At 67.4% G+C, this 110,863-nt stretch carries 109 protein-coding genes and 5 tRNA genes (2 of these 114 running past the window's edge); 39 read left to right on the forward strand and 75 right to left on the reverse strand.

The genetic code is table 11. The features are described 5' to 3' along the window. The 7 genes from lptG to ACP7CK_RS10180 form a co-directional block, all read left to right on the forward strand. Positions 1-999 carry the 3' portion of an LPS export ABC transporter permease LptG gene (gene lptG / locus ACP7CK_RS10150; protein WP_052005010.1) on the forward strand. The gene continues 138 nt to the left of window position 1, outside the view, so only the last 999 of its 1,137 coding nucleotides appear in the window; its start codon lies off the left edge, out of view; it ends in the stop codon at positions 997-999. A 33-nt stretch (positions 1,000-1,032) separates the two neighbouring features. After that, the gene (locus ACP7CK_RS10155; protein WP_426025934.1) at positions 1,033-3,465 is read left to right on the forward strand and encodes an LPS-assembly protein LptD; all 2,433 of its coding nucleotides are present in this window, start codon (positions 1,033-1,035) and stop codon (positions 3,463-3,465) included. Positions 3,466-3,537: 72 nt separating this feature from the next. Beyond that, positions 3,538-4,893, forward strand: coding sequence for a peptidylprolyl isomerase (locus ACP7CK_RS10160; protein WP_230307514.1), 1,356 nt, complete (start codon positions 3,538-3,540; stop codon positions 4,891-4,893). Then, positions 4,890-5,885 carry a 4-hydroxythreonine-4-phosphate dehydrogenase PdxA gene (gene pdxA, locus ACP7CK_RS10165; RefSeq protein WP_426025935.1) on the forward strand — a complete coding sequence of 332 codons (996 nt, stop codon included), beginning with the start codon at positions 4,890-4,892 and terminating at the stop codon, positions 5,883-5,885. Before ACP7CK_RS10160 ends, pdxA begins: the two co-directional genes overlap by 4 nt. An 8-nt stretch (positions 5,886-5,893) precedes the next feature. Further along, entirely contained in the window at positions 5,894-6,703 is an 810-nt protein-coding gene (gene rsmA / locus ACP7CK_RS10170) for a 16S rRNA (adenine(1518)-N(6)/adenine(1519)-N(6))-dimethyltransferase RsmA (RefSeq protein ID WP_426025936.1), read from the forward strand. Between the two features lie 80 nt (positions 6,704-6,783). Then, on the forward strand, positions 6,784-7,164 hold the full coding sequence (locus ACP7CK_RS10175) for a hypothetical protein (RefSeq protein WP_426025937.1): 381 nt from the start codon (positions 6,784-6,786) through the stop codon (positions 7,162-7,164). Next, positions 7,161-8,291 carry a pyridoxal phosphate-dependent aminotransferase gene (locus ACP7CK_RS10180; RefSeq protein ID WP_426025938.1) on the forward strand — a complete coding sequence of 377 codons (1,131 nt, stop codon included), beginning with the start codon at positions 7,161-7,163 and terminating at the stop codon, positions 8,289-8,291. Before ACP7CK_RS10175 ends, ACP7CK_RS10180 begins: the two co-directional genes overlap by 4 nt. A gap of 265 nt (positions 8,292-8,556) precedes the next feature. Here ACP7CK_RS10180 and gmk read toward each other — a convergent pair whose 3' ends face one another. The 9 genes from gmk to ACP7CK_RS10225 all read right to left on the reverse strand — a co-directional run bounded on the left by gmk (position 8,557) and on the right by ACP7CK_RS10225 (position 17,047). Next, positions 8,557-9,198, reverse strand: coding sequence for a guanylate kinase (gene gmk / locus ACP7CK_RS10185; protein WP_008262586.1), 642 nt, complete (start codon positions 9,196-9,198; stop codon positions 8,557-8,559). Beyond that, a complete protein-coding gene (locus ACP7CK_RS10190) occupies positions 9,188-10,072 on the reverse strand; it encodes a YicC/YloC family endoribonuclease (RefSeq protein WP_372704492.1) in 885 nt (294 codons plus the stop codon). The genes gmk and ACP7CK_RS10190 overlap by 11 nt, the downstream gene beginning before the upstream one ends. Continuing rightward, entirely contained in the window at positions 10,069-11,229 is a 1,161-nt protein-coding gene (gene mltG / locus ACP7CK_RS10195; protein ID WP_426025939.1) for an endolytic transglycosylase MltG, read from the reverse strand. The genes ACP7CK_RS10190 and mltG overlap by 4 nt, the downstream gene beginning before the upstream one ends. Before the next feature lies 1 nt (position 11,230). Then, positions 11,231-12,502: a beta-ketoacyl-ACP synthase II gene (gene fabF / locus ACP7CK_RS10200; protein ID WP_426025940.1), complete on the reverse strand. Its 1,272-nt coding sequence runs from the start codon at positions 12,500-12,502 to the stop codon at positions 11,231-11,233. Positions 12,503-12,656: 154 nt separating this feature from the next. Beyond that, on the reverse strand, positions 12,657-12,896 hold the full coding sequence (locus ACP7CK_RS10205) for an acyl carrier protein (RefSeq protein ID WP_008264317.1): 240 nt from the start codon (positions 12,894-12,896) through the stop codon (positions 12,657-12,659). 170 nt (positions 12,897-13,066) lie between these two features. Then, positions 13,067-13,807, reverse strand: coding sequence for a 3-oxoacyl-[acyl-carrier-protein] reductase (fabG, locus tag ACP7CK_RS10210; RefSeq protein WP_035308603.1), 741 nt, complete (start codon positions 13,805-13,807; stop codon positions 13,067-13,069). Between the two features lie 79 nt (positions 13,808-13,886). Continuing rightward, positions 13,887-14,858 carry an ACP S-malonyltransferase gene (gene fabD / locus ACP7CK_RS10215; RefSeq protein ID WP_426025941.1) on the reverse strand — a complete coding sequence of 324 codons (972 nt, stop codon included), beginning with the start codon at positions 14,856-14,858 and terminating at the stop codon, positions 13,887-13,889. 83 nt (positions 14,859-14,941) lie between these two features. Continuing rightward, the gene (locus tag ACP7CK_RS10220) at positions 14,942-16,267 is read right to left on the reverse strand and encodes a cytochrome b/b6 domain-containing protein (RefSeq protein WP_426025942.1); all 1,326 of its coding nucleotides are present in this window, start codon (positions 16,265-16,267) and stop codon (positions 14,942-14,944) included. Positions 16,268-16,348: 81 nt separating this feature from the next. Beyond that, positions 16,349-17,047, reverse strand: a complete 699-nt coding sequence (locus tag ACP7CK_RS10225; protein WP_372704487.1) for a YceI family protein — start codon at positions 17,045-17,047, stop codon at positions 16,349-16,351. 143 nt (positions 17,048-17,190) lie between these two features. Between ACP7CK_RS10225 and ACP7CK_RS10230 the strand changes: the two genes are divergently transcribed. Beyond that, a complete protein-coding gene (locus tag ACP7CK_RS10230) occupies positions 17,191-18,255 on the forward strand; it encodes a PA0069 family radical SAM protein (protein ID WP_426025943.1) in 1,065 nt (354 codons plus the stop codon). On the opposite strand, the gene ACP7CK_RS10235 is transcribed toward ACP7CK_RS10230, so the two are convergent. Together ACP7CK_RS10235 and ACP7CK_RS10240 are read right to left on the reverse strand one after the other, a co-directional pair. Next, positions 18,252-18,662 carry a hypothetical protein gene (locus ACP7CK_RS10235; RefSeq protein WP_426025944.1) on the reverse strand — a complete coding sequence of 137 codons (411 nt, stop codon included), beginning with the start codon at positions 18,660-18,662 and terminating at the stop codon, positions 18,252-18,254. The two genes, ACP7CK_RS10230 and ACP7CK_RS10235, sit on opposite strands and share 4 nt — an antisense overlap. A gap of 9 nt (positions 18,663-18,671) precedes the next feature. Continuing rightward, a complete protein-coding gene (locus tag ACP7CK_RS10240) occupies positions 18,672-19,916 on the reverse strand; it encodes a class I SAM-dependent RNA methyltransferase (RefSeq protein WP_426025945.1) in 1,245 nt (414 codons plus the stop codon). 246 nt (positions 19,917-20,162) lie between these two features. On the opposite strand from ACP7CK_RS10240, the gene ACP7CK_RS10245 reads away from it, so the two are divergent. After that, on the forward strand, positions 20,163-20,834 hold the full coding sequence (locus ACP7CK_RS10245; protein WP_008262332.1) for a glycine zipper 2TM domain-containing protein: 672 nt from the start codon (positions 20,163-20,165) through the stop codon (positions 20,832-20,834). A 168-nt stretch (positions 20,835-21,002) separates the two neighbouring features. Here ACP7CK_RS10245 and ACP7CK_RS10250 read toward each other — a convergent pair whose 3' ends face one another. From ACP7CK_RS10250 to ACP7CK_RS10270, 5 genes are all read right to left on the reverse strand, one after another. Further along, positions 21,003-21,728 carry a TlyA family RNA methyltransferase gene (locus ACP7CK_RS10250; protein ID WP_426025946.1) on the reverse strand — a complete coding sequence of 242 codons (726 nt, stop codon included), beginning with the start codon at positions 21,726-21,728 and terminating at the stop codon, positions 21,003-21,005. After that, positions 21,725-24,454, reverse strand: coding sequence for a valine--tRNA ligase (locus ACP7CK_RS10255; protein ID WP_426025947.1), 2,730 nt, complete (start codon positions 24,452-24,454; stop codon positions 21,725-21,727). The genes ACP7CK_RS10250 and ACP7CK_RS10255 overlap by 4 nt, the downstream gene beginning before the upstream one ends. A gap of 104 nt (positions 24,455-24,558) precedes the next feature. Next, complete coding sequence (locus ACP7CK_RS10260; RefSeq protein ID WP_035308622.1) at positions 24,559-25,188, reverse strand: DUF2497 domain-containing protein; 630 nt, start codon at positions 25,186-25,188, stop codon at positions 24,559-24,561. Between the two features lie 173 nt (positions 25,189-25,361). Then, positions 25,362-26,897 carry a TolC family outer membrane protein gene (locus ACP7CK_RS10265; protein ID WP_426025948.1) on the reverse strand — a complete coding sequence of 512 codons (1,536 nt, stop codon included), beginning with the start codon at positions 26,895-26,897 and terminating at the stop codon, positions 25,362-25,364. A gap of 121 nt (positions 26,898-27,018) precedes the next feature. Further along, complete coding sequence (locus ACP7CK_RS10270; protein ID WP_426025949.1) at positions 27,019-27,648, reverse strand: protein-L-isoaspartate O-methyltransferase family protein; 630 nt, start codon at positions 27,646-27,648, stop codon at positions 27,019-27,021. A 133-nt stretch (positions 27,649-27,781) separates the two neighbouring features. Here ACP7CK_RS10270 and ACP7CK_RS10275 point away from each other — a divergent pair. Then, a tRNA-Cys gene (locus ACP7CK_RS10275) sits at positions 27,782-27,855 on the forward strand. A gap of 288 nt (positions 27,856-28,143) precedes the next feature. Here ACP7CK_RS10275 and ACP7CK_RS10280 read toward each other — a convergent pair. Then, complete coding sequence (locus ACP7CK_RS10280; protein WP_426025950.1) at positions 28,144-28,956, reverse strand: TrmH family RNA methyltransferase; 813 nt, start codon at positions 28,954-28,956, stop codon at positions 28,144-28,146. Positions 28,957-29,018: 62 nt separating this feature from the next. On the opposite strand from ACP7CK_RS10280, the gene ACP7CK_RS10285 reads away from it, so the two are divergent. Then, positions 29,019-29,093: transfer RNA gene (locus ACP7CK_RS10285), tRNA-Asn, on the forward strand. Between the two features lie 148 nt (positions 29,094-29,241). Here ACP7CK_RS10285 and ACP7CK_RS10290 read toward each other — a convergent pair. From ACP7CK_RS10290 to ACP7CK_RS10330, 9 genes are all read right to left on the reverse strand, one after another. Next, the gene (locus tag ACP7CK_RS10290; RefSeq protein WP_426025951.1) at positions 29,242-30,198 is read right to left on the reverse strand and encodes a rhodanese-related sulfurtransferase; all 957 of its coding nucleotides are present in this window, start codon (positions 30,196-30,198) and stop codon (positions 29,242-29,244) included. Between the two features lie 31 nt (positions 30,199-30,229). Next, a tRNA-Arg gene (locus ACP7CK_RS10295) sits at positions 30,230-30,306 on the reverse strand. Positions 30,307-30,324: 18 nt separating this feature from the next. Continuing rightward, entirely contained in the window at positions 30,325-30,630 is a 306-nt protein-coding gene (locus tag ACP7CK_RS10300) for an ETC complex I subunit (RefSeq protein WP_035308636.1), read from the reverse strand. 78 nt (positions 30,631-30,708) lie between these two features. Then, positions 30,709-30,785: transfer RNA gene (locus ACP7CK_RS10305), tRNA-Pro, on the reverse strand. Positions 30,786-30,830: 45 nt separating this feature from the next. Then, a complete protein-coding gene (locus ACP7CK_RS10310) occupies positions 30,831-31,310 on the reverse strand; it encodes a DUF192 domain-containing protein (RefSeq protein ID WP_426025952.1) in 480 nt (159 codons plus the stop codon). A gap of 23 nt (positions 31,311-31,333) precedes the next feature. After that, positions 31,334-31,858, reverse strand: a complete 525-nt coding sequence (locus tag ACP7CK_RS10315) for a cold-shock protein (protein WP_008264262.1) — start codon at positions 31,856-31,858, stop codon at positions 31,334-31,336. A 274-nt stretch (positions 31,859-32,132) separates the two neighbouring features. Further along, positions 32,133-32,207, reverse strand: a tRNA-Glu gene (locus tag ACP7CK_RS10320). A 96-nt stretch (positions 32,208-32,303) separates the two neighbouring features. Then, the gene (gene recJ, locus ACP7CK_RS10325; RefSeq protein WP_426025953.1) at positions 32,304-34,115 is read right to left on the reverse strand and encodes a single-stranded-DNA-specific exonuclease RecJ; all 1,812 of its coding nucleotides are present in this window, start codon (positions 34,113-34,115) and stop codon (positions 32,304-32,306) included. A 40-nt stretch (positions 34,116-34,155) separates the two neighbouring features. Further along, positions 34,156-34,617 carry a hypothetical protein gene (locus tag ACP7CK_RS10330; protein WP_372704478.1) on the reverse strand — a complete coding sequence of 154 codons (462 nt, stop codon included), beginning with the start codon at positions 34,615-34,617 and terminating at the stop codon, positions 34,156-34,158. An 89-nt stretch (positions 34,618-34,706) separates the two neighbouring features. On the opposite strand from ACP7CK_RS10330, the gene phaC reads away from it, so the two are divergent. Continuing rightward, positions 34,707-36,791, forward strand: coding sequence for a class I poly(R)-hydroxyalkanoic acid synthase (phaC, locus tag ACP7CK_RS10335; RefSeq protein WP_426025954.1), 2,085 nt, complete (start codon positions 34,707-34,709; stop codon positions 36,789-36,791). Further along, positions 36,788-37,165: a hypothetical protein gene (locus ACP7CK_RS10340; protein ID WP_035310266.1), complete on the forward strand. Its 378-nt coding sequence runs from the start codon at positions 36,788-36,790 to the stop codon at positions 37,163-37,165. The genes phaC and ACP7CK_RS10340 overlap by 4 nt, the downstream gene beginning before the upstream one ends. On the opposite strand, the gene msrB is transcribed toward ACP7CK_RS10340, so the two are convergent. The 5 genes from msrB to rplM all read right to left on the reverse strand — a co-directional run bounded on the left by msrB (position 37,162) and on the right by rplM (position 40,122). Continuing rightward, a complete protein-coding gene (msrB, locus tag ACP7CK_RS10345) occupies positions 37,162-37,665 on the reverse strand; it encodes a peptide-methionine (R)-S-oxide reductase MsrB (RefSeq protein WP_426025955.1) in 504 nt (167 codons plus the stop codon). The two genes, ACP7CK_RS10340 and msrB, sit on opposite strands and share 4 nt — an antisense overlap. 64 nt (positions 37,666-37,729) lie before the next feature. Further along, positions 37,730-38,665, reverse strand: coding sequence for an N-acetyl-gamma-glutamyl-phosphate reductase (gene argC, locus ACP7CK_RS10350; protein WP_426025956.1), 936 nt, complete (start codon positions 38,663-38,665; stop codon positions 37,730-37,732). Between the two features lie 4 nt (positions 38,666-38,669). After that, positions 38,670-38,873: a hypothetical protein gene (locus ACP7CK_RS10355; protein ID WP_426025957.1), complete on the reverse strand. Its 204-nt coding sequence runs from the start codon at positions 38,871-38,873 to the stop codon at positions 38,670-38,672. Positions 38,874-39,151: 278 nt separating this feature from the next. Then, complete coding sequence (gene rpsI / locus ACP7CK_RS10360) at positions 39,152-39,646, reverse strand: 30S ribosomal protein S9 (protein ID WP_008260755.1); 495 nt, start codon at positions 39,644-39,646, stop codon at positions 39,152-39,154. 2 nt (positions 39,647-39,648) lie between these two features. Further along, positions 39,649-40,122, reverse strand: coding sequence for a 50S ribosomal protein L13 (gene rplM / locus ACP7CK_RS10365; RefSeq protein WP_183196355.1), 474 nt, complete (start codon positions 40,120-40,122; stop codon positions 39,649-39,651). 265 nt (positions 40,123-40,387) lie between these two features. Between rplM and ACP7CK_RS10370 the strand changes: the two genes are divergently transcribed. Then, positions 40,388-41,773, forward strand: coding sequence for an alkaline phosphatase PhoX (locus tag ACP7CK_RS10370; RefSeq protein ID WP_426025958.1), 1,386 nt, complete (start codon positions 40,388-40,390; stop codon positions 41,771-41,773). Here ACP7CK_RS10370 and ACP7CK_RS10375 read toward each other — a convergent pair. After that, the gene (locus ACP7CK_RS10375; RefSeq protein ID WP_426025959.1) at positions 41,742-42,842 is read right to left on the reverse strand and encodes a COX15/CtaA family protein; all 1,101 of its coding nucleotides are present in this window, start codon (positions 42,840-42,842) and stop codon (positions 41,742-41,744) included. The genes ACP7CK_RS10370 and ACP7CK_RS10375 overlap by 32 nt on opposite strands. A gap of 135 nt (positions 42,843-42,977) precedes the next feature. On the opposite strand from ACP7CK_RS10375, the gene ACP7CK_RS10380 reads away from it, so the two are divergent. The 3 genes from ACP7CK_RS10380 to ACP7CK_RS10390 all read left to right on the forward strand — a co-directional run bounded on the left by ACP7CK_RS10380 (position 42,978) and on the right by ACP7CK_RS10390 (position 45,617). Further along, positions 42,978-43,229 carry a hypothetical protein gene (locus ACP7CK_RS10380; protein ID WP_008260584.1) on the forward strand — a complete coding sequence of 84 codons (252 nt, stop codon included), beginning with the start codon at positions 42,978-42,980 and terminating at the stop codon, positions 43,227-43,229. Beyond that, positions 43,229-43,423, forward strand: a complete 195-nt coding sequence (locus ACP7CK_RS10385; protein ID WP_008261676.1) for a DUF2842 domain-containing protein — start codon at positions 43,229-43,231, stop codon at positions 43,421-43,423. The genes ACP7CK_RS10380 and ACP7CK_RS10385 overlap by 1 nt, the downstream gene beginning before the upstream one ends. 148 nt (positions 43,424-43,571) lie before the next feature. Further along, the gene (locus tag ACP7CK_RS10390; RefSeq protein WP_426025960.1) at positions 43,572-45,617 is read left to right on the forward strand and encodes a TonB-dependent receptor; all 2,046 of its coding nucleotides are present in this window, start codon (positions 43,572-43,574) and stop codon (positions 45,615-45,617) included. Between the two features lie 63 nt (positions 45,618-45,680). Here ACP7CK_RS10390 and ACP7CK_RS10395 read toward each other — a convergent pair whose 3' ends face one another. Continuing rightward, the gene (locus tag ACP7CK_RS10395) at positions 45,681-47,669 is read right to left on the reverse strand and encodes a phosphocholine-specific phospholipase C (RefSeq protein WP_426025961.1); all 1,989 of its coding nucleotides are present in this window, start codon (positions 47,667-47,669) and stop codon (positions 45,681-45,683) included. A 187-nt stretch (positions 47,670-47,856) separates the two neighbouring features. Beyond that, positions 47,857-48,474 carry a helix-turn-helix transcriptional regulator gene (locus tag ACP7CK_RS10400; protein ID WP_426025962.1) on the reverse strand — a complete coding sequence of 206 codons (618 nt, stop codon included), beginning with the start codon at positions 48,472-48,474 and terminating at the stop codon, positions 47,857-47,859. A 279-nt stretch (positions 48,475-48,753) separates the two neighbouring features. Here ACP7CK_RS10400 and ACP7CK_RS10405 point away from each other — a divergent pair, with 279 nt between their 5' ends. After that, positions 48,754-49,746 (forward strand): helix-turn-helix domain-containing protein, encoded by a 993-nt coding sequence (locus ACP7CK_RS10405; protein ID WP_372704470.1) that lies wholly within the window; start codon positions 48,754-48,756, stop codon positions 49,744-49,746. An 80-nt stretch (positions 49,747-49,826) separates the two neighbouring features. Continuing rightward, positions 49,827-50,261: a hypothetical protein gene (locus ACP7CK_RS10410; protein WP_008259387.1), complete on the forward strand. Its 435-nt coding sequence runs from the start codon at positions 49,827-49,829 to the stop codon at positions 50,259-50,261. On the opposite strand, the gene ACP7CK_RS10415 is transcribed toward ACP7CK_RS10410, so the two are convergent. The 7 genes from ACP7CK_RS10415 to ACP7CK_RS10445 form a co-directional block, all read right to left on the reverse strand. Further along, entirely contained in the window at positions 50,258-51,208 is a 951-nt protein-coding gene (locus tag ACP7CK_RS10415; RefSeq protein WP_426025963.1) for a hypothetical protein, read from the reverse strand. The two genes, ACP7CK_RS10410 and ACP7CK_RS10415, sit on opposite strands and share 4 nt — an antisense overlap. Beyond that, positions 51,205-53,631, reverse strand: a complete 2,427-nt coding sequence (locus ACP7CK_RS10420) for a fimbria/pilus outer membrane usher protein (RefSeq protein ID WP_426025964.1) — start codon at positions 53,629-53,631, stop codon at positions 51,205-51,207. The genes ACP7CK_RS10415 and ACP7CK_RS10420 overlap by 4 nt, the downstream gene beginning before the upstream one ends. Positions 53,632-53,635: 4 nt before the next feature. Next, positions 53,636-54,403 (reverse strand): fimbria/pilus periplasmic chaperone, encoded by a 768-nt coding sequence (locus tag ACP7CK_RS10425; RefSeq protein WP_426025965.1) that lies wholly within the window; start codon positions 54,401-54,403, stop codon positions 53,636-53,638. Between the two features lie 104 nt (positions 54,404-54,507). Further along, positions 54,508-55,128 (reverse strand): hypothetical protein, encoded by a 621-nt coding sequence (locus ACP7CK_RS10430; protein WP_035309562.1) that lies wholly within the window; start codon positions 55,126-55,128, stop codon positions 54,508-54,510. A gap of 148 nt (positions 55,129-55,276) precedes the next feature. Further along, entirely contained in the window at positions 55,277-55,867 is a 591-nt protein-coding gene (locus tag ACP7CK_RS10435; RefSeq protein WP_292148483.1) for a hypothetical protein, read from the reverse strand. Between the two features lie 171 nt (positions 55,868-56,038). Continuing rightward, entirely contained in the window at positions 56,039-57,388 is a 1,350-nt protein-coding gene (locus ACP7CK_RS10440) for an MFS transporter (protein WP_426025966.1), read from the reverse strand. 206 nt (positions 57,389-57,594) lie between these two features. Next, positions 57,595-58,431, reverse strand: a complete 837-nt coding sequence (locus ACP7CK_RS10445; protein WP_426025967.1) for an NAD(P)H-hydrate dehydratase — start codon at positions 58,429-58,431, stop codon at positions 57,595-57,597. A gap of 114 nt (positions 58,432-58,545) precedes the next feature. Here ACP7CK_RS10445 and ACP7CK_RS10450 point away from each other — a divergent pair, with 114 nt between their 5' ends. The 3 genes from ACP7CK_RS10450 (at position 58,546) to ACP7CK_RS10460 (ending at position 61,389) form a co-directional block, all read left to right on the forward strand. After that, the gene (locus ACP7CK_RS10450) at positions 58,546-58,884 is read left to right on the forward strand and encodes a P-II family nitrogen regulator (RefSeq protein WP_008261682.1); all 339 of its coding nucleotides are present in this window, start codon (positions 58,546-58,548) and stop codon (positions 58,882-58,884) included. 89 nt (positions 58,885-58,973) lie between these two features. Beyond that, positions 58,974-60,380: a type I glutamate--ammonia ligase gene (glnA, locus tag ACP7CK_RS10455; RefSeq protein WP_008258959.1), complete on the forward strand. Its 1,407-nt coding sequence runs from the start codon at positions 58,974-58,976 to the stop codon at positions 60,378-60,380. A 154-nt stretch (positions 60,381-60,534) separates the two neighbouring features. Beyond that, positions 60,535-61,389: a DUF6065 family protein gene (locus ACP7CK_RS10460; RefSeq protein WP_426025968.1), complete on the forward strand. Its 855-nt coding sequence runs from the start codon at positions 60,535-60,537 to the stop codon at positions 61,387-61,389. A gap of 11 nt (positions 61,390-61,400) precedes the next feature. Here the strand turns inward: ACP7CK_RS10460 and tatC are convergent, their stop codons facing one another. Genes tatC through ACP7CK_RS10475 form a run of 3 tightly spaced genes read right to left on the reverse strand, consistent with a single transcriptional unit; the run spans position 61,401 to position 63,126 of the window. Continuing rightward, a complete protein-coding gene (tatC, locus tag ACP7CK_RS10465) occupies positions 61,401-62,294 on the reverse strand; it encodes a twin-arginine translocase subunit TatC (protein ID WP_008258703.1) in 894 nt (297 codons plus the stop codon). Continuing rightward, complete coding sequence (tatB, locus tag ACP7CK_RS10470) at positions 62,291-62,884, reverse strand: Sec-independent protein translocase protein TatB (protein ID WP_426025969.1); 594 nt, start codon at positions 62,882-62,884, stop codon at positions 62,291-62,293. The genes tatC and tatB overlap by 4 nt, the downstream gene beginning before the upstream one ends. Before the next feature lie 23 nt (positions 62,885-62,907). After that, the gene (locus tag ACP7CK_RS10475; RefSeq protein WP_035308509.1) at positions 62,908-63,126 is read right to left on the reverse strand and encodes a twin-arginine translocase TatA/TatE family subunit; all 219 of its coding nucleotides are present in this window, start codon (positions 63,124-63,126) and stop codon (positions 62,908-62,910) included. Between the two features lie 107 nt (positions 63,127-63,233). On the opposite strand from ACP7CK_RS10475, the gene rnhA reads away from it, so the two are divergent. Beyond that, positions 63,234-63,686, forward strand: coding sequence for a ribonuclease HI (rnhA, locus tag ACP7CK_RS10480; protein ID WP_008263255.1), 453 nt, complete (start codon positions 63,234-63,236; stop codon positions 63,684-63,686). Here the strand turns inward: rnhA and ACP7CK_RS10485 are convergent. The 7 genes from ACP7CK_RS10485 to kdsA form a co-directional block, all read right to left on the reverse strand. Next, positions 63,683-65,092, reverse strand: coding sequence for an MFS transporter (locus ACP7CK_RS10485; protein ID WP_426025970.1), 1,410 nt, complete (start codon positions 65,090-65,092; stop codon positions 63,683-63,685). The genes rnhA and ACP7CK_RS10485 overlap by 4 nt on opposite strands. A 43-nt stretch (positions 65,093-65,135) precedes the next feature. Further along, positions 65,136-65,609, reverse strand: coding sequence for an NfeD family protein (locus tag ACP7CK_RS10490; protein WP_154726603.1), 474 nt, complete (start codon positions 65,607-65,609; stop codon positions 65,136-65,138). A 16-nt stretch (positions 65,610-65,625) separates the two neighbouring features. Then, entirely contained in the window at positions 65,626-66,606 is a 981-nt protein-coding gene (locus ACP7CK_RS10495) for an SPFH domain-containing protein (RefSeq protein ID WP_008263714.1), read from the reverse strand. Between the two features lie 78 nt (positions 66,607-66,684). Then, entirely contained in the window at positions 66,685-67,782 is a 1,098-nt protein-coding gene (locus ACP7CK_RS10500; RefSeq protein WP_035308502.1) for a DUF3089 domain-containing protein, read from the reverse strand. Beyond that, positions 67,779-68,780, reverse strand: a complete 1,002-nt coding sequence (rfaD, locus tag ACP7CK_RS10505) for an ADP-glyceromanno-heptose 6-epimerase (RefSeq protein WP_035308500.1) — start codon at positions 68,778-68,780, stop codon at positions 67,779-67,781. Before rfaD ends, ACP7CK_RS10500 begins: the two co-directional genes overlap by 4 nt. Further along, on the reverse strand, positions 68,777-70,231 hold the full coding sequence (gene rfaE2, locus ACP7CK_RS10510; protein WP_008259755.1) for a D-glycero-beta-D-manno-heptose 1-phosphate adenylyltransferase: 1,455 nt from the start codon (positions 70,229-70,231) through the stop codon (positions 68,777-68,779). The genes rfaD and rfaE2 overlap by 4 nt, the downstream gene beginning before the upstream one ends. Positions 70,232-70,249: 18 nt before the next feature. After that, on the reverse strand, positions 70,250-71,128 hold the full coding sequence (kdsA, locus tag ACP7CK_RS10515; protein ID WP_369733378.1) for a 3-deoxy-8-phosphooctulonate synthase: 879 nt from the start codon (positions 71,126-71,128) through the stop codon (positions 70,250-70,252). A 97-nt stretch (positions 71,129-71,225) separates the two neighbouring features. On the opposite strand from kdsA, the gene ACP7CK_RS10520 reads away from it, so the two are divergent. The 3 genes from ACP7CK_RS10520 to sseA are packed head-to-tail and all read left to right on the forward strand — an operon-like array spanning position 71,226 to position 74,787. Continuing rightward, positions 71,226-72,692: a cryptochrome/photolyase family protein gene (locus tag ACP7CK_RS10520; protein ID WP_426025971.1), complete on the forward strand. Its 1,467-nt coding sequence runs from the start codon at positions 71,226-71,228 to the stop codon at positions 72,690-72,692. A gap of 22 nt (positions 72,693-72,714) precedes the next feature. Beyond that, positions 72,715-73,935: a class I SAM-dependent methyltransferase gene (locus tag ACP7CK_RS10525; protein ID WP_426025972.1), complete on the forward strand. Its 1,221-nt coding sequence runs from the start codon at positions 72,715-72,717 to the stop codon at positions 73,933-73,935. Between the two features lie 15 nt (positions 73,936-73,950). Continuing rightward, positions 73,951-74,787 carry a 3-mercaptopyruvate sulfurtransferase gene (sseA, locus tag ACP7CK_RS10530; RefSeq protein ID WP_426025973.1) on the forward strand — a complete coding sequence of 279 codons (837 nt, stop codon included), beginning with the start codon at positions 73,951-73,953 and terminating at the stop codon, positions 74,785-74,787. Between the two features lies 1 nt (position 74,788). On the opposite strand, the gene ACP7CK_RS10535 is transcribed toward sseA, so the two are convergent. Together ACP7CK_RS10535 and ACP7CK_RS10540 are read right to left on the reverse strand one after the other, a co-directional pair. After that, a complete protein-coding gene (locus ACP7CK_RS10535) occupies positions 74,789-76,150 on the reverse strand; it encodes a dicarboxylate/amino acid:cation symporter (protein ID WP_035308490.1) in 1,362 nt (453 codons plus the stop codon). 33 nt (positions 76,151-76,183) lie between these two features. Then, entirely contained in the window at positions 76,184-77,278 is a 1,095-nt protein-coding gene (locus ACP7CK_RS10540) for an amino acid ABC transporter substrate-binding protein (protein ID WP_322298616.1), read from the reverse strand. A gap of 81 nt (positions 77,279-77,359) precedes the next feature. On the opposite strand from ACP7CK_RS10540, the gene metC reads away from it, so the two are divergent. The 7 genes from metC (at position 77,360) to ACP7CK_RS10575 (ending at position 86,932) form a co-directional block, all read left to right on the forward strand. Further along, positions 77,360-78,538 (forward strand): cystathionine beta-lyase, encoded by a 1,179-nt coding sequence (metC, locus tag ACP7CK_RS10545; RefSeq protein ID WP_426025974.1) that lies wholly within the window; start codon positions 77,360-77,362, stop codon positions 78,536-78,538. Positions 78,539-78,561: 23 nt separating this feature from the next. Continuing rightward, positions 78,562-79,911 carry an O-antigen ligase family protein gene (locus ACP7CK_RS10550; RefSeq protein ID WP_426025975.1) on the forward strand — a complete coding sequence of 450 codons (1,350 nt, stop codon included), beginning with the start codon at positions 78,562-78,564 and terminating at the stop codon, positions 79,909-79,911. Beyond that, complete coding sequence (parE, locus tag ACP7CK_RS10555; RefSeq protein WP_426025976.1) at positions 79,886-81,985, forward strand: DNA topoisomerase IV subunit B; 2,100 nt, start codon at positions 79,886-79,888, stop codon at positions 81,983-81,985. Before ACP7CK_RS10550 ends, parE begins: the two co-directional genes overlap by 26 nt. 47 nt (positions 81,986-82,032) lie before the next feature. Further along, positions 82,033-83,445 carry an FAD-binding oxidoreductase gene (locus ACP7CK_RS10560; protein WP_426025977.1) on the forward strand — a complete coding sequence of 471 codons (1,413 nt, stop codon included), beginning with the start codon at positions 82,033-82,035 and terminating at the stop codon, positions 83,443-83,445. Between the two features lie 705 nt (positions 83,446-84,150). After that, positions 84,151-84,921, forward strand: coding sequence for a peroxide stress protein YaaA (gene yaaA, locus ACP7CK_RS10565; protein WP_426025978.1), 771 nt, complete (start codon positions 84,151-84,153; stop codon positions 84,919-84,921). Positions 84,922-84,973: 52 nt separating this feature from the next. Next, complete coding sequence (locus ACP7CK_RS10570; protein WP_008259939.1) at positions 84,974-85,843, forward strand: 3-hydroxybutyrate dehydrogenase; 870 nt, start codon at positions 84,974-84,976, stop codon at positions 85,841-85,843. A gap of 24 nt (positions 85,844-85,867) precedes the next feature. After that, on the forward strand, positions 85,868-86,932 hold the full coding sequence (locus ACP7CK_RS10575) for a patatin-like phospholipase family protein (protein WP_008264379.1): 1,065 nt from the start codon (positions 85,868-85,870) through the stop codon (positions 86,930-86,932). Here ACP7CK_RS10575 and ACP7CK_RS10580 read toward each other — a convergent pair. Beyond that, the gene (locus ACP7CK_RS10580; RefSeq protein ID WP_008264089.1) at positions 86,929-87,858 is read right to left on the reverse strand and encodes an L-threonylcarbamoyladenylate synthase; all 930 of its coding nucleotides are present in this window, start codon (positions 87,856-87,858) and stop codon (positions 86,929-86,931) included. The genes ACP7CK_RS10575 and ACP7CK_RS10580 overlap by 4 nt on opposite strands. After that, positions 87,855-88,406 (reverse strand): cytochrome b, encoded by a 552-nt coding sequence (locus ACP7CK_RS10585; protein ID WP_008260517.1) that lies wholly within the window; start codon positions 88,404-88,406, stop codon positions 87,855-87,857. The genes ACP7CK_RS10580 and ACP7CK_RS10585 overlap by 4 nt, the downstream gene beginning before the upstream one ends. Before the next feature lie 119 nt (positions 88,407-88,525). On the opposite strand from ACP7CK_RS10585, the gene ACP7CK_RS10590 reads away from it, so the two are divergent. Then, positions 88,526-90,310 (forward strand): acyl-CoA dehydrogenase, encoded by a 1,785-nt coding sequence (locus ACP7CK_RS10590; RefSeq protein ID WP_426025979.1) that lies wholly within the window; start codon positions 88,526-88,528, stop codon positions 90,308-90,310. Positions 90,311-90,320: 10 nt separating this feature from the next. Here ACP7CK_RS10590 and ACP7CK_RS10595 read toward each other — a convergent pair whose 3' ends face one another. Further along, complete coding sequence (locus ACP7CK_RS10595) at positions 90,321-91,124, reverse strand: trypsin-like serine peptidase (protein ID WP_426026349.1); 804 nt, start codon at positions 91,122-91,124, stop codon at positions 90,321-90,323. An 89-nt stretch (positions 91,125-91,213) separates the two neighbouring features. Here ACP7CK_RS10595 and ACP7CK_RS10600 point away from each other — a divergent pair, with 89 nt between their 5' ends. Further along, a complete protein-coding gene (locus tag ACP7CK_RS10600; RefSeq protein ID WP_426025980.1) occupies positions 91,214-93,436 on the forward strand; it encodes a S9 family peptidase in 2,223 nt (740 codons plus the stop codon). A 23-nt stretch (positions 93,437-93,459) separates the two neighbouring features. Here ACP7CK_RS10600 and ACP7CK_RS10605 read toward each other — a convergent pair whose 3' ends face one another. Beyond that, entirely contained in the window at positions 93,460-94,320 is an 861-nt protein-coding gene (locus ACP7CK_RS10605; protein ID WP_035310905.1) for an NAD(P)-dependent oxidoreductase, read from the reverse strand. 128 nt (positions 94,321-94,448) lie between these two features. Here ACP7CK_RS10605 and ACP7CK_RS10610 point away from each other — a divergent pair, with 128 nt between their 5' ends. After that, complete coding sequence (locus ACP7CK_RS10610; RefSeq protein WP_154726690.1) at positions 94,449-95,348, forward strand: flagellar motor protein MotB; 900 nt, start codon at positions 94,449-94,451, stop codon at positions 95,346-95,348. Positions 95,349-95,462: 114 nt separating this feature from the next. Continuing rightward, a complete protein-coding gene (locus tag ACP7CK_RS10615; protein ID WP_426025981.1) occupies positions 95,463-96,200 on the forward strand; it encodes an arginyltransferase in 738 nt (245 codons plus the stop codon). A gap of 172 nt (positions 96,201-96,372) precedes the next feature. Here the strand turns inward: ACP7CK_RS10615 and parC are convergent, their stop codons facing one another. Further along, positions 96,373-98,586, reverse strand: coding sequence for a DNA topoisomerase IV subunit A (parC, locus tag ACP7CK_RS10620; RefSeq protein WP_426025982.1), 2,214 nt, complete (start codon positions 98,584-98,586; stop codon positions 96,373-96,375). Between the two features lie 148 nt (positions 98,587-98,734). On the opposite strand from parC, the gene ACP7CK_RS10625 reads away from it, so the two are divergent. Beyond that, positions 98,735-100,465, forward strand: a complete 1,731-nt coding sequence (locus ACP7CK_RS10625) for a cytochrome c biogenesis protein DipZ (protein ID WP_426025983.1) — start codon at positions 98,735-98,737, stop codon at positions 100,463-100,465. Here the strand turns inward: ACP7CK_RS10625 and ACP7CK_RS10630 are convergent. From ACP7CK_RS10630 to ACP7CK_RS10695, 14 genes are all read right to left on the reverse strand, one after another. Continuing rightward, a complete protein-coding gene (locus tag ACP7CK_RS10630; RefSeq protein ID WP_426025984.1) occupies positions 100,462-101,001 on the reverse strand; it encodes an RNA polymerase sigma factor in 540 nt (179 codons plus the stop codon). The two genes, ACP7CK_RS10625 and ACP7CK_RS10630, sit on opposite strands and share 4 nt — an antisense overlap. 428 nt (positions 101,002-101,429) lie before the next feature. Then, positions 101,430-101,759 carry a hypothetical protein gene (locus ACP7CK_RS10635; protein WP_008261577.1) on the reverse strand — a complete coding sequence of 110 codons (330 nt, stop codon included), beginning with the start codon at positions 101,757-101,759 and terminating at the stop codon, positions 101,430-101,432. Then, the gene (locus ACP7CK_RS10640) at positions 101,756-102,016 is read right to left on the reverse strand and encodes a hypothetical protein (RefSeq protein ID WP_426025985.1); all 261 of its coding nucleotides are present in this window, start codon (positions 102,014-102,016) and stop codon (positions 101,756-101,758) included. The genes ACP7CK_RS10635 and ACP7CK_RS10640 overlap by 4 nt, the downstream gene beginning before the upstream one ends. A gap of 19 nt (positions 102,017-102,035) precedes the next feature. Further along, positions 102,036-102,386 carry a hypothetical protein gene (locus ACP7CK_RS10645; RefSeq protein ID WP_035310420.1) on the reverse strand — a complete coding sequence of 117 codons (351 nt, stop codon included), beginning with the start codon at positions 102,384-102,386 and terminating at the stop codon, positions 102,036-102,038. Between the two features lie 23 nt (positions 102,387-102,409). Beyond that, the gene (locus ACP7CK_RS10650) at positions 102,410-102,793 is read right to left on the reverse strand and encodes a hypothetical protein (protein WP_372704442.1); all 384 of its coding nucleotides are present in this window, start codon (positions 102,791-102,793) and stop codon (positions 102,410-102,412) included. 31 nt (positions 102,794-102,824) lie between these two features. Next, complete coding sequence (locus ACP7CK_RS10655; RefSeq protein ID WP_008262209.1) at positions 102,825-103,058, reverse strand: RebB family R body protein; 234 nt, start codon at positions 103,056-103,058, stop codon at positions 102,825-102,827. Between the two features lie 19 nt (positions 103,059-103,077). Next, the gene (locus ACP7CK_RS10660; RefSeq protein WP_183195248.1) at positions 103,078-103,413 is read right to left on the reverse strand and encodes a RebB family R body protein; all 336 of its coding nucleotides are present in this window, start codon (positions 103,411-103,413) and stop codon (positions 103,078-103,080) included. Between the two features lie 3 nt (positions 103,414-103,416). Then, positions 103,417-103,641 carry a RebB family R body protein gene (locus tag ACP7CK_RS10665; RefSeq protein ID WP_008260453.1) on the reverse strand — a complete coding sequence of 75 codons (225 nt, stop codon included), beginning with the start codon at positions 103,639-103,641 and terminating at the stop codon, positions 103,417-103,419. A gap of 27 nt (positions 103,642-103,668) precedes the next feature. Further along, complete coding sequence (locus ACP7CK_RS10670; RefSeq protein WP_154726195.1) at positions 103,669-103,983, reverse strand: hypothetical protein; 315 nt, start codon at positions 103,981-103,983, stop codon at positions 103,669-103,671. A gap of 17 nt (positions 103,984-104,000) precedes the next feature. Beyond that, complete coding sequence (locus ACP7CK_RS10675) at positions 104,001-104,366, reverse strand: RebB family R body protein (RefSeq protein ID WP_426025986.1); 366 nt, start codon at positions 104,364-104,366, stop codon at positions 104,001-104,003. A gap of 73 nt (positions 104,367-104,439) precedes the next feature. Next, on the reverse strand, positions 104,440-104,763 hold the full coding sequence (locus tag ACP7CK_RS10680; RefSeq protein ID WP_008259391.1) for a RebB family R body protein: 324 nt from the start codon (positions 104,761-104,763) through the stop codon (positions 104,440-104,442). 38 nt (positions 104,764-104,801) lie between these two features. Next, positions 104,802-105,140 (reverse strand): RebB family R body protein, encoded by a 339-nt coding sequence (locus ACP7CK_RS10685; RefSeq protein ID WP_008262254.1) that lies wholly within the window; start codon positions 105,138-105,140, stop codon positions 104,802-104,804. A gap of 229 nt (positions 105,141-105,369) precedes the next feature. Continuing rightward, entirely contained in the window at positions 105,370-106,101 is a 732-nt protein-coding gene (gene recO / locus ACP7CK_RS10690; protein WP_426025987.1) for a DNA repair protein RecO, read from the reverse strand. Continuing rightward, the gene (locus ACP7CK_RS10695; RefSeq protein WP_426025988.1) at positions 106,101-106,601 is read right to left on the reverse strand and encodes a nuclear transport factor 2 family protein; all 501 of its coding nucleotides are present in this window, start codon (positions 106,599-106,601) and stop codon (positions 106,101-106,103) included. Before ACP7CK_RS10695 ends, recO begins: the two co-directional genes overlap by 1 nt. A 190-nt stretch (positions 106,602-106,791) precedes the next feature. Between ACP7CK_RS10695 and ACP7CK_RS10700 the strand changes: the two genes are divergently transcribed. Beyond that, on the forward strand, positions 106,792-108,303 hold the full coding sequence (locus ACP7CK_RS10700) for an acetyl-CoA hydrolase/transferase family protein (RefSeq protein WP_426025989.1): 1,512 nt from the start codon (positions 106,792-106,794) through the stop codon (positions 108,301-108,303). 7 nt (positions 108,304-108,310) lie between these two features. Here ACP7CK_RS10700 and ACP7CK_RS10705 read toward each other — a convergent pair whose 3' ends face one another. The 3 genes in view from ACP7CK_RS10705 to rnc are tightly spaced (at most 15 nt apart) and all read right to left on the reverse strand, a layout consistent with a single transcriptional unit that may run on beyond the window. Then, positions 108,311-109,546 (reverse strand): serine hydrolase domain-containing protein, encoded by a 1,236-nt coding sequence (locus ACP7CK_RS10705; RefSeq protein ID WP_426025990.1) that lies wholly within the window; start codon positions 109,544-109,546, stop codon positions 108,311-108,313. Between the two features lie 15 nt (positions 109,547-109,561). Continuing rightward, positions 109,562-110,509: a GTPase Era gene (gene era / locus ACP7CK_RS10710; protein WP_292148442.1), complete on the reverse strand. Its 948-nt coding sequence runs from the start codon at positions 110,507-110,509 to the stop codon at positions 109,562-109,564. Continuing rightward, a protein-coding gene (gene rnc, locus ACP7CK_RS10715) for a ribonuclease III (protein WP_008260468.1) crosses the window boundary here: on the reverse strand, positions 110,506-110,863 show its 3' portion. 353 nt of this gene lie beyond the right edge of the window; only the last 358 of its 711 coding nucleotides appear in the window; the start codon falls outside the window, past its right edge; it ends in the stop codon at positions 110,506-110,508. Before rnc ends, era begins: the two co-directional genes overlap by 4 nt.

The following is a 110,863-nucleotide window of genomic DNA, read 5'->3' on the forward strand; positions in this document are numbered from 1 at the left end:
TTCGTCGAGGTGTCGCGCGGCGTAGGTTCGGATCAGGACCTGTCCGCCCTGCGTATCCTGGGCCTCGTAGCCCTGAAATCGCCGTCGGTGATCGTTCAGCTTCTGCCCTTCGTCTTCCTGTTCGGAACCTTGGCCGCCTATATCGGCCTGAATCGGCGCAGCGAACTGGTGGCCATGCGGGCGGCGGGCGTTTCGGCCTGGCGGTTCGTGCTGCCGGCTGCAGGCATGGCCCTGGTCCTGGGAGTTCTGACCGTGACCGTTCTGGGCCCGCTCGCTTCGGCCGGCGACGGCCTGTGGCAGCGCGAACGGGCGCGCATCTCCGGAACAGCCCCCGGCGCCAGTTCCAACGACGCCATCTGGCTGCGCGAGGGCGACGACCAGAGGCAGATGATCATTCGCGCCGGGCGGCAGGACCGCGCCAACGCCCGGCTGCTGGATGTCACCTTCTTCATCTACACGACCGATGCAGAGGGCAACCGGGACTTCTCGGAGCGGATCGACGCCCGGTCCGCCGCCCTCAGCGCCGGCCGCTGGCGGTTGACCGATGCGGTGGGCGCCAGCATCGGCCAGCGCGCCGTGACCTATTCCAGCCTCGACCTCCTCTCCAGCCTGGCGGATGAAGAGGCCTTCGAGCGGTTCGCCCGCCCCCAATCGACGCCCTTCTGGTCATTGCCGAATCAGATCCAGCGAATCGAGGACGCCGGCTTCGCCTCCACCGCCTATCGCCTGCGCTTCCAGCAGCTGCTGGTCACCCCCCTGGTGTTTGCGGCCATGTCGATCCTGGCGGCGGCGTTTTCGTTGCGGCTGATGCGTCTGGGCGACCTGGCGAAGATGAGCGTGGCGGCCGTGGTCCTGGGCTTCGCCTTCTTCTTCCTGAACCAGTTTTCGTCCGCCATGGGATCGGCCGAGGTGGTGCCCCCCTTCGTGGCGGCCTGGTTGCCGCCGATATTGACGGCGCTCGCCGCCTTCACCTTGCTGTTCTATACCGAAGACGGCTAAGCGAGCGCCTCGCTCAAGACAGACGGATGGTTCATGCAGGGTGATCGCGATCAGCGTTCGAAGGCCTTCCGGGCGCGGCTTCTGGCCGGCGCGGCCCTGTTCGTCTGCGTCCCCTTCGCCGGTGTCGCCGCAGCGCAGACGACGCCCGCCTCGGACGGCCTGCCTCAAGGCGCCGTCTATGTCGACGCCGCCAGCACCAGCCGCACCGGCGATCTGATCACCGCCGAAAGCAACGGCGGCGACCGGGTCTATCTGCGCGCAGACGGCAATGTGCTGCGTGGCGACAACCTCGCCTATGACCTGTCCAGCGGCGCCGCCTCGGCCAGCGGGCGCGTCGAAGCCGTGTCGGCGGATGGGACCATCGTCTACGCCAGCCATCTGGAAACCGATCGCGACCTGAAGGCGGCCATAGCGGTCGATTTCGCGACACGGTTCGAGAACGGCGCCAGTCTGATGGCGGCGACGGCGGTTCGGCGGAGCGAAAACGTCAATGAACTGAACTACGCCATTTTCACCCCCTGCCCGATCTGTGATGCAAACGGTCCCAAACGGCCCAGCATCTCGATCCAGGCGGAAAAGGTGGTCCAGGACGAAGCCCTGCGCGCCGTCATCTATCGCAACGCCATCTTCCGGGTCGGCGGCGTCCCGGTCTTCTACACCCCGTTTTTCGCCCACCCCGACCCTACGGTGAAACGGGCGTCTGGCTTGCTGGTGCCGATCATCAACTATGATGAAGGCCGGGGCGTCTCGATCGAGGCTCCCTATCTTCACGTCGTGTCGCCGTCCGAGGACTGGCTCATCAGTCCGCAGATCAACACGCGCGTCGCGCCGCTGCTGAACCTGCAATGGCGCCGCCGGTTCGTGAACGCTTCGATCTTTGCGCGCGGCGGCTACACCTACGAACGCAATTTCGGCGATTTCGACCTGAACGGCGACGGCGCCTATGAAAGCAACGTCCGTTTCGGCGACAAGGAACACCGCAGCTATCTGCTGTCCCACGGCGAATACGATCCTGACGGCCCCTGGCGTTTCGGCTTCACGGCGGAGCGCACGTCCGACAAGACCCTGTTCGACCGGTATGACGTGCGCAACACCTATCAGGACAACGGGCTGTATTACGGTGACCGTCGTCGGCTGATCAGCCAGATCTACGCCGAGCGTCAGACCGAGCAATCCTATGTTTCGGTCGCCGCCTTCTCCATTCAAAGCCTGCGGCTGGACCCCGCCTTCGAGGCCAACGACTTCCGCGACGCCTCCGGCTTCAAGGTGTTCGAGGAGGACGACGATCTGCCCCTGGTCGCGCCGCTGATCGATGCGCGCTGGGAACCCGCAGGCTACGTCTTCGGCGGTCGACTGCGGCTGAAGGGATCGGCGGTTTCGCTGTACCGCGATAATTTCGTCGGCACGCCGATCCTGAACCCTGACATCGTGCCGGCGGTGACGACGGGCTTGTCCGGCGTGGATAGCCGGCGAGTGACCGCCCAGGCGGAATGGCGTCGAACCTTCATCACTGGCCTGGGTCTGCGGGTCGAGCCGTTTGTCGACGCGAGGGTCGATCTCTACTCCCTGTCCGATCTGCCGCCGATGATGGGGGTCGACAGCGACGAGTCGCTCAGCCGCACGCGCTTCAGCGCCGGGGTCGATGTCAGCTATCCGTTGATCAAACGCACCCAGCGCGCGGACATCATCCTCGAGCCGGTCGTACAGGTTTCGGTTTCCAACAAGGCCGACATAGATCCCCGCATTCCGAACGAGGATTCGCAGGTCATCGAGTTGGACGAGTCATCGTTGTTCCGCATGGATCGCTTCTCCGGATACGATCTGGTCGAGGGCGGATCGCGGGTCACGGCCGGCGGTCGTGCGACGGTTCGCTGGTCTGAAGGCCGCAGCGCCAGCCTGTTCGTCGGCCGAAGCTATCGCGCCGATGACGAAGACGCCTTCCGCACCACGGTGCCGGACAGCACGACCGGCGCGCTTTACGATCCGACCGGTCTTGCGTCCTCGGCGTCGGACTGGGTGGTGCAGGGCAGTTTCTCTCCTTCCGACCGAATTCGCAGCTGGGGTCACGCCACCATTGACGGGTCCGGCGACATTCGTCGCGCCGAGGCCGCAGTAGACGGCCGCTGGGGACGCCGAAATCTCGCGTCCGTCAGCTATATCGTCGATCGATCCAATCCCTTGTCCGGCGATCAGAATCGAAACTACGAATTCGTCCAGCTTTCGGGACAACAGTTCGTCTATGGCGACTGGGGCGTCGCCGTCACGGGCATCGCCGATCTCGAACGGAACGTCATCACCCGTCAGGAGGTCGGCGTGCTGTTCGACGACGACTGTTTCCGCGTCGAGTTCGGATATCGCCGCGACAATACACGGGTGCGGGCCAGCGGACCGTCGGATGGCGTCTATATACGCCTAAACCTCGCCACTTTCGGAGGTTCAGGTTATGGACAGGGTGAAATGCGTTGAGCATGACGCTTTACGGGGCGCGACCGTCTGCCGACCTGGCAAACGGACCGCTGTGAGGAATCAGGACGACCAATGGGTTTGATGCGTTATTCGACGGGGGCTGCGCTCGCGGCGGTCCTCCTCGCCGGTTCGGCTCATGGTCAGACGGCGTCCGCTCCGGCCGCTCCGCAGGCGTCCGCCGCCGGAGCGCCGAATCCTGCGGCCGGCGACGGTCCCGCAACGGCTCGCCCCGCTCCCCAGTTCGAGATGGCCGACGGCATCGTCGCCACGGTGAACGACAAGATCATCACGGGATTCGATCTGCGTCAGCAGATGCTGATGCTGATCGCCTCGTCGCAGGTCCAGCCGACCGAGCAGAACCTGCCGGCGATCCAGCAGGCCGCCCTCAACCGGCTGATCGAGCAGCGCCTGAAGGCGCAGGAGATCACCAAGTTCGAAAGCCTGAAAGTCACCGACCAGGAGATCGACGAGGAAATCGCCCAGATGGCGCGCCAGGCCGGCGTCACCCCCGCCGCCTATATGGAGTTCCTTCAGCAGGGCGGCATCCAGCCGAACGCCTTCCGCGAGAGCCTGCGCACCGAGATCGGCTGGGGACAGCTGGTGCCCGGCCGCTTCAACAGCCGCGCGCGCCCCAGCACGCTCCAGGTCGACCAGGAAGTCCGTCGTCTCAATGACGCGGCCGCCCAGCCCCAGTATCTGATCGGCGAAATCTATATCGAGGCGGCCCGAGTCGGCGGTCAGGAAGCCGCCATGAACGGCGCCCGCCAACTGGTGCAGCAGATCATCCAGGGCGCGCCCTTCCAGGCCGTCGCCCAACAGTTCTCATCGGCGCCTTCGGCTTCGGCCCGGGTGCCCGGCGACGCCGGCTGGGTGGTCAAGGGCACGGTCCAGCCCGCGCTTCAGACTATCTTCGACCAACTCCAGCCCGGCCAGCTGTCGAACCCGATCGCCGTCGATGGCGGGGTGTACATCATCTATATGCGCGACAAGCGCGACGGCGCGGCGACCAGCCTGGTCTCTCTGCGGCAGCTGATGGTCGAACTGCCCGAGACGGCGTCGGAAGCCGATCTGGCCGCCGCGACCCGCACTCTGGAAGGCCTGCGTCAGGGACTGAACTGCGACAACATCCTGTCCCAGGCGCGCGCGACCCAGGGCGTCATCGGAGCGGACCTCGGCGAATCAGATGTCGCCAACCTCGCGCCCCAGTTCCAGCAGTTCGCCCGCACCGGCGAGATCGGCTCGGTCTCCACGCCGATCCGCACCCCGCTGGGCCTGCACCTGGTCGCCGTCTGCGGTCGCCGGGTCGGCGGCCCCGAGGCCCCGAACCGTCAACAGGTCGAGGGTCGTCTGCGTTCCCAGAACCTGGCCGTGCTCGAGCGCCGCTATCTGCGCGATCTGCGTAGCGACGCCCTCATCGAGTTCAAATGACCCGGCCTCTGGTCCTGACGCTGGGCGAACCCGCCGGCGTCGGGCCGGAGATCGTGGCCGCCGCCTGGAACGCCCTGAAGACCGAGCCGCTGGCCTTCGCCGTCATCGGCGACGCGGACCTGCTCCGCGCTCAGGGCGTGCTGGTGGTCGAAATCAACACCCCCGCCGATGCGCTGCAGCCTTTCGGGCGCGCCCTGCCGGTGATCCATCGCCCCTTGCCGGCCGCGGTCGAGGTCGGCCGTCCCGATCCGGCCAATGCGCCGACCGTCGCCGACGGCATCGAAGAAGCGGTCAGTTTCGTCCTGTCCGGCGAGGCGTCGGGCCTTGTGACCGCGCCGATCGCCAAGGCCCCGATGTACGCCTCGGGTTTCCGCTTTCCGGGCCATACGGAATTCATCGCCGAACTGACCGCAGACGCCCCCTATCCGGGCACGCGGGGGCCGGTGATGATGCTGACCGCCAGGGATCTGCGGGCCTGCCTGGTCACGATCCACGTCGCCCTGGGACAGGTCGCGGAACTGATCACCGCAGACCGCGTGGCCCGCACCGCCCGCGTGGTTCACGAAAGCCTCAAGCGCGACTTCGCCATCGCCCGTCCGCGCCTGGCCATGGCCGCCCTGAACCCTCACGCCGGCGAAGGCGGCGCTCTGGGCGTGGAGGAGATCGAGACCCTGCGCCCGGTGGCTGCGCAGCTCCGGGCCGAAGGAATCGACATCACCGACCCCAGGCCCGCCGACACCCTGTTCCACGACGAGGCGCGGGCCGGCTATGACGCCGCCCTGTGCATGTACCACGATCAGGCCCTGATCCCGGTCAAGACCCTGGACTTCTGGGGGGGAGTGAACGTCTCCCTGGGCCTGCCGATCATCCGCACTTCGCCCGATCACGGCACCGGTTTCGACATCGCCGGCCAGGGGATCGCCCGCGCCGACAGCCTGATCGCCGCCGTCCGACTGGCTTCGGAGATGGCGGCGGCGCGCGCCGCGCGCTAACAGGGCCTGTGACCGACCTTCCTTCCCTCCGCGAAACCCTCGACGCCCACGGCCTGCTGGCCAAGAAGAGCTTCGGTCAGCATTTCCTGCTGGACCTCAATGTGACGCGCAAGATCGTCCGCATGGCCGGGCCGTTCGACGGCCGCGCCGTGATCGAGGTCGGCCCCGGCCCCGGCGGCCTGACCCGCGCCCTGCTGGAATCCGACGCCGGCCCCGTGGTCCTGGTCGAAAAGGATCCGCGCTTCGTCCCCCTGCTGACCGAACTGGACGACGGCTCCGGCCGCCTGACGATCGTCGAGGCCGATGCGCTGAAGGTGAAGGAGGCGGACCTGGTCTCCGGCCCCGCCCACATGGTCTCCAACCTGCCCTACAACGTCGGCACGGCCCTGCTGATAAAATGGCTGACCGGCCCGTGGCTGCCCCACAGCCTGACCCTGATGTTCCAGAAGGAGGTCGCCGAGCGTGTGGCCGCAGGGCCCGGCGACGACGCCTATGGCCGGCTGGCGGTCATTTCCCAGGCCGTCTGCACCGCCCGCATCGTCATGCACCTGCCCGCCGCCGCCTTCACCCCGCCGCCCAAGGTGGCCTCGGCCGTGGTCCATCTGGTCCCGCTGGACGAGCGGCCGTCGCCTGAACGCCTGAAGAAGCTGGAACGCGTCACCGCCGCCGCCTTCGGCCAGCGCCGCAAGATGCTGCGCTCCAGCCTGAAACAACTGGGCGGCGCCGAGCTATGCGAGGCCGCCGGCATCGAGCCGGACGTGCGGGCTGAAACCGTGGACGTCGCGGGCTTCCTGCGTCTGGCGGATGCGCTCCAATGACCGACAAAAGGCCGAAGGTGATAACGCGTCCGCGTAGAAGTCCTTGGCCCTCAGTTTTGTTCGTCCTGATAGTCGGCGTGATGCTGATTCTACAGTCGGGACTGGAAATCTTCAGTGTCGGCATGGGCCTGAGCTGCGACGTAACTGGTGCTATAGAACGTGCGCCGTGGTTCATGGGGATTTGCGCCCTCATCGTTGTTTTTGCGATGATCAGCTTCGGATTTAAGCGAGCGCTTAGGGCTGTCGGACATGCCGTCGCATTGCAGCTAGCTCTGACTGGTTGGTTGATACTGACCTTGTTTGCTTATGGCCGTTGTATTTCGCAAGAATACCCGTCGTTCATGGAGCGTCACGCTCACCCCATCGGTTGGGTCCTGTTGGGTACGGGCTTGATGATGTTGGCTGGAATGCGTGCCGTGTCCTACTTCGCTAATCGTTCCTGGACTCGACCGAAAAGATGACCGTCGAACCCTTCCGCGCAATCTCCGTCAGCCGTCTGGCGCACCAGCTGAAGGCCCAGGGCCGTTCGATCATCCACATGGAGTTCGGCCAGCCCTCGACAGGCGCCCCCGTCGCGGCTATCGCCCGCGCGCATCAGGTGCTGGACGCCGACGCCATGGGCTATTGGGAAAGCCCCGACCTGCGCGCCCGGATCGCACGCCTGTATGAAGATCACTACGGCGTCACGGTCGATCCCGACCGCATCCTGCTGACCTGCGGCGCCTCCCCCGCCCTCGTCCTGGCGCTCAGCACCCGCTTCAGGCCGGGCGACCGCATCGCCCTGGCCCGCCCCGGCTATGTCGCCTATCGCAACACCCTGCGCGCCCTGCACCTGGAACCCATCGAGATCGCCTGCGGTCCCGACACCCGGTTCCAGTTGACCGCCGCTCAACTGGAAGCCCTGGATCCGGCCCCCGCCGGCGTCATCATCGCCAGCCCCGCCAATCCGACCGGCACCATCATCCCCGAGGCAGAACTCGCCGCCATCGCCGATGTCTGTCGCGCGCGCGACATCGCCATCGTCTCGGACGAGATCTATCATGGCCTCAGCTACGTCGGCCCGACACCGTCGATGCTGCAGTTCGCGCCCGACGCCATGGTGATCAACAGCTTCTCCAAATACTGGAGCATGGCCGGCTGGCGCCTGGGCTGGCTGCTGGTTCCCGAGACCCTGATCGACGCCGCCCGCGCCTATATCGGCAACATGTTCCTGACCCCGCCCAGCCTCAGCCAGCACGCCGGCCTGGTCGCCATGGACGCGATCGACGAGCTTGAGGGCCATATCCAGACCTACGCCCGCAACCGCGACCTGATGCTGGCGGCCCTGCCGACCCTCGGCCTGAAGAAGATCGCGCCGCCCGACGGCGCCTTCTACATCTGGGCCGATATCGGCCATCTGACGGACGACAGCGTGGCCTTCTGCGAACAACTGTTGCGTGATACCGGCGTGGCCACCGCGCCCGGCGTCGATTTCGATCCCGTCGACGGCCATCGCTTCATCCGCATCAGCTTCGCCGTTTCCACGCCCGAGGTCGAGACGGCCCTGGCGCGACTCACGCCTTGGTTCGCGGCGCGCACGCCGCTCTGATCGCATCCGCAAAACATCGACTTGGCAATCGTGGGGCGTACCTAAGCAATCGCCCCTAGATAGAAATTTACCCTCTGGAACTCCTGTTGTGGAATAAAGGGTGCAGTTGAGCAGCGCCGAAGTCGACGTCGCGTAGGACGCCCCCGCCTGGCGTGATGTCGGCGCCGCTTCTCAGCCGAAGACGACACCGCGGCGGCACTGTTCCCCCTCCGCCGGCCGCGGTGTCGTTGTTCTTTCCAGGTCGATTGCCCGGATCGGGTTCTTCTCAGACCGGCTCGCGCAGCAGGGCGGCCTTGTAGTCGCCCACCCACAGATTGCGGAAACGACGCGACCGTTCGGCATGATAGATGTGCGCCAGCTCGGCGTAAGACCGGTCGAAATCCTCGTTGACGATCACATAGTCAAAGGCGTCGCAGTGTTCGATCTCGCCCTTGGCGTTGGCGACGCGGCGCTCGATCACGTCGTCCGAATCCTGCGACCGGGTGATCAGGCGACGGCGCAGTTCTTCCAGGCTGGGCGGCAGGATGAACACCCGCACCGCATCCTCGGGGCATTTCTCGGCCACGTCCCGCGCGCCCTGCCAGTCGATGTCGAACAGCACGTCGCGACCCTCGGCCAGGGCGCGGTCCACGGGGCCGCGCGGGCTGCCGTACAGATTGCCGTGCACATCGGCCCATTCCAGGAAGGCGTCGGCGTCGATCAGCTTCTGGAACCGCTCACGATCGACGAAATTATAGTCGCGCCCATCGACCTCGCCCGGCCGGATGCCGCGGGTCGTCATCGACACGGACAGCTCCAGCCCGCCGTGATCCGCCATCAACCGGCGGCACAGCGACGTCTTGCCCGCGCCCGACGGGCTGGCGACGATCAGGAGGACGCCCCGGCGGGGCGTGCGTTCATTCGACATTCTGGACCTGTTCACGCAACTGTTCGATGACGGCCTTCAGTTCGAGGCCGATTCCGGTGAGCGCGGTCGTAGCCGATTTCGAGCAGAGCGTGTTGGCCTCACGCATGAATTCCTGCATCAGAAAGTCCAGTTTCCGCCCGGCGGGCGCCGAGACCAGCAGTTGCCGCGCCGCATCGATATGGGCCGTCAGCCGATCCAGCTCCTCGCGTACATCCGCCTTGGTCGCCAGGGCCGCCGCTTCAAGGAAGATTCGGTCTTCCAGACCCGGCGCATCAGGGGCCAGTTCTGACATGCGGCGGCTGAACCGATCGCGGATGGCGACGACCTGGGCCTGGGCTTCGCCTTCCGCCTGGGCAACCAGGGCCGCGATTCGACGGATGAACTCTTCCAGCACCGGCGTCAGCTGCACGCCTTCGCCCTCGCGCGAGGCCTTCAGCGCGTCCAAGGCCGCTTCGACCGTTCCGGCCATGGCGGCTTCCAGGATGGCGCGGGCTTCGGGGTCGTCCACCTCTTCCGGGGCCTCGATCACCCCGCGCAGGGCCAGAAGGCCGTCGGCCGACGGCGGGGTCGCCCCGTCCTCGGCCAGCTCATTGGCCAGGGTCAGATAGCGGGCCAGGACCGCCGCATTGATGGTGACGGCCGCCTCGCCGGTCTCGACCCGTTTGGCCTGAACGCCGATGGTGACCTGGCCACGCGCCAGACGCGCCTGGGCCGCCGCCTTGGCGGCCCGTTCCAGACCATCGAATCCATTGGGGCCGCGGAACCGGACCTCCAGATTGCGGCCGTTGACCGAGCGGGCCTCGACGGACCAAGTCCAGCCTTCGCCCGCCCCGTCCGCCCGGCCGAAGCCGGTCATGCCGGACAGCCGGCTCATGGCGCGCCTCGCGAGGCGCCGACGGGAAGGGTCAGGGTCGCTTGCCCGGACGTCTGAGGCGTCGGCTCGGCCGGTTCCGCCATCGGGACAGCGCTGGTTCCCGGCGCGACCGGCGCCGGCGCCTCGGGCGGCAATCCGGCCTTCTGGCGCTCGATCTGACGCCAGCGGGCCACATTGCGCAGATGCTCCTCATAGGTGGCGGCGAAGGCGTGACCGCCCGATCCGTCCGCGACGAAGAACAGGGCCTGTTCAGCCGGCGGATTCAGCACGGCCTGCAGCGCCTCCTTGCCCGGATTGGCGATGGGCGTCGGCGGCAGGCCGTCGATCTGATAGGTGTTCCAGGGCGTCTGACGGTCCAGCTCCGACCGACGGATGCCCCGCCCCAGCGGACGACCCTGGGTGACGCCATAGACGATGGTCGGATCGCTCTCCAGCCGCATCCCCTGACGCAGCCGGTTGGAAAACACTGCCGCCACCCGCGGACGTTCCGCCGCCAGGCCCGTCTCCTTTTCGACGATGGAGGCCAGGATCACCGCCTCCTCGGGGTTTCGCACCACGGTGCCCGGTCCGCGTTGCGCCCACAAAAGTCGAAGATTCTCGCTGGCGGCCCGCTGCATCCGGTCGATCACCGACTGGCGCGTGTCGCCGCGTGCGATCTCATAGGTGTCGGGCCACAGGCTGCCTTCCTCCGGCAGGACATCGACCGTGCCGGTCAGCACCGGCTCCTTGTTCAGGATGTCGAGCGCCTGGGCCGAGGACCAGCCTTCCGGCAGGGTCACGAAATGGCGCACCACCCGGCCATCGACCAACAGTTTGAGCACTCCGCCCAGCGACGTACCCGAGGGCACCTCGTATTCGCCGGCGCGCAGCTTGCGGTCCGCCCCGGTGAAGGTCGCCGCCGCCTTGAACAGGTCGGTCGAACGGATGACCCCCGCTGCCTTCAGCTGGGCGGCGATGGCCGAGACGCCCGACCCGCTGGCCAGGGTCACGACCGTGCGGTCTCCCTGACGGGCGCCAGGCCCCGGGCCGAAGTAGACGCCCCAGACAATCGCCAGGGCGGCGATCAGGAACAGGCTGAACGTCGCCGAGGCGGTCAGCAACGTCACCGTCAGACCCGAACCGCCCCGCACCCTTTCAACCCGCCCCCGTCCGAACATGTCAGTCGACCTTCTTGAAGATCACCGAGGCGTTTGTGCCCCCGAAGCCGAAACTGTTGGACATGGCGACATCGATCTTCATCGGCCTGGCCTTGTTCGGGACCAGGTCGATCGGCGTCTCCATCTCCGGATCATCCAGGTTGATCGTCGGCGGCGCCACCTGGTCCCGGATGGCCAGGACACAGAAGGCCGCTTCTATGGCCCCGGCGGCGCCCAGCAGGTGGCCGGTCATCGACTTGGTGGAACTGACGGCCAGGTTCTGGGCGTGATCGCCGACCAGTCCCTCGATCCCCTTCAGCTCGATCCAGTCCGCCATGGTCGAGGTGCCGTGGGCGTTGACATAGTCGAGGTCCGACGGCTGCATTCCGGCCCGCTTCAGCGCCATCTTCATGGCCCGCACCCCGCCCTCGCCGTCCTCGGACGGGGCGGTGATGTGGTGGGCGTCGCCGCTCATGCCGTAGCCCACGATCTCGGCGTAGATCTTGGCCCCGCGCGCCTTGGCGTGTTCGTATTCCTCCAGCACCAGGATCCCGGCGCCCTCGCCCATGATGAAGCCGGCGTGGCCCCGGTCGTAGGGACGAGACGCCTTGTCCGGCGTGTCGTTATAGGCGGTGCAGAGAGCCTTGCAGGCCAGGAAGCCGGCGATGCCCAGCGGCACGACCGAGCTTTCCGCCCCGCCCGCCACCATCACGTCGGCGTCGTCCAGGGCGATCATCCGGGCCGCATCGCCGATGGCGTGGGCGCCGGTGGCGCAGGCGGTGACGACCGCATGGTTCGGCCCCTTCAGGCCGTGGCGGATAGAAATTTGCCCGCCGGCCAGATTGATCAGGGCGCTGGGGATGAAGAAGGGGCTGACGCGGCGCACCCCCTGTTCCTTCAGCACGATGGCCGTCTCGGCGATCGCGCCCAGGCCGCCGATGCCGGAGCCGACCATGACGCCGGTGCGTTCCTTGTCCTCGTCGGTCTCGGGTTTCCAGTCCGCGTCGGCCAGGGCCTCGTCCGCCGCCGCAATGGCGTACAGGATGAAGTCGTCGACTCGCTTGCGGTCCTTGACCGACATGATCTTCTCGGGGTCGAAGTCGCCTTCGCCGCCGCCGCCGCGCCCATCCACGCTCGGCACTTCGCCGGCGATGGTGCAGCCATAGCCCGTGGTGTCGAAGGCGGTGATCGGGCGGATGCCCGACCGTCCCTCGACGATGCCCTTCCAGCTCTTCTCGACACCCCAACCCAGGGGGGTCAGCAGACCGATGCCCGTAACGACGACGCGGCGCATGGTGCGTGCTCCTAAAATTCTCCAGTCCGAACCCGGAGAATCACTTCGGATTCGCATGGGTCAGAAACAGTAAAGGCCGCCGGGCGTCTCCGCTAGGAGCGCCGGGCGGCCCTGTGAACCGTCGGCCCAGCGGGCCGCCAGTCGGGGGCTGAAATCAGCCGGCCGACTTTTCGTCGATGAACTTGACCGCATCGCCGACCGTCTGGATGTGCTCGGCGGCGTCATCCGGGATCTCGATGTCGAATTCTTCTTCGAAGGCCATCACCAGCTCGACGTTGTCGAGCGAGTCGGCGCCCAGGTCGTCGATGAAGCTGGCTTTTTCCGTGACCTTGTCCGGATCGGCGTCCAGGTGGTCGATGACGATCTTGCGAACGCGCTCGAGGGTGTCGGACATGAGTGTCTCTCTGCCTGTTTGAAATCGCCGTAGAGGCGGGGGTAGCTTGTAAATCGCCGTCTCACGGCAGCGAAGGCGACGCAAGCCCGAAAGCCCGAACCGCCGTTGCGTTCTGCCCTTTAGCACAGGCTTTCGGGCAAGAAATAGTCTGTTGAATTTCGTGATCGCGATCAGATCATCGCCATGCCGCCGTTCACATGCAGGGTCTGGCCCGTGACATAGGCCGCTTCGTTCGACGAAAGATAGACGGCGGCGGCCGCGATCTCGTCGCCGGTCCCCAGCCGACCGGCCGGAATCCGGGCCAGAATGGTCTCGCGCTGCTGCTCGTTCAGCACATCGGTCATCGGCGAGGCGATGAAGCCCGGCGCGATGCAGTTGACGGTGATGCCGCGCGATCCGACCTCCTGCGCCAGCGACTTGGAGAAGCCGATCATGCCGGCCTTGGACGCGGAATAGTTGGTCTGGCCCGGATTTCCGGTGACGCCAACGACCGAGGTCACGCCGATGATTCGGCCCGACCGGCGCTTCATCATCCCCTTCACCGCCGCGCGGGTCAGGCGGAAATAGCTCTCCAGATTGATCTGGATGACCGACTGGAAGTCCTCGTCCTTCATCCGCATCAGCAGGCCGTCCTTGGTGATGCCCGCATTGGCCACCAGGATGTCCAGGGCTGAGCCCGCCGCCGTCTCGGCCGCGTTCACCAGATTGTCGACCGACTCGGGGTCCGACAGGTTCGCCGTGGCGAAATGCGCTCGTTCGCCCAGTTCCTTGGCCAGGTCCGCCAGCACCGCCTCGCGCGTGCCCGACAGCACCACGGTCGCGCCCTGGGCGTGCAGCGCCCGCGCCACCGCCCCGCCGATCCCGCCCGTCGCGCCGGTCACCAGCGCGGTCTTGCCTGCAAGATTGAACATCTGTGTCTCCGAAGTGCCGAGTGATTAGTGGCGAGTGGCGAGAAAAAGCAAAGAGGCGGGGCGAACGACTCGCCACTCGTCACTCGCCACTCGTCACTCCCTTGACGAAGGCTTCCAGCTCTTCCGGCGTGTTCAGCGGCAGGCATTCTGCGTCCGGCGCAATCCGCTTGGCCATGCCGGTCAGCACCTTGCCCGAGCCGATCTCGACGAAGCGCGTCACGCCGCCCCCGTCTTGCGAATCTGGGGTCGCCATCCACTCCATGCTCTCGCGCCAGCGCACACGGCCGGTCACCTGCTCCACCAGTAGCCGGCGAATGACCTCAGGATCGCTTTCCGGCCGCGCCAGCACATTGGCCACCACGGGCACGACCGGCGCCAGGATGGTCGCCGACGCCAGGGCCGCCGCCATCTCGTCCGCCGCCGGCTGCATCAGCGGGCAGTGGAAGGGCGCCGAGACGTTCAGCGGGATCGCCCGCGCGCCCAGTTCCTTGGCCTTCTCGATGGCCCGGTCCACGGCCGCCTTCTCGCCCGAGATGACGATGTTCCCGGCGTTGTTGTCATTGGCGACCACGCAGACGCCCAGTTCGGCGCCCGCCGCCGCCGCGGCCTCGGCCAGGGCCAGGTCGGTCTTGGGTCCGATCAGCGAGGCCATGGCCCCCTGCCCCACCGGAACCGCGCGCTGCATGGCCTGGCCGCGCAGCTTCAGCAGCCGCGCCGTGTCCGACAGCGAGATCGCTCCCGCCGCCGCCAGGGCCGAATATTCGCCCAGCGAGTGACCGGCCACATAGGCCGCCGTCGCGACGTCGAAGCCGAACTCGACCTTCAGCACCCGGATCGCCGCCACGGAGACCGCCATCAGGGCGGGCTGGGCGTTCTCGGTCAGGGTCAGCTGGTCCTCGGGGCCTTCGCGCATCAGCACCGACAGTTTTTGGCCCAGGGCTTCGTCCACCTCGGCGAAGACCTCGCGGGCGGAGGCGAAGGCGTCGGCCAGTTGCGCGCCCATGCCGACGGCCTGGCTGCCCTGTCCCGGAAACAGAAGTGCGAGGGTCATCGACCGCTCCCTGAATCATTGATCAAGGCGCGGACCCCTAAGGCCTGACTTCCCTCAGGGCAAGCGGCGGCGCATTCGTCGCCTTAGCCGACCCGCCGCGCCGTGACCTTGATCTGGACGCCGATCATCTTCGACACCCAGTCCCCGGTCGCGTCCGACTCCATGCCCATGTCCAGCGCCGTGCGGTCCAGCTCCAGCCGGCCGTCCACCGCGGCGACGCCGCCGGTTTCTCGGAAAGTGAAGGGCAGGACGACCGGCACGGTGGTCGTCTTGATCCGCAGCCTGCCCGGCGCCTCATAGCGGTCGCCGCCCAGGGCGCGGAAGCCCGTGGTCTCGAACCGGGCGGTCGGATACCGGCTCGGATCGAACCATTCGGCGCCTTCAAGCGAGCCCTCCTGCGTCGGGTCGCCGGTCCGGGCCGACGCCGTCTGCACCGTGATCACGGCCTTGGATCCCGCCAGATCCGCCGGATCGAACCAGACCTGGCCCTCCCAGCGTTCGAACCGCCCCTTGAAGGCCGCGCCCGCATGGGTTCCGCCGAAGGCGATGCTCGAGGCGGCGGAGTCGATGGTCCAGGCGGCGGCCGTCCCCGGCGTGACCGGCGCCTCCGCCGAGACCGGGCCTGACGCCGGCGCCGAGACCGGAGCGGGCGCCTCCGTCCGGGTCATCTCCAGACCGGGCATGGCGTAGGGCCGCGCCGCCACCGCGCCCGCAACGGCTACGACGGCGATCAGGGCCACGCCCACGCCCCGCTCGGCCCAGGGGGAGGACGGCGCCGAACCCGATGGCTCGTGTTCCGCCTTCAGGCCAGGCTTGAGAAACGGGACCATGTGCGACAGCACGCCGTCGCGATCCACGAACTGATGCTTCAGCGCCGCCCCGACATGCAGGGCGACCAGGACGACCGCGCCCCAGGCCATCGCCGCATGCGCCCCCATGGCCTGGAAGGCCAGGGCCCGTTTCACGCCCGCCGCCAGTTCGGCCACGCCCGGCAGGTGCGGGATGGGAAACAGGCCGAACCAGCTGGTCGCCACCTCCAGCGCCCGGTCCTGCGACACGGCCCAGCCGGCCGAGACATACAGCCACCCCGTCAGCGGCAAGGCCAGCATCAGGGTGTAGAAGGCCACATGGGTCGTATGGGCGGCGAAGGCCTCCCACCGCTTCATCCCGGGCGGCAGGGCCGCCCCCCGGTGCGTCAGCCGCCAGACGATCCGCACCACGGTCAGGGCCAGGATCAGGAAACCGATCGACTTGTGGATCTGAAACACCCGATAGGCCAGGGCCTGGCTGTCGGGCTGCTCGATGGCCGCAGTCATCCACCACCCCATCGGAATCATCGACAGGATGCAGACGGCGATTACCCAGTGCAGGGTGACGGCGACGGCGGAATAACGATGGGCGGCGGTCATGAGCGGTCTTCGATCAGGCGAAAATGAGCACGGTGGCGGAGCCTGCCTCCGCCGCCGTTTCGGTGGTCTAGGTGCGGACGATCAGTTCGCCGGGGCGGCCGGGGCGGCCTGCTGGATGAACTCGCCGTCGAACCGGATCGTCACCTCGTCGCCGACCGGGCCCACGGCCATGCCGAAGTCGCTGCGCTTGAAGCGGCCCTCGGCGGCGAAACCGACGGCCGGAACCTGGGCGAACGGATGCCGTTCGATCTCGCCGTTGAAGGTCGCGTCCAGCGTCACCGGACGGGTCTGGCCCAGGAAGGTCAGGTCGCCCGTCACCTTGGCCGTGCGCGCCCCGGTCTGTTCAACCGAGGTCGATACGAATTTGATCGTCGGGAAGGCCTTGGCGTTCAGGAACTTGGCGTTATTCGCCATGTCGTCGTTCCAGCTGTGGAAGCCGGTTCCCGCGTGCGAGGCCTCGTAGTCGGCGGGATAGGCGGCGTCGACCGAGGTCGGATCGATGGTCGCCGTGATCCGGGAGTTCCCGAGATTGGCCGGATCCAGCGTCAGCGTCGCCTCAAGCTTGTCGAAACGGGCGGTGTAGTTCGAGATGGTGTTGTGCAGCACCGACCATTGCAGCGTCGCATGGGTCGGATCCAGCGCATAGACGCCGGCGGGCGCCTTCAGCGCCACGGCGGCTTCGGCCTCGGCGGCAGGCGCCGTGACCGGCGCCTCGCCCGGACGGTTGCAGGCGGCCAGCAGGGCCAGAAGGGACAGGGCCGCCAGATGTCTGATCGTCATGCGAAACTCCTCGACTAAGGTTCGCCATTAGCGGCGCCATATCCATACAGCAACTGAAACTGTGTCTTATGTTTGGCTTGTTGCGAACGATATGCAGAACAAATGTTCTTGCTATGTTCTCTTTCCTGATCCATCCTCGTCTCATGAAATCCGCCAAGGGAAGAGGCGCGCGTTCGAATGCCACAGGCCGTTACGAGCCCGAACAGCATGAGTCGTTCGACGATGGCTGGACGAACGACGACGCCCAGGCCGCGCCGCTGCGCACCACCCTCACGCCCGAACACGCCCGCACCATCATCGCCCGGAACGACAGTCCCGACATCGGCTTCGACCGCTCCATCAACCCGTACAAAGGTTGCGAACATGGCTGTATCTACTGCTACGCCCGTCCGTCCCATGCCTGGATGGGCCTATCCCCGGGCCTGGATTTCGAGAGCCGGATCTTCTTCAAGCCCGAGGGCGCACGTCTGCTGGAACAGGCCTTCCTCGCCCCCCGATACCGGTGCAAGCGCATCCACATAGGCGGCAATACCGACCCCTATCAGCCGGTCGAACGTGATCTGAAATCGACCCGCTCGATCCTCGAGGTCATGCGCCGGTTCAACCACCCGTTCAGCATCATCACCAAGTCGGTGCTGATCGCGCGCGACGCCGACATTCTGGGGCCGATGGGCCAGACCGGCCTGGCCTCGGCCTTCGTCTCCATCACCACCCTGGACCGGGGCCTGGCCCGCGCCATGGAGCCCCGCGCCTCGACCCCGGCCAAACGGCTGGAGGCGATCAGCCGCCTCGCCGATGCGGGCTGTCCGGTCGGCGTCGGATTCGCCCCGGTCATTCCCGGCCTGAACGACCACGAACTGGAATCCGTGCTTGAGGCGGCGGCCAAGGCCGGGGCCACGCGGGCCATGTATGTCACCCTGCGCCTGCCGCTGGAGATCAAGGATCTGTTCCGCGAATGGCTGGCCGACGCCCGCCCCGACCGCGCCGCCCGCGTCATGTCGCTGATTCGCCAGACGCGCGGGGGCAAGGATTATGACGCCGACTGGTCCCAGCGCATGAAAGGAACCGGCCCCGTCGCCGAACTGATCGGCGCCCGCTTCAAGGCCGCCGTCAAACGCTACGGCCTGGATACGCCGCTGCGACTGCTGGACGAAACCCAGTTCCGCGTCCCCGCCGACGCCCGGCCGCAGCTGGAGCTGTTCGGTTAATCGGCGTCCGCCGCCGACGAATCGACGGCCCGCGTCACCAGATCGCGCCAGGTCGGGTCCGTGTCGTCGACCAGATCGACGTCCTCCATCAGGGCCACCGCCCCCTCCCCGTCCGGCAGGATCAGACCCAGGATCTCCATCTCCTCGCCGTCCGGCCCCAGATGGCTCTCGGCCTGGACCGCGACCGCCGCCTGTTCGCCGTCCTCCTCCCACCAGATCACCGGCTGGGGCAGGTCCATGGCGATGGGGCGTGGATCGTCGGTCTCGCCCAGGGCGAAGACGGCCCGGCGCGCCTGGACGTCGTCCAGCGTCGCCACCGCCCCGACGAAGGGCTTCAGCCGGCTCCAGTCGTCGGCGTCGAACCCGCCGCCGTCGTCTTCAAGCCCGTCTTGCAGATCGTCGTCCATATTCACGGCCTACCGCTTGAAAACACTGACCAGTTCGACATGGGCCGACCACAGGAACTGGTCCACCGGCGTGACCCGCTCCAACCGGAACCCGGCGTCGATCAGCACCCGCGCATCCCGCGCAAAGGTCTGCGGATTGCACGACACCCCGACCACCACCCCGGCCTTGGTCCCGGCGATCTGGGCCGTCTGGTCGATGGCCCCGGCGCGCGGCGGGTCGAACACAATGGCCTCGCACCCCTTCAGGTCATAGGGTGTCAGGGGCCGCCGGAACAGGTCGCGCGCCTCGGCGGTGATCGCCTTCATCCCCTTGGCCGAGCCCACGCCCGCCTTCAGGGCCTCGATCCCCGCCTTGGACGCGTCGGCCGCGATCACCGGCGCCACCGTCGCCAGCGGGAAGGTGAAGGTCCCGGCGCCGCAGAACAGGTCGGCGATCTTCCTGGCCCCCTTCACCGCCGCCACGGCCCGCTCGACCATGGCCGCCTCGGCCTGGGGCACGGCCTGCAGGAAGCCCCCCGCCGGCAGGGGCACGGTCGCGGGACCGAAGCCGATCTTCGGCTGGCGCGCCATCACCAGGGTGTCGCCCGCCAGGCTCAGTCGCGCCAGATCGGCCCGGTGCGCCGCCGCTATGGCCCGCATCTGGGCGTCGGCCGACAGCCCGCCGCCCGAGCGCCGCTCGACCCCCGTCACATCCACGTCCAGCCCCGACAGGGTCCAGGTCACGTGCAGGGTCGGCGCCGACTTGGGATGCTCCAGAAAGGCCGCCGCCACCTCGGTCAGGGCCGGTATGGCGCGGATGATCCGGGGATCGGCCACCGGGCATTCGCGCACTTCGACCAGACGCCACGACCGCCGCGCCTTGAAGCCCAGCACCACCCGGCCGTCCTGGGTCCGGCGTGCGTGCAGGGCTGCGCGCCGCCGCGTCCCGGGCGGGCTCGCCACCGTCGCCTCGACCTCGGTCTCGATCCCCTCGCGCGCCAGGGCCAGCCGCACCTGCTCGCGCTTCCACTCCAGATAAGGCTTGTCCGCCCAGTGTTGCAGCGAACACCCGCCGCAGTCGCCGTACTGGGGCGACACCGGCGCGATCCGGTCCGGACTGGGGGTCACGATCTCGACCTGCTCCAGCCGCCCGTCCACGACCTCGCCCCGCACCGTCTCCCCCGGAAGGGTCAGGCCGGCGAAGACCGGCCCCTGCGGCGTCTCGGCGACGCCGTCGCCCTGTCCGCCGACGCGGCTGATCGTAAAGGTCTGCATCGCCGGGCTTCTAGCCGCGACGCCCCTCCACGCCAAGCCACGGCCAACTAACACGGCCTCAAGCAGCGCCAAGCGCGATAGGCCAACAAAGATGTCGCGAAGCGCGATAGGCCCTTCAAACATGAACGAAAATGAACGGATCGCTCAAAAGCTGTTCAGCTTCACTCCCTTAAACCCCAATGCAACAGACAGCCGGTCCACCCGTTCAGCCCTCGTCACTGAACGTCCGACCATAAGGGGTTGAAGATGCGTCTTTCCACCAAGTCCCTCGCCGCCGTCGCGGCCTTCACCCTCGGCGCCGTCGCCGCGCCCATGGCCGCCTCGGCCCAGAGTTACGGCTACAGCCAGAACTACGGCACTGGCGCCTACGCTCCCTCTTACGCCTACGGCAATGGCTACCAGCAACGGCAATACGACCCCTGCGCCCGTGAGCGTCAGGGCCGCACGGGCGCCGGAGCCGTCGTCGGCGGCGGCGCTGGCGCGGTCATCGGTTCGCAGCTGGCCGCGCGCGGCCGCCGTACCGAGGGCAGCATCCTGGGCGGGGTTCTGGGCGCCGTGATCGGGTCTCAGGTCGGCCGCTCCAGCTCCGACGCCTGCCGCTCGTACCAGAGCAGCTACGGTCAGCAGGGCTACTACAACCAGAACGGCTATGCCCAGAACGGCTACAGCCAGCCGAGCTATTACGACGACCGCTACAGCGGCGATCAGGGCTATCGCTACGACGATTATGACCGTCGCGGCGACTATGTCCAGGATCGCGGCTACTACGACGACCGGTCGCGCCCGGTCGATTCCTATCAGAATTCAGATGGATGCCGTCTGGCCGAAAGCCAGATCCGTCTGCCCGATGGTCGCACGGACACCCGTTACGTCCGCACCTGCCCCGACCAGTACGGCCGCTATCGCGTCGTCGATTAATTTTCAGCCCCCCTGTCGATCGACGACGTGACGGAAGCCGCCGGAGGAGAAATCCTCCGGCGGCTTCTTATTTTTAAGGGGGCTATCGGCCTTCGGCCTGCTTGAGCCCGTCTCCTCCCCACTTGTAGGGAGGGGGATCGCGCGAAGCGTGGTGGAGGGATTGCCGGCTCAGACCCGCCTGGCCCACAGCAGGAACTCGATATTGCCGTCTCCGCCGGTGATGGGGCTCTCGGTCGTCGCCTGCACCGCCCAACCCAGGGCTTCCAGCCAGTCGGCGACGCGCGCCACGGCGGAGGCATGGGCCACGGGATCCTTGACCACCCCCTTCTTGCCGACCCCGCCGGGCCCGTCAGCCTCGAACTGCGGCTTGACCAGGGTGATCAGGTCCGCCTCATCGGCCGCCAGATCGAGCGCAACCGGCAGGACCTTGATCAGGCTGATGAAGCTGGCGTCGCACACGATCAGCGAAGGCCGCTCCGGGATCAGGTCCGGCGTCAGGTCGCGCGCATCGGTCCGCTCCAGACCGACCACCCGCGGATCGGCCGCCACCCGCTCGTGCATCTGGCCGAAGCCGACATCGACCGCGAACACCTTGGCCGCCCCGCGATCCAGACAGACCTCGGTGAAGCCGCCTGTCGACGCGCCGACATCCAGCACCACCCGCCCCTCGACCGCCACCGGCCAGACGGTCAGGGCGTGATCCAGCTTCAACGCCCCGCGCCCGACCCAGCGGTGGGCGTCGGCATAGCCGATCTCGGCGTTCGCACCGACGGTCTGGGAGCCGGACTTGGCCGGCGCGCCGTCCACGGTCACGCCGCCGGCCTCGATGGCCGCCTTCGCCCGGGCCCGGCTTTCCGCCAGGCCGCGCGTGACGAGAAGCTGGTCCAGCCTCATCCGATCTCGCTCAGCCGCGCCAGCGCCGCCTGCAGCTTGGCCTTGCCCGCCTCGGCCTCGGCCAATTTGGCCCGCTGTTCGTCCACGACTTCCGGCGCGGCCCGCGACACGAAGTTGGGATTGCCCAGCTTCTTGTTCACATGGCCGATATCGCTCTCGAACACGGCGATCTCCTTCTCCAACCGCGCCCGTTCGGCGGTCAGGTCGATGATCCCGGCCAGCGACAGGGCGACCGTCGATCCGCCCGAAACGAAGGTCACGGCCCCGGTCGGCGCGGCCTCCGCCGATCCGACCTCGGACACCCGGCCCAGCGTCAGGATCAGGTCGCGATGGCGTGCGATCCGCTCGGCCGTGACCGCGTCCGGCGCGACAAAGGCCAGCGGCGGCTTGGCCGCTGGCGGCACGTTCATCTCGGCCCGCAGACCCCGGATCTCCCCGACCAGATCGACCAGCCAGCCGATCTCGGCCTCGGCCGAGGCGTCGATGAAGCCATCGGGCAGCACCGGCCATTCGGCGCCGATCAGCAGGCCTTGCCGCGCCGGCCCCTCCTTGCCCAGTTCGGCCCACAGCTCCTCGGTGATGAAGGGCATGACCGGGTGCAGCAGCTTCAGCGTCTGGTCCAGGGTCCAGGCGGTCATGGCCCGCGTCTCGGCCTTGGCGGCCTCGTCGGCGCCGTTGAAGACCGGCTTGGCCAATTCCAGATACCAGTCGCAGAAGACGTTCCAGACGAACCGGTACAGCGCGCCCGCCGCATCGTCGAACCGCCCGCCCTCGACGGCCTCGGACACGGCGCGCTCGGCCTTGGTCAGTTCGCCGCGAATCCAGCGGTTGATCGTCTGTTCGACCGTCGCGGGATCAAAGCCCTCGACGCGCCGCGCCTCGTTCATCTGGCTGAAGCGGGCGGCGTTCCACAGCTTGGTGCCGAAGTTGCGGTAGCCCTCGATCCGCTGTTTCGACAGCTTGATGTCGCGCGTGCCCGACAGGATGGCCATGGTGAAGCGCAGCGGATCGGCGCCCAGCTCGTCGATGATGCCCAGGGGATCGATGACGTTCCCCTTGGACTTGCTCATCTTCTGGCCCTTCTCGTCGCGGACCAGGCCGTTGATGATGACCCGTTTGAACGGAACCTCGTCCATGAAATGCAGGCCCATCATCATCATCCGGGCGACCCAGAAGAAGATGATGTCCGCCGCCGTGACCAGGTCGCTGGTCGGATAGAACCGCTCCAGATCCTCGGTCTTCTCGGGCCAGCCCATGGTCGAGAACGGCCACAGGGCCGAGCTGAACCAGGTGTCCAGCACGTCTTCGTCCTGGGTCAGGGCCACTTCGGAATCATAGTCCGCCATCGCCAGTTCGCGGGCGTCCTCTTCCGTCTCGGCGACATAGATCTCGCCGCCCGGTCCGTACCAGGCCGGGATGCGGTGCCCCCACCACAGCTGGCGGCTGATGCACCAGGGTTCGATGTTGCGCAGCCATTCGAAATAGATCTTCTCGTACGACTTCGGCTCAAACACCGTGTCGCCCTGCTCCACCGCCTTCAGGGCGGGCTGGGCCAGGACCTTGGCGTCGACGTACCACTGGTCCGTCAGCCAGGGCTCGATGACCACGCCGGAGCGGTCGCCATGCGGGACCACGTGCTTGGTCTTCTCGATCTCGCGCAGCCAGCCCTCTTCCTCGGCCCGGGCGACGATGGCCTTGCGCGCGGCGAAGCGGTCGACGCCGACGTAGTCCGACGGCACGTCCGACGTATCCACGTCGGTGATGCGGCCGAAGGCGTCGAGGATGTTCAGCGACGGCAGGCCCGCCCGCTTGCCCACGCCGAAGTCGTTGAAGTCGTGCGCCGGCGTGATCTTGACCGCGCCCGACCCCTTGGTCGGATCGGCGTAGTCGTCGGCGACGATCGGAATGCGCCGGCCGACGATGGGCAGGATCACGAACTTGCCGACCAAGCCCGCATACCGCTCATCCTCCGGATGCACGGCCACGCCGGTGTCGCCCAGCATCGTTTCAGGCCGCGTCGTGGCGACCACGATGAAGTCGCGCGTCTCGAACTCGGTCGCCTTGCCCTCCTCGTCGAAGGCGACCGGGTGTTCGTAGGTCACGCCGTCCGCCAGCGGATAGGCGAAATGCCAATAGGCCCCATCCACCTCGCGCTGCTCGACCTCCAGGTCCGAGATGGCGGTCTGGAAATGCGGGTCCCAGTTCACCAGCCGCTTGTCGCGATAGATCAGGCCTTCCTTGTGCAGCTGCACGAAGACCTTGCGCACGGCGGCGTTCAGCCCCTCGTCCAGGGTGAACCGTTCGCGCGACCAGTCGCACGAAGCCCCCAGGCGACGCAGTTGCTGGACGATGGCGCCGCCGCTTTCGGCCTTCCATTCCCAGACCTTTTCGATGAAGGCGTCGCGGCCCATGTCGCGGCGACCGACATTCCCGGCGGCGGCCAGCTGACGCTCGACCACCATCTGGGTGGCGATGCCGGCGTGGTCCGTGCCCGGCAGCCACAGCACCGCCTTGCCCTTCATCCGGTGATAGCGGGCCAGGATGTCCTGCAGCGTGTTGTTCAGCGCATGGCCGATGTGCAGGCTGCCCGTCACGTTCGGCGGCGGGATGACGATCGAATAGGCGCCTTCGGCCCCTTCCGTGCGGGGCGCGAACAGGCCGCTCTCTTCCCACTGGGCGTACAGGCGGGGTTCGGCGGCCTGGGGTTCGAAGGTCTTCTCGAGCATGGGACTTCTTTGATCGTTGTCGTGCGGCCGAACGGCGGCCTGGAATGACAAAGGGCGGCCCCTGCAGGAGCCGCCCCTCGATTAGTCTGCGGTGAAGCGAAGGGCTAGGCGCTGCGCGCGATGCGTTCGACTTCCCTCTGCACCGCCGCCTCGACGATGGCGGGCAGGTTGTTGTCCAACCAGTCCTTCAGCATTGGACGCAGCATCTCGGCGACCATGGCCTCGACGGTGTTGCCGCTGACGAAGGGCATTTCCGTCGAAGAGGCCGCAGCGGGCTCAGGCTTCTTGAACGAGGCGGCCAGACCGGCGAAAGCCGAAGCGGCGCTGGCGGCGGCGCTTTCGCCGACCAGCGCATCATAGGCCGGGGCGGGGGTTTCGGCCGGTTCGGGCGCGGAAACGACCGGCTCGGGCGCGGCCTCGACGATGTCCAGATCGCCGATGGTTTCCGATGCGGGCGCCTCATAGAGTTCGGTCAGCTCGAGGACATCGTCATCGGCGACCTCGGGTTCCGGCTGCGGCTCCGGCTCGGCGGGCGCGGCGAAAATACTCTCGGCCGCCGCAGGCTCGGGCTCAGGCTCCGGCGTGGGTTCGGGCGCTGGCTCCGGCGCGGGAGCCGGCTCGGGCGCGGCCGCAGCCGGCGGCGTCTCGGCGGGCGCGTCGTCTTCGGAGATGATCCGGCGAATCGACGCCAGGATCTCCTCCATGGTGGGTTCCGGGGCGGACTGATCGGTCATGACTTAACCCTGGGAGAGGCCTGGAATGAAACTGGGGGCGTGGAGGTCGCCCCCAAACGCCATGCACGGGTCCGGGACCGGAAGACCAAGCCTTCTCGACCCCAGGATATTGTCGTCGCATCAACGCCCGCCGGAATCAACGGGCGTTTTGCCCCTCGTTCGTCAGGCCGACGTCATGCGCCAGGCGCAGTGCGGATCACATCGCCCTTGAGTTGAGCGTCGATCGGCGCATCCCGCGCGTCGTCGGCGTCGACGACCGGCGGCGAGGCGACCCGGTCCAGGGCCTCGATCACGCCGTCCCAGGGCAGGCCGCCGCGATTGCGGACGCGGTCATAGTTGGTCTTGGCGTCATAGACGTCCAGATTGGCGTTCAGGTTCGGCCCTTCGAGCTGGCCCATCGCCGACAGCAGCGAGGCGCGGGCCACATATTCGGCGGCGCGGGCGGCGGCCAACGAGGTCTGCGACGCCCGCAGGGTCACTTCCTGGTTCAGCACGTCCAGCGTGGTGCGCAGGCCGACCTGCGCCTCCTGCCGCACGCCCTCGGCGGCCACCGAGGCGGCGCGCACGGCCTCTTCGCCGGCGGCGACGTTCGACCGGGTCGACAGGACCTGGGCATAGGCCGAGCTGACGTTCTGCAGCACAGTGCGGCGCTCGCCCTCGACGGCGATCTGGGCGGCGTTGGCCCGTTCCAGGGCCTGGGCGACGCGCGACCGGTTCAGGCCGCCGGTGAACAGCGGCACCGACAGCGTGGCGCCGGCGGTGAAGCTGCGGCGGTCGGCCAATTCACTCAGATTGCCCAGATCGTTCGCCGTGCCGCCGTAGGAGGCGGTGGCGCGAACGGAAGGCAGATATTCGGCCCGCGCGGCGGCGACGGCGGCTTCGGCGGCCTGCAAGGAATAGGTCGCCGAAAGCACGCCCGGATTCCGCGCCAGGGCGACTTCCATGGCGGCGTCGAAATCGTTCGGAACGGTCGGCAGGACCGGGGCCGCCTCAAGGTCGCTGGGCGACTGGCCCACGACGGCGGCATAGGCGGCGCGGGTGGTCGACAGCTGGGCCTGGGCGTTGGCCAGATCGGCTTCGGACTGGGCCAAGGAGGCCTCGGCCTGGGCCACGTCGGTCCGGGTGATCTCGCCGACCTCGAATCGGGCGCTGGTCTCTTCCAGCTGGCGTTGCAGCACGGCGAGGTTTTCCTGGCGGATGCGCAGGATTTCCATGTCGCGGGTGACGTTCACATAGGCCTGGATGACCGACAGCATGACCGACTGTTCGATCTCGCGCAGGTTCTCACGCCCCGCCATCACGCCGGCCCGGGCCTGGTCGATGGCCAGGGTGGTGCGGCCGGCGGTCCAGATGTTCTGCGACAGGCTGACGCCCACGGTGGCGCCGTCGCTCTCGGACGATGAACTGGACACCTGGGTGTCCGGCACGCCGTCGTTGTTCGTGTCGACGAACTGGGTGACGGTCGGGAAATCGTTGCGGGTGTAGTCGACCCCGGCCGAGGCGCTCAGCGTCGGGCGCAGGCCCGATCGCGCCTGGACCACGGTTTCGTCCAGCGCCCGCTGATTCGCCCGCTGAGCCAGCAGGCTGGGATTGGTCTGATAGGCCAGGGCGATCGCTTCCTGCAGCGTCTCGGCCCAGGCGGGCGCGCCAAGCCCTGTCACCAGAGCCACCACAGCGGCCGAAGCCAGCACACGCGAGCGTTTCAACATTGTCCGTCCTTGCCTGACGCCCCCGAGGAGCGCCCGAATGTCATCAAGCGTAACTGCGGCCTCAGTCGACCTGACGCCAGTTAAGTTTTTTTCACGCTTCCCGCGAGCGCTGCCGACTACGTCAGAATGCGAATGTAGGCGCCGGCGTCAGTTCCGCGAGAAGGGCCGGGGATGAATCGAACAGTTCGCGACGCGACAGGCCTTCGCGGCCCTTAACATAGAGGGCGGCCTTGCCGATGGCGCCACGCCGCTCGACCATAACCAGACGGCCGCCGGTCCGCAGGGCCTGCCCCCAGGCTTCCGGCAAGGCCGCCACGCCGCCTTCGCAGACGATCAGGTCCCAGCCCTCGCCCACCGGCGCATCCAGAGGCGCGACCGCTGTCGTCACCCCGTCCTCCGCCAGGGCCTCGCCCACGACCGCGAACACGGCCGCGTCAGACTCTTGCGCCGTGACCGTCAGACCCATGCGCGCCAGCACCGCAGCGGCATAGGGGGCGGCGATGGCCAGGGCCTTCTCCCCTTCCCGCGCATCGGCGGCCTGCAACAGCTTGGAGACGTCGCGCGCCGGCATCAGCTTGCGGTCGCCCGCAATCTCGATCGATGCGTCCGAATAGGCGGCGAAGATGCGGTCCGGCGCACAGTAGCGTTCACGCGGAACCGCCATCATGGCCATGTGGATCTCGTGATTGGTCACATCGTTCACGCGGACCTGCGAGTCGACCATGGCCTTGCGCTCGGCGGTGAAATCCATCTTTGGGCAGCCTTCAATCGGTAGTCAGGGAGGAAATCTTGCGCGCTTATAGTTCCGCGCGTTGCAGCGGACAATCCGATCTGATAGCGAACGCCCCTCGCGATGACCGCCCCCGAGAAATCGGGGACAAGGCGGCCTGATGGCGGAGTGGTGACGCAGAGGACTGCAAATCCTTGCACCCGGGTTCGATTCCCGGTCAGGCCTCCATCGCGACAAACGAACAAAAGGCGCGGATCCCGGGATCCGCGCCTTTTTCGTCTCTATCGCCCCTGAAGGATCAGCTGATCGGCGCAGTCACCCAGCCGATCAGGCCCGCCGCGCCCAGACCGACGACCCCGGCGGCGATGAAGATCGCCGCCCGGACGTTTCGGTTCAGAAAATACAGAATGTTCATTGCGCGCCCCCACACCAACGAGAACGATGGTCGCCACAGTTTCGGCCCCCGCGCAAGGTGTACAGAACCTTAACGACCTAAAATCCTAGTGAACGCCGACGTCAGCCTGCGGGCCGCCCGCTGGTCACATGATGAAGCGCCAGGGCGCTGGTCACGGCGACATTCAACGAATCAAAGCCCCCCGCCATGGGCACGCCGACGGCGCGGCACCGATCAATCACGGCACGGGGCAGACCCGGCCCCTCCGACCCCACCATCAGGGCGACGGGGCCCTGGGGCCGGTAGTCCGCCAGCCTCAGCGTCGCCGACGGGGTCAGGGCCAGCACCTCCACCCCCGCCGTCTGCATCGCCGCCACCAGATCCTCGGCCGATCCGCCGACCGTGAACGGGGTCCTCAGCACGGCCCCGACCGAAACCCGGATAGCCTTGCGATAGAAGGGGTCGCAGCAGGTCTCGTCCAGCAAGACGGCCCGCGCCCCGAAGGCCGCCGCATTGCGGAACACGCCGCCCATATTGTCGTGATTGCCGATGCCGCTGGCGATCACGAACACATCCTCGTCGGCGACGGCCGCCAACAGGTGCTCGACCGGCGGCGCGACGGGCTTCTCACCCAGGGCCAGGATGCCCCGGTGCAGCGGAAATCCGGCGATCCGGTCCAGAACGGTCTGGCCGGCGACATAGACGGGAACCGACGGCGCAAGCGCTGCGATGACGTCGCTCAGGGCCGCGACCCGTTTCTCTGCCAGCAGCAGGGCGCGGGGTCGGCATCGTGAGGCGGTCGAGGCCAGCACCCGCACCACCACCTCGCCTTCGGCCACGAACAGGCCCTCGCGGCCCGTCAGGTCGCGTTCGCGAATATCGCGAAAGCCGGAGATCCGGGCGTCATCGGGGTCATTGATCGAGATCGTGCGCATTCGTCGTTTTTCCCATTGCACGAATCGAATGGCCGCTGCTATAGGCCCGCCTCCCGAGCAGTTCCGCGGTAGCTCAGTGGTAGAGCAGCCGACTGTTAATCGGCTGGTCGTAGGTTCGAATCCTACCCGCGGAGCCACTCGGGGCTAAGACTGTCGGCATCAGACGTCTCGCCGCCAGCGCTGTTTTGGCCTGAAAATCGGCGGGTTTAGCATAGACCGCCCATTCGTTGGCGACGCCCTGACCGGTTCACTTCTCCCCCTCATCGCCGCGCCTGGGCCTGACGATCACCCGTCTTCGCGTCGTCCCAGATGTTCCGTCCCGCGCAGACGGGCGAGCTCGATCTGTCTCTGACGTTCGGCGTAGCGCAGCCTCTGCGCGTCGTCGCGCGTATCCCGGCAGCGTTCGCAGCAGACGCCCTCGATGAAATGGGGCGACGCCCGGCCTTCGGCGTCCAGGGGCATACGGCACCCCCGGCACAGGGTGTGATCACCCTGAACCAGGCCATGACCGACCGAGACCCGCTCGTCGAAGACGAAACAGTCGCCGCGCCACAGGCTGTCGGCCGGTTCGACCTCTTCCAGATAGCGCAGGATCCCGCCTTCCAGATGGTGGACGTTCTCGACTCCCTCGGCCTTCAGGAAGGCGGTCGATTTTTCGCAGCGGATGCCGCCGGTGCAGTACATGGCGACGCGCTGCGGCTTCATCTGGTCCATCAAGGCGCGGCCATCGGTGCGGAACCAGTCGGGAAAGTCGCGGAAGCTGCGGGTGTTCGGCTGCACCGCCCGCTCGAAGGCGCCGATTTCGCCCTCGTAGTCGTTGCGGGTGTCGATCACCAGGGTGGTCGGATCGGCGATCAGGGCGTTCCAGTCCGCAGGCGCGACATAGACTCCGGCCTGTCGCGCCGGATCCAGGTCCGGCTGGCCCATGGTCACGATCTCGCGCTTGATCCGGACCTTCAGCCGCAGAAACGGCATGTCGCCGGTCCAGGCGTATTTGACCTCCAGATCGGCGAAGCCCGGAATGGCGCGGATGTCGGCCAGCACCGCTTCAATACCCGCTTCAGGACCGGCGATCGTGCCGTTCAGCCCCTCGGTCGCAACCAGCAGCGTGCCTTTGACCGCGCCGGCTTCGCACACGCTGTGCAGCCGCGCCTGCACCGCCTCGACGTCCTTGATCGCGGCGAATCGATACAGGGCGGCGACGCGAATCTCGCCGGGGTTCAGAGATTTTGAGTCGGTCATGGCGTGGCTTTCAGCGGCGCCGTCGCGAGAGTGGCGCGCCCTGCAGGACTCGAACCTGCAACCGTCCGCTTAGAAGGCGGGTGCTCTATCCGGTTGAGCTAAGGGCGCTCGGCAGCGAGCCGGGCGTCAATGCGTCCAGGGCTGTTTGCGATTGGGGGCGAAATTGTCGGCGTAGGCCTTCAGGATCGTCGGGGCCTCGTTCGGCTCGTGCAGGCGGAACGGAATGCCGTGGCGTTCGGCATAGGCGACGGCTTCTTCCTTCGAATCAAAGGCGAGACGCACCTGACCGTTCATGTCCGACGAACTGGTCCAGCCCATCAGCGGATCGAGGCTGCGGGCCGAGGCCGGTTCGAACTCCAGACGCCAGTCGCGGCTCTTGGCCTTGCCGGACTGCATAGCGGTCTTGGCTGGGCGGTAGATGCGGGCGAGCATGGCGAAATCCCTAGTGATCGGCAGGTCCAGTGGACCTGCCATAACGCGCGCGGGACACGGAATCCAGCGGCCGTCCATTGGTCGGGGCGAGAGGATTCGAACCTCCGACCCTCTGGTCCCAAACCAGATGCGCTACCAGGCTGCGCTACACCCCGGACCGAACGGAGCGCTCTATTGGCACTTCGTCGCGCGATCCGCAATCAAGGCTTGAAATAAGGATGCAAAATCCTGTCGCCGGGCTTGGCGCCGATCTCGGCCGCGCGACCCGCGCGAAGCTCCAGCACGCCGTTCGCAGCCCCGTTCGACGGTATCGGAACCTCGGAAAAGGGCGTGGCGTGAGAGGCGATCGAGACGATCCGGCCTTTCGGATCGATATAGAGAATGTCCAGAGAACTGGGCGTATTGCGCATCCAGAAGCTCTGTTCCCGCGGCGCCTCTCCGGGCCACTGGAACAGCATGCCGCGATCATCGCCCAGCGGCGGGCGGAACATCAGGCCCCGCTGACGTTCAGGCTCTTCGTCGGCGATTTCGACCCAGAACGGGTGCTCGCCGGACGCCGTCACCACGGCCAGCTTCTGCAGGGGCTCGCCATTCGGCCCGGCCGGCGCTTTCGCGGCGCATCCGGCGACGGCGAGCGCCATCAGGCCGCCCACAACAAAACGTCTCGTCGCGTCGATCATGCGCCCCTCCTTGGAGCGACCGATCAGCCGCCCGGTCTGATTTCAGCCACCACCAGCCCCTTGGGACCGCTGGCGAATCGCACCTGCACCGTGTCGCCTGGCACGAGATCGTCCAGGCCGCAGCGCCGCAGGGTTTCGATGTGAACGAAGATATCGCCCGGTTCGCGATCACGCACCACGAATCCATAGCCCTTGGTCCGATTGAACCATTTGACCACGGCCGGCTCCAGGACCGCATCGATTTCGGGCGACGTCGCGATAGCCTCGGCCATGGGCGCCGAACGACGCACGATGACGCTCGCCTCGCCCGCTCCCAGGTCATGGATCTCGACGGCCTGCCAGCCTTTGGATCGCCGAACACAATCGCAGACAATAGGCGCGCCTTCATCTGCCGTTTCGCGGCCGGTGTCGCGCAGACTGCTGATGTGCAGAAGAACATCCCGCAGCTCGGTCAACGTCGGGTCATCCGGCACGATGAAGCCATAGCCCTTCGCCGGATCGAACCACTTCACGCGCCCGACGACACGAACGGTCTCCGCCGTCTCCATCTCATCGTAGTCAGACAAATTATCAAACCCCCGTCCGCTCCTCTTACGGACACGATTACGTTTAACACTGTTCCGCGAATCTTTGGAAAGGTCAAAATGGGGGAAAGGCGCCCGAAACTTGCACCTTCTGGCGGAAAGCTTCCAGTTGTGTCGCGCGAATGACACCACCCGTGATGGTTTCCGCCCGTGGCGACGACGGGGTTGGTGCAGGACTCAAATGAGGAGACGAACGCCGCTCGGGCGGCCTGTCGGCACGGCCCGTATTCATCCCGCGTGGCAGTCCCTAGGGGAGTCGAACCCCTCTTTTCAGGTTGAAAACCTGACGTCCTAACCGATAGACGAAGGGACCGCTGCGCGGGAGAGCCGGCGATATAGCCGCGCCCTCGGACGGGTGCAAGCGCGGATTTCGAGTTTTTTGCGACGGTCCAGGGCGTGCCCGCGCGGCTCAAACCCTGCGAGGATCGGCGACGTCCTCGATCTCGAACTGCACGCCGCGACGGCCGTTCCAGTCGTCCGCCTTCAGACGGCCGACGACATTCAGCCCGCCCTGCCCGCTCAGCAGCGCCTGGCCGGTCGGCAGATCGGCGCATCGCCAGGCCACGGCCCGCACCGAGGCGCCGTCCGGCCCGACCAGTCGACAGCGGACATGGCCGCCGTTCATCTGCACCGGTTCGCGGGCCTGAACCCCGTTCAGGGCGAAGACCGGCTCGGGGTTGGCGGGGCCGAAGGGGGCCAGTTGCTCGAACGATTCGAACAGGGCCCGGGTCGCTGCGCCTGGATCGATCAGGGCGTCGATCTCCAGCGCATCCATCGCCACCGCCTCGATCCGTTCGCCGGCCAGCCGGTCGTTCAGGAAGTCGGTCAGTTCGGCCAGTCGTGCGCCGTCTATCGTCAGACCGGCCGCCATGGCGTGCCCGCCGCCGGCCAAAAGAATACCCGCCTCCCACGCCGCCTGAATGGCGCGGCCCAGGTTCATGCCCGGCTGCGACCGGCCCGACCCCTTGCCCAGGCCCGTCACCGGATCCAGTCCGATGACGATCACCGGCTTGCGCCAGCGTTCGCGCAGGCGCCCGGCGACGATGCCGACCACGCCGGGGTGCCAGTCCTCGCCCGCCACGACGACCAGGGCCGTCTCGTCGGCGTGGGCGCCGGTCGCCTCGACGCGGCGGACGGCGGCCTCCGTCACGGCGCGTTCGACCTCGCGGCGCGACAGGTTCAGGGCGTCCAACTCCAGCGCCAGGGCCTGGGCCTCGGCGGGATCGTCGGTCGACAACAGCCGCGCGCCCAGGTCCGATCGGCCGATCCGCCCGCCGGCGTTGATGCGTGGCCCCAGTATAAAGCCGGCGTGGTTGCTCTTGGCCGGCCCTTGTTCGGCGCCGGCGGCAGCCAGCAGGGCGCGCAGGCCGGGGTTCTTCCAGTCGCTCATGACCTTCAGTCCCAACCCCGTCAGGGCGCGGTTGAACCCGGTCAGGGCCGTGACGTCGCAGATGGCGCCCAGGGCGGCCAGATCCAGCCACTGGCGAATATCGGGCTCGGGCCGGTCCGCGAACAGGCCGCGCCGCCGCGCCTCGCGGTTCAGGGCGGCCAATAGAACAAAGACCACCCCGGCCGCCGCCAGATTGCCCTGGCCCGAGTTGCAGCCCGGCCGATTCGGATTGACGACCGCCAGCGCCCTGGGCGGTTCGCTGCGCATCAGATGGTGGTCGATGACGACGACGTTCAGGTCAATGGCCGCCGCATGGGCCAGGGCCTCGTTCGCCGCCGCGCCGCAATCGACCGTCACCACCAGGTCGGCGCCGGCGGCCTTCAGCGCGTCGAAGGCCTTGGCGCTGGGGCCATAGCCTTCGGTCAGCCGGTCGGGGACATAGATGGGCAGGTCCGCCCCCATGGCCCGGAACCATCGCACCAGCAGGGCCGCGCTGGAGGCGCCGTCCACATCATAGTCGGCGAAGATGTGAACCTGAGACTTGGCCTGGAACGCATCCAGCAAGGCCTCGGCGGCGGCGTCCATGTCCATGAAGCTGGACGGATCGGGAAACAGGGCGCGCAGGGTCGGGCTCAGGAAGTCGGCGCCCTGGTCGGCCCGCACGCCGCGCGAGGCCAGGGCCCGCGCCAGCGGCTCCTCCAGGCCCAGTCCCTGCATGTGGGCGCGGATGGTCGCGGCCTCGGCCGGGCGCTGACGCCAGGCCCGACCGGACAGGGACTGGGTCACACCCAGAAATGCGTTATCGATCTTGAAGCCGCCGTCGTCCGCCATCGTCGCATCATCCGGGGATTCTCGAGCCCCGGCGACAAGCTCATTCAATCGGACGCCGATCAATCGGCGGCGGGGCCTTGGCGCGATCCCGCAGGCTCTGGGCGAAGGCGTCGATCTCGGCCTCAGTGCGGGCCGCATCCGGCGACACGGGAACGGCTCCGACCTGAGCGCGGGTCTCGGCGGCCAGGGTTTCGGCGTCGCCCAGCGTCCAGTCGATCCGCGCCACCTCGCCGCCCAAGGCCCCGCCCTGGCCTTCCAGAGCCTGGACCCGGGCCGCGACCTGGGCCGCCTGCGGCAGGTCGGCCGGCGCGGCGGGGAAGTTCTCCCAACTGGGATAATGACGATTGGCGTCGACCAGGGCCTGAACCCGCGGCGCGATCGGCGACGTCGGATCGGTGCTCGGCGCAAACGCGCGCGCACAGGCCCCCAGAGACGCCGACAGCGTCGCCAGGCAGAGCAACGAAGCCGTCAGCCCCGTTCTTTTTCGAAAGTGCGCGTTCATGTCGGGGTCGGTCTTATGCCATCATCGCTTCGTGCGGAAGGGCGAGGCGTCGAACCGGCCCTCCGAACCCAGGAAGGCGAAGGAAATTCATGGCCCAAGCTCCGAAGAACAAGACCCCGACGTCCCAGCCCGCTCCAAAGGGCGACGCCCGGAAGGCCAAGCCCGGCGCGTCCAAGTCAGCGGTGTCCAAGTCGGCGGCGTCCAAACCCGCAGCGGCCAAGACGCCCGGGCCCATGGCGCTTGACGACGCCCCGGGCGCCAAGACGCCGCGCAAGCCCGGTCGCCCGACCTCGGCCAAGCCCCGCCCGCCCCGCGCCAAGACTCCGGCGCCTGATCCCAGGATCGACTCGTCGGACGCCGCTCCTTCCGCCGAGACGCCCGCTGAACCCGCCCCTGCCCCCTTCCCCGGCGCCGACCAGGCCCAACTGCTCGAAACCCTGTCGATGAACCTGGCCAAGGCGGCCATGATGGCCCAGGGCGCGCTCGCCGAGGCCGCCCTGTTCCAGGCCGACCGCCCCGCCGCCCTGTCGCCCGACCCGTTCCATGTCGCCCCCGCCATGACCTCGGTCATGAGCAGCCTGGCCTCGCGCCCCGAAAAACTCTTCCAGGCCCAGGCCGACCTGTTCAGCCGCTATATGGAGCTGTGGACCGGCACGGCGCGTCAGGCGGCCGGCGAGCCGATGCCGCCCGCCCCCGCCGACAAGCGGTTCAAGGATCCCGCCTGGTCGGACAATCCGATGTTCGACATGATGCGCCGCTCCTATCTGCTGACCTCGGACTGGATGAACGGGCTGATCGCGGGGGTCGAGGACGTCGATCCGGCGGTCAAGCAGCGCGCCCAGTTCTTCACCCGCCTGCTGACCGACGCCTTCTCGCCGTCCAACTTCCTGGCCTCCAACCCGGTGGCCCTGAAGGCCCTGGCCGAGACCAGCGGCGAATCCCTGGTGAAGGGGATGCAGAATTTCGCCGCCGATCTGGAACGCGGCGGCGGTTCGCTGCGCATCAGCCAGGCCGACGACGGCAAGTTCGTCGTCGGCGAGAACGTCGCCACCGCGCCGGGCCAGGTGGTGTGGCGCGACGACCTGTTCGAACTGATCCAGTACGATGCGGCGACCGAGACCCAGCATCAGATCCCCCTGCTGATCTTCCCGCCCTGGATCAACAAATTCTATATTCTCGACCTCCAGCCGACCAATTCGATGATCCGCTGGCTGTCGGCCCAGGGCTTCACCGTCTTCGTCTGTTCCTGGGTCAATCCGGGCCTCGACAAGGCGGGCCTCGGCTTCGACGACTATCTCGAAAAAGGCGTCTATCGCGCCATCGACAAGACGCTGGAGCAGACCGGCGCAGACCGGCTGAACGCGGTCGGCTATTGCATCGGCGGCACCCTGCTGGGCGCAGCTCTGGCCCATATGGCGGCGAAGGGCGACACGCGCGTCGCCGCCGCCACCTTCTTCGCCGCCCAGCACGACTTCGCCGAGGCCGGCGATCTGCTGCTGTTCACCGACGAACACTGGATCGCCGAGATCGAACGCCAGATGGACGCCGCCGGCGGGGTCCTGCCCGGCGCCGCCATGGCCGACACCTTCAACGCCCTGCGCTCCAACGACCTGATCTGGTCCTTCTTCATCAGCAACTACCTGCTGGGCAAGGATCCGCCCGCTTTCGACCTGCTGTTCTGGAACGCGGACCAGACCCGAATGCCAAAGACCCTGCACCTGGCCTATCTGCGCCAGATGTACGGCGCCAACGCCCTGGCGCGCGGCGTGTTCGAGATCGGCGGCCTGACGGCGGACCTGTCGAAGGTCGCCATCCCCCTGTATTTCCAGGCCAGTCGCGAGGATCACATCGCCCCGATGAACTCGGTCTATCGCTCGGCCCGTCTGTTCGGCAGCCCGGACGTGACCTTCACCCTGGCCGGGTCCGGCCATATCGCCGGGGTGATCAACGCCCCGGCGGCGCGGAAATACCAGCACTGGACCAACCCCGCCCTGCCCGGGACCCTGGCCGAGTGGCAGGCCGGGGCCGTCGAACATCCGGGCAGTTGGTGGGACCACTGGGCCGGCTGGCTGCATGATCGTTCGGGGGCCAGGATTCCGGCGCGCGACCCTGCTAAGGGTCCGCTCCCGCCCCTGGCGCCGGCGCCGGGTCTGTATGTGAAAGTGAAGTCTTGAACCGTATCGAACCCAATATCCTGCTGGCCGTCAGCACGGGCGTCGCCCTGATCCTGCTGATCATGACGGCGGCCACCTTCGGCGAGCCGGGCAATACGGCGAAATATGTGATCAGCGCCGTCGTCTGTTCGGTCCTGTTCGTCGCCCTGAACGGCTGGATGGCCCGCCGGATGAACCGCCCGACGCCGCAGCCGGTCATCCGTGCGGCCTCGCCCGGAACCGCCGCCTGGGCCGGCCTGTTTCCCGCGCTGGTCATCGCCGCCGCCGTCGCCCCGGTCTTCCTGCCGGGCCACGACTACGGCCTGCTGATCATCATTGCGGCGGTCTGGTTCGGGGTGACGGTCGATTCGGCTGTACGCGCCAATCGCGGCTAGGCGGCCACGAACTTCAGCGCCACGCCGTTGTTGCAATAGCGCAGGCCTGTGGGCCGCGGTCCGTCGTTGAACACATGCCCCTGATGCCCCAGGCAGCGGGCGCAGTGATATTCGGTGCGGGGAATGCCGATGGCCAGGTCGCGCTTGCGGCCGATGTTGGCGGCGATGACCTGATAGAAGCTGGGCCAGCCGGTGTGGGAATCAAACTTCCAGTTCGAGCGGAACAGCGGCAGGTCGCAGCCCTTGCAGACGAAGGTCCCACGGCGATGTTCGTCGTTCAGCGGACTGGTGTAGGGGCGTTCGGTGTCCTCGTGACGCATCACGCGCCAGGCCGCATCGCCCAGCCGCCGTCGCCAGTCGGCGTCCGACACGCGACGATAGGGCGAGGCGGCGTAGGCCCCCTGCCCCGCCTGGGACGGTTCGGGCGAACAGGCGGCCAGGGCCAGCGCGCCGGCGCCTGCCAGAAGGCCGCGTCGATGGAGGATCGGGGACTGGGTCATGCCACCCAGTACGACGGGACGAGGGGAAAGGTTTCTCGCCTCGTTTCTTCTCCCGATCAGGGCTTCAGATCAGACCGGTCGCCTCATCCAGGCCCAGCAGGATGTTCAGGTTCTGCACCGCCGCGCCCGAGGCCCCCTTGCCCAGGTTGTCCAGCAGAGCGACCAGACGCGCCTGTTCGCCGGACCGGTCGCCGAACACATGCAGACGCAGGCGGTTGGTGCCGTTCAGCCCCTCGGGCTCCAGACCGGTCATGGCCTCGGTCTCGTCCAGATCGGCCACCTCGACGAAATACTGACCGTCATAGGCCTCGACCAGGGCCCCGTGGATCCGCTCGACCGACGGGGTTTCCGGCAGGGCGGCCAGGTGCAGCGGAACCTCGACCAGCATGCCCTGGCGGTAATTCCCCACTGCGGGGGCGAACAGCACCTCGCGGCTCAGCCCCGTGTGTTTCGTCATCTCCGGCACATGCTTGTGCTTCAGCGACAGACCATAGGCGCGATAGGCGGTTGCAGCGCCTTCCGCTTCGAATTCGGCGATCATGGCCTTGCCGCCGCCGGAATAGCCCGAGACCGCATTGACCGTGACCGGATGGCCGGCCGGAACCAGGCCCGCCTTCACCAGCGGCCGCATCAGGCCGATGAAGCCGGTCGGATAGCAGCCGGGGTTGGACACGAATTGCGACCGCGCGATCAGATCGCGCTGGCCTGCGTCCATCTCGGGGAAGCCATAGGCCCAGCCCGGCGCGACCCGATAGGCGGTCGAGGCGTCGATCACCTTGACCGACGGGTTCTCCACCATGGCCACCGCCTCGCGCGCCGCGTCGTCCGGCAGGCACAGGATCGCCGCATCGGCGCTGTTCAGGGCCTCGCGCCGCGCCTCGACGTCGCGCCGACGGTCGCCCAGCAGGATCAGCTCCAGATCCGAGCGCGCCTCCAGCCGCTCGCGGATCTCGAGGCCCGTGGTGCCGGCTTCGCCGTCGATGAAGATGGTGTGGGTCAACTACTCAATCCTTCACTCCGGTCGCTGCCGGGGCGTTTTCAGTAATGGCGTTGGACTGTGTGGACAATCGGGCAAGCCATGCCGCGCCGTTTCCTAATGTCATGCCTGCCAAGCATATGATCAGAAGGACGACGGGTACTGCAATCACCCCTGCCCAGCCTTTGCCGTCGATGCTCAGGCCAAGCACTTTGATGGAAACCGAATGCATCGGTCTCTCAGACGATTTGCGACATTTGGACACCGGGCACATCTCCGCATTAGCGAACTGATGTGATCCCTAAGGGGCATGGGGCCTTCGCAACGCGCTCCTGTCAACTAACCAAACTCATGGAAAAGCTGACGTTCTTCCTGCAGAGTCAGACGGTTGACCGAAAAAACAACGCGCCCGAACCGCTTTCCAACTTCACCTTTTCGTGTGCGCAGCCACAGAAAAAGGGCGCTCCGGGTCTCCCCGAAGCGCCCCAAATCCAAACCGCGTGAACGCGATTAGCGCTTCGAGAACTGGAACGAACGGCGAGCCTTGGCGCGGCCGTACTTCTTGCGCTCGACGACGCGGCTGTCGCGGGTCAGGAAGCCGTGCGGCTTCAGGACCTTGCGCAGTTCCGGTTCGAAATGCGTCAGGGCGTGCGACAGGCCGTGGCGGATGGCGCCGGCCTGGCCGGACAGGCCCGAACCTTCGACGGTGCAGACGACGTCATACTGGGTGGCGCGGTCCGAGACGGTCAGCGGCTGGGCGATCATCATGCGCAGCACGGGACGAGCGAAATACTGCTCCTGGTCCTTGCCGTTGATGGTGATCTTGCCGGTGCCGGGCTTCACCCAGACGCGGGCGATGGCGTTCTTGCGCTTGCCGGTCGAATAGGCGCGGCCCTGGGCGTCCAGCTTCTGGACATAGACGGGGGCGTCGTTCTCGACCGAAGAGCTCAGGCCCTTCAGGGCGTCGAAACCGGTGGCGGCTTCGGTGTTGGTCACGTCGGTCATGCTCAGACGCTCCGGGTGTTCTTGGGCGACGCCGACTTGAAGTCGATCGTTTCCGGTTGCTGGGCTTCATGTTCGTGCGCGCCGCCGGCGAACAGGCGCAGGTGCGTCATCTGCTTGCGGGCCAGCGGGCTTTCCTTCGGCAGCATGCGCTCGACGGCCTTCTCGAGCACGCGCTCGGGGAAGCGACCGCCCAGAACCTTCTCCGGGGTCGTCGACTTGACGCCGCCCGGGTGGCCGGTGTGGCGATAATAGACCTTGTCGGTCGACTTCTTGCCGGTGAACACCACCTTGTCGACGTTGGTGACGACGACATAGTCGCCGCAGTCAACGTGCGGGGTGTAGTCGCCGCGGTGCTTGCCGCGCAGACGGTTGGCGATGAAGGTCGCGAGACGGCCCACCACGACGCCTTCGGCGTCGATGTGGATCCATTTCTTCTCGACCTCGGCCGGCTTCAACGAAGCCGTGGTGCTCTTCAGCATTGAGGGGGTTCCTGGAGACGAAAATCGGGTCCGGCCCCCGAAGGAACCGAATGAAGGCGCGCTGATACAGGAGACGATAAGCCGCGTCAACGCGTCGAAAAGCGCGACATGTAGTGCAAGCTACTGTTTTGAAGTGATATTCTATATACGGTATTAAAATACCCGTCGAAACGAGCCGTCTCTCCGTTACAAATTAACGGCGTTCGTCATCAAACCATAGCCATTCACAGTCATCGGGGACCAAACCCTTCGGAGCCTCCTTATGAATCTTCACCGTCGCGGCCTGATCGCCTCGAGCGCCGCCCTCGCCTTTGCAGGACTGGCCCGCCACGCCTCCGCCCAGACCGCCGGCGAAGAAACCTATGTCAACGAGGTCCACGGCTATGGCCCGCTGATCACCGATCCGAACCGACTGCTCGATCTGCCCGAGGGCTTCACCTACCAGGTGGTGGCCCAGAGCGGCGACACCATGGACGACGGCCTGTTCGCCCCCGGACAACCCGACGGCATGGCCTGTTTCCCGCTGGAGGGCTCCAAGGTCGCCCTGGTGGTCAATCACGAACTCAAGGGCTCCAACGGCCTGCACCGCAACCTCGGCCCCGGCGGTCTGCGCGAAGAACGGCTGGGCCAGCTGGACGCCGGCAAGGCCTATGACACCTACAAGGACGGCCGCCCCCTGCCCGGCGGATGCTCAACAATCATCTATGATCTCCAAACCCGCCAGAAGGTCAGCCAGCACCTGACCCTGGCCGGCACCTCGACCAACTGCTGCGGCGGCCCGACGCCCTGGGGTAGTTGGCTGACCTGCGAAGAAACCCTTGAGACGCCCGCCGACGCCGACGTGACCAAGAGCCACGGTTGGGTGTTCGAAGTGCCCTCGACGGCGACCGGCCTCGTCGACCCCGTGCCGCTTAAGGCCATGGGACGGTTCGATCACGAGGCGGTCTGCATCGATCCGCGCACAGGGATCGTCTATCTGACCGAGGACGACAATTCGGGCCTGTTCTACCGCTTTCTTCCCACGACGCCGGGCAAGCTGGCCGAAGGCGGCAAACTCCAGGCCATGGCCTGGAAGGGCGTCCCCTCGGCCGACACCCGTAACCAGGAAAGCCGCACCTGGGCTGTCGGCGACTGGCGCGAGATCGAGTGGATCGACATGGAGGACGTCGAATCCCCCAACGGCGACCTGGCCAAGCGCGGTCACGCCGCCGGTGCGGCCTGGGTGGCCCGCGGCGAAGGCGTCTGGTGGGGCGACAATGAGATGTACTTCACCGCAACGTCCGGCGGGCCGATCCGGCGCGGTCAGGTGATGCGACTTGTTCCCGGCCTGAACGGCGCGACCGACCGGCTGCAGCTGTTCGTCGAAAGCACGGACGTCAAGACGATGAACATGGCCGACAACATCACCGTCGCGCCGTGGGGCCATCTGATCCTGTGCGAGGACAATTATTCCACCGACGTCCGCAACCACCTGAAGGGCGTCACCCCGGACGGCAAGGTCTATACGATCGGGCGCAACGTCTTCACCGGCAACTCCGAGTTCGCGGGCGCCTGTTTCTCGCCCGACGGCGAGGTGCTGTTCGTCAACATCATGTACCCGGGCATGACCCTGGCGATCAGAGGCCCATGGTCCTCGGTCCGGACATGAAGATCCGGGGCTGAGCCCGCAGCACCAGCCAAAGGTTCGCCGTCGCCACAGCCAGGACGACGGCGGCCCCGGCCTGGTGCAGCACGCCCAGCCATACCGGCACGGCGTGCATCAGGGTGACGATCCCCAGCACGGCCTGAAGCCAGACCACGGCGGCCAGGACAAAGGCCGCCAGCCCCATTCCCTCGGCCACGCGCCAACGCCAGGCCTGGAAGGCGTAGATGCTGACGGCGATCAGCAGCCCATAGGCCACAAGCCGGTGATTGAACTGGATCAGGGCCTTGTCATGCAGGAAGGCCCCGGCGCCCAGGCTCCAGTCGGCCGGCGGCAGGACCGTCCCGTCCATCAGCGGCCAGTCGGTATAGACCAGTCCCGCGTGACCGCCCGCGACCAGGGCGCCCAGCAGACACTGGACGAAGACCACGCCCAGCAGAATCCCGGCCCCGCGCGCCCATCCGCCCGGCGCACGCCCGTGATCCTCGCCGTTCCAGGCCTCAAGCCCGGTCCAGATCAGGGCGGCGAACAGAACGAAGGCAAGACCCAGGTGGGTCGCCAGACGCTCGGGCGCGACGCTGACCCGCTCCGACAGGCCGCTGGACACCATCCACCAGCCGATCAGCCCCTGAAGCCCGCCCAGGGCCAGCAACAGCAGGCAGCGCCAGATCAGCCGGTCGGGCATGGCCCATTGGCGCAGGACCGAACGCTGCGGCGACATCCTGCACGCCAGGAAGAAGACCAGCGGCAGGGCGAACACCAGGCCGACCACACGCCCGATCAGGCGGTGCAGCCATTCCCACCAGAAGATGCCCTGGAATTCGCCCAGGCTCATGCCGGCGTTGATCTGGGCGTACTGGGGAATCTGTTTGTACTTGTCGAAGGCCTCGGCCCACTGGGCGTCGTTCAGCGGCGGAATCGCGCCCATGATGGGCTGCCATTCCGTGATCGACAGACCCGATCCGGTCAGGCGGGTGATGCCGCCGACCACCACCATCAGGAAGACGACGGCCGCCGTGGCGAACAGCCACACGGCGACGGCGCGATTGCGATCTGGATTTCCGAAACGGTTCATTCGACGCCCGACACTGACCCGGATATGGTGTCGCGCTCGACCGTGACCAAATCGCGACCGTGGCGGTATGCCCGCCCGACGCGACAAGATCGAGTCGGATTGAGTTAACGGCGCTGACGCCGCAGGAGATCAGGGTTGGAATACGCCGACATCGTCGCCGCCGTTCTGGGCGGACTTCTGCTGGCCTGGATCGCCGATCTGCTCACCGGCCGCCGTGGCTTTGGCGGAACCAGCCTGGTGTCCGGCGTGGGCCTGGCCTGCGGCTGGTTCCTGGCGGTGCGGGTTTTCGCCGTCAGCACCATGGACAGCTGGGCCTGGGTGCCCTGGGCCCTGATCGGCTCCGGCGTCTGCCTGGTCGCCTTCTTCCTGTTCCGGAACAAGCGCTGATGCCGCCCCGTGCGCGCCGATTCGTCGCGGCGGTCGGCGTGCTGGTTTTTTTGATCTTCTGGGTCTGGGGCCTGATCGCCCTGCGCGGGCTTCTGCCGGCCTCCCCCTGGATCGACTTCCTGTTCTTCGGCGTCGGCGGCACAGCCTGGGGCCTGCCGCTCATTCCCCTGTTGAAGTGGGCCGAGCGGGGCTGACCCTTCATGGGACCTGACCGTTCCAGGTCACCGATCACAGTCTCCCATCCGCCACAGGCGTTGAGGATGAAACGCGCGGGGCTGCGACAGTCTTGACCAAGTGTGATGTTATCTCATAACTACATCACCCTCCGGTGAAAGATTTCTCATGCGTCTGACTTCCTCCTCCCGCTCCTTGCTGCTTGGAGCCGCCGCCTCCGCCTTGCTCGCGGGCGCCACTTCGGCCCAGACCGCCCCGACCCCGACCGCCCCCAAGCCCGTCGATCTTGACGACATCATCGTCACCGGCGCGCCCTATGGCATAAGCCAGCGCGCCACGACGATCGCCACAGACGTGATCGACGCCCAGACCCTGGCCACCGCGCCGGCCGTGTCTCTGGGCGATCTGGTCAGCACTCGCCCCGGCATCCGTTCGACCGACTTCGCCCCCGGCGCGAGCCGCCCGGTCATTCGCGGTCTCTCCGGCCCCCGCGTGCAGGTGTTGACCAACGGCATCGGCTTGATCGACGCCAGTTCAGTCTCGCCCGACCACGCCGTGGCCACAGACCCGGCCGAGGCCAGCCGCATCGAAATCATCCGCGGACCGGCGACGCTGGTGTATGGCGGATCGGCCATCGGCGGCGTGGTCAATGTCATCGACGAACGCATCCCGACTGCGATTCCCGAGGGCGGTATCTCGGGCGTCGTCTCCACCCAGGCGTCCAGCGTCGACGACGGCCGCAGCGCGTTCGGCCGCGTCACCCTCGGCCGCGGCAATTTCGCCTTCAACATCGATGGCGTGAAGCGCAAGTCGGACGATTACGACATTCCCGCCCCGGCCCTGTCCGCCCGTAAGGCCGCCGCCGACGGCGTGGGTCGGGGCGAAGGCGGATCCCAGCCCAACAGCTATTCGGATCTGGAAGCCTGGGGCGTCGGCGGATCCTATATCGGCGACAAGGGATTCCTGGGCGCCTCCTACAAGAATACCGACAGTGAATACGGCACGGTCGCCGAGGAGACCGTCTTCATCAAGCTGAACCAGGAACGCTATGATGTTCGGGGCGAATATCGCTTCGACGACGGCCCCTTCTCGGCCTTGCGCGGATCCTACGGCCACGCGGACTACACCCACACCGAGTTTGAGGATGTCGGCCAGCCCGGCACCGTCTTCAACTCGGACGGCTGGGAAGGCCGCGCCGATCTGGTGCAACGCAAGCGCGGCGATTGGAACGGCGCGGTCGGGGTTCAGTCCCTTTCGCGCAACTTCCAGGCCATCGGCGAGGAAGCCTTCGTTCCGACGACCGACATCGACGAACTGGGCGTCTACACGGTCCAGCGTCTGGACCGCCAGGGTTACGGCTTCGAGGGCGGCCTGCGTTATGATCGTCGCGAACTGAGCGCCACGCCGATCGGCGAAGACCGCCAGGTGGACCGCACGTTCGACAACTGGTCGGCCTCGGCCGCCGCCTTCCTGCGGCCCGCGCCTGGCCTGTTCCTGGGCCTGAGCCTGGCGCACAACGAACGCGCGCCCAGCGAGGTGGAGCTTTTCGCCGACGGGGTGCACATCGCCACCGCCGCCTACGAGACCGGCGACGTCAATCTGAACAGCGAAAAGGTCAATACGCTCGAAGCCACCGCGCACTATGATCGCGGCCGGTTCACAGGCGACCTGCACGTCTACCACTCGTGGTACGACGGCTTCATCGACGAGCGGGCCACGGGCGAAACCTTCCTGTTCGAGGAAGAGAACGAGGAATTCCCGGTCTATCAGTTCGTCCAGACCGACGCCCGCTTCTATGGTTTCGAAGCCGAAGGCTCCTACACGGCCTGGCAGAACGGCGACCGCAAGCTGTCGCTGGAAGCCGCCGCCGACTTTGTCCACGCCCAGACGGACCTGGGTCCGGCGGCGCGTATTCCGCCCTATTCCCTGACCGGCCGTGTCGCCTGGACCTCCACGCCGTTCGACGCCAGCGTCGAGGTGCGCCATGTCGGGGAACAGGACCGGGTCGCGAACGAATACGAACTGCCGACCGACGACTACACCCTGCTGAACCTGGCCGCAGCCTGGCGTCCGCTGACGGATCGAAACGTCACGGTCTTCGCCGAGGCGCGCAACCTGACCGACGAGGAAGCCCGCGAACACGTGTCCTTCCTCAAGGACATCGCGCCTCTGCCGGGCCGCAACCTGCGGGTCGGCGTCGCCTACCGCTTCTGATCCGGGCGGAAACCGTGTCGGGGCGGCGTCGCATCAGCGCGCCGCCCCTTTTTTTTGTATTGATCACCCGCGCCCGGCGAACTCGCTTCGCCAACCCGCAGCTTCGACCGCAATATCATAGCGATGGTTGGCGTCGTCCCAGGCGAGATCCATCCGGTGTTCGCCGTCGACGGCGAGGGATCGAACGCTTGCGCCGGTCGTCACCTCCGCCGCGCCCCTGCCTGTCAGGACCAGAACGGGCGCCGCGCCGCGCCAGTCGAGGCGCGCGGACACGACTTCGTCCCCCGCGCCGACGAACCGTCGGTGGAAGCCGTCCGGCCCCATGACCTGCAGATCGACGCCGCCGGCCGTGCTCCAGGCGTCCTGAAGCCGTCGGCCGCCTTCGACCGTATAGCGGCGCGGCCCGGCCCCCAGGTTCATCCGGTCATAGACATGAAAGACCGCCGCGCGGTTGCCCGTGTTGACGAAGCTCAACCGCACCCGGTCGCCCGCCGTCTCGCGCTCGCACTCCAGGGCGTAGACGCTGGGACAGGCCGGGCGGAAGCCGGCGACCTGGTGCGGGCGTGTCGGTTCGGCGGGGGTCGGCGGGGTGGTGCGGCCGTCCAGGGCGGCGGCGCGCGTGGCGTCCGCCTGGGTCGCCGGCAGAGGCACGGGCCGGGCGTCCACGCCGGAGAAGTCGAGGCAGGACGTCAGGTCGCCGCACACTGCGCGCCGCCAGGGCGAGATATTGGGCTCCATGACCCCGAACCGGGCCTCCAGAAACCGGATCACCGAGGTGTGGTCGAACACCTCGGAATTGACCCGACCGCCCCGGCTCCAGGGCGACAGCACATACATGGGCACCCGCGGCCCCAGACCGTAGGGACGGCCGCGGTATTCCGGCAGGTCCAGACGCGCGTCGGCGGGGCTGGGCTGAAGGTGATATTCGCCCGCCAGATCGACGGTCGAGCCGCCCTTCAGTCCGCCCGCCGTATCGCGCGACGGCGGCGCCGGCGGCGGCACATGGTCGAAGAAGCCGTCATTCTCGTCGAAATTGACCAGCAGGACCGTGCGCGCCCAGACCTCGGGGTCGGCGGTCAGGGCGTCGATCACCTGGGCCGTATAGTCCGCGCCCTGGGCCGGGCTGGACGGGCCGGGGTGTTCCGAGCCGCTGGCCGTGGCGATGACATAGGACACCTGCGGCAGACGTCCGGCCAGGACATCGGCCTTCAGCCCGTCCAGCGCCCGCGTGGTCAGGCCCCGCTCGACCAGGGCCGGGTCGGACCCCGGCGCCCCGGCGACCGCCTTCTGGAAGGCCTCGAACCCGACCAGGGGGTTGTCGGTGAAGTTGTCGGCCATGTCCTGATAGACGCGCCAGTCGATGCCCGCCGCCTGCAGCCGCTCGACATAGGTGGTCCAGCGATAGGGCTCCATGGCCTCGCCCTCGCCCGGCAGGGTGTCGTGCGAATTGCCGATACAGGGACCGCCGCGCTCGCCCGACCCGTCGTTACAACCCGACCACAGCATGACCCGGTTCGGATTGGTGCCGGTCTGAAGCGAACAGAAATAGGCGTCGCACAGGGTGAAGGCGTCGGCCATGGCGTACTGGAACGGGATGTCGGCCCGCTCATAATAGCCCATCGAATGGGCGTGCTTGGCCTCGGGCCAGCGGCCCATCCGCCCGTCGTCCCAGGCCGCCTGGGCGTCGGGCCAACTGTGCGGCGTGCCCTCGACCCGCATATGGGCGAAGGTCTGGCGCGTGTTCAACGGGAAGGGCGCCAGCCAGGCCGGCCCCTCGCCGCCGGCGTCATGTTGAAGCAGCACGTCGCGCGCGCGGCCGTCGACGCCGGGCGCAGGGGCCGGATGAGGATCGGAGAAGCCCCGCACCCCGTTCATCGTGCCGAAATAATGATCGAAGGAGCGGTTCTCCTGCATCAGGATGACCACATGTTCGACGTCCTGGATCGTACCCGTTCGCACCTTCGGCGCGATGCTCAGGGCCCGCGCCAGCGAGGGAAAGGCGGCGGCGGCGGTCAGGCCGGCCAACAGGCCGCGGCGGTCGATCTTGGGCATGGGTGATCCCCGTTTAACTTGGAACGGTCGAACCCGCCTGCTTGAAATACGTGCGGTTCAGGCGAGCGTGAAGACGACAGCGCCGTCATCAGCGCTGCTTGCGCCGGGCTTAGAACTCGACTGTGACAATCAACACCACGCGCCGGCTCAAGAGGATGCGCCGTTCAGCTCCAAGGCGGCGCGACGATCAACCCTTGAGCCGGTAGGGCGCGACGGCGGCGAACAGTTGCTCGCGATTGCTCACTCCGATTTTCAAATAGGAACGCCGGACGTGCGTCCGTGCGGTCTCGACGCTGATGCCGAGATCTTCAGACAGGGTCTTGATATTGGCGCCGCCGACCAGAAGCTTGATCAGACGATCCTCCGACGGCGTCAGGCCGAAGATCACGCCCATGTTCGCCCACAGGCCTTGATCCTCGTCCTGGGCGATCGGGAAAAGCTGAACGGCGATCACATCGGTCTCGTCGACCCTTTCCACGCGCATGAGAAGCGACCGATGGTGATCGCCGACCATGTGGATCTCGGGGGCTCCGTCGAGACTGTAGACGAACCGGCGGAACTGTTCCGCCGCCGCCTTGCCCCGGACGACCAGTTTGCCGCCGCTGAGCGCGAGTTCGTCAGACGCATCGACCAGACGGATGGCTGCGGCGTTCGCATCCAGCACCTCCAGGGTCTGTGCGGAAAGGAAAAGGCAGGCGATGGCGTGGTTGGCGAACCAACGGGACAGGTGAAGAGAGGGAGCCTCATCCTCCCGTCCCGTTGCGCCTGCCAGCGCAACGAGCCGAGAAGTCATCGGGAGCGACATGGTTTACCAGAGATTAATAGTCTGGCTTGGCTATAAGTACGCCCCATCCCCAAGTGTGGGTATTGCGCCCTTGATCTCACGATTGAGACTGGAAGAACGGATTCGCTTCGTCTGCTGAGGACGGCGCCAATCCTGCATCATAATCTGGCCGAGATCAGGATAGTCAGTGCCGCGTACCATACAGGGATTCACCTCCCCCCTTTCCGTCTTGCCCGTTGGGCGCCCAGGATCGCTTCCGACAGACCAGGCGCGGAGCCCCCGACGGGCCAACGCCGGATCATGATCGAAAGCTTCAGCTTTTCGACACAAGGCCTGACGCCGCCCGAAGCCGCCGAAACCTATCGCAACCTCTATGACGGCGGCGCGGACGTGGTCTCAAGCGGACAGACCGTGTCTGCTGAGGTCACGGCTCATCGCCTGGATCGTCTCATCCTGTTTGATCGCCGGTTGACGGGCGTCGGGCACGCCCGTCCGGCGCAGCGCGTCGGTCTCAACGGCTTTTCCCATTTCGTCGTTCATCTGGTGGTCGAGGGCGTTCTCGTCGGCAGCGAGGTCAGCGGTTTCGAACAGGCCCACCCGGGCGACCTGGTGCTTCAGGATCTTCGCCGACAGACCCGAACCACGATCCCGGATGGACGTCTGATCACGGTCAGCGTGGCCCGTGATCTGATCGAGGCTGCGGCCGGCGCCGCCAACGGCCTGCATGGCCGGGTGCTGGACCCCGATCAGGCCGGTCTGCTGGGGGACTATCTTCTTTCCTTGTGTCGCCGGGCCGGCGCGCTCGAGCATGATGCGCTTCCGACGGTGTCCCGGACCTTTGTGGATCTGCTGGGGCTCGCCATCGGCCCGACAGGCGGCGGCGCCACGGCTTCGAAACGGCGGATGGAATTTGATCGCCGCGAGGCTATCCAGAGGATCATCGAACAAGGTCTCGGCGACCCCGGCCTCAATGCCGGCGTCATCGCCAGGGAGACCGGCGTTTCCAGGGCCACGCTATACCGGCTGCTCGCGCCCCACGGCGGCGTCGACAGTTTCATTCAAAGCCGGCGGCTGGCGGCGGTTCGCACCACGCTGGATCGCTCGGACGACACCACGCCGCTCGCCGAACTGGCGATCCGATACGCCTTCCGCAACGAAGCGGACATGCGCAGCCGTTTCCGCGCCCGCTTCGGCCTATCCCCCGCCGCCTACCGCCAGATGGTCGATGACCCGACGCGTCGCCTGGAGACGATCAAACGGCGCTGGGCGTCCTGGATGGTCGAGGTAAGGTAAACCGGCGTTGACCACGCCGGTTAAAGTGACTTTCAGGCGTAGCGGATAAATGTGAAGCCTCGCTCCTGGAAGGACGCCTGATGGTTTCGCGCTCTGACATTCTGAAAACGGCCACGCTTGCAGCGGCCGTCTCCCTGCTGGGCGTCGCCCCTGCCCTCGCCGGCGGGGTTTCGATCGGCATTCGAGCGACAGCTCGAACCATCTGCCGGGTCGAGGTCGGCGCGGCCGTCATCCCCGCCTTCGAAACCGGCGAAACCGGCCTGGGCCGGATGACCGAGCTCTGCAACAACGTCGAGGGTTATCGCCTGATCCTCAACCATCCCGCCGGCCTGGTCGACGCCTTCGCCGTGGTCGACGGCCAGCGTGTGCCGCTTTCCTCGACGGCCACCCAGACAGTCATCATCGACAGCAATCAGCCGGCGTTCCGCCAGCGCGACCTCGGCATCATCCTGTCGTCGCCTCAGGACGCCATGAGCCTGAGCCTCCGGGCCGAAGCCAAGGGCATGATCTTCTAGATCGAACAGCCGGCGCCGGGCGACAGCCCGAGCCGCGGAGAAAAGGTCAGGGTCACCACGTCGCTGTAGGCGCCGGCGGGCTGGGCGGACACGTCCTCGCCGCTGACCGTGACCTGCAGCGGATGGCTGCGGCCAGACGGCGCCGGCGTGCGGTCGCAGACCAGAGCCGCCCCCGCATCGACCGGAATTCCGCCCAGACGCATCGAATAGCGAAGGCCGGCGGCATCCGCGTCGCCACGACGCAGCACACCCCATTTCGACGACACGCTCAACTCGTAGGGCGAGGTCGACTGCGCGGTCACGACCACGGTTCCGCTGGAGGACTGATCGGGGTTCAGGACGCCCAGGTCGATCTCGCCCCGTCGCATGCCTGCGGATCCGATAAAGGCCGAAATCATGTCCGGCGTCTCCAGGTCCAGCGCGACCCGGCCGGCCTGCTGAATCTCCGCCGCGTCGAGCCGCTCGTCACCCGAGTAGCAGACGTAACGAACCTCGAGCGGTTCGTAATAGTCTCCCGATCCGACAGACTGGCCGGCCGGCGCCATCAGCCGGAAACTCTCGTTGACGACGTCGCCCGCAGGCCCGGCCTTGAAGCTGACCACGGCGCCATTGGTCGCATTGGGCTGTTCTGCGCCGCTGAAAAACACCGGCCGGGAAGAGTCACGCGCCCACTCGACATCGTAACCCTGTGGCCCGCCCGCCCCGAACTGCGAACGACCGCCCCGGGGGTCAGGGTCGACCAGGATGAAGCGGACGGCCGTCACGGAAGGATCGGTCCGGCTGACCCGGATGTTGAATGCATGATTGATTGGCGCACCCGAGAACGGATCGTAGCGAACGGACAGGCCCGTTCCCTGCGACTCGAACCCTGCGCATCCGGCCTGTGCGGCGGCGGGCGCGAACATCAGGGCGAGCGCGGCGAGACCGGTCGGCAAAACGATCTTCATGGGCGGGGCTCCGGTGTGATGACGCCCAGACGGACCAGGCCGTCCGCGCCAGCGGGAATGACGATCATATAGGTCTGCGCGCCGTCGACCCCGGCCTCGATCCGCCAACGGCCCGGCCGAAGGCCCTGAACGGCGAAGCGGCCGGCGTTGTTCGTGAACATCCGCACGCCGGGTTGATCCGGTCGCGCCATCTCATAGGCCGTGCCGACCAGAAGCTTCAGCGGCGCGCCGTCCGCCTGGACAAGCTGGCCGGTGGCCGAGACCGAATAGTCCGAACCGACGGTGATCAGATAGCCGGAACGGTAGGGCGGCAGCAGTTGCACCGAGCCGGCGCCGATGTCGTAGCCGGTAGGCGCATCCGGCACGTCGAACATCACCGTGCGCGGCGAATAGGCGCTGAGTTCAGGCGTCACGGCCCCGCCCAGCCGACCGGACCGCGCGGTGTAGTTCCCCTCGCGGGGCTCCACATAGACTTGGGAATCGTTCAGGCTGGCGTGCGGCGCGAACAGGGCGAAACTGTCGTAGATCGGACGCGACACGGCCATCTTGCCGTCCGCATAGACCAGCGCGCCCCCGGCCCGGAATGAAGTCCGCTGATCCGAAATTTCGCCGCTGTCGGCGTTGAACGACGTCAGATGGGACCCGCCGATTTCGGCGCGGTTCAGCAGGGCTGTGAACGACCCGTTGACCCCGGCCGCGTCTTCGGACGTGTCCAGGTTCGCCGCCGCGCTCCAGGAGCCGACGCCCCGTCCGCGCGAGGTCTGGTACCCGACACGCGCCCGATTGCGGCGACTGTCGACCTCCGCCGTCGCGCTGGCGTAGGAGCCCATGCGATAGGTGAGGCCAAACCGGATGCCGGTCTCGGTGCGGTTCTGACGCTTCTCGAAATTCGCCTCGGCATTGAACAGCAGCCGGCCGCTGGCGCGCCAGCCGTAGCTTGCGCGGGCCGACGCCTGGTCTTCTCGTGCGCCCCGCCCCACGGAATAGAAGACGTCCGCCGACACATACTGGGTCGTGCCGATCGACTGCGAATAGGTGACCCCGGCCTCATAGGCGAAGGGATTGTCCGCCAGTTCGACGCCGGGCGTGGCGAAGGATTCACTGATGGTTTGGACCGTGGCGTTCAAGGAACGGGCGCTGCTTCGGTCGGCGCCGAAGACGCGTTCGAAGCTGAGGTTCAACGCATAGCCTTCGCCGATATCGGCGATGGACGATCCAGCCAGATTCATGCCGATCGTGCCGATCGGCGCCGCCCAGACGATTTCACCGCCCACCACGCCGCCGCGTGCGCTGGCCTGGAAGTTGGCGCCCGCCGTCAGATCGTCGGTCAGGCCGCGCCGATAGAAGCCCGACCCGGCCGCGTCCCCCGAGTATTTCCGGCCGCCTTGATCGAAGTCGGTTCGCGTGCCCGCGTAGAAGCCGAATTCCGTCAAGCCGGCCGCAAGCAGGCTTCGGTCGAAGAAGATGGAGAATGAGAACACGCTCTCGACGCCCGCATCGTCGCGGATCACCAGCCGCACGTCATTGCCGCCCTGGGCGAAGGGAAAGTCGCTGACGTCGTAGGAGCCGGGGTTCAGCCGCGTCTGCTGCACCGAGCGGCCGTTTATGAACACCTCCACCGTCGAAGGCCGTACCAGGGTGAAGGACCGCTGGCCCCTCGGCTGGATGTTCCGTTGGGGATCGAGATCGGCGTAGACCCGCTCCAGCGACAGGCCCGCGATAGGGCTGGCCCCCGAAAAACCCCGCGCCTGGGGTCTCAGATCACCGGCCGTCCAGCGCCCGGTGCGTGCGACGTCGTCGTAGACCAGACGCGTACCCTCGCGGATGAACGAATCCTCCAGGGTCGCTTCGTTCTCGAGGACGACCCCCCGGAATCGGACCGCGCTGTCGATCAGCAGGCTGGGCGTGCCGAAGCCGGTGTCTTCGCCCACATGTACATAGTCGGTCGTCAGATAGGTGGTCACATAGGCCGAAAGGTTTGCGGGCTTGGCCACGGGCCCGCGAAACTGTTCACGTCCCCCGGAAATGCTCAGGCTGGTTCTGGGCCGCACATCAGGGCTGATCGACAGCGTCAGACCGAAGGTGGCCGGATCATAGGCGATCGGAAAGCCGAGGTCCGTCAGTTCGACGGTCGAGACCCGCTGCCGGCCCGCCAGGGCGCTGGCCAGCGCCTGCCAGGAGGCCGGCGAAATCACAGGCTGAAGCAGGTCCAGAAGCGGATCGACGTCCACCTGGATACGCGCGTCGGCGGTCAGCAGGTAAGAAATCTCGCCCAGGATGAAGGGGCCGTCCTTCAGCGGTCCGCCGAGGTAGACGTCGCGGCCGGAAGGGTTCAGCGCCGGCGACGGGGGTGCGGTCTGCATCACCTCGAACGCCGCCTCTGATGCGGCGGAATAATAGGAAGGCGGTTGAGCGTCGATCACACGATCACCGATCCTGAACCGGCGTCAGTTCGACCGTCACAGCGCCATTGGGTTGCGGCAGGCGAATATTGATCGGCAGCCGGCGCGTGGCGCCCGAAGGCACCAGGCCCAGGCCCATCAGCTGCTGCAGTTGCTCGGGCTCCCAGGATTCGCGCAGGATCTCGTCGCCATTCGGCGCGCGCTGCACCAGGGTCAGACGGTTCTTGCCGACATAGCCGTAGGTGTTGCCGGAGTTGCTGACCATGAGCACAGGGCGGCCGACGCCGTCCTCGCCCGTCTCGATCGCCACCGATTGGACCGCGAGGGCGGACACGGCTCCGGGCGCGCCGACGCTGACCAGAACCTTGAAATTATACAGCACCTGAATCGCGTTCTGGTTTTCAGGCAGCACGACAGGCAACTGGGCGACCATGACGAAGAAGTGCTGGCTGGCCTGGATCTCGGGGTCGCCGACCCACTGAATCCGGAACGCCTGGGACTGGCCCGGCTCCACGGTGGCCTGGGCCGGGAAGACCAGAAGGTCTTCGGCCTCGACATCGGTTTCGCGCAATTCGCCGTCGACGACGTCCAACCGGCGGGCGGTCAGCTCGACGGGAACTGTGGTGGAAAAAGTGTTCTGGAGCGTCAGCACCGTCGAGGTGCGCCGGCCAGAAGACAGGAGATCGATGATCACCGGCTGAACATTCAACGCCGTGGCGGGAATGCCCGAGGCCAGCAAGGCCGCAGCAGTTAGAAGGACTCCGACGAGGCGTCGGGCGGCGGCGGGCATCATGGGAAACTACCTGGTGGATCCAAAGGGGGTCGGACCGGCCCTGTGCGGGGGGACCGGTCCGACGGACGCCGACGCCCCGTGGGAACGTCGGCGCTTATTGGGGCTTAGGCGCCCGGAGCAACGGTCACATTGACCGAGCCGGTGTAGGCGCCAGCGGCCAGCCTACGGTCGGTGTTGGAACCCCAGTTGGTCGCGATGTCGCTCGAACCGCCCGACGTCGCCACAGCGCCGCCGTTCGACGCCGCTTGGGCGAAACGAACGTGGGTGTTGCTGTCGCTCAGGCTGACGTGGCCGCCGAAGCGCTGGGCCACGTTCGAGGCGCCGGCGGTGCTGGTGGTGTCCAGGGCCAGGCCGTTGATCGTGGTGTCCAGGTTGTAGCGGATGAACTGGGCGAAGCCGCCCTCGGTCAGGCCGTTGCCGGTGGCGCCGGTGCGGGCCAGAACGGCGCGGTCGACGGTGACCGAGTTGTTCACGCCGTTGCAGAAGGCGATGATGCGGGCGCCGTTCAGGGCGTCTGCGATTTCAGTGGTCACGCCGCTGCGGACCTTGGCTTCCGAGTCGGTCAGGTCGCCGGCCAGGGTCACGGTGGTGGCTTGAGCCGAGACGCCGCACTTGGCGGCGACCGAGGCGTTGATCGCGACGGATTGGCTGTCTTGAGCCGAGGCGGCGCCGGCGGCGGTCAGGGCGATAGCAGCGGCCGAGGCCGCGAAAACGATACGCTTCATAGGGTAGTCTCCGTCTTGGATTGAGCGCCGGAGAAGCCCGGCGTGTTTTCGAGCGGGCGGAAGGCCCGTCGAGGGCTCCGTCGCCCGCGATATGCGGTCGACGAATTCGATAGGGCGCGATGCGCCGATCCGGCCGAGGGCGTGCGCATCAGGCGCGCGCTCCGACGACCAGAGTGATGGTGTCGCTGTAGTCGCCCGCGGCGAGGCGCTGGTTCAGCGTGGACTGGTCCGGCCAGTCGATGGTCAGGGTCACGCCGCCCGGCGCCGCGATGCCTGAGCCAGAGCCCAGGCCCCTGCCCGGCTGATCCGACGCGAAATCGCAGTTTCCACCGGCCACGATCTGGTCGGACAGGCAGCGACCGCTGCGCACGTCGCCTTCGCTGGTTTCCAGCGTCAGCCGGACGCCATAGGTCTTGTCGAAGGCGTATCCCGACCCGTCGGGTGCGCCGGTGGTGTTGACCAGACGGCCCTTTTCACCCCGAACGCCGACGGCGAAAGGCGTGTTGCAGTCGAGCGGCAGAGAGACGCTGAAGGTCTGGGCCGTCTCAAGATCCGGGGGGACGCCGCGCAGAGGCGTCGGCGCAATCCGGCTGAAACCACACCGACCTGGAATGACGGCTGAGACGGTGATGTCGACGCCGGCGTCCTGCGCGGCGGCAGGCGCTGCGGATGCGAGGACGGCGAGGATCGCCAGACCGAGGGCGGCGTAACCGGCTGGGTGTCGCGCACGGCGGCGCATCCACGTCGGCTCACCGCCGACATTCGCGTGCTGGATAGCGTGCAATGCCCGTCCCCCCGCGGCGCCCTGGGTTCGGGCGTCTCGCTGACCGGACAGTTGCAGTTAAGAAAACATTAAGCGTCGCCAGATTTGGGTATATCGCTGTGGACGATATATTTTTCCTCAGCGTTTTTATGTATTTCGCCTGATTGGGGAATTAAACGCCACCGGCATTCGAGGGGGTTCAGACCCGAAACCAGGGGTATTTGGACCGGAAATCCAGCGTCGGCCTTGCCAGAGCGCGAGGGGAATCACGGCCGCAGCTACAACCATGACGACACACGCCAGGCTGGTCGCAAGACCGAACCGCGTATCGATATTCCGGTCGCTGACCACGCCGGTGACCCACGGCCCCAGTCCGACGCCGACGACGGACACGGCGGCCAGGAAGATGGCGTTCACCCCGCTGCGGATCGGATCGGGCGTCAGCGGCTGCAATCCGATCAGCGCGGACGCGGCGGCCATGCCGCTGCTCGCGACCAGCAGACTCAGGCATGCAAGCGTCATCGGCAGCCAGGTCGTGGTCATCAATCCGAAGGCGGCGAGCACTGAAACGGCCAAGGCGCCTGCCATGACCGGCGCCGGTCCCGACGCCTTCATGCGTTCGAGCCCCAACAGCCATCCGGCCGTCAAATGGCCCGCAGGAGCCGCGACCAGCACCACGCCGCCGATCGCGATCGCGGCGTGACCGCTGCTGAGTTCATGCGCGCGCGCAAGGATGGAGGGCATCCAGGCGCCCGCCGCCTGAATCGACAGCACGCACCCGGCGCTTGCCCCCATAAGCCCGAAAACCGCTCGTCCGTCCCCGGCGAGCCAGCTGACGGCCGTGCGCAGGCCCCGCGTCGGTTCCGCGGAAACCATCCGACGCCCCCGCGCCTTCCAGAGAAGGCCGCCGATCAGGCCGAGGTTGAGCAGGATCGGAATCAGGGAGGCCGAGCGCCAGGGTGAAAGGCCCGCCACGGTCTGCCCTCCCACCAGCAACAGAATTGCGCCCACCAGAAAGAAGCTGCCGCTTCGCCCGGCGGCCGATCCGCTCGTGAACATGGAAACGGCGCGCGCCCGCCCCATGCCGACGCTCGACGACCCAAGGATCATAAGAGCGGCAGGCCCAAAGGCGGCCTGGCCGACCCCCAGCACCATCCGCGCCGCCATCAGGGCTTCATAACTCGAGGCCAGAGCGAAGGCCGCGCCGCCGACCGTCCAGACGGCCACGCAAAGCGCCATCAGCCGGAAGGGCTCGATCCGCCGCCCCCAGTGCCCCGCCGCCAGCATGGCCGCCGCATAGGTCAGGGCGAAGGCCGGGCCCTGCAGAGCGCCGATCTGGCGGTCCGTCAGGTCGAACTCGCCCTTCAGCGCCCCAGCGACGACAGACGGCACAGCGCGATCCACAAAGGCCGCGAACTGCACAGACGCCAGAAGCAACACCGTGCCCAGCCCGACCTTCGACGACGCCGCGAGCGCGGACTGGCCGGGCCGCAGCACCGCCCCCGAGGCAAAACTCATATGTAATACAGACCCTTTTCACCTGAGGGGGTCTGCAATAGGCGCTGCAGGCGTCTTCCGATAGTCCCGTTTTGAAACAGCCCCGCAGTCCAGGCCTGGCGGTCGCGCAGGCTCCAGATGCGCGTTCCACAATGGGATCGCAGGGGTTTTCAGAATTCGTCAGGGGCAGGACGTCCGCGACGCCCTCACCCTTGGCGATCAGCCATCCACAACGCCCTGAGCGAGACCGGCGAAGTCTCGCTCAGGTCCTCGGCGATCAGGCCCGGTCCGAATCGGTCGGCGGCGTCGGCGTGGATCCACACGGCGGCGCAGGCGGCGTCGAAACTGTCCATGCGCTGGGCCATCAGACCGCCGATCATCCCGGACAGGACGTCGCCGGTTCCTGCTGTGGCCAGCCAGGGCGACCCGTTGCGATTGATGCGGAGACGACCGTCCGGCGCGGCGATGACGGTCTCGGCGCCCTTCAGCACCACGACGGCCTGGGCGCGCTCCGCCGCCTCGGCTGCGGCGGCCACTCGCCCCCTGTGAAGCAAACCCGGGAAGAGGCGTTCGAACTCACCCTCGTGCGGGGTGAGAACATCATCGCGGTCCAGCAGGGCGAACAGTTCGGCGCTGCGCCCCTTGAACACCGACAGGCCGTCGGCGTCGATCACCAGGGCGGCGCCGCTGGACGCCAGGGCCTGGATATTGGCCACGGTCGCCTCGTCCAACCCCGCCGCCGGGCCCACCACGACCGCGTCCATCTCCTCGACCTCGCGCGCCAGGGCCTCGGCCGAGGCGAAAGGAGTCAGCATGACGGCCTCGATCGCCGGGGCGATCACAGCGACGGCGTCGGGGGGGCAGTAGATACGCACCACCCCGGCCCCGATCCGCAGTCCGGCCCGCGCCGCCAGTCGCGCCGCCCCGGTCTGGTGCGCCCGACCCGAGACGACCCCAAGGCGCCCCCGCGCATGCTTGTGCGTTTCCGCGCCCGGCCACGGAAGAAAATTGCGCCAGATCGCCGGGTCGTTGGTTTCTATCATCCGGGCTCCGAATATCCGTGACTTTTCTGCGAAAACCGCTTGCTTTGAACGGCCTTGATGTGTCCCATTCCCGCCCGAGCGCCGCTGCATTCCGCACGCCGCTCAGGGGTCGCCATGAAGAAGATTGAAGCCATCATCAAGCCTTTCAAGCTGGATGACGTCAAAGAGGCGCTCCAGGACGTCGGCGTGCAAGGCATGACTGTGTTGGAGGCCAAGGGATATGGCCGCCAGAAGGGTCATTCGGAGCTGTATCGCGGCGCCGAATACGTCATCGACTTCCTGCCCAAGATCAAGATCGAGGTGGTCGTCGCCGACGATCTCGCCCCAGCGGTCGTCGAGGCCATTCAGACCTCGGCCCGCACCGGCAAGATCGGCGACGGCAAGATTTTCGTGTCCGACGTCGCCGAGGTGATCCGTATCCGCACCGGCGAGACCGGGGCCCAGGCCGTCTGAGTTCGCGTACCCCTCCTCCGGCGGCCGGCGCGTCCATGCGCTGATCGATCGGTTCCTCCCCAACGACCAAGAAAACAGGACTTCCGAGAATGAGCGCCAGCAAGATCCTCAAGGAGATCAAGGAGAAGGACGTCAAATACGTCGACGTTCGCTTCACCGACACCCGCGGCAAGCTGCAGCACGTCACCTTCGACATCGACCTGGTCGATGAGGACTTCCTGAACGAAGGCACGATGTTCGACGGCTCGTCCATCGCCGGCTGGAAGGCCATCAACGAGTCCGACATGCTGCTGAAGCCGGACCTGACCACGGCCTATATCGACCCGTTCTACCAGCAGACCACGATGTTCCTGTTCTGCGACGTGCTGAACCCGGACACCGGCGAACCCTACAACCGCGACAGCCGCTCGATGGCCAAGAAGGCCCTGTCCTATGTCCAGTCCTCGGGCGTGGGCGACATGGTCTATTTCGGCCCGGAAGCCGAGTTCTTCATCTTCGACGACGTGCGCTGGTCGACCCAGCCGCACAACACCTCCTATTCGTATGATTCGACCGAGCTGCCGGCCAACACCGGCGCCGAATACACCGAGGGCAACATGGGCCACCGCCCTGGGCCCAAGGGCGGCTATTTCCCGGTCAACCCGGTCGACTCCGGCCAGGACCTGCGCGGCGAAATGCTGGGCGTCATGCGCGACCTGGGCCTCCAGCCCGAGAAGCACCACCACGAGGTGGCCCCGGCCCAGCACGAACTGGGTCTGAAGTTCTCGGACCTGCTGACCATGGCCGACCGGCTGCAGCTCTATAAGTACGTGATCCACAACGTCGCCGCCGCCTATGGCAAGTCGGCGACCTTCATGGCCAAGCCGATGTTTGCGGACAACGGCTCGGGCATGCACGTCCACATGTCGATCTGGAAGGACGGCAAGCCCCAGTTCGCCGGCGACAAATACGCCGGCCTGTCGCAGGAATGCCTGTGGTACATCGGCGGCATCATCAAGCACGCCAAGGCCATCAACGCCTTCGCCAACTCGACCACCAACAGCTACAAGCGTCTGGTCCCCGGCTATGAAGCCCCGGTGAAACTGGCCTATTCGGCCCGCAACCGTTCGGCCTCGATCCGTATCCCGCACGTCTCGTCGCCGAAGGCCAAGCGTCTGGAAGCCCGATTCCCAGACCCGATGGGCAACCCCTATCTGACCTTCGTCGCCCTGCTGATGGCCGGCCTAGACGGGATCGAGAACCGCATCGATCCGGGCGCGCCCGCCGACAAGAACCTGTACGACCTGCCGCCGGAAGAGCGCGGCTCGATCCCCGAGGTCTCCGGCTCGCTGCGCGAAGCCCTCGAGAACCTCGACAAGGACCGCGCCTTCCTCAAGAAGGGCGGCGTCATGGACGACGACTTCATCGACAGCTACATCGAGCTGAAGATGGAAGAGGTGATGCGCCTGCAACTGCACCCGCACCCGGTCGAATTCGACATGTACTACAGCTGCTGATCGACCCGGCAGTCTGACTTCAGGAGAGCCCCGGATGGTCTGTCATCCGGGGTTTTTCTTTTCCCCGCGTAACCGTCACGGGTTGGACATGCGGCTGTCCTAAAGCCAAAGCGCCCGCTCCACAGGGCCAGGTTGGCGGCATACGAGACTAGAAATGACCAAGCGTTTGAAGGGGTCTGTTCCAGCGCGTCCCAAGGGCGCCCCGGTTCGCGCGGCTGAAACCGAACTGGTCTGCTATGTCCGCGAGGGCTGGGCCCCGCGCGTGGCCCCGGCCTCGCCCAAGCGCGACTGGATGACTGAGACGCCCGACAGTTTCGCCTATCGCTGCCTGCCCCTCGCCATCGCCAACACCCACGGCTGGGAGATGCTCAGCCCCTGCGGCTTCAAGGCCCGCTGGCATGGCGGCGTTGACGCCAGCTCGGTCGAGATCGTGCTCGATCCCGGCTCGGACCCGAAGCGGGGTCCGGTCTCCCTGTTCGGCAGCGGGACCCTGACCTTCCACGTCGACGGCATCATGCGCACCTCGGAAGGCTGGAACCTGTGGGTCGGCGGCCCGCCCAACGCCATGAAGGACGGCATCGCCCCGATGGGCGGGGTGATCGAGACGGACTGGTCGCCCTACACCTTCACCATGAACTGGCGCTTCACCCGCCCCGACGTCTGGATCCGGTTCGAGGAAAACGAGCCCTTCTGCTTCTTCTTCCCCACCCCGCGCGGCGTGCTGGACCGGCTGAAGCCGGAGTTGCGGCCGATGGAGGACCAGCCCGAGATGCTGCAGACCTTCGACGCCTGGCGAGCCTCGCGGCTGGCCTTCCAGGAGTGGGTCAAGAAGACCAAGCCTACGGCCCCCGCCGATCAATGGCAGAAACTCTACTATCGCGGACTGCATCCGGAGGGCCATGCCGGGCCGGCCGACCATGAGTCCAAGCTCAGACTGTCGCCCTTCCGCCAGACCGGCTCACGACGGGTCTGCCCCGTCGATCACGCGGACGGCAAGAAGCGGGGCTAGAGCGACGGGGCTCAGGCCGAGGCCAGCCCGTCCTCGTCATCCGCCTTCCTGCGGCGCAGTTCGATCAGCCGCACGCACCAGATCGAGACCTCGTAGAGGATGACCAGGGGCACGGCGAGCATCAGCTGGCTGATGGGGTCCGGCGGCGTCACCACGGCGGCGACCACCACCACGGCGACGATCGCATAGCGCCGCCCGGCCGCCATGGCCTTGGAACTGATCATGCCGGCGAGACCCAGCAGGGTCGTCACGACCGGCAGCTGGAAGCACAGGCCAAAGGCGAGCAGCAGCGAGGTCACCAGGCTCAGATAGTCCGAGATTTTGGTCGTCTGGGCCACGGAAATCCCGTCGCTGACCACCTGCTGACCCAGCGAGAACAGCATGACGAAGGGCAGCATGACATAATAGACCAACGCCCCGCCCAGGCAGAACATCACCGGCGCCGCGATCAGGAACGGCAGGAAGGCCCCCCGCTCGTTTCGGTACAGGCCCGGCGCGACGAACCGGTACATCTGCCAGGCGATGACCGGGAAGGTCAGGACCGCCGCGCCGAAGGCCGCGATCTTCATCTTGGTGAACAACTGCTCCAGCGGCGCGGTGGCGATCAGCTGCACCACGGCGGCGCTGCCGGGCGGATAGGGGCGCAGACCAGTCATGGTCGCGATCAGCTCCAGCGGGTTGGCGTGTCCGCCGGACGCCAGGGCCGCCGCATGAATGGCCGCCGCCGCCTGATAGGGTTTGATCAGGGCGATCTGGATCTGGTTGGCGAAGGCGAAACACAGGATGAAGCCCAGGCCGAAGGCGATCACGCAGATCAGCAACCGGCTGCGGAGCTCGATCAGGTGGTCCATCAGCGGCGCGCGCGACGCCTCGATCTCGGCCTCGTCACGATCGGAAAAAGTCAAAGCTCGACGGCCTTCTTGCGCGGGGTCCGGGGCTTGGCGGGCGTCTTGGTCGCGGGGATCGTGGCCGTGGACGCGGCCTTCGGCTTCGCCTTCGGTCGCGGCTTGGGCTTAATCTCGGCCGTTGCCGATACGGCGGACTTGGCGGCGGTCTTCGCCGTTGCGCGCTTCGTCTTGGACTCAATCGTCGGCGTCGGCTCAACGAGCGGCGGGGTGTCCGGCCATTCGTCGGCTGCGGGCGTCATGATCGGCGCCTCGGCGCTCGGCGCCGGCAGGGCGGCCGGCGCGCCCGGCCCGGTCAGGCCGGCGTTGATGTCCTTGAAGGCCGCATCGGCGTCTGCGCCCAGGGGATACATGGCCCCCTGCCCGCTCCGCAGCGCCTCGACCTCCTTGCGCAGGTCGTCCAGTTCGGACTGACGCGCCATCTCGTCGAAACTGGAGCGGAACTCGTTGGCCATGGCGCGCGCCTTGGCGACCATCTGGCCGACGCGACGCATCAGAACAGGCAAATCCTTTGGCCCCACCACAAGCAGGGCCACCAGGCCGATCACCACTAATTCGAAGCCCCCGATACCGGGGCCGAGCCCGCCCATGCGTCAGCCCTTACAGACGACGACTAGCGCTTCAGCTCTTCCTTTTCCGCCTCAGTGCGGGGCAGCGAGCTGACGCCGTCGTGCGGGCCGTCCTTCTTGTCGTCGTCCTTCAGGCCGTCCTTGAAGGCGCGGATGCCCTTGGCGGCGTCGCCCATGATGCCGGACAGCTTGCCGCGTCCACCGAACAGGACGGCGACGACGACAATGACGATGGCCCAGTGCCAGATGCTCATGGAGCCCATGGCTCGTTCTCCTCACGCGGACCGATCATCGATCCCGTCACTTATCTTCAGCGCATATAGGCGCAGTGATGGCCCCGCGCCAAGGGAGGCTGTAGGTCTTCGCGACCATGAGTCCCACCGATCACGTCATCATCCACACCGACGGCGCCTGCAAGGGCAATCCCGGCCCCGGCGGCTGGGGCGCCCTGCTCCAGACCGGGGGCGGCCACGAAAAGGAATTGTGGGGCGGCGAGCCCAACACGACCAACAACCGCATGGAGCTGATGGCCGCCATCATGGCGCTGGAGGCGCTGAAACGGCCGTGCAGGGTCGAGCTTCACACCGACAGCAAATACGTCATGCAGGGCATCACCGAATGGATGCGCGGCTGGAAGGCGCGCGGCTGGCTGACCGCGGACAAGAAGCCGGTCAAGAACGCCGACCTGTGGCAGCGTCTGGACGCCGCCCGGCTGAAGCACGACGTCAAATGGCGCTGGGTCAAGGGCCACGCCGGGCACGAACTGAACGAACGCGCCGACCAGTTGGCGAATCGCGGGGTCGCCGACCTCAGGCGCGTCTAGACCGCCTCGACTTCCTTTTCCGGCTCGACGATGCGGCGTCGGATGCGCGCTCCGCTCATCACCGCGCCGAACAGGGCCGCCACGGCGGCCAGCTCGAAGCCGTGACGCACGCCCGAAACCGGGGCCGCCGACAGCAGAAAGGCGACCACGACCGCCCCCATCGACTGACCCAGCACCCGCGCCGTTCCCAGGGCGCCGCCCGCCGCCCCGGCCCGCTCACGCGGAGCCTCCGACAGCAGGGCGCGGTTGTTGGGCGACTGGAAGAAGCCGAACCCGGCCCCGCACAGGGCCATGCGCCAGATGATGTCGAACCGCGACGAATCCCCGTCGAGGAAGCTCAGCGCCATCAGACCGCAGGCGAACAGGCTCAGACCCATGGCCCCCAGTATCCCCGCCGAATGCCGGTCCGACAGCCACCCGGCCAGCGGGGCGGCGAACATGGTCGCCAGCGGCCAGGGCGTCATCAACAGCCCGGTCTCCACCGCGCTCAGCCCCAGCGAGCCCTGCAGGAAGAACGGCAAGGAGATGAAGGCCATCATCTGGGCGGTGAAGGAGATGATGGAGGTGGCGACCGACAGGGCGAACATCGGCCGCGCCAGCAGGTCCAGCGGGATCAGCGGCGTCTTGCTGGGCCTCTCATGCCGCACCAGCAGCACCCCGGCCGCCAGCCCGAGCCCCGTCAGGCCGAAGCCCAGGATCGAAGCCTCGCCGTGGGCCAGGGCCTGCATCCCCGTGATGACGAGGCCGAAGGCCGCCGCGCTCAGCGCCGCCCCGGTCAGGTTCAGCCTGCGCTTCTGCAACGGGTTGTGCGGCAGGGTGAAGCCCGCCATCGACACCGCCAGAACCCCCAGCGGAATGTTCAGGGCGAACAGCCAGCGCCATTCGCCGAGGCTCAGCACGGCGCTGGCGATGGTCGGGCCGGCGGCGGCGGCCATGGAGACGATCACCGCGTTGATCCCGACCGCCCGGCCCAGCATCCGCTGCGGATAGGTGAAGCGCACCAGGGCGCCGTTGACGCTCATGATCCCCGCCGCCCCGAACCCCTGCAGCACCCGGGCCAGGCTCAGGGTCAGGATCGAATCGGACAGGGCGCAGGCCAGGGAGGCCAGGGTGAAAACCGCCAGCCCCACCTGCGACACCCGACGATAGCCGACGATCTCGCCCAGCGACGCCAGCGGCAGAAGCGCGACCACGATGGCGATCTGATAGGCGTTGACGATCCAGATGGACGCGGCCTCCGACGCCTGGAGATCCCGGGCGATGGACGGCAGGGCGACATTGGCGATGGCGCCGTCCAGGACGGCGAGGGTGATGCCCAGGCCGATGGAGACGATGGCCCAGTAGCGCCTCGGAACCGGCAGTCCATCCTGGGCCGGGACGACGGAGGCGATACGGCTGTCTGACATCAGCGTCGAACGTCGTCCCACGGCAAAGGTTGCGCGGGACGGCTCAGGTCGCGGCGCGCACCGTCAGCAGCGAGCCGCTGACCCCGTGCACCACGACATCCTGCCCGACCTCGGGCTGCCCCGTTTCGGGCGCGGCCCCGTCGATGACGGCCGACCATTCGGCGCCAGAGACGAACACCCGGCCTCGACCGCCGACGAAGGCCTCCACCACCCGGGCGCGCTGGTCGATCAGACGACTGTTCCGGTCGTTGATGTCGACCCCGTCCGGATTGGCCTTCTGGATCAGGCGTCGCGACAACAGGGTGGCGATGACCGTCAGCACGGCGAAGACCGCCACTTCGCCGGGCAGGCCCAACCGCACCCCGACCGCCGTCATGACCGCCACCAGCCCGGCCGAAACCGCCGGCCACAACAGCCATTCGGTCGAGAACATCGACTCGACGGCCAGCAACAACACCCCGACGGCCAGCCAGATCCAGAACGGCTGGGCGGCGTACAGATCGGCGACGACGGTCATGACCTGGGCTCCCGGATCAGGCGGTGGGCGGAACGGAGGGACGACGCGGGGCGGCGGCGGGCTTGACCGGGGTCGCCTGTTGCTGCTGCCCCTTGGCCAGGTTCACCATCTCGCCGATACCGGCGATGGTGCCGACCAGGGCCCCCATTTCGGCGGGCACGATGACGGTCCGCTGTTGCGGGCTGCGGGCCAGTTCGGCGAAGGCCTCGACATATTTCTGCGCCACGAAATAGTTGATGGCGTTGACGTCGCCCCGGGCGATGGCTTCCGACACCATGGTGGTGGCGCGGGCCTCGGCCTCGGCTTCGCGTTCGCGCGCCTCGGCGTCGCGGAAGGCGGCCTCCTTGCGGCCTTCGGATTCCAGGATGGCCGCCTGTTTGGCGCCCTCGGCGCGGGTGATGGCGGCCTGTTTCTCGCCGTCCGCCTCGGTGACCACGGCGCGGCGTTCGCGCTCGGCCTTCATCTGGCGGGCCATGGCGTTGGTGACGTCGGTCGGCGGGGTCAGGTCCTTGATCTCGATCCGGTTGACCTTGACGCCCCAGGGCTCGGTCGCCGCGTCGATGACGTGCAGCAGGCGGGTGTTGATGCTGTCGCGCTGGCTCAGCACCTCGTCCAGCTCCATGGAGCCGACCACGGTCCGCAGATTGGTCATGCACAGTTGCGAAATGGCGTAGGGCAGATCATCGACCCGATAGGCGGCGCGGGCGGCGTCCATCACCTGGATGAAGACGATGCCGTCCACCCGGACCATGGCGTTGTCCTTGGTGATGACTTCCTGAGTCGGAACATCAAGAACCTGCTCCATCATGTTCATCCGCTTGCCGACCCGTTCCACGAACGGGGTCAGGAAGCCGATGCCGGGGCTCAGGGTCTTGGTGTATTTGCCGAACCGTTCGACCGTGAATTCACGGCCTTGCGGCACGATCTTGATGACGCTGAACAGGAGCGCGATCGCAAGCAGCAGCAGAACGCCGGCGAAGATGGTGAGAACGTCCATGTGTATCCTCCGTATGCGAGGAGGTTACGCGCGGGACGCGAGCCGCGCCACCGAAACCGGACGACCTTCGTCCGATTTTCAACCGGTCTGCCGAGCGTAGGTTGCAAGCCGTTCCGCCACATCTGCTTCTAGATCGCCGTAGAACAGGTTGTAAGGCCGCGCTTTTCTCCGGTCGGCCCAGTTGCCGGTCTCCCGGAAGGATTCAAGATCGGGCCAGGTGTGGCGCAGCAGACCTTCGCGGCACTGGGTCGCGACCTCGCGCGCCATCAGCGCCGGACGCGCCGCCCATTCCAGCCCCGTCGCATTGGTGGCGCCCCGGTGCAGGCGCGCGGGAACGGGCTCTTCGCCCGTGCCCCCCGTCACCGGGTTCACACAGACCGCCGGCCGCCCCGCCAGATCGACCAGATGCCCCCGCGCATCCCAGACGGTCGCCCGCCGCAGTCGCCGACGGGCGGCCGAGTCGTCGCGGTCGCCGACCTGCGACCAGGCGATCACGCAATGAATCTGGCGCCGATCGGCGCAGGCCGGAATGGAGTCCGGCAGATTCTCGGCGGCGATGATCGTGTCCATCAGATAGGCCGCCACCACACGGTCCCGGACCGCCGCATCCGGCGCGATCCGTTCGCGGATCAGCCGGTCCAGCAGATCGGCGCCCTGCTCCACCCCCGCCAGGACGATGGGGCCCTTGGGATGACGCGCCAGCCAGGCGTCGAAGGCCGCCAGGACATCCCCATAGGCGAAGGCCCGGGCCTCGCGCGCATCGTCACGCAGGGTCAGGCGTGTATAAAGGCTGGCCTGCCGATAGCGCGGCGCGCTGACCGCGCCCGCCCGTGCGAAGGGACCAGCGTAGTTGGGCAGGACCACCCGGTACAGATAGGCGTCGGCCTTGGGGTCGCCGATGGCCCCGTTCCAGTCGCGCCCGCCGTTGAAGGTGGTCGAATGAACGAAGAAGACGTTGGCCCCGCCCGCCCCCGGCGCCCGCGCGTCCAGCAGAGCCCAGGCGCGCGGATCGGCGTAATCGGGCGCCGGCGGGGGCTTGTAGGTCTGGAACGGCACCTGGGGATCCAGACCGGCGCGCAGAATGTCCCCGCGCCACACCGCGACGGCGGCGGTCAGCAGGAACACCAGGACGAACCCGATGTAGCCCATCCACTGCCGGGTCGTCAGGCCTCTCATCTGTACTGATCTGGCTGGGCCAGGAAGTTCTGGACGTAGCGACGCACGCCCTCTTCCAAAGGCGTGGACTGGCCCTCGAACCCGGCGGCGCGGATCCGGTCCATCCGGGCCTGGGTGAAATACTGGTACCGGTCGCGGATCGCCTCGGGCATGTCGACATACTCGATCGACGGCGCCTTGCCGGCCGCGGCGAAGGTGGCCTTGGCCAGATCGTCGAACGACCGCGCCTGGCCGGACCCGGCGTTGAAGATCCCCGAGACCTCCGGCGACTGCAGAAGGAATTCGATGATATCGACCACATCGTCCACATAGACGAAGTCGCGCAACTGGCCGCCGTCGGCATAGTTGGGATTGTGCGACCGGAACAGGCTGACGGTCTCGCCCGCCGCGACCTTGGGCCAGATCTGGGCCACGACCGACTTCATCCCGCCCTTGTGCCCCTCGTTCGGCCCATAGACGTTGAAGAACTTCAGCCCCGCCCACTGGGGCGGCGCCTGGCCGCGATCCGACTGGCGCACCGCATACTGGTCGAACAGCATTTTCGAATAGCCATAGGCGTTTAGCGGCCTCAGCTTCGATAGCGACTCCGCATCATCGTCGTCCTTGAACCCCGTCTCGCCGTCGCCGTAGGTCGCCGCCGACGAGGCGTAGATCATCCGGGCGTCCCGGATCGCGCACCAGTCCCACAGGTCGCGCGACAGGGTGAAGTTGGTGCGCAGGATCAGGTCCGCATCCGGCTCGGTCGTGGACGAAATGGCGCCCATGTGCACCACCGCCTCGATCCGCTCCGCATGACGCTCCAGCTGTTCGAACAGTTCTTCCGGCGCCCAGAAGTCGGCGATGGAATGTTTGGCCAGGTTCTTCCACTTGGCCAGGTCGGCGGTCTCCAGCCGGTCGCAGACCACCACGTCATAGGCCGTCTCGGCCGTCAGCCGCGCCACGATATTGGAGCCGATGAAGCCGGCCCCGCCCGTCACAACAATCATTCTGGGCGTCATTGCGTGCTTCCCGTCATCTTTTCGATCGTCCGGGTCGTCGAATACCCATCCTTGAATTCCGCCAGACGGACCACGCCGCCCCAGCTCTCCACCAGGTCGCCGCCCACCACGCCCTCGCGGGTATAGTCCGAGCCCTTGATCAGCACGTCGGGCCGCAGCCGCTCGATCAGGGCGATGGGGGTGGGATCGTCGAAACTGGTCACCCGATCCACGCTGCTCAGGCCGCCGATCACGACGGCGCGGCTGTCCAGGTCATTGACCGGCCGCCCCTCGCCCTTCAGCCGCCTGACCGAGGCGTCGGTGTTCAGCGCCACCACCAGCCGGTCGCACCACGACCGCGCCTGGGCCAGATAGGCGACATGGCCCCGGTGCAGGATGTCGAAACAGCCGTTGGTGAAGCCGACCTTCAGACCCTGCCGCCGCCAGGCCTCGACCTCGGTCGCCAGTTCGTCCAGCGGCGTCACCTTGGCCTGGGCCGCGACGGCGTGCTGGCTCAGCTCCGCCTCGATCAGCTCGGCGGGCGTGACCACGGCCGTCCCGGCCTTTCCGACCACCACGCCCGAAGCCAGGATGGCGAACTGCACCGCCGTCTCCAGCGAGGCCCCGGCGCCCAGGGCCAGGCCCAGCGAAGCCAGCACCGTGTCCCCGGCCCCGGACACGTCGAACACTTCGCGGGCCCGGCCGGGAAAATGCCGCACCGGCCCGTCGCGCCGCGCCAGGCTCATGCCCTTGCCGGCGCGGGTGACGATGATGGCCTTCGCCGTCGTCGCCGCCAGCAGGGCCGCCAGCGCCGCCTCGACCTCGGCGTCGGTCTCGACCGGCAGGCCCGTGGCCCCGGCCAGTTCCGACGCGTTCGGCTTGATGACGTCCACCGCACCATAGCGGGCGAAATCCCGCCCCTTGGGATCGACAATGACCGGCGCGCCGGTCTCGCGCGCGGCTTTCAGGGCCGAGGCGATCAGGGCGTCGCCGACCACGCCTTTGGCGTAGTCAGATAGAAGAATGGCGGAGACGTCGGAAAACGCGTCACTTTCATCTAGAGGTGCAGCAGCCGCCTCCTCGTCCAGGCGAAGCAGCTGCTGCCCCGCGGCCACGAACCGCGTCTTGACGATGGTTGCGGCGCCGGCCGGCCTGGCGATGAAGTCGACGACCCGGTCCTCTGCGGCGATCAGGTCGCGCAATTCCGCTCCGGCCGCATCCTCGCCCGTCACGGCGCCCAGATGCGCCACCCCGCCCAGGGCCGCGACATTGCGCGCCACATTGCCCACGCCGCCGGGCATGGCGGTCGTGCGGCGGGTGCGCAGCACCGGGATCGGCGCCTCGGGCGAGATACGGTTGACCTCGCCATAGACGTAGCGGTCCAGCATCAGGTCGCCGACGCAGGCCGTCTTCAGGCCGCGCACGCGCTCCAGCAGCTTCTGCAGGGCGCCCAGATCGAGGGTGTCAGACATGCGCCCGACCTAGAGGATTCAGGCCGCCTGCGCCACCGGCGCCTTGGCCCCGATCTTGATGGCCAGGTCGTCGAAGGCGATCAGCTGCGCGGCCAGGGCCTCGAACTGGTCCAGAGGCACCATGTTCGGGCCGTCCGACGGGGCGTTGTCGGGGTCCGGGTGGGTCTCCATGAAGACCGCATCCACGCCGACCGAGACGGCGGCGCGGGCCAGAACCGGCACGAACTCGCGCTGACCGCCCGATGACGTGCCCTGCCCGCCCGGCTGCTGCACGCTGTGGGTCGCGTCGAACACGACCGGGCAGCCGATCTCGCGCAGCACCGGCAGGGCGCGCATATCACTGACCAGGGTGTTGTAGCCGAAGCTGGCGCCACGCTCGCAGGCCATGACGTTCGGATTGCCGGCCCCGACCACCTTGGCGATGACGTTCTTCATGTCCCAGGGGGCCAGGAACTGACCCTTCTTGATATTGATCGCCTTGCCGGTCGCGGCGGCGGCCAGCAACAGGTCGGTCTGGCGGCTCAGGAAGGCCGGGATCTGCAGCACGTCGACCACCTCGCCCACCGGGCCGCACTGGGCCTCGGAGTGGACGTCGGTCAGGGTCGGCAGGCCGACGGTTTCGCGGATCTCGGCGAAGATCGGCATGGCGTCCTTCAGGCCGATGCCGCGGGCGGCGCTGGCGCTGGTGCGGTTCGCCTTGTCGAAACTGGTCTTGTAGATGATGCCGACGTTCAGCCGCTCGCCGATTTCCTTCAGCGCATGGGCCGTTTCCAGCGCGTGCTGACGGCTCTCCATCTGGCAGGGACCGGCGATGAAGGCGATTCGTGCGCCGCCGCCGATGACGACAGGCGTCCGAAGACCTTCGGACAACGTAATGACGGCGTTGGGTCGGCTCACGAGGCGGCTCTTTCGAAGTTCGGGCGTTATGGGGGCGGCGTTTGCCGCAGCTATGAGGCCATCAGGTGGCGCTCGTTTTGTGTGAGCGCAAGTTATCATGGAGTTCGCCTGCGTGGCCACCAAGCCTGTCGTCCTCTGGTTTCGCCGCGACCTGCGCCTGAACGACAATCCCGCCCTGTATCACGCCGTCGCCACCGGCCGTCCGATCCTGCCGGTCTTCATCCTGGACCGCGACCCGGACCGTCCGGCGGGCGCGGCCTCGCTGTGGTGGCTGGACAAGTCCCTGCGCGCCCTGGACGATTCGCTTAGGGAACGCGGTTCGCGGCTGATCCTGCGGCGCGGCGATTCGCTGACCCAACTTCAGAGCCTGATCGAGGACACCGGGGCCGACGCCCTGTTTATGAATCGGCTGTTCGAACCCGCCGCCTTCGCCCGCGACGCCGAGATCGCCCATGAGCTGAAGTCGGCCGGCGTCGACTGCCGGGGCTTCAACGGATCCCTGCTGGCCCGACCGGGCGCCGTGCTGAACGGATCGGACGCGCCCTACAAGGTCTTCACCCCCTTCATGAAGGCCCTGCTGGCGACAGCCGAGCCGCCGCCGCCCACGACCGCCCCGCGCCGCATCGCCACGCCCGACGCGGTCCAGACAGAATCGATCGACGACTGGCGCCTGCATCCGACCCGCTCCGACTGGTCCAAGGGTTTCGACTGGACGCCAGGCGAGGCCGGCGCCGACGCCGCCCTGTCCGATTTCCTCGCACGGGGCCTCAAGACCTACGCCAAGGGCCGCGACCATCCCGCCCTTCCGACCACCAGCCGCCTCTCCCCCCACCTGCACTGGGGCGAGATCAGTCCCTGGCGTGCGGCCCAGCGGGCGCGAGGCGCGGCGGACGCGGGCGCGGTCCCGGCGGGCGAGGCGGACAAGTTCGTCGCGGAACTGGGCTGGCGCGACTTCTCGGCCCATCTGCTCCACCATTTCCCCACCATCACCGACCGGGCCTTCCGCCCGGAATACGAATCCATGCCCTGGCGCGGCGATCCCGAGGGTCTGGAGGCCTGGAAGCGCGGCCGCACCGGCTATCCGCTGGTGGACGCCGGCATGCGTCAACTGTGGACGACCGGCTGGATGCACAACCGGGTGCGGATGGTCGTGGCCTCCTTCCTGGTCAAACATCTGCTGATCGACTGGCGCGAGGGCGAGGCCTGGTTCTGGGACACGCTGGTCGACGCCGACCTGGCCAGCAATGTGCAGAACTGGCAGTGGGTCGCCGGTTCGGGCGCCGACGCCGCCCCCTATTTCCGCATCTTCAATCCCATCACCCAGGGCGAAAAGTTCGACGCCGAGGGCGCCTATGTCCGGCGCTGGGTTCCCGAACTTCGCCGCCTGCCCGACCGCTGGCTCCCGTCGCCCTGGACCGCCCCGCCCGAAGTGCTGCGCGACGCCGGCGTGCGCCTTGGCAAAGACTATCCCCACCCCATCTTGAATCATGCCCAGGCCCGCGCCCGCGCCCTCGACGCCCTGAAGACCGTCACTGGACGAGACGACCAGGCCGGCCATGACTGACGACGTCCAAAGAGGGTCCCGCATGAGTATCGCCACCGTCGATATCGAGGCCGCCGCCGCCCGCACCCCGCGCATGTTCGCCATGCTGCTGCGTCTGCTGGCGTCGAACTGGACCTTCGGCCGCCTGACCGTCCACCTGCCCAATGGCGAGACCCATGTGCTGGACGGCGCCCGCCCCGGCCCCAGCGGAGTGCTCGAGATCAAGGACTACGGCTTCGCCCGCCGCGTCCTGGCCGCCGGCGACATCGGCTTCGCCGAAGCCTATATGGCGGCGGAATGGGACAGCCCGCATCTGGCCGCCCTGCTGGAGACCCTGGTCGAGAACTATGACCACATCCGCCGCCTGTTCGACGGCAACTGGCTGATGATGGCGGTCAACTGGCTGGCCCACCGCCGCAATCGCAACAGCAGGACCGGGTCGAAGAAGAACATCCACGCCCACTACGATCTGGGCAACGCCTTCTACCAAGCCTGGCTCGACCCCTCGATGACCTATTCGTCGGCCCGGTTCGAGCGGGCGGACGCCCCGCTGGACGCCGCACAGAAGGCGAAATACGCCGCCCTGGCCCGGATGATGGACCTGAAGCCGGGCATGTCGGTGCTGGAGATCGGCTGCGGCTGGGGCGGTTTCGCCGAGTTCGCCGCCCGCGAGATCGGCGCCCAGGTCACGGGCGTGACCATTTCCAGGGAACAGCACGACTTCGCCCGCCAGCGTCTGTTCAACGCCGGTCTGTCGGACCGCGCGACCATCGACCTGATGGACTATCGCGACGTCCAGGGCCGGTTCGACCGCGTCGCCTCCATCGAGATGTTCGAGGCCGTGGGCATGGAATACTGGCCGACCTATTTCGAGAAAATCCACGACGTCCTGAACCCCGGCGGCCGGGCGGGTCTCCAGATCATCACCATCCAGGAGCCCCTGTTCGAGGAATACAATGCCCGCACCGACTTCATCCAGAAATACGTCTTCCCCGGCGGCATGCTGCCGTCGGAAGAGCGGCTGAAGCCGGTGGTGGCCGCCGCCGGACTGGCCTGGGGCCCTATCGAACGGTTCGGCCTGAACTATGCCGAGACGCTGAAACTCTGGGACGACCGATTCCAGGCGGCCTGGAGCGACATCCGCCGCATCGCCGGCTTCGACGAGCGGTTCCGCCGGCTGTGGCGCTTCTACCTGGCCTATTGCGAGGCGGGCTTCCGCTCGCGCCGGACCGATGTGGTGCAACTGGTGCTGGACCGCGCCTGATATTAGGCTGGGGGCATGACCCAGTCCTCCCCCCTGATTTCCACCGACGCCCTCGCCGCCCTGATGGAGGATCCCACGCTGCGGATCGTCGATGGGTCGTGGCATCTGGACGGCCGGGACGCCCAGGCGGACTTCGATCAGGCCCGGCTGCCCGGCGCCGTCTTCTTCGACCTCGAAGCCGTCTCTGACCACGGCTCGGACCTACCCCACATGCTCCCGACCGCAGCCGCCTTCGCCGAGGCGGTCGGAGGCCTCGGCATCGCCGCGACCGACACCATCGTCATCTATGACACGGTCGGCCTGCGCTCCGCCCCGCGCGTCTGGTGGACCTTCCGGCTGATGGGGGCGACGAACGTGCGGGTTCTGGACGGCGGCCTGCCCCTCTGGCGGGCCGAAGGACGGCCTGTGATCTCGGGGCCGGCGCAGACCCCGACCCCGGCGTCGTTCACCGCCTCACGACGCAGCGACGCGGTCGCCGACCTGCCCACCGTCTTGGCGGCCCTGACCGGCGAGGCGCAGATTCTGGATGCGCGGCCGGCGGCCCGGTTCGCCGGTCAGGCGGCGGAACCCCGCGCCGGCCTCCGCTCCGGCCATATGCCGGGGGCGCTGAACCTGCCCTTCCTCTCCGTGATCGGCGAGGACGGACGACTTCTGGAGCCCGAGGCCCTGCGCGCCCGGTTCAGCGACGCCGGGGTGACCTTCGACCGCCCGATCATCACCAGCTGCGGCTCGGGCGTCACCGCCGCGATCCTCACCCTGGCCCTGGCCACGCTCGACGCGCCGTCGAGTCTCTACGACGGCTCATGGGCCGAATGGGGGTCTCGGACCGACACCCCCGTCGTCCTCGACTGACTCAGCCCGCCGTTCCGTGCTTCAGGCCGCGTCGGGCGGCTCCCGGAAGATCTTCGGACGCCGTCGGATCGACCGGCTCAACCGGATCGTCCTTCTCGCCGCGCGAGACCACCGTGGCCAGAACCAGATCGCCGGTGACGTTCAGCGTGGTCCGGCACATGTCCAGGAAGCGGTCGACCCCCAGGATCAGGCCGATCCCTTCCGGCGGCACCTTCACCATGACCAGGATCATGGCCACCACCGGCAGCGAACCCGCCGGCACCCCGGCCGTGCCGATCCCGCCCAGGATACAGACCAGCATGACGATGACCTGCTGGGTCAGGCTCAGTTCGACGTTGAAGAACTGGGCCAGGAACAGAACCGTCACCCCCTCGAACAGGGCCGTGCCGTTCTGGTTGGCGGTGGCCCCGACCGTCAGGACGAAACGGGCGATCTTCCTGGGCAGTTTCAGCTCCTGCTCGGCCGCCTTCAGCGACACCGGCAGCGAGGCGTTGGACGAGGCGGTGGAGAAGGCCACCACCATCGGCTCGCGCACCGCCCTGAAGAAGGCGATCGGCGAACGCCCGCCCAGCAGCCAGATGACCAGCGGATAGACCACGAACATGTGGATCGCCATGGCCCCGACGGCGACGCCGACGAAGGCCGCCAGACGCACCAGCAGATCCCAGCCGAACAGGGCCGCCAGGTTGAACATCAGGCAGGCGATGGCGAAGGGCGCCAGTTTGATGAAGAGGTTGATCAGCTTCATCGTCACTTCCAGCAGCCCCTCGATCACCTCTTGCAGGCGGTCGGTTGCAGGGCTCTTGGCCATGACCAGGCCGATGCCGAAGAACAGGGCGAAGACCATCAGGGGCAGGATCTGGTTCTCCGCCGCCGCCGTGACCGCGTTGGACGGCACCAGTCCCAGGAAGAAGTCGCCCAGTTGAATGGTCTCCGGCGCGTTCTGGACAATGCCGGCGGCGCCGTCGCGTCCCTGTTCCAGCAACTGCTGCGCCATGGCGGGATCGACGCCCCGGCCGGGCTGCAACAGATTGACCATGACCAGGCCGATCACCACCGCGATGCCCGAAACCAGTATGGTCAGCAGCAGGGTCTTGATCCCCGCCCGTCCCAGCGAATTCAGGTCGCCCATCTCGGCCACCCCGATCACCAGGGCCGAGAACAGCAGCGGGATGACCATCATGAACAGCAGGCGCAGGAAGATCTGCCCCGCCGGTCCTGTGATGTTGTCGGTGACCCAGACCACCCAGGCCGTATCGGCGCCCAGCGCCAGATTGACCCACAGCCCCCCGCCCAGGCCGACGGTGAAGCCGATCAGCATCAGCCAGTGGAGGGCTATGCCCCCAGGTTTCGTCTCGGTCATCCATCCCCCAGGAAAAGACTCAAGCTGCGGCGCTTAACGGATCGGCAATCCATAGATCAAGCCGGCCGGCCGCGCGTTCCACTGTGCGTTCAATCCGCGCGCCAGGTCGAGCGGCGATTGCGAACCCAGGTTCCGGTCGAAGATCTGGCCGTAATTTCCGACCGACAGTATGGCGTCCTTCGCCCAGTCGTCGGACAGGCCCAGCAGGGCGCCGTATTCGCCCTCAGACCCCAGCAAACGCTTGATGCGCGGGTCGTTCGACGTCTTCGACAGGGCTTCGGCGTTCTCCTGCGTGACCCCGAATTCCTCGGCCAGGACGACGGCGTTCAGGGTCCATCGCACCACGTCGGCCCAGCGCTCGTCCCCGGCCCTGACGACGGGCCCCAGCGGCTCCTTAGACACCACGTCTGACAATATCGTGTGCGCCTGAGAATCCGCCAGAACCGTGCGGGCGGCGGCCAGGGCCGATATGTCGGCGCTCAAGGCGTCGCAGTCTTCCCGGCCATAGGCGTCCCGCGCCGCCTCCTCGCTGGGCAGAACCACCGGGCGATAGGCGATGCCGCGCGAGCGGAAGAAGTCGTCGGCGTTGGCCTGGGCTGTCGATCCCGCCTGGACGCAGATCCGGGCGCCGTTCAGTTCCGTGGCGCTGGCCAGGCTCAGAGACCGCCGCACCAGGAAGCCCTGGCCGTCGTAATAGTTGATTCCCGCGAAGACGAAGCCCTCGCCGGCGTCCCGGCTCATGGTCCAGGACGAATTGCGCCACAACACGTCCACTCGGCCTTCCTTCAGCGCCGCGAACCGGTCGGACGCAGACAGGGGCACGAACCGAACCGCGTTCCCGTCGCCGAAGATGGCCGCCGCCATGGCGCGACAGAAGTCGGCGTCGAACCCGCGCCACTGACCGCGGTTGTCGGTATAGGCGAAGCCGACCAGCCCCTGATGCACGCCGCAGTTCAGCCGCCCGCGTCGCTTGACCGCGATCAGGGTCGGGCTGTCGGGGCGATCCGTGGCCACGCTGGGCGTCGGCAGGGTCTGCGAGGCGGTTTCCGGCGTCGGGTCGGGATTCCCGCGTCCGCAGGCCGCCGTCAGCAGGGCCGCCGCCATAACTCCGATCGTCAAGACCCGCATCGCGTTTCGCATCCTCCGCCGCTTGCGCCCCGCTGACTTTAGAGGCCTTTAGGCCCTGATCCGCAACCCATCGGAGAGGCCATGTCGCCGCATTCGGACCGCACCCGTCTGATCTCGTCCGCCACCCGGCGGGGCCAGGGACGCCGCCCGGTCAACCCACCCATCGAACGCGCCTCGACCATGCTCAGCGACCGGGCGGAGACCATGCGGGACGACGCCGATGGTCCGACCTACGGCCTGGACGGCGGCTCGGCCGCGCGCCAGCTGCGCGCCGCCCTGGCCGATCTGGAAGGCGCGGCCGACGCCTTCATCGTCCCGTCCGGCCTCGCCGCCGTGACCGTGCCCCTGCTGGCCCTGACCCGGCCGGGCGACGAGGTGATCACGAGCGACGCGATCTATGGCCCGTCCCGCCGGTTCCTGGCCCGCTACCAGGCCGCGCGCGGGGTCACGACCCGCTTCCTGCCCGCCGATACGGATACGGCGGGCCTGATCGCCGCCCTCGGCGACCGCACCCGTCTGGTCCTGATGGAATCGCCCGCCTCCCTGACCTTCGAGATGATCGATGTGGCCGCCGTGGCGTCCGCCTGTCGCAACCGCGGCGTCCTGACCGTGATCGACAACACCTGGGGCGCAGGCCTGGCCTTCAAGCCCCTGGCCTACGGCGTCGATGTCAGCATCCAGGCCCTGACCAAATATGTCTCCGGCCATTCCGACGTCCTGATGGGCGGGATCGCCGCCAGCGTCCCCGCCTGCCTGCGCGCCGTCGCCGACACGATCGAGGATCTGGGCTGGCACGTCTCGCCCGACGACGCCTGGCTGGCCCTGCGCGGCCTGCGCACCCTGCCGCTGCGCTATGCCGAACAGGGGCGGTCGGGCCTGATCGTCGCCGAGTGGCTGCAGGCCCGGCCCGAGGTGGCCCGCGTCCTCTATCCGCCCCTGCCCGGCGCGGTCGGCCATGACCTGTGGACGCGGGACTTCACCGGCGCCGCCTCCCTGATGGGCGTGGTGCTGAAGGGCGGACACACGGCCGCAGCCTGCGCCTTCCTCGACGCCCTTTCCCTGTTCGGGATAGGCTATTCCTGGGGCGGGTTCGAAAGCCTGATCACTCACGAAACCCACCAGATGGCCTATCGGGATCATCCGCCGGCGCTGGAGGGCGAGCTGATCCGCCTGCATATCGGGCTGGAAGACCCCGCCGACCTGATCGCCGACCTCGAACACGGCTTCGCCGCCTTCCGCGCGGCGCTCACCCTTCCTTAAGCGGCCGGGGCGACAGTCGCCCCGTGCACGCCTCGCCCGTCCAGATCGATGATTCGGACGCCCCGCCCGCCTGGGAACAGTGGGCGGCGGGCTTCGTCGTCTTCATGCTGACCGGCGCCCTGATCGCCCCGGTCATCGCCCCGGACCAGGGCGAGACCCCGATCCTTCGCCTGATCTGGCTGCCCGTCTACGCCGTCACCGCCGGCCTGATCGTGTTTCGCTTCGAAAAAATCATCCGCGCCTGGCCCGCCTGGCTGATGGTCGGCGGACTGGTCGGCCTGGCCTATGTCTCGCAGTACTGGTCCATCGATCCCGGCGTCACCGACCGGCGCGTCATCGCCCTGGCGATCAACAGCGCCTTCGCCGTCTATCTGGGCGCGGTCTTCCGGGACGCGGCCCTGCCCCGCGTCCTGATGCACACCTGTCTGGTCATGGCGATCGGCAGCCTGATCATGGTCTTCGCCTTTCCCCGCATCGGGGTTCACCAGTACGACAACGCCGGTCTGTGGCGCGGCCTCTGGTACGAGAAGAACCAGATGGGCCTGGTCATGGTGGTCGGCGCGGTCTCGGCCGCCGCCAGCCTGGCCGCCGACCATCTGGCCGGAAACGGGCGCAAGCCCTGGGTCGCCCTGCTGACCTTCGCCCTGACCACGCTTCTGGTCGTGGCCACCCAGTCCAAGACCTCGCTGCTGTGCTGGATGCTGGGCGTCGGCATGGTCGGCGGCTGGTGGACGCTGAAACAGGGCGGCGCGGCCGTGACCGTCGCGGCCGTCTGGCTGGGCGTGGTGATCGCCGCCGTCGGGACCTGGTTCTGGAACACCGATTCCGCCGCCATTCTCGAAGCCCTGGGCAAGGACCCGTCCCTGACCGGCCGGACCCTGATCTGGGAGGCCCTGATGCGCAAGGTCGCCGAACGCCCCTGGACCGGTTACGGCTTCAGCGCCTTCTGGGGCGTCGATTCCATTCCCGCCCGCGAGATCCGGCTGGAGACCCAGTGGCCCGTCCCCTCGGCCCACAACGGCTGGATCGACCTGCTGGTCCAGCTGGGCTGGCCCGGCGCAGTCGCCGTCGGAACCCTGATGGCCGTGTCCGCCGTCATGATCCTGATCCGTCTGAACGGCCTGGGCGCTCGCGAAGGCTTCTGGAGCCTCGGCTATCTGACGGTCTTCTTCGCCCTCAGCCTGTCCGAGAGCGTCCTGCTGACCCACGCCAACCTGCCCTGGGTGCTGATGCTGGCGATTCTGGCCCGCGCCGTGACCTTCGATCCGGTTCCGGTGCGACCGCCGCTTGCTCGACCGGCGACACGCGCCTACCAGAACCGGCTCCGAATCGCCTCAGACTATGTGAATGGCCGACGACCTCTTCGCTTTTGACGACACGCCCGAGGCGCCCAAGCCCGAGGCGCCCAAACTTGCTGCGGCGACGCCGCCCCAGGCTGCGCCCGCCCCTGCGCCAAAACCAATCCCGACGCCTGCCGCCGCAGCCCCGACCGCCCCGGCCCCGACCGCAGGCGCCCAGAACGCCTATTCCGCCTCCTCCATCGAGGTTCTGGAAGGGCTCGAGCCCGTTCGCAAACGCCCCGGCATGTATATCGGCGGCACCGACGAACGCGCCCTGCACCACCTGTTCGCCGAAGTCCTCGACAATGCGATGGACGAGGCCGTGGCCCGTCACGCCAAGCTGATCACGGTCGAACTGGACGCCGACGGCTATCTGTCGGTCCGCGACGACGGCCGGGGCATCCCGGTCGATCCTCACCCCAAACATCCCGGCAAGTCGGCGCTGGAGGTGGTGATGACCGTCCTCCACTCGGGCGGCAAATTCTCCGGCAAGGCCTATGAGACCTCGGGCGGCCTGCACGGCGTCGGCGTCTCGGTCGTCAACGCCCTGTCGGAACATCTGGACGTGACCGTCTGGCGCGACGGCTTCGAGTGGAAACAGTCCTTCTCGCGCGGCAATGTCCTGGGCCCGATCCAGCAGGTCCAGCCGTCCAGGAAGCGCGGCACCCAGATCCGCTTCAAGCCGGACGACGAAATCTTCGGCATGGGCGCGGCCTTCAAGCCCGCCCGCCTGTTCCGCATGGCCCGCTCCAAGGCCTATCTGTTCCGCGGCGTCGAAATCAAATGGACCTGCGCGCCCGAGCGGATCACCGACGCCACACCGACCCAGGCCCTGCTCCACTTCCCCGGCGGTCTGGCCGACGCCCTGATCGATCGGATCGGCGAGCTGGAGACCGTCACCCCCACCTTCGCCGGCCGCGCCGAGCGTCAGGGCGAGGCGGGCGCCTTCGAATGGGCCGTCACCTGGTCGCCCATCGGCTTCGGCGAGGCCGACGGCTTCATCCAGTCCTACTGCAACACCGTCTCCACCCCCGACGGCGGCACCCATGAGGCCGGCTTCCGCGCCGCCCTGGTCAAGGGTCTGAAATCCTACGGCGAACTGACCAACGAGAAGCGCGCCGCCATCATCACGGCCGAGGACGTCACCGCCAACGCCGGCGCCCTGATCAGCGTCTTCATCCGCAATCCCGAATTCCAGGGCCAGACCAAGGACCGTCTGTCCTCGCCCGAGGGCGCCCGGCTGGTCGAACAGCTGCTGCGCGACCCGCTGGACCACTGGCTGACCGAAAGTCCCAAACAGGCCAACGCCCTGCTCGGCTTCGTCGTCGATCGCGCCGAGGACCGGCTGCGCCGCCGCAAGGACAAGGAGGTCCAGCGCGCCGCCGCCACCCGCAAGCTGCGCCTGCCCGGCAAGCTGTCGGACTGCAGCCGCCAGTCGGCCCAGGGCACCGAACTCTTCATCGTCGAAGGCGATTCGGCCGGCGGCTCGGCCAAACAGGCGCGCGACCGCACCACCCAGGCCATCCTGCCCCTGCGCGGCAAGATCCTGAACGTCGCCTCGGCCACCGCCGACAAGCTGCGCCAGAATATCGAACTGTCCGACCTGGCCCTGGCCCTGGGCGTCCAGCCCGGCAATCGCTTCAATATCGACGACCTGCGCTACGAGCGGATCGTCATCATGACCGACGCCGACGTGGACGGCGCCCATATCGCGGCCCTGCTGATCACCTTCTTCTATCGGGTCATGCCCGAGACGATTCGCCAGGGCCGGGTCTTCATGGCCCTGCCGCCGCTCTATCGGATCTCGGCCGGCCCCTTGAGCGAATACGCCCGCGACGACGCCCACCGCGACGAACTGCTGGCCACCGTCTTCAAGGGCAAGAAGACCGAGATCGGCCGGTTCAAGGGTCTGGGCGAAATGATGGCCTCCCAGCTGAAGGAGACCACCATGGACCCGAAGAAGCGCACCCTGGCCCGGATCACCGTCCCCGACGCCGAAACCAGCGTCGAGGATCTGGTCGAACGCCTGATGGGCAAGCGCGCCGACGCCCGCTTCCAGTTCATCCAGGAAAACGCCCAGTTCGTGAAGGAAGACCTGGACGTCTGAGGCCGACGGCCCTTCCACCTCGCCCTCGCGCCTGACAAAAGGGAGCCATGCAGACGCCCGCCCCCTCTCCCGCCGTTCTGGACGAACTGAAAGCCGCCCTGGGTCCGGGCGGCTGGACCCAGGATCCCGAGGTCATCGCCCCGGCCCTGACCGAATGGCGCAACCGCTGGACCGGCCATACGCCGATCCTGCTGACCCCGCGGTCGACCGAGGAAACGGCCAGGGCCGTGACGATCTGCGCCCGCGAAGGCGTGGCCATCACGCCCCAGGGCGGCGGCACCGGCCTGGTCGGCGGCCAGATCCCCTTCGGCGAAGTCCTGCTGTCGACTCGCAAGATGCGCGCCGTCCGCGACGTCACCCCCCTGGACGACGCCATGACGGTCGAGGCCGGCCTGACCCTGCTGGAGGCGCAGCAGGCGGCCACGGCCGCCGGCCGCTATTTCCCGCTCAGCCTCGCGGCCGAGGGGTCGGCCACCGTCGGCGGCGTCATCTCCACCAACGCCGGCGGCACCCAGGTGCTGCGCTACGGCATGATGCGCGACCTGGTGCTGGGCCTCGAGGCCGTCATGCCCAATGGCGAGATCTTCCGCGGCCTGAAACGCCTCAGGAAGGACAACACCGGCTACGACCTGAAACAGCTGCTGATCGGCGCCGAGGGCACCCTGGGCGTCGTCACCGCCGCCACCCTGAAACTCTTCCCGATCATGCGTTCGCGCGCCGTCGCCGTCGTCGGACTGGAGACGGCCGCCGCCTCCGTCGAACTCCTCGCCCGGGCCAAGGCCGAGACCGGCGGCGGGGTCGAGGCCTTCGAGCTGATGAAGCGTCTGGGCATGGAACTGGTGCTCAAGAACATCCCCGACACCCGTGAACCGCTGGACTCGACCCCCGACTGGTACGTCCTGATCGAGATCGCCTCGGGCACGCCCGGCGGCGCCGAGGCCCAGATGGAGGCCCTGCTGGAGGTCGCCTTCGAACAAGGCCTGATCACCGACGCCGCCATCGCCCAGAACGACGCCCAGCGCGCCGCCTTCTGGCGTCTGCGCGAGGAACATTCGGCGGCGCTGAAGCCCGAGGGCGGCGGCTGGAAACACGATGTCTCCGTCCCCATCAGCCGCATCGCGGAGTTCATCGACGAGGCCTCGGCCGCCGTCGAACGCTTCCACCCCGGCGCCCGCATCTCGGTCTTCGGCCACGTCGGCGACGGCAATCTGCACTATGACATCCTGCCCGGCGTGGGCCAGGACATCCCCGCCTTCATCGGTCGCTGGAAGGAAGGCTCGCAAGTGGTTCACGACGTTGTCGGAAGCTACGACGGCTCCATCTCCGCCGAACACGGCCTGGGCCGGCTGAAGACCGAGGAGGTCAAACGCTACAAATCCCCCCTCGAGATCGAAACCATGGCCGCCCTGCGCCGCGCCATCGACCCGAAGCGGATCATGAACCCGGCGGTGCTGTTCTAGCGCTCGGCGACGCGCCCCCTCCGTCACGGCGCTCTGCGCCACGCCACCTCCCCCAAGGGGGGAGGAATGCGAACACCAAAATCCTCCCCCCCTGGGGGAGGTGGATCGCCGGCGAAGCCGGCGAGACGGAGGGGGCCCGAACGGCGCCAACTGTCACAATGACGCTGGTCTCACTCCAATGATTCCAACCCCTTGTCAGATTCTCGCCCCGACTTCCCCGCCAGGGTTCCCCCGTCCCCTATAATCCGCCTCGGTCTCGTCGCTTGGAGGGCTCGTAAGGCCTGCGACCTTGCGGCGGCGGGAGCGGATGGAACGGGAGCGGGGGTGCAACTCCCCCGCGCCGGCGGCGTCTCACGACGCCGTCGGAGGGTCGAGGGGGATACTCGATCGCACTCGGGACGGTTCTTCGCAGGGACCGCCGACCCGTCGCAGGGACCGCCGACCCGTCGCAGGCTTATGGGGTTAGGCGATAAGACCGCCACCGCTCGGCGCCCCGAGCTTGCAGGCCAACCAACCGCGCGGGGCGTCAAACCTTCGTCGAAACGGTATTTCTAGATCAAACTCCGGGCGAAGGCCCGGCGCCCCGCCCAGCCCTCCATGAACTTCGCAGCGAAAGCGCGAGGGCGATCCCCCACGCCGTCATCGCGCCCGGTTCAAATCGTCACCAAGGCGCCCTATGTCAGCGGGCCACCACGGAGCCGCCTCTTGCTGATCGTTCTTTCTCCCGCCAAGCGGCTGGACTTCACCGAAGCCGACCCCGCCATTCCCGGCACGGACCGCCGCTTTCTGGACGACACGGCCAGCCTGGCCGTGACGGCGCGGCGTCAGACCAAGGCGGACCTGCGTCGTCTGATGGGCATATCCGACGATCTGGCCACCCTGAATCTGGAACGGTTCAAGGCCTTTGATTCCGACTCGACCGACGGGGTACAGGCCGCCTTCGCCTTCGCCGGCGACGTCTATGAAGGCCTGAAGGCGCGCGAGCTCGGCGCCAAGGCCCTCGACTTCGCCCAGGACCGGTTGCGCATCCTGTCGGGCTTCTACGGCCTGTTGCGCCCGCTGGACCGAATCCAGCCCTATCGGCTTGAAATGGGCACGCGGCTCAAGACCCGGCGCGGGTCCAGCCTCTATGATTTCTGGGGCGACCGGATCTCGAAACAGCTGAACGCGGACGCCGAGGGTCACGCCGACCCGACCCTGGTCAATCTGGCCAGCCAGGAGTATTTCGGCGCCGTGGACGCCAAGGCCCTGAAACTGCCGGTCGTCACCCCCCAGTTCCGCGAAGAGAAGAATGGCGAGAGCCGCATCATCTCCTTCTTCGCCAAGAAGGCCCGCGGGGCCATGGCCCGGTTCGCCATCGACGAGCGGGTGGAACGGGTCGAGGACTTGAAGGCTTTCGACCGCGACGGCTACAGGTTCGACAAGGCCGCCTCGACGGACAACGAATGGATATTCATCAGGTCGGGAAATTCTTGATCCCCGCCCCGTCCTGCCGCTAGTCTCTCGACAAAACACGAAGGGCGGATTCATGTTCAACTGGTCGAAGTCATCCAAGGGCCCCAGCGCCGCACCAGCCGCCGCACACGGCGACGCCCCGGTGTTTCGCGACATCGGCGACCTGAAGGGTCAGGTCGCCGTCATTTCGGGCTCGACCTCGGGCATCGGCCTGGCCCTGGCGCGGGCCGTGGCGGCGCGCGGCGGCGACGTGGTGCTGAACGGCCTGGGCGATCCGGCCGAGATCGAACGCACCCGCGCCGGGCTGGAAGCCGGCTCCAGCGGCCGGGTCCGCTATCACGCGGCCAATATGATGCGCGGCGATGAGATCGCCGACATGGTCGCCTTCGCCAAACATGAGTTCGGCCGGCTCGACATCCTGGTCAACAACGCCGGCATCCAGCACGTCGAATCTGTCGAGAAATTCCCCACCGACAAGTGGGAGCAGATCATCGCCATCAACCTGTCCTCGGCCTTCTACGCCACACGGGCGGCCATTCCGATCATGAAGGCCCAGGGGCGCGGCCGGATCGTCAACATGGCCTCGGCCCACGGCCTGGTCGCCAGCCCGTTCAAGTCGGCCTATGTCGCGGCCAAGCACGGGATCGTCGGCTTCACCAAGACGGTGGCCCTGGAACTGGCCCAGGACAATATCACCTGCAACGCCATCTGCCCCGGCTTCGTCGAGACCCCCATCGTCGAGAAACAGATCGCCGACCAGGCCCGCACCCGCGGCATCTCCAAGGAACAGGTCCTGCACGACGTCATCCTGGCCGCCCAGCCGACCAAGAAATTCGTGACGACCGACCAGTTGGCGGGCCTCTTCCTCTATCTGGTCAGCGACCTGGGCGCCTCGGCCAATGGCGCCAGCTTCTCCATCGACGGCGGCTGGACCGCGCAATAGACCAATGACCTAGGGGACGGCGGCATGGCGATCTTCAGACGCAAGGCCGCCGAACCGGCGGACATCGTCCCGTCGACCTCGGGACGACGGCCCCTGTCCCTGGCGCTGCAGGGCGGCGGAGCGCACGGCGCCTTCCAGTGGGGCGTTCTGGACCGGCTGCTGGAGGACGGCCGGCTGGAGGTTCGCGCCGTCTCGGGCGTCTCGGCGGGGGCCATGAACGGCGCGGCCCTGGTTTCGGGTCTCGCCGCCGGCGACGCCCGCGCCGCCCTCGACAAACTGTGGCGCGAGATCAACCAGTCGGGCGGCCGCAACGTCTTCGGCGACAGCACCCTGTGGAACCCGGCCCAGACGCCGGACTGGATCAAGGACACCCCGCTATGGCGCGCCGGCGAGACCCTGGCCATGTCCATGAGTCCCTATGAATTCAATCCGCTAAATCACAACCCTCTGACACGGGTTCTAAAGGCGGCGGTCGATTTCGGCGCGGTTCAGGCATCCGACATAAAGATGTTCGTCGCCGCCACCGCCGTGCGCCAGGCCCGGGCCCGCATCTTCGAATCCGGCGAGATCACCGCCGACGTCCTGATGGCCTCGGCCTGCCTGCCCCATCTGTTCCAGGCGGTCGAGATCGACGGCGAACCCTATTGGGACGGCGGCTACCTGACCAATCCGCCGCTGTGGCCCCTGACCGGCGATGACACGCCCGACGACGTCCTGCTGGTGACGCTGAACGCCATGGTTCGCGACGAGACGCCGCGCAGCGCCGGCGACATCGTCGAACGGCTGAACGAGATCGTCTTCAACGCCCCCCTGGTCGCCGAGCTGCGCGCCATCGCCATGGCCGCCGAGATGATCGCCGGGGGCCAGCTGAAACACGGCGGCGGGTCCTATCGTCAGGTCCGGCTGCACGCCATCGAGGCCGACGGCTGGCTCTCGGACCTGTCGCTGAGGTCCAAGTTCAACACCGAATGGAGCTTCCTCAATGATCTGAAGGCGCGGGGACGGGCCGCCGCCGACGACTGGCTGGAGACCTGCCTGCCCTGCGTCGGGCGGCACTCCAGCGTCGATCTCCAGGCCCGGTTCGGCTAGCCGACAAAGCCGGCGGCGCGGCGCAGACGGTCGTTGATCGCCTCGCCCAGACCCTGTGACGGGATCGGCGACACGGCGATGCCCGCGGGATGCGTGCGATCCGCTTCCCTGAACAATCTGAACAGGTTGGCCGCCGCTTCTCGCAGATCGCCCGAGACGCTCAAGCTCCAGCGCGGATCGCCCGCCCCCGGCCCGAAGCCCAGCAGGATCTCGCCGTCACGAGGCGCGACGACGTCGATCCGAACCGGGGCGTCGGGGGCGTAATGCGCCGCCAGCCGGCCCGGCGACCTGTGCCCGTCGCCGCCGTCCGCCAGCGGCCCGACCACGGCCTCAATCTCGGCGCGGGTCACCGCGCCCGGCCGCAGCAGCGACACCCGCCCGCCCAGCACCGACACGACCGTGCTCTCCAGCCCCACCGCGCAGGGGCCGCCGTCCACGGCCGCCGTGACGGCGAACCCCGTCTCCTCCACCGCATCGGCGAAATTCGTCGGACTGGGCCGTCCCGACCGATTGGCCGAGGGCGCCACGACCGGCCCGCCAAAGGCCGACAGCACCGCCCGCGCCGCCGCATGGCCCGGAACCCGGATGGCCACGCTGTCCAGCCCGGCCCGGGCCAGATCACAGACCCGCCCTCCGTCCCGCACCGGCGTCACCAGGGTCAAGGGCCCCGGCCAGAAGGCCTCGGCCAGCGCCCGGGCCGAGACGTCGAACACCCCGACAGCCTCGGCCGCGACGGCGTCGGCGACATGAGAAATCAAGGGATTGAAGCGCGGCCTTCCCTTGGCCTGGAAGATGGCGGCCACCGCCTCGGCGTTGCCCGCGTCGGCGCCCAGGCCATAGACGGTCTCGGTCGGCAGCAGGATCAGTTCGCCCCGGCGCAGGGCCGTGGCCGCCTGATCGGCCGTATCGCCGGACCTTTGGGTCATGGCCGACGCGGGATCAGCGGGATCATCCGGTGCAGCACATTGTCACGATTGATGAATTGATGCTTCAGCGCACCCAGCACATGAAGCGCGATCAGGACATACAGGCCCTTCATCACCACCTCATGGACCTCCATGAACCGACCCGCCGTCTCGCGACCGCCGCCGACCGGCAGCAGGGGCCAGTCGAACAGACCGAACCAGGCGATCTCCCGCCCGGCCGCCGATGAGGCCAGCCAGCCGGTCATCGGCATGGCGATCAGGACGACATAGAAGAGCACATGGGTCGCACGCGCCGCCAATCTTTCCCAGCGCGGCAGGTGGCCCGGGAGGGGGATGGCCGGATGCGCCAGCCGCCAGCCGATTCGCGCCAGGGTCAGGACTAGGATGGTGATGCCCACCGACTTGTGCAGCATGACGAATTGGCCCGACAGGACGCCTTCCGTCTTCTCATGCGCCGTGATCAGCAGCACCTGGGCCAGCACGCCCAGGGCGATGATCCAGTGCAGCGCCAGCGACACCGTCGAATAGCGATTGCGAGGTTCGGCCATGACTTCCCTTCCGTGGCGGCAGGGCGCCACTGTGCCCCGACGAAGAGCCTTGCGCCAAGCCGCTTGCGACGAGGGGCGATGACGAGGCACTTAGGCCTGAATATGCATCGAGGAAACCCATGAGCTACCGCGCACCCGTTCGTGATCTGGCCTTCACCCTGGAGGCCATCGCCGGCATGGCCGACGTCGCCGCCACCGGAGCCTTCCCGGACTATGATTCCGACGTCGCGGGCGCGGTGCTGGAAGCCGCCGGACAGTTTTCCGAGGAGGTGCTGGCCCCATTGAACCGCATCGGCGACCAGCAGGGCTCGCACTATGCGAACGGCGCAGTCACGGCCGCCCCCGGTTTCGCCGACGCCTATCGCCAGTTCGCCGCCGGCGGCTGGACCGGCCTGTCGGCTCCGGTCGAGGTCGGCGGCCAGGCCCTGCCCAAGGCGCTGGAGCTGGCGGCCTATGAGACCGTTCACGCCGCCAATATGGCCTTCGGCCTGTGCCCCATGCTGTCGCTGGCGGCCATCGAGGCGCTGGACCAGGTCGGGACCGAGGAACAGAAGGTCAAATATCTGACCAAGCTGGTCAGCGGCGAATGGACCGGCGCCATGGTGCTGACCGAACCGGGCGCCGGCTCGGACCTGGGGTCTCTGATCACCACGGCGACGCCGAACGGCGACGGCACCTACGCCCTGAACGGCCAGAAGATCTACATCACCTGGGGCGACCACGACGCCACCGACAACATCATCCATCTGGTGCTGGCCCGCCTGCCCGACGCGCCCAAGGGCCCCAAGGGCATCAGCCTGTTCCTGGCGCCCAAGTTCGCGGTCAATGACGACGGCAGCCTGGGCGACCGCAACGGTTTCCGCCCGGTCGGGGTCGAACACAAGCTGGGCATCCACGCCTCCCCCACCTGCGTCATGAGCTATGAAGGCGCCCGCGCCGAGTTGGTCGGCCGCCCGAACGAGGGCTTGGCCCATATGTTCGTGATGATGAACGCCGCCCGCCTCGCCGTCGGGGTCGAGGGCGTGGGCATCGCCGAGCGCGCCTATCAGCACGCCCTGGCCTATGCGCTGGACCGTCGTCAGGGCCGCTCGGTCTGGACCGGCGAGGCCAATGCTCCGATCTTCGACCATCCCGACGTGCGGCGCATGCTGGGGGTGATGAAGGCCAAGACCTCGGCCGCCCGCGCCATCTGCCTGTCGACCGGCGTCGCCGCCGACCTGGCCCGTCATGCCGGAACTGAGGAGGATCGTCGGCGCTGGAAGGCCCGCGAGGACCTGTTCACCCCCATCGCCAAGGCCTGGTCCACCGACGTCGGCTGCGAGGTGGCGTCGCTGGGCGTCCAGATCCACGGCGGCATGGGCTTCATCGAGGAGACGGGCGCCGCCCAATATTACCGCGACGCCCGGATTGCACCGATCTACGAAGGCACCAACGGCATCCAGGCCATGGACCTGGTGGGCCGCAAGCTGTCGATGGACGGCGGGAAAGCGGCCCGGGCTCTGATCGCCGACATGAAGGCGACCCTGGCGGACCTGGCCCACCTCTATTCCGGCAAGCCGCTGGAACGGTTCGCCACGGGGATCGAGGCGGTTCAGGACGCCACCCTGTGGCTGCTTGATCGCAAGGCCGAGGCCGAGGCGGCCGCCGATGTCCTGGCCGCCGCCGACGCCTATCTCAAACTGCTGGGCGACGTGGTCGGCGGATGGATGCTGGCCAAGGGCGCCCTGGCGGCCAAGGCGCGACTCGACGCCGGCGAGGGCGACCCCGTGTGGCTGCAGGGCAAGCTGGACCTGTATGAGGTCTATGCCGCCAATGTGCTGGGCCATGTCTCCAGCCGCCTGGCGGCCGTAGGCCAGGGCGGCGATCTGTTGAAGCGGTTGACGGCCGAAGCCCTGACGGGCTGAGGCGGCGGCGTCAGGGCGCCGGCGCGGCCTTCTGGTCCAGCAGGTCCACCGCCTCACGGATATAGTCGGCGTGGACCACCACGCCGATCCTCAGACGTTCGTCCTGGACGATGACTTCCTGGGTCAGAACCCCCGCGACACACGGATGGACCGGCGACACCTGCGTCGCCGGCGTCCAGAACACCGGTCCGCCCGAGTCGCCCGGAAAGACGGCCAGATCGAGCAGGAAGGTCGGAAAGGCGCTGATCGGAGTCAGCGGCCAGGATGCGATCCGCCCGACGCGCAGGATCGGAAACCCGGCGCGGTTGGCTGACCGCCCCCGGGGAAAGCCCAGCGTCCGCATAGCGTCGCCCGGCCCGACCGCGGCTGCGTCGAACGCCTCCCTGTCCGCCAGCCATGCGATCGGAATGGCGTCACGGGCGAAGGCGGCCGGCGCGCTGATCTCCATGACCGCAATGTCGCGGTCGTCCGGCTTGGTCCATAGCGGGTCAGAGTCTGCGTCCCGAATGATCAGCGGCTGGGGATCGAAACGCCATCCCCCGTCCGGCAGTTCGACGCGCCATCCGATCCGCGCCTCGCTGTCAGGCATCCGACTCAGCACATGATCGGCGGTGACCAGAACGGTGCGCGGCGTGCCGTCCGCGCGGGGCGCATTCAACAGAAAACCGGCGCCCACGGTTCGCGTGCCGTCGCCGTTCGGCTGGTCGATCTGGACCGTCGCCCGGATCATGGTCACGGTCAGGTCTCTGGCCGAACGCGACACGGTCTGTGTCGCCTCGGCGGAGGTCGTCGGCAGGGTCTGGAGGTCGAACATCAAGGCAAAGCGCCTTTCCCGGCTTTTCTTCATTTGACGCCGCCATGGGCCACGCACAAGGTTCGGGTCCGAACAAGGGGGCCCAACCAGTGAACCGTCGCCAACTGATCGTCTCGACCGCCGCAACCGCCGTCGCGGTCGCCTCCCCCGCCCTCGCCAAGCCCGCTCAGACTACCGGACCCTCGATGCCCCAGCCCCCCGTCGCCAAGAAGATCCCTGTCGTCATCGAACAACTGGGCCGCACCCGGACCGACGAATATCAATGGATGAAGGACGACAACTGGCAGGCCGTGCTGCGCGACCCGACCCTGATCAAGACCGAGGTCAAGGAACATCTGACGGCGGAGAACGCCTACCGCGAGGCCATGATGGCCTCCACCCTGCCGCTGCAGCAGGCGATGTTCGCCGAGATGCGCGGTCGCATCAAGGAAGACGACAGCTCGGTTCCGGCCCCGGACGGCGATTGGAACTACTACGTCGAATACCGCACCGGCGACCAGCATCCCCGTTACATGCGCGTCGAACGCCAGGGCGCGTGGATGGTGGACGGTCAGCCGGTGACGAAGAATTTCGTCGTCGCGCCCACGCCTCAACTGCTCCTCGACGCCAATGAACTCGCCGAGGGCAAGGCCTATTCGGAAGTGTCGGCCGCGAGCCACAGCCCGGACCACAGCCTGTTCGCCTATGCCGAGGACGCCCAGGGCTCCGAGGTCCACAAGATCTACGTCAAGGACCTGGCGACCGGCGAAGTGCTGCCCGACGTGATCGACAGCGCCACCGGCGACTTCGTCTTCTCGCCCGACAGCCAGTGGATCTTCTGGACCAATCGCGACGACAACGGTCGCCCGGACAAGATCTTCCGTCGCCCGGCGCGCGGCGGCGAAGCCACCCTGGTCTATGAAGAGGCCGACGACGGCATGTTCATCGGCGTCGGCCGCACCGCCGACGACCAGTTCATCGTCATCGGCATCCAGAACCAGGAGACGTCGGAAGCGCGCTACATTCCGGCCGCGACGCCCACGGCCGAACCCGTTATTCTTGAGCCCCGCGTGGTGGCCCTCCGCTACGACGCCGATCACTGGGGCGACCGCTGGGTGATCCGAACCAATGCGGACGACGCCATCGACTTCAAGATCGTCCAGGCGCCGACCGCAACGCCGGCCAAGGCCCACTGGACCGACCTGGTGCCGCACACGCCCGGCCGCTTCATCGAAGGCCTGGACCTGACGAAGGATCACCTGGCTCGCCAGGAACGGGCCGACGCCAACACCCGGATCATCATCCGCGACCGCGCCGGCGCCGAACACGAGATCGCCGTCGATGAACCCGCCTTCGCCCTGTCGCTGTCCGGCGCGTCCGAGTTCGAGACGACCAACACGCGATACAGCTACAATTCGCCGTCCACCCCGACCCAGACCTTCGACTACGACATGGCGACGCGCGAGCGGACCCTGCGCAAGACGCAGGAGATCCCGTCGGGCCACAATATTGCGGACTATGTGGTCGAGCGGTTGAACGCCCCCGCTTCGGACGGACAGCTGGTGCCGGTCACGGTGCTGCGTCGAAAATCCACGCCGGTGGACGGTTCGGCGCCCCTGCTGCTCTACGGCTACGGCTCCTACGGCATCCCCATGCCGGCCAGTTTCTCGACCAACCGGCTGTCGCTGGTCGATCGCGGCTGGATCTACGCCATCGCCCATATCCGGGGCGGCTCGGACAAGGGCTGGGGCTGGTTCCTGGACGCCCGCCGGATGACGAAGAAGAACACCTTCACCGACTTCATCGCCGCCGCCGAACACCTGATCGACCGGAAATACGCGACCGCCGGACACATCGTCGCCCAAGGCGGATCGGCCGGCGGCCTGCTGATGGGCGCCGTCAACAACATGCGCCCCGACCTGTGGGCCGGCGTCATCGGCCAGGTGCCCTTCGTCGATGTGATCAACACCATGAGCGATGTCTCCCTGCCGCTGACGCCGCCGGAATGGCCCGAATGGGGCAATCCGATCGAGGACCCGGAGGCCTACGACTATATGATGAGCTACAGCCCCTATGATCAGGTGGGGGCGAAAGCCTATCCGGCCGTCCTGGCGACCGGCGGCCTGTCCGATCCCCGCGTCACCTATTGGGAGCCTGAAAAATGGGTCGCCAAGCTGCGTCCGGCGACGACCTCGGGCAAGCCTGTGCTGCTGAAGATCAACATGGAGGCGGGACACGGCGGCGCGGCCGGGCGGTTCGACTATCTGAAAGAGGTCGCCCACGACTACGCCTTCGCCGTCTGGGCCGTCGAAAAGGGCTGGGAAGCGGTCTGATCCGCGGCTTCTCTTGAGCGGCTTCAGTCCTTCGACTGAAGCCGCGCCGCCAGGCTGGAGGTGTCCCAGCGATTTCCGCCCATGGCCTGGACCTCGGCGTAGAACTGATCGACCAGGGCCGTCAGGGCCAGACGCGCCCCGTTCGACCGCGCCTCGTCCAGCACCAGGCCCAGATCCTTGCGCATCCAGTCGACGGCGAAGCCGAATTCGAACTCGCCTCTGGCGGCCGTCTTCCAGCGGTTGTCCATCTGCCAGCTCTGGGCCGCGCCCTTGGAGACGGCGTCAAAGGCGGCGTCGGTGTCCAGGCCTGCGACCTGGGCGAAATGCACCGCCTCGGCCAGGCCTTGGACCACCCCGGCGATGGCGATCTGATTGACCATCTTGGTCAGTTGGCCCGATCCGGCCGCCCCCATATGCTTGATCGCCTTGGAATAGGCCTGGAGCGCCGGTTCCGCCTTGGCCAGGGCCCCGGCGTCGCCGCCCGCCATGACGCTGAGCTGGCCGTTCTCGGCGCCCGCCTGGCCGCCCGACACCGGGGCGTCGACGAAGCGCCGCCCCTGCCCTTCAGCCAACGCCGCCATCTCGCGCGCCACCTTCGCCGACGTCGTCGTGTGATCAACGATCACAGCGCCTTCAGCCAGATGCGGCAGCCCCTCGGTCACGACGGCGCGCACGTCGTCGTCATTGCCGACGCACAGGATGAACAGATCGACGTCGTGCGCCGCCTCGGCCACCGTCTTCGCGAAGCGGCCGCCCGTCGCCTCGGCCCAGGCCTGCGCCTTGGATATGGTGCGGTTGAAGCCGACGACATCATGGCCGGCCTGCACCAGGTGACGCGCCATCGGGGCGCCCATGACGCCCAGGCCGGCGAATGCGATCTTCATGACAGGCTCCGTGTTTCAGGGCACGGACTAGGCCGGGTCGAGCGGGGGTTCAAGCCGCTGTGGCGCGGATCAACGCCCGGTTAACCTCGGCGCCCCACATTGGGACAGTAAATTCCCGGGGTGCGTCCATGTCCGTGAGCGATCGTCCGATCCTCATCAAGAAGGTCAAGAAGGTCTCCGGCGGCGGCCACCACGGCGGCGCCTGGAAGGTGGCCTATGCGGACTTCGTGACCGCCATGATGGCCTTCTTCCTGCTGATGTGGCTGATCAACACGACCGATCCGGAGCAGAAGAAGGGCATAGCCGAGTATTTCGCTCCGGCCAGCGTTTCCGAAACCACCTCCGGTTCGGGCGGCATACTGGGCGGCACGGCCCTGGGCGACGACGGCCCCAAGAGCTCCGGATCCCAGTCGGTGCTTGAGCAACTCGCGCCCGAGGCCCCGGCCGACGCCGCAGCCGTCGGATCCAGCACCAATCTCGCATCGGCCAGCGAGGCCGCGCTCCAGGCCGAGATCCAGAAGCGCGAGGCGGCGGAGTTCGCCAGCGCCGCCGAATCCCTGCGTCAGGCCATGCAGTCGATGCCGGAACTGGCCGAGCTGTCGAAACAGCTGATCGTCGATCAGACGCCCGAGGGCCTGCGCATCCAGTTGGTCGATCAGGAGGGCCGCTCGATGTTCGACAACAACTCGGCCCGGCCGAACGCCCGGGCTCAGGTCCTGCTGCGCGCCGTGGCCAAGGTCATCAACCAGCTGCCGAACCGCATCTCCATCACCGGCCACACCAGCGCCACGCCCGGCTCCAATCGCGCCAGCGGTCCGGCCGACTGGACCCTGTCCTCGGAACGGGCCAACGGTTCGCGTCTGGTGCTTCAGAGCGCCGGCGTGGACGCCGACCGGGTCTATTCCGTCGCCGGCAAAGCGGGTTCGGACCCCCTCTATCCCGACGACCCGACCCTGGCCGGCAACCGCCGCATCGCCATCGTCCTGCTGCGCGAGGCGCCGGTCCTGCCGATGGACACCTCGCTGTGATCCCGCTCGGCTGTGGCGCGAACGCGCTTGCGGCCCGGCGAGGAATGACGCCAAATCCCGGAATGAGCCTTCGACCGTCACACTCTCGGCAAGATCGGGTGCGGATCTAGCGCCGTGACGCAGCATGTTCCGACACGACAGCTCCGGTTCTTCATGACCTCGGTCGCGCCGTGTCCCTATCTGCCCGGCAAGACCGAGCGCAAGGTCTTCGCCAACCTGCCCTTTTCGGACGGCGCCCACGTCAATGACGAACTGACCATCGCCGGTTTTCGCCGCAGTCAGAACATCGCCTATCGCCCGGCCTGCGAAGCCTGTGACGCCTGTGTTTCGGTCCGCCTGCCCGTGCCCGAGTTCGCCTTCACCCGGTCCCAGCGCAAGGTTTTGACCCGCAACGCGGATCTGTCGCGCAGCCTGGTCGAGGCCGAGGCCACGACCGAACAGTTCCAACTGCTGCGCCGCTATCTGACCACCCGCCACCCGACCGGCGGCATGAGCGACATGGGCTGGCTCGACTATGTCGCCATGGTCGAGGACACGACGGTTCGCACCCATCTGATCGAATATCGCCTGGCCTCGACCGACGGCGGACCGGGCGATCTGGTCGCCGTCACCCTGACCGACCTGCTGAAGGACGGTCTGTCGATGGTCTACAGCTTCTATGATCCGACGATGGAGCGCCGCAGCCTGGGCCGGTTCGCCATCCTCGACCACGTCCGCCAGGCGGCCCAGGTCGGCCTGCCCTTCGTCTATCTGGGCTACTGGGTCCAGGGCTCCGCCAAGATGGACTACAAGTCGGGCTTTCGCCCGATGGAAGTGCTGGGCAAGCTCGGCTGGGCGCGGCTGGAAGACTAGCCGCCATCGCCTCTCTTTCCCGACCGGGGAGGGGCGTCGCGCAGCGACGGGGTGGGGGCGGCCCGGCAGCAGCGCACCAACGGAGCAACAGCGAAGTATCGCCCGGCCCTTCCCACCCGGCTTCGGCTACGCCTCCGCCCCCCTCCCCCGCAGGGGGAGGGAGAGGCCAACTCTACCTGAACTTCCTCAAGCCCCGCGGCCCCTGACGGCCGGCGCCGGCGCGCTTGCCCAGCCAGTCCTTCCAGTCGGGCCAGTTGCGACGGCGTCCGCCGCCGTCGGCCCATTCCGGCCCCTGTTCGGCGTTGAACACGGTGACGTCGGCCAGACCGCCCTGTTTGAAGTTCTGCAGCCGCACGCCCTTGCCGCGTCCCATCTCGGGCAGTTCGTCCAGCGGGAAGATCAGGGTCTTGATGTTCTCGCCTATCGTCGCGACGTGATCGGCAGTCGGCGTCTGCGGGATGCGAAGCATGGCCAGCATCTCGCCGTTCAGCACCTGTTTGCCGCCCCGCTTCTGGGCCAGGGTGTCGTCTTCAGGCGCGATAAAGCCATAGCCGGCCTTCGACGCGATCAGCAGCTTCCCGCCCGGCTGGTGCGCCAGGACGTTGATGATCTCGGCCTTCTCATCCAGGTCGATCATCAGCCGCAGCGGCTCGCCATGCCCGCGACCGGACGCCAGCTTGTCGGCCCCGATGGTGAAGATCCGCCCGTCCGACGCCCCCACCAGCAGCTTGTCGGTCGTATAGGCCGGCACCAGATAGGCCAGCTGGTCGCCTTCCTTGAACTTCAGCTCCGACGGATCCTCGACCTTGCCCTTGGCGGCGCGAATCCAGCCGCGTTCCGACAGGATGACGGTGATGGCCTCGCGGGGAATAAAAGCCTCGGGCGCGACGAAGGCCGAGGTGTCGACGGCGTCGGCGATGGTCGTCCGGCGCGGCGAGATCAGCGCCTTGCGCACAGCCTCCAGCTCCTTGGAGATGGCCTTCCACTGCTTGCCTTCCGAAGACGTCAGGGCCTGCAGGTGCGCCAGCTCTTCCGAGAGTTCCTTGAACTCCTTCTCGATCGTCATCTCTTCCAGACGCGCCAACTGACGCAGCCGGGTGTCGAGGATGAAGTCGGCCTGGACCTCGGTCAGGCCGAAGCGCGCGATCAGGACGGCCTTGGGCTGTTCCTCCTCGCGAACGATGCGGATCACCTCGTCGATGTTGAGGAAGACGATGCGCAGGCCTTCCAACAGGTGCAGCCGCTTCTCGACCCGCGCGATCCGCCACTGCGACCGGCGGTTCAGGACCTCGCGCCGGTGATCCAGGAAGGCCCTCAGACAGGCCTTCAGCCCCATGACCCGGGGGGTGCCGTCTGCATCCAGCACATTCATGTTGATCGGGAAGCGCACTTCCAGATCCGACAGCTTGAACAGGCTCTCCATCAGCATCTCGGGCTCGATGGTGCGGTTCTTGGGCTCCAGGATCAGGCGGATGTCCTCGGCCGACTCGTCGCGCACGTCGCCCAGCAGGGGCGCCTTCTTGTGCTCGATCAGGTCCGCCAGCGCCTCGATCAGGCGCGACTTCTGCACCTGGTACGGCATCTCGGTGACGATGATCCGCCACACGCCGCGCCCCAGGTCTTCAGTCTCCCAGCGCGCCCGCAGCCGCACCCCGCCCCGGCCCGTCTCATAGGCGTCCAGGATCGAAGCGTGGCCCTCCACGGCGACCCCGCCGGTCGGGAAGTCGGGTCCGGGGACCAGTTGCACCAGTTCCTCGGTCGTCGCCTCGGGCCGGTCCAGCAGCATCTGGCAGGCGTCGATCAGTTCGCCGACATTGTGCGGCGGAATCGACGTCGCCATGCCCACGGCGATGCCCGACGAGCCGTTGGCCAGCAGGTTGGGGAAACCGGCCGGGAGAACCACCGGCTCCTCGTCCTGATCGTCGTAGGTGGCGCGGAAATCGACCGAGTCCTGATCGATCCCGTCCAGCAGCAGCACGGCCGCCGGCGTCAGCTTGCACTCGGTGTAGCGCATGGCCGCGGCGCTATCGCCGTCGATATTGCCGAAGTTCCCCTGGCCGTCGACCAGCGGATAGCGCTGGGCGAAATCCTGGGCCAGACGCACCAGGGCTTCATAGATCGAGGCGTCGCCGTGCGGGTGGTATCCACCCATGACCTCGCCGACGACCTTGGCGCATTTGCGCGCCGCCGCCTGCGGGTTCAGCCGCATCTGGTGCATGGCGTACAGGATGCGCCGGTGCACGGGCTTGAACCCGTCGCGAACATCGGGAAGGGCGCGGTTGGTGATGGTCGACAGGGCGTAGGCCAGATAGCGACGGCTGAGGGCCGTCTCCATCGGCTCGTCGATGATACGGCCGCCTTCCGGCGGCGGAGCGTGGATCGTCATGGGCCAGCGAATCGGGGATCGGAAGTGCGAAGTCTAGCCCGTTCGAGCAGGGACAGGGCGTCTATCTGTGGGAGATCGTACGCCGAAGGGTAACCGAACGCCTCCCGGCTTCGTATGTGAGTGACCCCGTCACGTCAGGCCCGCCTTCATGTTCCTGTTCCTGCTCTCCTATCTGGCCGGCGCCCTGACCATCGTCAGCCCCTGTATCCTGCCCGTCCTGCCCTTCGTCTTCGCCCGCGCCGGCCGGCCGTTCGTGCGCAACGGCCTGCCCCTGCTGGTCGGCATGGCGGTCACCTTCGCCGGGGTTGCGACCCTGGCGGCCCTGGGCGGCGGCTGGGCCGTGCGCGCCAATGAGGTCGGTCGCTGGATCGCGCTTGCGGTCATGGCCGTCCTGGGGCTCAGCCTGCTTGTGCCCTCCATCGGCGATCGGCTGATGCGGCCGTTTGTGGCGGCCGGTTCCTGGCTGACCGATCGCGTCGAGCGCCGCTCCGCAGACCAGGGCGACGTCCGCGCCTCCCTGTTGCTGGGCGTGGCCACCGGCCTGCTGTGGGCGCCCTGCGCGGGCCCCATCCTGGGCGTCATCCTGACCGGCGCGGCCCTGCAGGGCGCGGGCGTCGGCTCGACCGTTCTGCTGCTGGCCTATGCGGCGGGCGCCGCCACCTCCCTGGCCTTGGCGCTGCTGGTCGGCGGACGGGTGTTCAAGGCCATGAAGGGCGCGCTGGGCGTCGGCGAATGGGTGCGGCGCGGCCTGGGCGCCTTGGTGCTGATTGGCGTGGTCGCCATCGGCCTGGGCCTGGACACGGGCCTGCTGACCCGGATTTCGGCCGGAAGCACCGGCCGTCTCGAACAGGCGCTGCTGAGCGGCATCGGTCGCGGCGCGCCGATGAACGCGGCGCCGACGGATCTGGCGAACCTCCCGGTCGAGGGCCAGTTGCCCGCATTTACCGGGGCCACCACCTGGATCAACTCCCCGCCCCTGACGCCGCAACAGCTGCGCGGCAAGGTGGTGGTGGTCGATTTCTGGACCTACTCCTGCATCAACTGCCTGCGCGCCTTGCCCTACGTCCGCGCCTGGGCCGAGAAGTACAAGGACCAGGGCCTGGTCGTGATCGGCGTCCATACGCCCGAGTTCGCCTTCGAGAAGTCCGAGGCCAACGTCCGCGACGCGGTGCGCCGCCTCGGCGTCGACTATCCGGTCGCCATGGACAACGACTTCGCCATCTGGCGCGCCTTCAAGAACCAGTACTGGCCGGCCCATTATTTCATCGACGCCCAGGGCCGCATCCGCCACCACCATTTCGGCGAGGGCGACTATGAGGGCTCGGAACGCGTTATCCAGCAACTGCTCAAGGAGGCGGGCGCCGCCGACGTCGCTGCGGACGTGGTCCAGGTCCAGGCCCAGGGCGCCGAGGCCGCCGCCGACATGAACCAGCTCGGCTCGCCCGAAACCTATGTCGGCTACGCCCGCGCCGAAAACTTCCGCTCGCCGGGCGGCCTCGCCCGGGATGTGGCCAAGGCCTATGTGGCCAGCCCGCTGCACCTCAACGACTGGAGCCTGGTCGGGCGCTGGCGCGTGACGCGCGAGCACGCCGAACTGGCGGCGTCCGGCGGCCGGCTGTCCTTCCGCTTCAAGGCGCGCGACCTGCACCTGGTCATGGGGCCCGGGTCCAACGGCGCCATGCCGCGTTTCCGCGTCCTGATCGACGGCCAGGCGCCGGGCGTGGACGCCGGGTCCGACATCGACGCCCAGGGCGTGGGACGCATCGACCAGCAGCGCCTGTATCAGTTGATCCGCCAGTCCGGCGCCGTTCGCGAACGCACCTTCGAGATCGAATTCCTCGACCCCGGCGTCCAGGTCTTCGCCTTCACCTTCGGCTAGAGATCCAGCAGCAGTCTCAACCGGTTCTTCGCCAACTGGCGACGCTTGCGGACCAGTTCCCGGCTGATGTTCAGATGGGCGGCGATCCGTTCGTCGCTCCAGTCGTCGAGATGGAGCCGCAAGGGCTCGACCAGAGCGGCCGGAAGAGCGTTCATGGCCCGCCCCCAGGCCGCGTCGCTTTCCTGTTGCGACAGCGCCTCTTCCGGCGAGGGCGCCGCCTTGACCCAGGCGGCGGCGGACGGCGGCGGCAGATCGACGTCCTCTGCCACGATGGGAATGCGATTGGCGTTCTGGCGGTGCTGATCCATGCAGGCGTTGTGCAGGATCCGCACCAGCCAGGCCCCGGGGTTCTGCACCGGCTGGCGGTCAAAGGCCTGGGCCGCCCGCACCATGGCCGCGCTCAACGCGTCCTCGGCGTCGGCCCGATTCCCGCCGGAGAGCCGCAGGCTTCGATGCCGCAGACTGTTCTGATGCGCCATCCAGATCGCCCAGAAACGGTCCATCGACGGCGGCCGGTCCAGAGCGCGCGCGATCACGCCCGCAGGCGTCAACCCGGCTTTTGGACCCCCGCCCCGATCGCCGCCGGCCGCTCGGGCCAGAACCTCGACCGGAGACGGGGTGCGCGGCGCTGAAGGATGGGAAGCAGAACGCCGCTCAGGCGGCGCAGCCGTCGCGGGCGCCCTCTCTTCCTCGCCTTGCGTCTCCCAATCCGGAAACAACCGGACGACATTCATATTCGTCACTCCCCCTCGGCGTGGGGAGCGACCGTCAAGCCCAAAGCGAGCTCATCCCCCTACGCTTGGCCTGGCAGAACCAACGGGGCGTATCGATCGAGGTCTCGTGGCGATTCTGGATCACCGACGTCGCATCAACCAGAGTTTGCAAGAACCCCGTTATCACTACTTAGACGGGTGTATTTGCTTTTTGTGAAGCCGTTTGATGCGGTGCTGGAAGATACTGACGGCTACTGGCCGCCTGACGCCCCGTCAGCCGGTGCGGCGGCCGATGGCGATGCGGCGGTCCGTTCGATCATTGCGCAGATCGCGAGGTCCAACTGCCGCGTCACCTCGCGCGCGATGATCTTCTGCAGGGCCTCGACGATCTCGAGACTGACCTGGGCGGAAGGCCCCCTCGCCGCGCGCTGCATGTCCTCGGGCATGGCCGCCAGGCGTTGCTCGGCCACGGCCCGTTTCAACAGCTCGCGCTGATCGGCGAAACTGTCGACGACCGTGTGTTTCTGCTCCGATATGGAGTCATAGAGATGCCGCCCCGTCGCCCCTTGCGCATCCGTCATCGGGCGGATCCGTCTTCATCGGGCGGCAGCCCCAGAGCCCGCGTCAGCTGCGCCTGAAGCTGCTCGATCATGGCCTCGGTGAACTGGGGAATCGGCGTGTCCGGCGGCGACTGAGCCGCCAGCAACTCCGGCAGACGCGCGGCCGAGGTCCTGAAGACCTCGGCGACCATCCGCCGAGCCGCCACGACAATGGGATCTGCGGCCGGAACCTGCGGCTCGCCGGCGGCGGCCTCAGGCGATGGAGAATCGTCGGTCATCAAACCTTCCTGTCCGGCCTCATTCCTTGTCGGAGCCGGCGGAGACGAACGAGATCTTCTCGACCAACTCGCCGTCTTCGATATCGGTCAACAGGCCGCGCGCCTTGACCATCAACTTCGCCGCCCAGGGCGCATAGGGATCGGTCAGCAACGGCTCCTGCATCCGGTACAGGATGGCGACCATCGCCTCCGCCGCAGCACGCAGTTCCCGATATCTGGACTGGCTTTCCTCAAACCCTTCGGCGGAGGATCTGTCTTCTGCGGCGTCGCTCCACCGCTCGGTCTCGCATCGCGTCTCCCATTCCAGCGTCTGCGCTTCCTGAACGACGGCCTCGGCGTCGCTCATCTTCGATAGGGTCAAACGGGACATGGCTGCTCCTTCTCTCTCTTCGACTAGTTTCTGGGAAAGGTCCTGACCGCCGTGGTGACGGATTCGGCCGCCAGGCCCGCCGCGATCGGCGCCGCGAACGAACTGACCAGGGCCATGGCGTAGGCGACAAGCGCCGGTTCGTTCATCCCGCCCGACGCCAGCATCATGGCCATGGCCTTGCCCTGGACGGTGGTGCTGATGGACAGCATGTTGCGCTGGTAATCGGCGGCGTCCTGCACCGACAGAGCCGCCGCCTGGGTGGCCTTGTCGTAGGCGATGGCGCCGCCGGCCGAGACGCGCGTCGAGGTCGAGGGGGTGCCCTGCTCGAGCGGCGCGAAGCCCAGCGCCCAGTTCGTCGAGGTCTGAACGGCGTCCTTGATCTGGCTGTTGACGGTCGGTTCGGTCACGGCGCGAAAGCTCTCGTTTCAGATGAAGGCGCTATTTCTGCGCCGCGTTCATGATCATGGTGACGGCGCTGGAGGTGACGGCGTTGCCGATCTGCTGCAGCCCCCCTTGCGCCTGCTGGGCGTTCTGCATGGCCAGGGAAATCGAATGGGCCATGCTCTGATAGACCAGCGCCATCGATTGGGCCGGCGCTTCGCCCAGCACCTTGACGTTGGTCTGGGTGACCGCGTCGGTGACTTGCGAGTTGACGGGCGTGTCGGCGGCCATGGTTCAGATCCTGACAATTCTAGAGATTCAGCAGTTTGGCGGCGATAAGCAGAACAAGGGCGTTTTCGAGCGGGCTGGGCGTCGGCGGTCGGGCGGCGATCCGCGTGGTGGCGATGGCCGAGACCATGCTGCCCATCTCATAGACCTGCATCACGCCCTGGTTGGTGGCGGCCTGGGCGCAGATCGAGGCCTGGCGCTGGGCCTGGACCGCGTTCTCGAACACGATCGCCGTCGAATGGGCCGCGCTCTGGTAGATCGAGCCCATGGCGATCGTCGATGCGGCGCCCAGGACCATCAGGTTCTGCTGCGTCACCGCATCGGTGATCTGGCTGTTCACGGCGGTCGGATAGGCCATGGCTCAGACCGCGATTTCGAGGATCTTGGCGATCAGGGCGCCGACGGCGGCGTTGTTGATCTGCTGCATGCCCCCCTGGGTCTGGCTGGCGTTCTCGACCGAAAGGCTGGTGGCGTGCGCCACCGCCTGAACCGATACGGCCATGGCTTCCGCAGGCCCCTCGCCCAGCACCTTGACGTTGGTCTGGGTGACGGCGTCGGTGATCTGTGCGTTGACGGTGTCGCTCATGACGAAGCCTCCCCCTTTTCTTGATGCTCAGGTGACGACCGGCGCGCCGTAGAAGGCCGATGGCGCAGGCTCCTGACGAACTTGCGACACCGACCGCACGCCGACGTCGGCGGTCCGGACCGTGCGGATCTGCTGCATGTCGGCCAGGCTGGTCGCCAGTTGCCGGATCTGCAGCGTCGACAATTCCGCCGCATGCTGCGTCGAGGCGGCCAGACGCGCAGCAAAGGCGTCCGCCGAGGCCATGATGGTGATCAGACCGGCGTTGCACACGCCGGCGCCGGCGCACAGCAGCAGGGCGTCGTCCCGACAGGCCGCGACGGCCAGCCCTTCTTCGGTTCTCAATCGCTTTTCCTCGCGTGTCATTCGAACGGCTCCTCACGGCGCGGACCGATGTCCGGCCAAGGGATGACGGACGGCTTGTCCATCAGCGCCTGGACGCAGTTCATGGTCGCGACCATGCCCAGGATGTTGGTGGTCTGCTGGTTGGCGACGGCGTTGTGGTACATCATCCCGCTGGCCTGATTGGCGGCCACCAGGCTCTGCATCGCCGCGAAGCTGGGGCCCGAGCCGATGACGGTCAGCAGGGTATTGGCGACCGATTCCGCCGTGGGGGCCGTCGCGGGGTTCTTGCTGAGCTCCAGCATGATCTTCAGAATCTCCTCGAAGTCGCCGAGGGTCTGGGCGGATTTTTCCGCCGTCTTCTCGTTCATCTTCGCCTCGACCATGGTCGTCCTCCAGGGGTTGGCGCGGCGGGCGCCAGTCTCCCGCCGCAGCCTTCACGGATATCCAGGGGCGGCGTCAGGCCGCCGTGGCGCGCAGGGCCGTCAGCAGGGACAACAGATTGTCAGGCGTGTCCGACTGGCTGATCTTGCTGGCCGCGACCGCGCCGGCCATGGTGTCGACGCTGTAGATCTGGATGACCCCCTGATTGGTCGCGGCCTGGCCGGCGATGGCCAGTTGCTGCTGCGAAGAGGCGGCGTTTTCGTAGAGAATGCCGGTGGAGTGGGCGAGCGACTGATAGATCGCGCCCATGGCCATGGCCGGAGCGTCGCCCAGCACCTTGACGTTGGCCTGGGTGACGGCGTCGGTGATCATGCCGTTGACGGGTGTCGGAAGCGCCATGTCTCAAGTCCTTCTTTTGGAGTTTGCGGGACGAAAAATCAGGAAACCGCGGCCGTGGGACCGACGGCGCGCAGGGCCGTCAGAAGGGCCATCATGTTGTCGGGCGTATCGGACTGGGCGATCTTCGATGTGGCGACCGCGCCGGCCATGGTGTCGACGCTGTAGATCTGGATGACGCCCTGGTTGGTCGCAGCCTGGGCGGCGATCGCCAGCTGCTGCTGCGATGAGGTCGCGTTCTCGTAGAGAATGCCGGTGGAGTGGGCGAGCGACTGATAGATCGCGCCCATGGCCATCGCCGGGGCGTCGCCAAGGACCTTCACATTCGCCTGGGTGACGGCGTCGGTGATCTGACCGTTCACCGGGGTCGGAATAGCCATGCTTGTCTCCTTCCATTCGATTGAGGCCTCGGATGGAGGGTCGCGTGGCCCCGTTGAAAGTCGACCCCCACAACCATGACGCGCCATGGGGCGTGGCGTGAATTTCCCGCGGTTGTTTTTCGAGATCTGAAGCACGGCTCAGGCGACGCAGCGGCGTCAGGCTGCAAGACGCCCAAGAAAGCGAGCCCCGCGCCGAATTGGCTATGGGGCTTGAATCCGAGGCCGTCGCTTAGAGACGTCCCGTCTCGGCCAGCCGGTCCAGCATCCAGACCCGTGCGGCCGGCAAGGGCTTGTTCTGCGGGTGGAAGACGAACTGTTCCAGAAAATGGCCGGTCAGGTCGAACCCCGCCCTGACGTCGCCCTCGACCAGCCCCGCCTGCGCCCCCAGCATGAAGGGCGGCAGGCTCAGCATCTTGTCGGCATAGGGGGCGCCGGCTTCGCGGCTGACCGCCCGCCCAGTGCGGGGGCTGACATAGATCAGGTCGTCCGCCGTCCCCGTCGCCGCACATTTCGACAGATCGAGGCCGAAGCCCAGGTCTTCCAGCAGCCCCGCCTCGAACCGCACGAAGATGGCCGGCCAGACGTCCGGAAGGGCGAAGGCCCCCATCAATGCCTCAAAGGCCAGGAAGACGCCGGGATGCGGCTCACGCTCAGGCAAGGCCCCCTGCGCCACCCCCGCAGCCGCCGCCAGGCCGGTCAGGGCCAGGGCGTCGTCGAACAGAGCGCTGGGCCCCTCGCCCACCGGCTCCAGCCGCGCCCCGCCCAGATGATCCGATGTCCGCGCGCGATAGTCGGCCACGACCCGCGCCCCGGCCTGCAGGAAGGGTCGCATCTTGCGGGACGCCCCGCCGGCCACATAGGCCGCGCGCCGTCCATGGCTTTCGGTCAACAGGTCCACCACGGCGCCGGTGTCCCCATGGGCGCGCGCCGACAGGACAAAGGCCTCTTCATGAAAATCCATCAGTGCGCGGGGTCCGCGTCAGGCCGGGCCTCGACCGGAGACTGAACCAGAGCCACCACGGCCTTCGCCTTGTCGTTCGGAATGGGCATGCTCAACACATACTGCTCGATCTTCCAGCCGTCCTCGGTTCGGCGCAGCACGCCGGAACCGCGCGTCAGCCCATAGGCGTCGTTGTCCAGCAGTTCGTCGAACCAGACGATGCAGCGACAGTCGCCGGGCGCCAGGGTCGTGACCCGGTCGTGGGGCCGATAGGTCCACCCCTGCCCCCGCGAGAAATAGGGCGCCGCATAGACCTTGAACTGAGCCAGCGACCACCGCTCGGTCGCGTCGGTGCCGATGAAGCGGGCGTCGGGCGTGAACAGGCCGAAATAGGCGTCGGCGTCAGCATGCGAAGCCGCCGCATGCATCCGATCCACCACAGCCTCGGCCGCGACCACGGGGTCCTCCGTCGATTGCAGGGGGACGGACATCAGGGCCAGGGCGGCGAGAGCGGCGATCATGGGTTCGTTCTACTCCTGTTCTCGACTTTCGAAAACAGGCTAGCCGCCGGAGCCGGCCCTCTGAATATTTGACGAGGATCATGGACGAAGCGGGCAAGCTCGACCAAGGTCTAATGGACCGTCGAGACCGCGACGCCCAAGTCCAGCCCCGCCTTGCAGGCCCTCCCCGGCCGTAACCTTGAAGAGCTCCATGTCGCGTATCCGCAGCCAATCCCTGCGCTCCAAGCTGATGTCCGCCCAGGACGCCGCCGCCCTGATTCCCGCCGGCTCCACCGTGGGCATGAGCGGCTTCACCGGCTCGGGCTACCCCAAGGCGGTGCCCTCGGCTCTCGCGGCGCGGATCGAGGCCGCCCACGCGGCCGGCGACGCCTTCCGGCTGAATCTCTGGACCGGCGCCTCCACCGGGCCGGAACTGGACGGGGCCCTGGCCAAGGCCGACGGGATCGAACGCCGCCTGCCCTACAACTCCGACCCCATCGCGCGTGAGAAGATCAACTCGGGCCAGATGGACTATCTGGACATGCACCTCAGCCAGCTGGCGCCCATGGTCTGGCAGGGCGTGCTGGGTCCGCTGGACACCGCCGTGGTCGAGGTTTCGGCGATCAACGCCGACGGCAGCCTGGTGCCCTCCTCCTCCATCGGCAACAACAAGACCTGGCTGGACCGGGCCGAGCGCGTGATCCTGGAGGTCAACGCCTGGCAGAACCCGGCGCTGGAGGGGATGCACGACATCTATTACGGCACCGCCCTGCCGCCCAACCGTGTACCCATCCCCCTGACCCGGCCCGACCAGCTGATCGGCCAGCCGACCCTCCGCTGTGATCCGGCCAAGATCGTCGCCATTGTCGAGACCGAGGCCCCCGACCGCAACCTGCCCTTCGCCGCGCCCGACGCCAACGCCCGCGCCATCGCCGGTCACCTGATCGAATTCCTCAAGCACGAGGTCCGGGTCGGCCGCCTGCCCACCGCCCTGCTGCCGCTGCAATCGGGCGTCGGCAATGTCGCCAACGCCGTACTGGCAGGCCTGATGGACAGTCCGTTCGAGCGGATGGCCGCCTATACAGAGGTGATCCAGGACGGGATGCTGGACCTGCTGGACGCCGGCAAGTTGACCGTCGCCTCCGCCACCGCCTTCTCCCTCAGCCCGGAGGCGGCGGCGGACATGAACAGTCGCATGGAGCAGTTCCGCGGCAAGATCATTCTGCGTCCGCAGGAAATCTCAAACCATCCCGAACTGATCCGCCGCCTGGGCTGTATCGCCATGAACGGCCTGATCGAGGCCGACATCTACGGCAACGTCAACTCGACCCAGGTCATGGGCTCGCGCATCCAGAACGGCATCGGCGGTTCCGGCGACTTCTCGCGCAACGCCTTCATCTCCTGCTTCGTGACGCCCTCGACGGCCAAGGGCGGCGCCATCTCGGCCATCGTGCCCATGGCCAGTCACGTCGACCACATCACCCAGGACGTCCAGGTCATCGTCACCGAACAGGGCCTTGCCGATCTGCGCGGCCTGTCGCCGAAACAGCGGGCCAAGCTGATCATCGCCCACTGCGCCCACCCCAAATACCGCGATGCGCTGAACGACTATTACGACCGCGCCCTGAAAGGCTCCTACGGCCTCCAGTCGCCGCATCTGCTGAACGAAGCCCTGTCCTGGCACCAGCGCTACATCGACACGGGGTCCATGCTGCCGACCTGACGGGCGGTCAGCGGGCCAGGGTCGTGGGGAAGTCCCGGCCCAGGGCCTCGGCCATGGCCTGCTGGCTGATCAGGAAGACCTGGTCGCGGAGGTGATAATTGTTCGACAGCACGATCACCGTCACATCGGCCTCGGGCTGATAGAGCATCAGGTTGCGGAACCCGCCCCAGCTGCCGGTGTGATAGATCTGGCGATCCTGGAAACTGGGCCGGACCTGATCGCCCAGTCGGTTCGAGAAGATCCCGTAGCCCCAGTCGCGGCGCGGACGGCCCCGCTCCTTGGGCGTGTCGGCCGGGGCGTGGTCGGCCAGCATCTGCTGATAGCTGAACGGCTTCAGCAGCGCCCCCCTGTGCAGCGCCCTTTGCCAGACCAGCAGATCGTCCAGGGTCGAATAGACCGCCCCCGCCCCCGCCACGATCGAGGTGTTGGCGTTCGGCTGGGCCGCCAGTCCGGCCGGGAAGTTGGCGTAGCCCATGATCACCCCATGGTCGCCGCCGTCCAGGTCCAGCCCGCTGTCCTTCATCCCCAGTGGGCCGAAGAAGGTCTCGCGCATATAGGCGTCATAGGGCCGGCCGCTGGCCTTCTCGACGATGGCCGCCGCCAGGTTGAAGCCCGCATTGTCGTAACGGACCTTGGTTCCCGGCGGGAACTGCAGGCCGAACCGCTTCGAATCCTCGGTCAATTCGGCCAGGGTCGCCGGCGTGGTCCGACGCATGCCCCAGCCCGGCCGCGCCATCAGGTCCGGAATGCCCGAGGTGTGCGACAACAGGTGGCTGATCCGCACCGGCTCCCAGGCCTTCGGACAAGGCTGGATCCATTTGCAGACCGGATCGGAGACGCTCAGCTTCCCCTCGTCCTGCAGTCGCAGGATCGCCGTGGCGGTGAACTGTTTCGAGATCGAGGCCAGCCGGAAGCGGGAGTTCAGTTTCAGCGGCCGATCCTGCTCATAGTTCGCCTCGCCATAGACCTGACGGAACAGCACTCGGTCGCCCTTGGCCACCAGCACCGCGCCCATGAAACGCCCGGCGGCGGCCTCACGGTCCAGCCGTGCGGCCAGTTGCGGCAAGTCCTCGACCATTACCAGGGGCGGACGCGGCGGCGTGTCGGGACGTATGGAAGCCAGAACCGCATCGCTGGCGGGTTTCACGGCCGTGGAGAAGCCGGCCCAGACCGCGCCGCCGAGGATCAGCGCCCCAAGGACGCCCAGAACGAGCCGGGGATGGCCCCCAGGGGTACGCGGCACTTCAAACACGGGAACTCAGACGTCGAAATCGAGACCGAACTGGGCGTAGAGCGCCCGTGAATCCTGCCATTTGGGATCAACCTTGACGGTCAGGAACAGGTGGACCTGACGGCCGAGGATCTCGTTCAGCTCCTCGCGCGCCTTCTGGCCGATCCATTTCAGGGTCTGGCCGCCCTTGCCCAGGACGATGGGCCGCTGGCTCTCGCGCTCGACATAGATGGTCTGTTCGATCCGGGCCGAGCCGTCGGCGCGGTCCTCGAAACTGGTGGTCTCCACCGCCGCCGAATAGGGCAGTTCCTCGTGGACGCGCAGATAGACCTTCTCGCGCGTGATCTCGGCCGCCAGAACCCGCACCGGCACGTCCGCCGCCTGGTCCTCGGGATAGAGCCACGGCCCCTTGGGCATCGACCGCGCCAGACGCTGCTTCAGGTCCTCGACCCCGTCGCCGTTGGCGGCGGAGATCATATAGACCTCCTCATAGACGCCGCTCTCGAACAGTGTCTGCGACAGGGCCAGCAGGGTGTCGCGGCGCATGCCGTCGATCTTGTTCAGCGCCAGAATGACCTTCGTCCCGGTGGACTGAAGATTGGCGATGATGGTCTCGGTGTCCTCGGCCGAGCGGCGATCGGCCGCCGTGCCTTCACGGCCCTCGGCGTTGATGTGCGACTGGGCGTCGATCAGGTGGACGACCACGTCCGCGTCCTGCGCTCCGCCCCAGGCCGAGGCGACCATGGCCCGGTCCAGACGGCGGCGCGGGGTGAAGATGCCGGGGGTGTCCACCAGAACGATCTGGGCGTCGCCTTCCATGGCGATGCCGCGCACCGGGAACCGTGTCGTCTGCACCTTCTGGGTGACGATGGAGACCTTGGATCCGGTCAGCCGGTTGACCAGCGTGGACTTGCCGGCGTTCGGCGCGCCGATGATGGCGGCGAAGCCCGCGCGCTGGTTTTCGATATCGGTCAAATGACGCCTTCACGTTTGAGGAGAGCCGTTGCGGCCGCCTTCTCCGCCTCCTGACGCGAACGCCCCTGTGCGGTCAAGGGCTCCACGCCCTCGACGGACACCTCGATGGTGAATGTCGGCGCATGATCCGAACCCGTCCGATCCGCGACGCGATAGGTCGGAAGCGGTCGGCCCTTGGCCTGGGCCCATTCCTGCAGCGCCGACTTGGGGTTGGTCACGGTCCGCGAGGGCGGGGCGGAAAACTCTTCCGCCCAGGCCTTGTCGAAGAAGGCTCGCGCCGCCTCCAGCCCGCCGTCCAGATAGACGGCCGCCAGGATGGCCTCGACCGCGTCGGCGATCACCCCGGCCTTGCGG

Source organism: Brevundimonas sp. TSRC1-1, assembly GCF_049898245.1.
In the GTDB taxonomy this organism is placed as follows: domain Bacteria; phylum Pseudomonadota; class Alphaproteobacteria; order Caulobacterales; family Caulobacteraceae; genus Brevundimonas; species Brevundimonas mediterranea_A.

What these genes read in the sequence shown, in the direction of transcription:
- ACP7CK_RS10155 (WP_426025934.1), top strand. Translation starts at nt 1,033, where the DNA reads ATGCAGGGTGATCGCGATCAGCGTTCGAAGGCCTTCCGGGCGCGGCTT.
- ACP7CK_RS10160 (WP_230307514.1), top strand. Translation starts at nt 3,538, where the DNA reads ATGGGTTTGATGCGTTATTCGACGGGGGCTGCGCTCGCGGCGGTCCTC.
- pdxA (WP_426025935.1), top strand. Translation starts at nt 4,890, where the DNA reads ATGACCCGGCCTCTGGTCCTGACGCTGGGCGAACCCGCCGGCGTCGGG.
- ACP7CK_RS10175 (WP_426025937.1), top strand. Translation starts at nt 6,784, where the DNA reads ATGCTGATTCTACAGTCGGGACTGGAAATCTTCAGTGTCGGCATGGGC.
- ACP7CK_RS10180 (WP_426025938.1), top strand. Translation starts at nt 7,161, where the DNA reads ATGACCGTCGAACCCTTCCGCGCAATCTCCGTCAGCCGTCTGGCGCAC.
- gmk (WP_008262586.1), bottom strand. Translation starts at nt 9,198, where the DNA reads ATGTCGAATGAACGCACGCCCCGCCGGGGCGTCCTCCTGATCGTCGCC.
- ACP7CK_RS10190 (WP_372704492.1), bottom strand. Translation starts at nt 10,072, where the DNA reads ATGAGCCGGCTGTCCGGCATGACCGGCTTCGGCCGGGCGGACGGGGCG.
- mltG (WP_426025939.1), bottom strand. Translation starts at nt 11,229, where the DNA reads ATGTTCGGACGGGGGCGGGTTGAAAGGGTGCGGGGCGGTTCGGGTCTG.
- fabF (WP_426025940.1), bottom strand. Translation starts at nt 12,502, where the DNA reads ATGCGCCGCGTCGTCGTTACGGGCATCGGTCTGCTGACCCCCCTGGGT.
- ACP7CK_RS10205 (WP_008264317.1), bottom strand. Translation starts at nt 12,896, where the DNA reads ATGTCCGACACCCTCGAGCGCGTTCGCAAGATCGTCATCGACCACCTG.
- fabG (WP_035308603.1), bottom strand. Translation starts at nt 13,807, where the DNA reads ATGTTCAATCTTGCAGGCAAGACCGCGCTGGTGACCGGCGCGACGGGC.
- fabD (WP_426025941.1), bottom strand. Translation starts at nt 14,858, where the DNA reads ATGACCCTCGCACTTCTGTTTCCGGGACAGGGCAGCCAGGCCGTCGGC.
- ACP7CK_RS10220 (WP_426025942.1), bottom strand. Translation starts at nt 16,267, where the DNA reads ATGACCGCCGCCCATCGTTATTCCGCCGTCGCCGTCACCCTGCACTGG.
- ACP7CK_RS10225 (WP_372704487.1), bottom strand. Translation starts at nt 17,047, where the DNA reads ATGACGATCAGACATCTGGCGGCCCTGTCCCTTCTGGCCCTGCTGGCC.
- ACP7CK_RS10230 (WP_426025943.1), top strand. Translation starts at nt 17,191, where the DNA reads ATGAAATCCGCCAAGGGAAGAGGCGCGCGTTCGAATGCCACAGGCCGT.
- ACP7CK_RS10235 (WP_426025944.1), bottom strand. Translation starts at nt 18,662, where the DNA reads ATGGACGACGATCTGCAAGACGGGCTTGAAGACGACGGCGGCGGGTTC.
- ACP7CK_RS10240 (WP_426025945.1), bottom strand. Translation starts at nt 19,916, where the DNA reads ATGCAGACCTTTACGATCAGCCGCGTCGGCGGACAGGGCGACGGCGTC.
- ACP7CK_RS10245 (WP_008262332.1), top strand. Translation starts at nt 20,163, where the DNA reads ATGCGTCTTTCCACCAAGTCCCTCGCCGCCGTCGCGGCCTTCACCCTC.
- ACP7CK_RS10250 (WP_426025946.1), bottom strand. Translation starts at nt 21,728, where the DNA reads ATGAGGCTGGACCAGCTTCTCGTCACGCGCGGCCTGGCGGAAAGCCGG.
- ACP7CK_RS10255 (WP_426025947.1), bottom strand. Translation starts at nt 24,454, where the DNA reads ATGCTCGAGAAGACCTTCGAACCCCAGGCCGCCGAACCCCGCCTGTAC.
- ACP7CK_RS10260 (WP_035308622.1), bottom strand. Translation starts at nt 25,188, where the DNA reads ATGACCGATCAGTCCGCCCCGGAACCCACCATGGAGGAGATCCTGGCG.
- ACP7CK_RS10265 (WP_426025948.1), bottom strand. Translation starts at nt 26,897, where the DNA reads ATGTTGAAACGCTCGCGTGTGCTGGCTTCGGCCGCTGTGGTGGCTCTG.
- ACP7CK_RS10270 (WP_426025949.1), bottom strand. Translation starts at nt 27,648, where the DNA reads ATGGATTTCACCGCCGAGCGCAAGGCCATGGTCGACTCGCAGGTCCGC.
- ACP7CK_RS10280 (WP_426025950.1), bottom strand. Translation starts at nt 28,956, where the DNA reads ATGCGCACGATCTCGATCAATGACCCCGATGACGCCCGGATCTCCGGC.
- ACP7CK_RS10290 (WP_426025951.1), bottom strand. Translation starts at nt 30,198, where the DNA reads ATGACCGACTCAAAATCTCTGAACCCCGGCGAGATTCGCGTCGCCGCC.
- ACP7CK_RS10300 (WP_035308636.1), bottom strand. Translation starts at nt 30,630, where the DNA reads ATGCTCGCCCGCATCTACCGCCCAGCCAAGACCGCTATGCAGTCCGGC.
- ACP7CK_RS10310 (WP_426025952.1), bottom strand. Translation starts at nt 31,310, where the DNA reads ATGATCGACGCGACGAGACGTTTTGTTGTGGGCGGCCTGATGGCGCTC.
- ACP7CK_RS10315 (WP_008264262.1), bottom strand. Translation starts at nt 31,858, where the DNA reads ATGGAGACGGCGGAGACCGTTCGTGTCGTCGGGCGCGTGAAGTGGTTC.
- recJ (WP_426025953.1), bottom strand. Translation starts at nt 34,115, where the DNA reads ATGGCGGACGACGGCGGCTTCAAGATCGATAACGCATTTCTGGGTGTG.
- ACP7CK_RS10330 (WP_372704478.1), bottom strand. Translation starts at nt 34,617, where the DNA reads ATGAACGCGCACTTTCGAAAAAGAACGGGGCTGACGGCTTCGTTGCTC.
- phaC (WP_426025954.1), top strand. Translation starts at nt 34,707, where the DNA reads ATGGCCCAAGCTCCGAAGAACAAGACCCCGACGTCCCAGCCCGCTCCA.
- msrB (WP_426025955.1), bottom strand. Translation starts at nt 37,665, where the DNA reads ATGACCCAGTCCCCGATCCTCCATCGACGCGGCCTTCTGGCAGGCGCC.
- ACP7CK_RS10355 (WP_426025957.1), bottom strand. Translation starts at nt 38,873, where the DNA reads ATGCATTCGGTTTCCATCAAAGTGCTTGGCCTGAGCATCGACGGCAAA.
- rpsI (WP_008260755.1), bottom strand. Translation starts at nt 39,646, where the DNA reads ATGACCGACGTGACCAACACCGAAGCCGCCACCGGTTTCGACGCCCTG.
- ACP7CK_RS10370 (WP_426025958.1), top strand. Translation starts at nt 40,388, where the DNA reads ATGAATCTTCACCGTCGCGGCCTGATCGCCTCGAGCGCCGCCCTCGCC.
- ACP7CK_RS10375 (WP_426025959.1), bottom strand. Translation starts at nt 42,842, where the DNA reads ATGAACCGTTTCGGAAATCCAGATCGCAATCGCGCCGTCGCCGTGTGG.
- ACP7CK_RS10385 (WP_008261676.1), top strand. Translation starts at nt 43,229, where the DNA reads ATGCCGCCCCGTGCGCGCCGATTCGTCGCGGCGGTCGGCGTGCTGGTT.
- ACP7CK_RS10390 (WP_426025960.1), top strand. Translation starts at nt 43,572, where the DNA reads ATGCGTCTGACTTCCTCCTCCCGCTCCTTGCTGCTTGGAGCCGCCGCC.
- ACP7CK_RS10395 (WP_426025961.1), bottom strand. Translation starts at nt 47,669, where the DNA reads ATGCCCAAGATCGACCGCCGCGGCCTGTTGGCCGGCCTGACCGCCGCC.
- ACP7CK_RS10400 (WP_426025962.1), bottom strand. Translation starts at nt 48,474, where the DNA reads ATGTCGCTCCCGATGACTTCTCGGCTCGTTGCGCTGGCAGGCGCAACG.
- ACP7CK_RS10405 (WP_372704470.1), top strand. Translation starts at nt 48,754, where the DNA reads ATGATCGAAAGCTTCAGCTTTTCGACACAAGGCCTGACGCCGCCCGAA.
- ACP7CK_RS10410 (WP_008259387.1), top strand. Translation starts at nt 49,827, where the DNA reads ATGGTTTCGCGCTCTGACATTCTGAAAACGGCCACGCTTGCAGCGGCC.
- ACP7CK_RS10415 (WP_426025963.1), bottom strand. Translation starts at nt 51,208, where the DNA reads ATGAAGATCGTTTTGCCGACCGGTCTCGCCGCGCTCGCCCTGATGTTC.
- ACP7CK_RS10425 (WP_426025965.1), bottom strand. Translation starts at nt 54,403, where the DNA reads ATGATGCCCGCCGCCGCCCGACGCCTCGTCGGAGTCCTTCTAACTGCT.
- ACP7CK_RS10430 (WP_035309562.1), bottom strand. Translation starts at nt 55,128, where the DNA reads ATGAAGCGTATCGTTTTCGCGGCCTCGGCCGCTGCTATCGCCCTGACC.
- ACP7CK_RS10435 (WP_292148483.1), bottom strand. Translation starts at nt 55,867, where the DNA reads ATGCGCCGCCGTGCGCGACACCCAGCCGGTTACGCCGCCCTCGGTCTG.
- ACP7CK_RS10445 (WP_426025967.1), bottom strand. Translation starts at nt 58,431, where the DNA reads ATGATAGAAACCAACGACCCGGCGATCTGGCGCAATTTTCTTCCGTGG.
- ACP7CK_RS10450 (WP_008261682.1), top strand. Translation starts at nt 58,546, where the DNA reads ATGAAGAAGATTGAAGCCATCATCAAGCCTTTCAAGCTGGATGACGTC.
- glnA (WP_008258959.1), top strand. Translation starts at nt 58,974, where the DNA reads ATGAGCGCCAGCAAGATCCTCAAGGAGATCAAGGAGAAGGACGTCAAA.
- ACP7CK_RS10460 (WP_426025968.1), top strand. Translation starts at nt 60,535, where the DNA reads ATGACCAAGCGTTTGAAGGGGTCTGTTCCAGCGCGTCCCAAGGGCGCC.
- tatB (WP_426025969.1), bottom strand. Translation starts at nt 62,884, where the DNA reads ATGGGCGGGCTCGGCCCCGGTATCGGGGGCTTCGAATTAGTGGTGATC.
- ACP7CK_RS10475 (WP_035308509.1), bottom strand. Translation starts at nt 63,126, where the DNA reads ATGGGCTCCATGAGCATCTGGCACTGGGCCATCGTCATTGTCGTCGTC.
- rnhA (WP_008263255.1), top strand. Translation starts at nt 63,234, where the DNA reads ATGAGTCCCACCGATCACGTCATCATCCACACCGACGGCGCCTGCAAG.
- ACP7CK_RS10485 (WP_426025970.1), bottom strand. Translation starts at nt 65,092, where the DNA reads ATGTCAGACAGCCGTATCGCCTCCGTCGTCCCGGCCCAGGATGGACTG.
- ACP7CK_RS10490 (WP_154726603.1), bottom strand. Translation starts at nt 65,609, where the DNA reads ATGACCGTCGTCGCCGATCTGTACGCCGCCCAGCCGTTCTGGATCTGG.
- ACP7CK_RS10495 (WP_008263714.1), bottom strand. Translation starts at nt 66,606, where the DNA reads ATGGACGTTCTCACCATCTTCGCCGGCGTTCTGCTGCTGCTTGCGATC.
- ACP7CK_RS10500 (WP_035308502.1), bottom strand. Translation starts at nt 67,782, where the DNA reads ATGAGAGGCCTGACGACCCGGCAGTGGATGGGCTACATCGGGTTCGTC.
- rfaD (WP_035308500.1), bottom strand. Translation starts at nt 68,780, where the DNA reads ATGACGCCCAGAATGATTGTTGTGACGGGCGGGGCCGGCTTCATCGGC.
- rfaE2 (WP_008259755.1), bottom strand. Translation starts at nt 70,231, where the DNA reads ATGTCTGACACCCTCGATCTGGGCGCCCTGCAGAAGCTGCTGGAGCGC.
- ACP7CK_RS10520 (WP_426025971.1), top strand. Translation starts at nt 71,226, where the DNA reads ATGGAGTTCGCCTGCGTGGCCACCAAGCCTGTCGTCCTCTGGTTTCGC.
- ACP7CK_RS10525 (WP_426025972.1), top strand. Translation starts at nt 72,715, where the DNA reads ATGAGTATCGCCACCGTCGATATCGAGGCCGCCGCCGCCCGCACCCCG.
- sseA (WP_426025973.1), top strand. Translation starts at nt 73,951, where the DNA reads ATGACCCAGTCCTCCCCCCTGATTTCCACCGACGCCCTCGCCGCCCTG.
- ACP7CK_RS10535 (WP_035308490.1), bottom strand. Translation starts at nt 76,150, where the DNA reads ATGACCGAGACGAAACCTGGGGGCATAGCCCTCCACTGGCTGATGCTG.
- ACP7CK_RS10540 (WP_322298616.1), bottom strand. Translation starts at nt 77,278, where the DNA reads ATGCGGGTCTTGACGATCGGAGTTATGGCGGCGGCCCTGCTGACGGCG.
- metC (WP_426025974.1), top strand. Translation starts at nt 77,360, where the DNA reads ATGTCGCCGCATTCGGACCGCACCCGTCTGATCTCGTCCGCCACCCGG.
- parE (WP_426025976.1), top strand. Translation starts at nt 79,886, where the DNA reads ATGGCCGACGACCTCTTCGCTTTTGACGACACGCCCGAGGCGCCCAAG.
- ACP7CK_RS10560 (WP_426025977.1), top strand. Translation starts at nt 82,033, where the DNA reads ATGCAGACGCCCGCCCCCTCTCCCGCCGTTCTGGACGAACTGAAAGCC.
- ACP7CK_RS10570 (WP_008259939.1), top strand. Translation starts at nt 84,974, where the DNA reads ATGTTCAACTGGTCGAAGTCATCCAAGGGCCCCAGCGCCGCACCAGCC.
- ACP7CK_RS10575 (WP_008264379.1), top strand. Translation starts at nt 85,868, where the DNA reads ATGGCGATCTTCAGACGCAAGGCCGCCGAACCGGCGGACATCGTCCCG.
- ACP7CK_RS10580 (WP_008264089.1), bottom strand. Translation starts at nt 87,858, where the DNA reads ATGACCCAAAGGTCCGGCGATACGGCCGATCAGGCGGCCACGGCCCTG.
- ACP7CK_RS10585 (WP_008260517.1), bottom strand. Translation starts at nt 88,406, where the DNA reads ATGGCCGAACCTCGCAATCGCTATTCGACGGTGTCGCTGGCGCTGCAC.
- ACP7CK_RS10590 (WP_426025979.1), top strand. Translation starts at nt 88,526, where the DNA reads ATGAGCTACCGCGCACCCGTTCGTGATCTGGCCTTCACCCTGGAGGCC.
- ACP7CK_RS10595 (WP_426026349.1), bottom strand. Translation starts at nt 91,124, where the DNA reads ATGTTCGACCTCCAGACCCTGCCGACGACCTCCGCCGAGGCGACACAG.
- ACP7CK_RS10605 (WP_035310905.1), bottom strand. Translation starts at nt 94,320, where the DNA reads ATGAAGATCGCATTCGCCGGCCTGGGCGTCATGGGCGCCCCGATGGCG.
- ACP7CK_RS10610 (WP_154726690.1), top strand. Translation starts at nt 94,449, where the DNA reads ATGTCCGTGAGCGATCGTCCGATCCTCATCAAGAAGGTCAAGAAGGTC.
- parC (WP_426025982.1), bottom strand. Translation starts at nt 98,586, where the DNA reads ATGACGATCCACGCTCCGCCGCCGGAAGGCGGCCGTATCATCGACGAG.
- ACP7CK_RS10625 (WP_426025983.1), top strand. Translation starts at nt 98,735, where the DNA reads ATGTTCCTGTTCCTGCTCTCCTATCTGGCCGGCGCCCTGACCATCGTC.
- ACP7CK_RS10635 (WP_008261577.1), bottom strand. Translation starts at nt 101,759, where the DNA reads ATGACGGATGCGCAAGGGGCGACGGGGCGGCATCTCTATGACTCCATA.
- ACP7CK_RS10640 (WP_426025985.1), bottom strand. Translation starts at nt 102,016, where the DNA reads ATGACCGACGATTCTCCATCGCCTGAGGCCGCCGCCGGCGAGCCGCAG.
- ACP7CK_RS10645 (WP_035310420.1), bottom strand. Translation starts at nt 102,386, where the DNA reads ATGTCCCGTTTGACCCTATCGAAGATGAGCGACGCCGAGGCCGTCGTT.
- ACP7CK_RS10655 (WP_008262209.1), bottom strand. Translation starts at nt 103,058, where the DNA reads ATGGCCGCCGACACGCCCGTCAACTCGCAAGTCACCGACGCGGTCACC.
- ACP7CK_RS10660 (WP_183195248.1), bottom strand. Translation starts at nt 103,413, where the DNA reads ATGGCCTATCCGACCGCCGTGAACAGCCAGATCACCGATGCGGTGACG.
- ACP7CK_RS10665 (WP_008260453.1), bottom strand. Translation starts at nt 103,641, where the DNA reads ATGAGCGACACCGTCAACGCACAGATCACCGACGCCGTCACCCAGACC.
- ACP7CK_RS10675 (WP_426025986.1), bottom strand. Translation starts at nt 104,366, where the DNA reads ATGGTCGAGGCGAAGATGAACGAGAAGACGGCGGAAAAATCCGCCCAG.
- ACP7CK_RS10680 (WP_008259391.1), bottom strand. Translation starts at nt 104,763, where the DNA reads ATGGCGCTTCCGACACCCGTCAACGGCATGATCACCGACGCCGTCACC.
- ACP7CK_RS10685 (WP_008262254.1), bottom strand. Translation starts at nt 105,140, where the DNA reads ATGGCTATTCCGACCCCGGTGAACGGTCAGATCACCGACGCCGTCACC.
- recO (WP_426025987.1), bottom strand. Translation starts at nt 106,101, where the DNA reads ATGGATTTTCATGAAGAGGCCTTTGTCCTGTCGGCGCGCGCCCATGGG.
- ACP7CK_RS10695 (WP_426025988.1), bottom strand. Translation starts at nt 106,601, where the DNA reads ATGATCGCCGCTCTCGCCGCCCTGGCCCTGATGTCCGTCCCCCTGCAA.
- ACP7CK_RS10700 (WP_426025989.1), top strand. Translation starts at nt 106,792, where the DNA reads ATGTCGCGTATCCGCAGCCAATCCCTGCGCTCCAAGCTGATGTCCGCC.